Here is a 113721-nt window from a genome sequence, read left to right as displayed (position 1 = left end):
CGCAGCTACGTGTCGGTCCCCGTCGTGCTCAGCGACGGCCAGCTCTACGGCACCTTCTGCGCCGCCGGGCTCACCACGGACAAGGGGCTCACCAAGCGCGACAAGTCGCTGATGACCGTCCTGGCGTCGGCCGCCGCGGTGATCATCGAGCCCGGCGTGCGGGAGCAGGAGCGGCGGCGCGAGCTGGTGGGTCGCCTGGAGCCGGTCCTCGCCGGCGGCGGACCGGTCGTCGTCCTGCAGCCCATCGTGGACCTGGGGACCGGGCTCCGCGTCGGGTCCGAGGCGTTGAGCCGGTTCCCGGCAGCGTGGGACAAGGCGCCGGACGTGTGCTTCGCCGAGGCGCACAGCGTGGGGCTGGGGCACGAGCTGGAGCTGATCGCCCTGAGCCGGGCCGCTGAGCACCTGACCGCGGTCGAGGGCTACGTGGCCATGAACATCTCGCCCGCCACGCTGCTGCTCCCCGAGTTCGCCGCGCTCATGGAGCGGTTGCCGCTGGAGCGGGTGCTGCTCGAGCTGTCCGAGCACGACCCGGTGGAGGACTACGCCGCCCTGGCCGCGGCGCTGGCCCCGCTCCGCGCCCGCGGGATGCGGCTGGCCATCGACGACGTCGGCGCCGGGTTCTCCTCCCTGCGGCACATCGTCGTCACCGCACCGGACGTGCTCAAGATGGACCGCAGCATCGTCTCCGGGGTCGACACCGACCCCGTGCTCACCAGGCTGGTGAGCTCCCTCGTCGAGTTCGGCCACGGCGGCGGGGCCACCGTGGTCGCGGAGGGTGTCGAGACCGCCGCCGAGGCCGTGGTCCTCCGGGACCTGGGCGTCGACCTGGGGCAGGGGTGGTTCTTCGGGCGGCCGGCACCGGTCGAGGCACCGGCGACCAGCCGGCCGGCACCGGCCGTCCCGGTCGCCCGGACCCCGGCGGACGAGGCGCCGGCGTTGGCGACCGGTCGCTGACGTCCCCGAGGTCCTCGGCCGGACACAGCGCAGCCCCCGCCGGGAGACCTGGCGGGGGCTGCGCTGTGTGCACGAGCCGGGAGCGGCTCGGTCGATCAGATGTCGTAGTACATCGCGAACTCGTGCGGGTGCGGGCGCAGCCGGATCGGGTCGATCTCGTTGGCCCGCTTGTACTCGATCCAGGTCTCGATCAGGTCGGAGGTGAACACGCCACCGTCGAGCAGGTAGTCGTGGTCGACCTCGAGCCGGTCGAGGACGGCGTCCAGCGATGCGGGCACCTTCTCGATGCCCAGCGCCTCCTCGGGCGGCAGCTCGTAGAGGTCCTTGTCGACCGGCGCCGGGGGCTCGATCTTGTTGCGGACGCCGTCGAGGCCGGCCATCAGCATCGCCGAGAACGCCAGGTACGGGTTCGCCGAGGGGTCCGGCACGCGGAACTCGATGCGCTTGGCCTTCGGGTTGTCGCCCGAGATCGGGATGCGGGTGCACGCCGAGCGGTTGCGCGCGGAGTAGACCAGGTTGATCGGCGCCTCGTAACCCGGGACCAGGCGGTGGTAGCTGTTGACCGTCGGGTTGGTGAAGGCCAGCAGCGAGGGGGCATGCGTGAGCAGGCCACCGATGTAGTGCCGGGCCATGTCCGACAGGCCGGCGTAGCCGGTCTCGGCGGCGAACAGCGGCTCGCCGTCCTTCCACAGGCTCTGGTGGCAGTGCATGCCCGAGCCGTTGTCACCGAAGAGCGGCTTGGGCATGAACGTCGCGCTCTTGCCGTGCGCCCAGGCGGTGTTCTTGATGATGTACTTGAACAGCATCAGGCTGTCCGCCGAGCGCAGCAGCGTGTCGAACTTGTAGTTGATCTCGGCCTGGCCGCCGGTGCCCACCTCGTGGTGGCCACGCTCGAGCTCCAGCCCGGCGTTGGTCAGGTTGACCATCATCGTCGAGCGCAGGTCGCTCTGGTGGTCGATCGGCTCGACCGGGAAGTAGCCGCCCTTGGGCCGGGTCTTGTACCCGAGGTTGGGGCCGCCGTTCTCACCGGTGAGCGACCCGGTGTTCCAGGAGCCCTCGACCGCGTCGATGTGGTAGTAGCCCTCGTTGATCGCGGTGTTGTGCCGCACCGAGTCGAAGACGTAGAACTCGGCCTCCGGGCCGAAGTACGCGGTGTCGGCGATGCCGGAACTGGCCAGGTAGGCCTCGGCCTTCTTCGCCACGTTGCGCGGGTCGCGGCTGTAGGCCTCGCGCGTGATCGGGTCGTGGATGAAGAAGTTGATGTTCAGCGTCTTGTGGATGCGGAACGGGTCCAGGTACGCGCTGCTCGCGTCGGGCAGCAGCAGCATGTCCGACTCGTTGATCGCCTGGAAGCCGCGGATCGACGAACCGTCGAAGCCCAGGCCGTCGGCGAAGGTGTCCGGGCCGAAGGTCTCCGCCGGGATGGTGAAGTGCTGCATGACGCCGGGCAGGTCGCAGAACCGGACGTCGACGAACTTCACGTCGTTGTCGCGGATGTACGCGGTGACCTCGTCGGGACTGTTGAACATCGATCCTCCGGGAATGGACGGCCAGCTCGAGGAGAAGTTACGAGCGGGGGGTTGCTCCGGGGTGTCTCCGGTGTTTCGTCGCGGTAACAACGGCCCCGGCGTGTCGTCCGGGACGACGATCGTCACCCCCGTGACCCGGCCGGGTGCTGCCGGGGACGACTTACGCTTGCGAGGTGACCAGGGACGACGTCCAACCCTCTCAGGAACGGGCCCGCGGCGCCGGACTGGGGCTGCCGGCCACCGGGCCCGGGTCGCTGGCCCCCTTCGGCCGCCGGGTCGGTCAGTACCTCATCGACGCGGTGGTCTCGGGCCTGGTCGCGGCGCTGTTCACCGCCCCCGAGCCGCCGGAGCTGTGGAGCCTGCTGACCTTCGGCGTGATGACGGTGGTCTTCCTGGTGCTCGCCGGGCAGACCCCGGGGATGCGGCTGCTCGGTCTCCGGCTGGCCCACCCGCACCCGGGGCAGCGGCTGGCCCTGTGGCGGGCCGTCGTCCGCACCGGGCTGCTGATGCTGCTGATCCCGGCCCTGGTCGTCGACTCCGACGGCCGCGGGCTGCACGACCGGCTCACCGACACCGCGGTGGTCCGGGATCGCTAGGCGAAGGACCCCGTCCCTCGCGAGCTCGGGACGAGCCTCCGGACGGCGCCGACCGAAGCCGGAGGACGAGCCTCACTTCTCGACCCGCAGGCCGGACTCGATCGCGAACACCACCAGCTGGGCCCGGTCCCGGGCGTGCAGCTTCAGCATCGCCCGGCTGACGTGCGTGCGCACCGTCGCCGGGCTGACCACCAGCGTCGCGGCGATCTCGTCGTTGGACCGGCCGGTGGCGACCCAGCCGACGACCTCCCGCTCCCGTTCGGTCAGCTCCGCGACGCCGGCGTGCGGCGCGCTCCGGCGGGCCGGCCCGGCCGTGAAGTGCTCGATCACCCGGCGGGTGACGGTGGGGGAGAGCAGCGACCCGCCCTCGGCGACCACCCGGACGGCGCGGAGCAGCTCGGCCGGTTCGCCGTCCTTGAGCACGAAGCCGCTCGCCCCGGCGGCCAGCGCGGCGAAGACGTACTCGTCGAGCTCGAAGGTGGTCAGCACGATGACCCGGACCGCGGCGAGCGACGGGTCGGCGGCGATCTGGCGGAGCGCCTCCAGGCCGTCCATCTCGGGCATCCGCACGTCCATCAGGACGACGTCGGGCAGCACGGTCCGCACCAGGGTCAGCCCGGTCCGGCCGTCGGCCGCCTCACCGACCAGTTCAGTGTCGGCCTCGGTCTCCAGCAGGGCGCGCAGGCCCATCCGCACCAGGGCCTGGTCGTCGACGACGGCCACCCGGATCACGGGGTGCGCCCCCGGACCGGCAGCTCGGCCCGCACGACGAAGCCGTCCTCGACCCCGGTCTCCAGCCGCCCGCCGACCGCGGCGGCGCGCTCGTGCATCCCGGGGATGCCGAGCCCGGCGGGTGCGCCGCCTGCCGGCCCGGGGCCGGAGTCGCGCACCTCGACGAGCAGGCTGCCGGCGGTGCAGCGGACGGTCACCCAGGCCGGGGTGTCGCCGGCGTGCCGGAGCACGTTGGTCAGCGCCTCCTGCACGATCCGGTGGGCGGCGGCGCCGACCTCGGCCGGCACCCCGGGGCAGTCGTCGAGCCGGGCGTGCAGCACCAGCCCGCCGGCGCGCATCCGGTCGAGGAGGGCCGGCAGGTCGGCCAGCCCGGGCGTGGGTCGCAGCGCGGGGGACCCGCCCGGCGCGGCCGGGTCGCGGAAGCGCAGCAGCTCCGCGCGCAGCCCGTCCAGCGACTCGCGGCTGGTGGCCTGGATGGCGGTGAGCAACTCGCGTGCCCGCGCCGGGTCCTTGTCCAGCACGTGCAGGGCGACCCCGGACTGCAGCGCGATGACCGCGAGCCCGTGCCCGACGCCGTCGTGCACCTCGCGCGCGATCGCCAGCCGCTCCTCGGAGACCGCCCGCCGAGCCTGCTCGGCGCGCACCCCCGCCTCGGCGCCCCGGCGGGCCTGCCGGGCGGCGCCGATGGCGCCGGGTGCGGAGACGACGGCAGCCCAGCCGACGGCCCAGGCCAGCCGGGGCACCCAGCCGCCGGCGTCGGCGTCGAGGGCGTGGGGCAGCGCGGTGACCAGCACGAAGACGGCGCCGGCGACGGCCGCCGTGCGCCACGGCACCCGGGTCGCCACCGCGTACGCCGCCACCGGGCCGGTGAGGAGGACCGGTCCGAAGGGGTGCCCGAGCAGCAGGTAGCAGCTGATGGCGGCGCCGCACACGGTCAGCGTGACCAGCGGGGACCGGCGGCGGACCAGCAGTGCCAGGGCCGCGACGCCGGCCAGGACGTAGGCCGTGACCCCCGGGTGGGGGAGTCCCTGGTTGCGGGCGGCCGCCCCGGTGCCCAGCCAGCACATCAGCAGCAGCACCGCGGCGGGGCCGACGTCCCACCACCAGTCGCCGGGCAGCCGGCCGCGGCGGACCGGTGCGGCGGGAGCGGTCACCCGCCGACGATAGGACCGCGGGACCCTGGCCGGCGTCGTCGTCCTGACGTCATCGGCCTACGCAGTCCTGCGTAGGCCGCGAGCCGCCCGACGGCGGATGCGGGCGACGGCCGGCGCCGCCGAGGGTCACCGGCATGACCGACACCATCGTGCGCACCGACGCACTCAGCAAGCGCTACGGGGACCGGCTGGCGGTCGACTCCGTCAGCCTGACCGTGCGGCAGGGGGAGGTGTACGGCTTCCTCGGCCCCAACGGCGCGGGGAAGACGACCACCCTCCGGATGGTCCTGGGCCTGGTCCGGCCCACCAGCGGCCGGGCGGTCGTGCTCGGCGGAGCGCCGGGCAGCCCGCCGGTCGTCGGCCGGGTCGGCGCCCTGGTCGAGGGACCGGGCTTCTACCCGTACCTGTCCGGCCGGGACAACCTGCGGGTGATGGCGCGCTACCAGCAGGTCGACGACCGGGGCGTCGACGCCGTGCTCGACCGGGTGGACCTGCGCAGCCGGGGCGGTGACCGGTACAGCCGCTACTCCCTGGGCATGAAGCAGCGTCTCGGTGTCGCTGCCGCCCTGCTCGGCGACCCCGACCTGCTGGTGCTCGACGAGCCGACCAACGGCCTGGACCCGGCCGGGATGGCGGACATGCGCGCGCTGCTGGTCGACGTCGCCGCCGGTGGCCAGACCGTGGTGCTGTCCAGCCACCTCCTCGCCGAGGTCCAGGAGGTCTGCGACCGGGTGGGCGTCATCGCCGGCGGTCGGTTGCTGGCCGAGGGCACCGTCGCCGAGCTCCGCGGCGCGACGGCGGTGCTGCTGCGCGCCCGGCCGCTGGACCTCGCGCTCGCCGTCGTGATGCGGGTCAGCGGCGACGACGCCGTCGAGGTGGTGCACGGCGGTGCGGGCGACGCGCTGCGGGTGCACGCCGGGCCCGCGCTGATCCCGCAGCTGACCCGGGAGCTGGTGAGCGCCGGCGTCGACGTGCTGGAGGTGCGGACCGTGGAGAGGTCGCTGGAGGAGGTGTTCCTGGCGATGACCGGGGCGCCGATGACGCAGCCCGCCGGCGGCGCGCGATGAGCGCGCTGCTGGCCAGCACCCGCGCCGAGCTGCTCCGGCTGCGCCGCTGGCCGGCGACCTGGGTGCTGATCGGCGTCTGGTTCGCCCTGGACCTGGCGTTCGTCTACGTCTTCGACTACATCGCCTACCGCACCGGCGAGGCCGCGGGGCCCGCCGACCAGGTGCCCCGCGCGCAGCTGCTGGCCGGTCTGCTGCCCGACGCCGTGCCGGTGGCCGCGGTGCAGGGGACGCCGCTGTTCGGTGGGGCGATCCTGCTGATCCTGGGCGCGCTCGCGGCGGGCAGCGGGTTCGGCTGGGGCAGCTGGAAGACGGTGCTCACCCAGGGGCCGGGGCGGGGGACCGCCTTCGGCGGCACCCTCGTCGTCCTGGCGCTCACGGTGGTCGGCCTCGTGCTGGCCACCCTCGGCCTCGATCTCGCGGTGGCCAGTGTGCTCGCCGCAGTCGAGGACCAGCCGGCGACCCTGCCCTCGATCGGCGCGCTCGCCGAGGGTGCAGGCGCCGGCAGCCTCGTGCTGGGCATGTGGTGCGCCGCCGGGGTCCTGATCGGGGTGCTGACCCGCAGCCCGGCGCTCGCGGTGGGGCTGGGCCTGGTGTGGGCGCTGGTGGTGGAGAACCTGCTGCGCGGGGTGGCCGACCTGATCGGTGGGCTGGCCGTCGTCACCGACCACCTGCCCGGCACGGCCGCCGGCTCGCTGGTCGGCGCGCTGGGGGGCAGCACGGGGGAGGGCACGCCCGGTGTCCAGACGATCCTGACCGGCGGGACCGCCCTCGGCGTCCTGTTGGGCTACCTGGTGCTCTTCGCCGTCGGCGGGCTGGTGCTGATGCGCCGCCGCGACCTGGCGTGAACGCACCAACGCCCCGGCTGCGGGGAGCGGCCGGGGCGTTCGCGTGCTGGACGGGCGTCAGCGCCGGCGGACCTGGCGCTGGCTGACCGACATCTGCCGGCCACCGGGGAGGGGACCACCGGGCACCGGCATCCGGGCGCCGCCGAGCGCGGCCATCCGCTTGCCGAGGGCGTTGACCTCGGCGCCGGTGAGGTTGCGCGGGAGCTTCATGACGTGCGCGCTGAGCTTCTTCAGCGGGACCTGGCCTTCGCCGTCGCCGACCGTGACGTCGTAGATCGGGGTGTCGCCGACGACCTTGGCGATCCGCCGCTTCTCCTGGGCGATCAGGCTCCGCACCCGCTGGGGGTTGCCCTCGCCGACCAGCACGATGCCGGGCCGGCCGAGCACCCGGTGGACGGCGTCCAGCTCCCGGTTGCCCGCAGCACCCGACGTGACCCGCCAGTCGCCGCGCATGCCCTCGAGCACCCAGCTCGCGGCGCCGGGCTGACCCTCGACCTGCCGGTAGGCGGTGCCCTGGGCCCGGCGACCGAAGACGATCAAGGCGGCCAGCAGACCGAGCAGGACAGCGATGGGCAGGAACAGGAACGGGGAGCTGAGCAGGATGCCGATGAGCTCGACCACCGCGACGACCACCACGAAGGCGATGAGCATCACCCAGGGGAGCTTGGGGTCGTTCTTGTAGGTCATCTTGTAGGCCTGGCCGATCATGCCGGCCTGGTTCTTCATCTTCGCCAGCCGCGAGACCTTGGGCTGGCCGTCCTTGCCGACCTTGGGCTTGCCCTTCTTGCCGGCGCCCACGGCCGTCGAGCCCTTGGTCCCGCGTCCGGGCGGCCCGCCGGCCGGGCCCCGTCCGGCCGTGCCGGAGGGAGCGGAGGTGTCGGTGGACCTGCTGCGTGCCATGCCGCCCAGGATAGGCGAAGGACCCGCCGCCCCCCGCACTCGCGAGCTCACGGCGGGCCCCCTGCACGCGGGCCGCGGGACTCAGGCCGTGGTGACGGTGAGCCCGCGCGCCTCGGCGGCCTGCTGGTAGAGCCGGCCGGCGCGGTAGGAGCTGCGCACCAGCGGGCCGGCCAGCACGCCGGCGAAGCCCATCTCCTCGGCCTGCGCCTGGAAGCCGACGAACTCCTCGGGCTTGACCCACCGGACGACCGGGTGGTGCCGGACGCTGGGCCGCAGGTACTGGGTGATCGTCAGCAGGTCGCAGCCGGCGTCGTGCAGCGCCTGCATGGCCTCGACGATCTCGTGCGGCTCCTCGCCCATGCCGAGGATCAGGTTGGACTTGGTCACCAGGCCGGCCTCGCGGGCGGCGGTGATGACCGACAGCGACCGCTCGAACCGGAAGCCGGGGCGGATCCGCTTGAAGATCCGCGACACGGTCTCGACGTTGTGCGCCAGCACCTCGGGCCGGGAGGAGAAGACCTCGGCCAGCTGGTCGGGCTCGGCGTTGAAGTCGGGGATGAGCAGCTCGACGCCGCAGCCGGGGATCTGCTGGTGGATCTGCCGGACCGTCTCGGCGTAGAGCCAGGCACCGCCGTCGGGCAGGTCGTCGCGGGCGACACCGGTGATCGTGGCGTAGCGCAGGCCCATCGAGACGACGCTCTCGGCGACCCGGCGAGGCTCGTCGGCGTCGAAGTCCGCGGGCTTGCCGGTGTCGATCTGGCAGAAGTCGCAGCGCCGGGTGCACTGGTCACCGCCGATGAGGAAGGTCGCCTCGCGGTCCTCCCAGCACTCGTAGATGTTGGGGCAGCCGGCCTCCTCGCAGACGGTGTGCAGCCCCTCGCGGCGCACCAGCGACTTGAGCTCGGTGTACTCCGGCCCGGTCCTCAGCTTCGTCTTGATCCACTCGGGCTTGCGCTCGATGGGTGTCTGGCTGTTGCGGACCTCCAGGCGCAGCATCTTGCGACCGGCCGGCTCGATCCCGGAGGACGTCCGCGGGGTCTCCGTCGGCGCCTCCTCCATGCCCAGGCTCATGGCGAGCACGGTACTCCCGCGGATCAGCACGCCCGGGGCCCCGACGCGACACAGGGGCCCAGCCGGATCGGCTGGGCCCCTGTGTCAGGGAGTGGTGCAGCGGGTCAGCCCGCGGCGTCCTCGTCGGGGCGGGTGCCCCGGCTGGGTGCCGAGTTGCCGGCGCTGCCGGGGGCCTCGGTGAAGCTGTCGGGCGCAGCCGTGGCGACCGGGCTGTCCGGGTCGTTGGTGCTGCCGGTCGCGGTGGTCGGACGGTCCTGGTTGCTGGGCTCGCCGGGTCCGGAGGCCGGCTCGGCCTCCAGGGCCCCGATGCCGCCCTCGGCCGGCCCGGAGTCCGACGGTGCGGTCATCGACGTGGACACCGTCTTGCCCTGGGCCTCGGGGCTCTCGGATCCGCCTGCGGGGGTGCTCGGTGAACTGGGCACGGGGTCCTCTCGGTAGCTGGGCACGGGGCCGTCGCCGGTCGGCGCAGGCGTCCACTGGTCCTCGGGGGCGTTGCGGCGGATCAGGATGACGACGCCCGCGGCGATCGCGGCGAGCGCGGTGACCACCCACGGCCAGCGGCGGGGCTGGGGCGTCTCCAGGCCCACGCTCCGCCTGACCGAGGTCACCGTCGCCGCGGTGCGCTTGGCGGCCTGCTTGCGGGCCCTGGCGGTGGCCTTCTCCATCTCCGCGCGCCGCTTGACGGCCTTCTGGGCCAGCTTGTCGGCCTTCTTGCTGAGCTTCTCCGCCTTCTCGCCCGCCGCGCTGGTGGTCGCGTCGGCGGCGGCCCTGAGGGCGGCGACCCGGACGGCGGCCTGCACCCGCGCGGCCTCCGCCGCGGCAGCAGCGTCCTTGCGGACCTTGCCGCTCTGCTTGGCGGTGGCCGCGCTCAGCGTCGCGGCGGTCGCGGCGAGGTCGGCGCTGCGGGAGTCGAGCTGGGCACGGGCAGCCTCGACCTGGGCGGCGAGGTTGGCCCGGGCGCTGTCCAGCGCTGGACCGGCCGCGTCACGGGCAGCGCTGATCCGGGGGCCGGCGGCTCCGCGTGCCGCGCTGATCCTCGGAGCGGTCGCCGCCACCTGGGCGGCGAGGTTGGCCCGGGCGGCGTCCAGCGCCGGGCCGGCGGCCCCGCGTGCCGCCTCGATCCGGGGCACGGCCGCGGCGACGGCGGTCTCCAGGTTGGCGAGGGCGGCCTTGCTGGCCGCCTCCAGCCGGGGGACGACGTCGGACTCGTAGGCCTTCTGCGCTGCTTCGATCCGGGGCGCGAGGCTCTTCTGGGCCGCCTCGAACCGCGGCACGAGGCTCTCCCGCGCAGCGTCCAGGCGGGGCACGAGGACCTCCCGCGCCGCGTCGAGCTGCGGGGCGATCGCGGCGACCGCCGCCTCGACCCGGGGGGCGACGTCTGCGGCGTAGGACTGCTGCGCGGCCTTCGCAGCGGCGGCGACCTGCGGACCCAGCTGCTCGGCCGTCGCCTTCCGGGCCTCGGCCACGGCTGCGCCGATGTGGGCGAAGCCCTCCTGCAACTCGGCGCCGATGACCTCTGTCCGGCTCTTCTTGCGGAACACTCCAGCACCTCCGGTTGATCGCGTCGCGATCATCCTGCCCGGCATCGCCCCCCGGCACACCCCCAAGCAGGAATCCCCGCGGCAGCAGGGCCGGCGGGTGGCTACGTTCGGGCGGTGCAGCTACGGATCTTCACCGAACCCCAGATGGGCGCCACCTACGACGACCTCCTCGCGGTGGCCCGGCGCACCGAGGAGACCGGCTTCGACGCCTTCTTCCGCTCCGACCACTACCTGACCATGGGCGGGGACGGGTTGCCCGGCCCGACCGACGCCTGGGTGACCCTGGCCGGGTTGGCCCGGGAGACCAGCCGCATCCGGCTCGGCACGCTGATGACCGCAGCCACGTTCCGGCTGCCCGGACCGCTGGCCATCGCGGTGGCGCAGGTCGACCAGATGAGCGGTGGCCGGGTCGAGCTCGGCATCGGGTCCGGCTGGTTCGCCGAGGAGCACGGTGCCTACGGCATCCCCTTCCCCGAGCTCGGTGAGCGCTTCGACCGGTACGAGGAGCAGCTGGCGGTGATCACCGGGTTGTGGGGCACCCCGGTGGGGGAGACGTTCGACTTCGCCGGCACCCACTACCAGCTCAGCGGGTCACCGGCGCTGCCCAAGCCGGTGCAGCCCGGCGGCGTCCCGGTCCTGGTCGGTGGCAGCGGCCGGAGGCGCACGCCGCGGCTGGCCGCCCGGTACGCCGCGGAGTTCAACGTGCCCTTCGCCTCGGCCGAGGACAACGCGCGGCTGTTCGCCGGGGTCCGCGGGGCCTGCGAGGAGGCCGGCCGCAACCCCGCCGACCTGGTGAACAGCTCGGCGCTGGTGCTGTGCGTGGGGAGGGACGACGCCGAGCTCCGGCGCCGGGCCGCGGCCATCGGCCGGGACGTCGACGAGCTGCTCCGCTCCGGGGTGGCCGGCACGCCGGCGCAGGCGGTGGACACCCTGGGCCGCTACGCGGAGGCCGGTGCGAGCCGGGTGTACCTGCAGGTGCTCGACCTCTCCGACCTCGACCACCTCGACCTGGTGGCCGCCGAGGTCGCCCCGCAGCTGAGCTGAACCGACGAGCGCCCCACCCCCGGCAGGGGTGGGGCGCCCGTCGGTCGGGTCCGGTCGGTCAGCCCAGCTCGTTCGACAGCGGCTCGAGCGCCGCCCGGGAGCCCAGCCAGGTGTTCGCCCGCTGCAGGTCCTCGTCGAAGTCGACCTCGACGGCGGAGAACCGGGAGATGTCCAGCGGGTGGAAGCGCACCTTGGCGTGCTGGACGGCCAGCTCCATGCCGCGCTCGAAGTAGTCGTGCAGCTCGCACGCGGTGAGGTGCTCGATCAGGGCCGCCTTGTCGGCGCTGGACACGAAGTTGATGCCCACCGCCTCGCCCAGCCCGCCGACGACGGTCTTGGACAGCTCGGCGATGAAGCCGTCGCCGTCCAGGGTGTACTTGACCTCCTCGTCGGCGACCGTGGACGTGTCCACGCAGACGAAGCTCTCGTCGGCGTGCACCAGGGACGCGGCGTGGTCGAGCACCGCGGGGTCGAACACCACGTCGCCGTTCATCCAGAGGACCCCGCCCGGATGCGAGGTGCGCAGCGCGCGCAGCAGGCTCTGCGAGGTGTTGGTGACGGCGAAGTCCGGGTTGAAGGCGAACCGCAGGTCCGGCTGCGCCCGCATGACGGCCTTGGCCCGGTAGCCGACGACCGCGGTCACCGACGCCGCGTCGCCGAAGACGGCGCGGATGCCGTCCAGCTGCTGCTGCATGATGCTCCGCCCGTCCATCAGGGGGGTCAGCGGCTTGGGCAGCTTGCGGCCCAGCCGGGTGCCCATCCCCGCGGCGAGGATCACCACCTGCGGGGGCGCGGGAGGGGTCTCGGACGAACGACTGGCGACGGCCGGACGCGACCGCCGATCGCTGTGCCCGGTCAGGATCGGGTCTGCAGTGCGCATGCTCATCTCCTCGGTTCGTTGTTCGCTTGCTGGGGCGGGAAGAACAGGTCGAGGACCCGTTCGGTGGCGTGGCCGTCCTCCAGGGAGCAGAAGGTCTCCTGGAAGCGGGTGTACTCGGGCGTGGGCACCCAGGGCCGGCTGCCGAGCTCGGCGATCGCGGCCAGGACCTGGTCGCTGGTCGCCAGCAGCGGGCCGGGTGCGGCCTCGGCGAGGTCGAAGTAGAACCCGCGCAGCTCGTCGGCGAAGTAGTCCAGGTCGTAGGTGAAGTTGATGATCGGCCGGCCGGTGACGGCGAAGTCGAACATCGTCGAGGAGTAGTCGGTGACCAGGACGTCGGCGGCCAGGTAGAGGAACCGGATGTCGGGGTGGGCCGACACGTCGCGGACCGGGCCGCCCTCGGGGAACTCCAGCCGGTCGGAGACCATCTGGTGCAGCCGGAGCAGCAGCACGTGGTCCTCGCCGAGTCCGGCGGCGAACTCGTTCAGGTCGAGCGGGAAGGTGTGCTGCGGACCGCCGGCCTCGGCGAAGACGAGGTCGTCGCGCCAGGTGGGGGTGTACAGCACTGCGGTGACCCCGTCAGCGATGCCGAGCTGCGCGCGGACCTCGGCGCGGATGCGGTCCCGGTCCGGCGAGCTGAGGACGTCGTTGCGCGGGTACCCGGTCTCGTGCACCGGTCCGGTGAAGCCGAAGGCCTGCCGGAACCGCGGGGTGCTCGCTGCGTTCTGCGAGAGCAGCACGTCCCAGCGGGCGATCTCGGTGTCCAGGTAGGCCAGCCGGCCCTCCGGCGCCCACAGCACGTCGTTGTGGATGCGCTTGAGCGGGGTGCCGTGCCAGGTCTGCAGGTAGGTGGTGCCGGGCCGCTTGTCCCAGTCGAACCCGATGTGGTCGTTGGAGACGACGACGTCGGCCGCCTCGAGGGCGGCGCGTGCCTCGGCGCTGCAGAAGTCGACCGTGGTCACGTCGGCCGGGAAGTCCGCGACCCGGTCGGGCCGGGCCAGCCAGACGTACTCGTGGTCGTCCCCGCGCTCGCGGAGGGCCTCGTAGAGGACCCGCGGGTTGTCGGCGTAGACCCCTTGGAAGCTGTTCAGCACGACCTTCACCGGGCACCGCCCGCCCGGGTCAGCGAGGTCTCGGGAGCGGGCCGGAGCAGGTCGGTCAGCTCGGTCCAGGACGAGACGACCGCCAGCACGCCGGCCTCGCGGAGCTGGGCGGCGCGCTCGGCCCGCTCGGCCGGGGGGACGAAGCGCAGGTTGCCCACGGTCGGGCAGCCCGCCCGGACCGCGGAGAGGGCCCCGGGCACCGAGTCCTCGACCGCCAGGCCCTGCTCCGGGGTGATCCCCAGGTCGGCGCAGGCGTGCAGGTAGACGGCCGGGTCGGGCTTGCTGGTCGGGGTCGGCAGCGAGTCCTCCGCGCTGTACCGGCGGCTCGCGGGGACCAGCTCGTCCAGCCCGGTGGCGGTGAAGCACCCGGCCAGCCGGGACAGCGCGCTGGAGCTGACCGCCGCGAGCGTGAGCCGCGTCGACAGCGCGGTGAGCGCGGCGCTGACCTCGGCGTCGGGGCGGAGGGTCTGCGCGAGGTGGCTGGTGACGGTCACCTTCTCCTCGGCGACCCAGGTGTCGAGGTCGACGACGTCCCGGCCGGCGGAGGCGGCGAGCTCGGCCGCCGTCGTCCGGAAGTTCTTGCCGGTGGTGGCCAGCCGGAGCTCCTCGGCGGTGAAGCGCAGGTCGATGCCGTGTGCGGCCAGGAAGCGGTTGGTGACGTCGGCGGAGGCGACGAAGGCGGGCTCCTCGGAGGGGAACAGGTTCCCGTCCGCGTCGCAGAGCAGGGCCTCGAGGCTCTCGGCGAGCGCTGCGGTGATCGGTGGCATCGGTGCGCCCTCCTCAGGGTTCGGTCGGGTGGGTGGCCGGGTCATGCGGGCAGCAGGCGATCGCCGACCGCCGCCACCGTGGCCACCGGGACGGACGAGAGCGCCGCGGAGCGAGCGCGCCGACCGTGGTCCACGGCTCGACCCGCGGGCGCGGGGGTGACCGCATCGTGGCGAACACCGGCTGCGTAGTCCACCGCGGCGGCGAGCGTCGCCCGGACGCCGTCCCGCTCCAGCCGGCGCAGCGCCAGCGCCACCGCGTCGACGAACGCCGGGTCGTCGCCCAGGTCGCCGAACACCGAGCGCACCTCGAGCAGCGGGCGGGGGTCGGTGCCGCCGGCCCGGGCCAGCTCCTGCAGCTCCGCGGCGCGTTCGTCGGCGACGACGAGCTCGTTCCCCGCCAGGTCGGTGCCCTGCAGGTAGCGGCACCAGCCGGCGACCGCCAGGGTGAGCAGCCGGCTCGGCCGGCCGGTGGCCAGCGCCGTGCGCAGCGTGGGCAGCAGGTAGAGCGGGACCTTCGACGAGCCCCGCCGGCACAGCCGGTCGAGGCGGTCGCCGATCGAGGGGTCGGCGAAGCGCTGCAGCAGGCTCCGCTGGTACCCGGCCAGGTCGACCCCGGCGGGAGGCGGCAGCAGCGGGGCGATCTCCTCGGCCATCAGCCGGGTCACGTACCGGCCGAGCACCGGGTCGGCCATGACCTCGTCGACGCGGGTGAGCCCCGCAAGCTGCCCGAGGTGGCCCAGCGCCGAGTGGCCGGCGTTGAGCAGCCGGGTCTTCATCAGCTCGTGGTCGCCCACGTCGGTGACGAACTGGACGCCGACCCGCTCCAGCGGGGGCCGGTCGTTGCAGAAGGAGTCCTCCATGACCCACTGGGAGAACCGCTCGGTGATCACCGGCCATGCGTCCGCGACGCCGAACCGCCGGGCGATGTCGTCCCGGTCCTGCTCGCTGGTCGACGGGGTGATCCGGTCGACCATGCTCCCCGGGAAGGCCACGTTGTCGGCGATCCAGCGGGCCAGCACCTCGTCGCGGAGCTGGGCGAAGCCGACGACGGCGGCGCGGGCGGCTTCGCCGTTCTGCTGCATGTTGTCGCAGGAGAGCACGGTGAACGGGCGCTGGCCGGCCCGGCGGCGGAGGTCCAGCGCCTCGACGATGTAGCCGAACAGCGACCGCGGGTGGTGCGGGTCGGCGAGGTCGGCGAGCACCGCCTCGTCGGGGGCGAACTCGCCGCTGAGCGCGTCGATCCGGTAGGCGTTGCCGGTCACGGTCATGGTGACCAACCGGGTGCGCTCGTCGGTCAGCAGCGCCAGGACCGTCTCCGGCGAGTCGGGCGCGAAGTGGTAGTCGACCATCGAGCCGATCACCCGGGCCTGCTCGCCCGCGGAGCTGCGCTCGACGACGGTGTACAGGTGGTCCTGGGGCCGGAGCGCGTCGCGCATGGCCGGGGAGTGCAGCCCGACGCCGATCACACCCCAGTCGGACACGCCCTGCTCGGCCAGGTCGTCGAGGTAGACGAGCTGGTGGGCGCGGTGGAACCCGCCGACGCTGAAGTGGACGACCGCAGGGGTCAGGGCAGCCCGGTCGTAGGTGGGCACGCGGAGGCGGCGTGCGTGCACGCCGAGGGTGCGCTCGGACAGCGGGACGGCCTCCGGTGCCGGGGCATCGATCATCCCGACCCTGCCGTGCGGGGCGCCTGCTGCCATGCGTGACCTCCTCGTCTGCGTCAACGTGCTCGACCTGCGGGTTGTCCCGCGTCCTGCCCCTGCCTGCCGCGCCCGCGTGTCCGGGCCCCGCCGCGACCGACCGTCCCTCGCGCGGCCGCCCGGGGGCGGCCGCAGCGTCAGGGCCCTTCCCGCAGCTGCCGGCACCACCCTGACCAGGGGCGGGCCGTCTGCGGTCGTTCGCCAGGCGGCGCTGTTGCTCAACGCCGGGAGGTCTACGTGCCCTCAGTGTCGCACGGCAAACGCCCAGGTGATCATGACCACTGGTCCGGACCGGGTCCACCGCCCGCGGACACCCCGCCCGGAGGGGCGAGGTGTCCGGGTCGGGGCCGGGCTCAGGCAGGCACCTGCTCCTCGGCGGCGTCGTCCACGTCCGGCTGCGCGGGCACGGGCCCGGCGGCGGCCAGGTGGCCGGCGAGCGTCGCCCGGACCCCGCCGTCCGCCAGCTGCCGCAGAACCTCCTCCAGGCGCATGACGAACGCCTCGTCCTCGACCAGGTCGCCGAAGACCGACCGCTCGGCGAGCAGCGGGCGCGGGTCGGTGCCCCCGCGGCGGGCCAGCTCCTGCAGCCGGTCGGCCAGCTGGTCCTGGACCTCGATCGGCCGGCCCGCCTCGTCGGCGCCGTGCAGGTACCGCAGCCACCCGGCCACGGCGATGGTGAGCAGCGCGTGCGGGCGGCGCTCCTGCAGCGCCGCGCACAGCGACGGCAGCAGGTAGTTCGGCACCTTGGTGGAGCCGCGGCGGCTCAGTCGGCCCAGCTGGTCACCGATGGCCGGGTTGGCGAACCGGCGGAGCAGGGACGACTCGTACTCGGGCAGGTCCACGCCGCTGGGCCGGGGGAGCAGCGGGATCACCTCACCGAGCATCAGCCGGTCCAGGTAGTCGTGGAAGACGGGGTCCGACACGACCTGGTCGGTGGTCTCCAGCCCGGCGAGCTGGCCGAGGAAGCCGATCGCGCAGTGGCTGGCGTTCAGCAACCTGGTCTTCATCAGCTCGTAGTGGGCGATGTCGTCCACGAACCGGACACCGACGGTCTCCAGCTCCGGTCGGCCGTTGCAGAACCGGTCCTCGACGAACCACTGCGAGAACGGCTCGGTGATGACCGGCCAGTTGTCGTCGATGCCGAGGTCGGCGGCGATGGCGTCGCGCTCGTCGGTGCTGGTCGCGGGCGTGATCCGGTCGACCATGCTGCTGGGGAAGGCGACCTCGTCGGCGATCCAGCGCGCCAGGACCTCGTCCCGCAGGCGGGCGAAGCCGACGACGGCGGTGCGGGCCGCGGTCCCGTTGGACTGCATGTTGTCGCAGGACACCACGGTGAACGGCGGGGTGCCCGCCCGCCGGCGACGGTCGAGCGCCTCGACGAGGAAGCCGAACACCGAGCTCGGTCGGTGCGGGTGCTCGAGGTCGGCCCGGGCCTCGTCGTCGGGCTCGAACTCGCCGCTGTGCGGGTCGATCCGGTAGGCGGTGCCGGTGACGGTCATGGTCACCACGCGGGTCCGCTCGTCGGCGAGCAGGTCCAGCACCCGCTCGGGTGCGTCCGGGGCGTAGACGTAGTCGACCATCGCCCCGACGACCCGCGCGCGCTCGGCGTCCTCGCCCCGCTCCACCACGGTGTAGAGGTGGTCCTGGGGCGCGAGCGCGTCGCGCATGTGGGTGCTGTGCAGGCCGACGCCCACCACCCCCCAGTCGGTGCACCCGCGCTCGGCCAGCTCGTCGAGGTAGACCAGCTGGTGGGCCCGGGTGAAGCCGCCGACGCTCATGTGCACGACCGCGGGGGTGAGGGCGCTCCGGTCGTAGGTGGGCACCTGGGCGCGGTCGGCGAGCCCGGACAGGGTGGTGGCGTTGAGCGGCTCGGCAGGGCGGTCGAGCTGACGGGTGGACGGTGTCGACGCGACGTCGGTCATGGGTTCCTCCGGCTGGCACCGGTCCGGGAGGAGCGCCACGGGGGCGTGCAGAACCCACGCGCGACGACGGCCGTGACCGGGCCGGCGTCGTCAGGACGTGGATGTGGCCTCCGGTGACGGACCGGTCGGCAGCTGCAGAGCCCCCGGGGTGCGCTGTCTCACGGGCCCGGCGGGGCGGCGCTGCCATCTTGAACGCCACCTCAGGTCTGCCCGGACGATCAGCGGACGAAACGGTCCCGCAAGGTGACCGGTGCCACTCGCCGTGGACGGACCCAGGGCCGGGCGCGCCGCGCGCTAGGATCGGCGGCGTGACCGGCGGACTCCTGCTTCTGCCGCCGTGCTGACCTGAGACCTCAGAGCAGCACGGCGACCCCTCCTGCGTGAGGGGTTTTTTTCTGCCCGCCGCACCGGACACCAGCACCTGGGAGCACCCGACCATGAGCCAGACGGCCAGCCCGAGCACCGACCCGTCCACCGACGGGGTACCGCCGTACCGGTACACCCCGGCACTGGCGCAGCAGATCGAGCTCGCCTGGCAGGACCGCTGGGACGCCGAGGGCACCTTCCACACGCCCAACCCGGTGGGTCCGCTGAGCGGGGGCTTCGAGCGGGTGGCCGACCGGCCCAAGGCCTTCGTCATGGACATGTTCCCCTACCCCTCCGGGGACGGGCTGCACGTCGGGCACCCGCTGGGCTACCTGGGCACCGACGTGACCAGCCGCTTCCTGCGCATGGACGGGCGCAACGTGCTGCACCCGATGGGCTACGACGCCTTCGGGCTGCCCGCCGAGCAGTACGCCGTGCAGACCGGTCAGCACCCGCGGGTCACCACCGAGTCCAACATCGCCGCGATCAGTCGTCAGCTGCGCCGGCTGGGCGTCGACCACGACACCCGCCGCACCTTCGCCACGATCGACCCGGGCTACTACAAGTGGACCCAGTGGATCTTCCGGCAGGTCTTCGAGGCGTGGTTCGACGAGACCGCCGGCAAGGCACGCCCGATCGATGAACTGGTCTCCGAGCTGGACGCCGGCACCCGCGAGCCGGCGCCGGGCACCCTGCCCGAGGGTCGCAGCTGGGCGGAGCTGGACCCGGTCGAGCGCCGGCGGGTCGTCGACGCGCACCGGCTGGCCTACCTGAACGAGGCGCCGGTCAACTGGGCGCCGGGGCTGGGCACCGTGCTGTCCAACGAGGAGGTCACCGCGGACGGCCGCTCCGAGCGCGGCAACTTCCCGGTGTTCCGGCGTCCGCTGACCCAGTGGAAGATGCGGATCACCGCCTACGCCGAACGGCTGCTGACCGACCTGGACCGGCTGGACTGGCCGGACTCGCTGAAGCAGATGCAGCGCAACTGGATCGGTCGCTCGGCCGGTGCCCGCGTCCGCTTCGGGGTGGGTGGGGGCGAGGCCGCGGGATCCCAGGCTGTCGAGGTGTTCACCACCCGGCCGGACACCCTGTTCGGTGCCACGTACCTGGTGCTGGCCCCGGAGCACCCGCTGGTCGAGACGCTGACCGCCGCGCAGTGGCCGGCCGACGCCGACCCGCGCTGGACGGCCGGGGCGGCCACCCCGGCCGAGGCGGTGGCCGCCTACCAGCTGCAGGCCTCCCGCCGGTCGGAGCTGGAGCGGCAGACCGAGGGCCGGGACAAGACCGGCGTCTGGCTGGGCGTGTCCGCGGTCAACCCGCTGACCGGCCGGGACCTGCCGGTGTTCATCGCCGACTACGTGCTGACCGGGTACGGCACCGGCGCGATCATGGCGGTGCCCGGGGAGGACACCCGGGACTGGGAGTTCGCGCAGGTCTTCGGGCTGCCCGTCGTCCGCACCGTGCAGCCGCCGGCCGACTTCGACGGCGGCGCCTGGACCGGCACCGGGCCGATGATCAACAGCTCGAACGAGCAGCTGTCGCTGGACGGGCTGGACAAGGCCGCTGCGATCGCCACCGTCACCGAGTGGCTGGTGGCCTCCGGCCACGGCGAGGCGACGACCACCTACAAGCTGCGGGACTGGCTGTTCAGCCGGCAGCGGTACTGGGGCGAGCCGTTCCCGATCGTGTACGCCGTCGACGGGCCGGACGCCGGCCTGCCGGTCGCCGTCCCGGAGGCGCTGCTGCCGGTGCTGCTGCCCGACGTCGACGACTACTCCCCGAAGACCTTCGCCGACGACGACGCGGACTCCAAGCCCGAGCCGCCGCTGTCGCGGGCCACCGACTGGACCACGGTCACCCTGGACCTGGGGGACGGCCCGCGGACCTACCGCCGGGAGACCAACACGATGCCCAACTGGGCCGGGTCGTGCTGGTACTACCTGCGCTACGCCGACCCGACCAACGACGAGGTGCTCGTCGACCCGGAGCTGGAGCGGTACTGGCTGGGGCCGCAGGAGCCGGGTGACGTCGGCGGCGTCGACCTGTACGTCGGCGGGGTGGAGCACGCGGTGCTGCACCTGCTGTACGCCCGCTTCTGGCACAAGATCCTGTTCGACCTGGGGCACGTCTCCAGCGAGGAGCCGTTCCGCCGGCTGGTCAACCAGGGCTACATCTCGGCGTTCGCCTACACCGACGCGCGGGGCTTCTACGTGCCCGCCGCCGAGGTGGTCGAGTCCGACGGGCAGTTCCTCTACCAGGGGCAGCCGGTCGACCGTGAGTACGGGAAGATCGGCAAGAGCCTGAAGAACGTGATCACGCCCGACGAGATGGTCGACGCCTTCGGGGCCGACACCTTCCGGGTCTACGAGATGTCGACCGGGCCGCTGGATCAGTCGCGGCCGTGGGAGACCAAGGCGGTCGTCGGGTCGCAGCGGCTGCTGCAGCGGATCTGGCGGGTGGTCGTCGACGAGGAGACCGGCGCGGTGCGGGCCGGGGACGTCGAGCCCGACGCCGACACCTCGCGGGCGCTGAACCGGGCGATCGAGGCCGTCCGGGACGGCATGACGACGCTGCGGTTCAACATCGCCATCGCCCGGATCACCGAGCTGACCAACCACCTGACCTCGGCCTCCCAGCCGGGGACGGCGGTGCCCCGCGCGGTGGCCGAGGCACTGGTCCTGCTGGTGGCGCCGCTGGCCCCGCACCTGGCCGAGGAGCTGTGGGCCCGGCTGGGGCACCCGGACTCGGTGGCCTGGGCCTCGTTCCCGGTGGCCGACCCGCAGTGGCTGGTGGACGACACCGTCGAGGTCGCGGTGCAGGTCAACGGCAAGGTGCGGGCGCAGGTGGAGGTGCCCGCCGACGCGGACGCCGCCGCGCTGGAGGCCGCGGCCCGGGCCGACGACCGGATCGCCGGACACCTGGCCGGCGCCACCGTGCGCCGGGTGGTCGCGGTGCCGGGCCGGCTGGTCAACTTCGTCCTCGGCTGACGAAGGACCCCCTCGCCCCCCACCGCTCGCAGGCTCGCAGCGGGCCCCTGCGAGGGGGCCGGGTCGTGCTGGCCCTACGCCGGGACGGTGGCTGCGAGCACCTGGCGCATCGCGGCCTCGACGGCGTCGATGACCTCGCTGACCGGCACGTCGCGGCCGAGCTCGGCGCTCAGCGAGGTGGCGCCGGCGTCGGGGATGCCGCACGGCACCATGTTGGAGAAGGCTGCCATGTCCGGGTCGCAGTTGAGCGCGAAGCCGTGCATGGTCACCCCGCGGGCCACCCGGACGCCGATGGCCGCCACCTTGCGGTCCGGCCCCCGGTCGTCGGCGAGCACCCAGACCCCACTGCGGCCCTCGACCAGCGCGGTCGCGACGCCGAGCTCGGAGCACACCGTCATGAGCGCCCGCTCCATCCGGCGGACGTGCGCGACGACGTCGACCGGGTCGGGCAGCGCCACGATCGGGTAGCCGACCAGCTGCCCCGGGCCGTGCCAGGTGATCTTGCCCCCGCGGTCGACGTCGATCACCGGCGTGCCGTCGAAGGGCCGCTCGTGCGGCAGGGTGCGCTTGCCGGCGGTGTAGACCGCCGGGTGCTCCAGCAGCAGCAGCGTGTCCGGGCCGGTGCCCGCGACCCGCTCCTCGTGCAGCCGGCGCTGCCATGCCCACGCGTCCTCGTAGGGGACCGTGCCCGCCCGGACCACTCGCAGTTCGCTCACGGTCGGAGCCTATGCCCGGCGGCGGGACGCGTGCCGTCATGGCGGTGACCGGCGCCGGCCGCGGGCCGCGGGCCGTCAGCGCAGTCGCCGCGGCTCGATCCGGGTCTCCACCGCCGCGCCGTCGTCCCCGCGCTCGACGCGGTAGGCCGCCTTGCCGGGGCGGTCGGCGACGGCCTCCACCAGCTCGGCGCCCCGGTACACCAGGCCCACCCCGTCGTCGGTCGCGAACCCCGGCGGCAGGGTGCCGTCGGCCACCAGCCGGTGGTACAGCGGTCGGCGCCGGACCTCGGAGTCGTGGTGCACCCCGTTGGAGTACGGGAGCAGGCCCAGGCCGTTGGTCACCGGACGCAGGTCCGGACCGAAGGAGTCCGTGGTGCCGCCGACGTGCCAGCACAGCGAGCCCGCCGACACCCCGGCCAGCACCACGCCGGCCCGCCACGCCTCGCGGAACACCTCGTCGAGGCCGTGCACCGCCCAGACGGCGAGCAGGTTGGCCACGCTCCCGCCACCGACCCACACGACGTCCTGGGCCAGCAGGTGCGCGCGGACGTCGGCGACGGTGGGCATCGGGAACAGGCTCAGGTGGGACACGGCCACGTCGGGGCGCGCGGCGAAGGCGCCGTAGAAACCGGCGATCCGGGTGGGCTCGTCCCCGGTGGCGGTGCCCAGGTGGCAGATCCGGGGGCGGTCGGGGTCGCCGGCCAGCTGGAACGCCAGGTCGAAGACCGGCCCCGGCGACCAGTCGTACGGCCCGCGGCCACGCGAGTCGAAGCCGATGCTCGTGGCCAGCACTGTCGGCGCGGTGGCGGTCACCGGCCGCCCCGGTCGGCCGCCGCCGGTGCTGCCTCGCCGAGCCGCCGCAGCACCGCCCGGGCGGTGCGGGCACCGCTGGCCATGGCGCCCTGGATGGACGGGGTGTCCCGGTGGTCACCGCAGACGAACAACCCGCCGCCGAGGTCCACCGGCCGGCGGTGCTGCAGCGGGGGAGTGGCGGCCGGCTGCGCGCCGGTCACCGTCACGCTGGTGAGGTGCTCCAGGTCGGCCTCGGCCACGTCGTGCGCCCGGGCGATCTCGGCGCGGACGTCGGCCTCCCGGGTCGGGGCCAGCGTGGAACTGGACACCAGCGCCCGGCGGTCGGGGCTGTAGGCGGGCTGGGCGTCGGAGACGACCACGGTGTTGACCAGCTGCCCGCCCGGCTGCCCGAGCACGATGAGGGGGTCGGGCCACGGGGAGGCCGGCAGGACGTGCAGGTGGGTGGTCACCTGGCGGGGTGCCGCGGCGTCCAGGCCCGGCACCAGCGCTGCCGCGGTGTCCGGGTCGGTGGCCACCACCACCGCGTCAGCGGTCGTCGTCCCGGCTCCGGTGCGCACGGACCCGCCGTCGACCGCCGTCACCCCGACCCCCAGGTGCAGCCGTTCGGCCGGGAGCCGGGCTGCCAACTGGCCGCCGATCGCCTGCATGCCGGCGGCAGGCAGGCCGACCCGACCGCGGACGAAGCTGCGCCAGACCAGGTCGAGGTAGCGGCTGGAGGTCTCGAGCCCGTCCTCCAGCAGCACGCCGGCCAGGAACGGCCGGAGGAGGACCTCGAGTGCCTGCTCCCCGACGCCGGCCCGGCGCAGGGACTCCTCGGCCGACCGTTCGACTGCCGACAGCAGCCGGGGGACCGGCAGGTAGCCGGCGCGGGCGGAGAACGCGGCGAGTGCGGCCTCCCGGAGCGGACCACCCAGGGGAGCGCGGAGCGTGTCCACGGTGGCCGCGGGGTGCCGGCGGGGGTCGACGACCCGGTGCGCGCGCCCCTCGACCCGCAGCACGGCGCCGGTCCAGAAGAAGCCGAGGTCCAGCGCGGGCAGGTCGAGGTCGGCGACCCGCGGGTAGCCGGTGTTGAGCACCTGGAACCCGCGGTCGACCAGGAAGCCGTCGATCCGGGTGGTGGCCAGTCGGCCGCCCGCCGCCTCGGCCGCGTCGAGCAGGTGGACGTCCCGGCCGGCGGCCGCCAGTCGGGTCGCCGCGGACAGCCCGGCGAGACCGGCGCCGACCACGACGACCTCGGCGCGGGAGGGGAGTGGCATGGGCCGAACCTAGGCCGTGCGGCAGGTGCCGTCGTGCTCGGGACGGGGGCTGTGGACATCACCGGTGCCTGTGGACGACGCCGGCGGCGGCACGGCCGATCGTCCTACCGTCCCCGGCATGCCCGCTCAGTCCAGCCCGCCCGCGGCTCCCGTCGTGCCCGGTTACGTGCTCGAGGAACTGCTCGGTCGCGGCGGGTCCGGGCAGGTCTGGCGCGCCCGGCCTCGCGGTGGGGGCCCGCCGGTCGCGGTCAAGGTCCTGGTGCGAGGCGACGCGGCCCGGCAGGAGCGCGAGGCCGCGCTGCTCGGTGAGCTCGACCACCCGCACCTGGTGCGCCTGCACGAGGTGGTGCGACGGGAGGTGCGGGGCGGCCCGGCGGAGGTCACGCTCGTCCTCGACCTCCTCGCCGGTGGGAGCCTGGCGGCCTTGCTGGCGCGACGCGGGCGGTTGCGCCCCGGGGAGGTCGTCACCGCCGTGGCACCGGTCGCGGCCGCGCTGGCACACGCCCACGACCGGGGCATCGTGCACGGCGACCTGTCTCCCGGGAACGTGGTCTTCACGGCGGAGGGCCGCCCCGTGGTGACCGACCTCGGCACGGCGCGCCTGGTCGGCGACCGGGTGGGGGCCGAGGTCACCCCGGCCTACGTCGACCCGGTGGTGGCCCGTGGCGGCGCCCCGGGACCGGCCTCGGACGTCTTCGGGGTGGCTGCTGCGGCCTTCCACGCACTCACCGGGATCGCACCGTGGAACGCGGCCGACCCCCGGGGCACGCTCGCCGTCGCCGCCGACGGAGAGCTCCCGGACCTCGAGCTGCTGGCCCCGGAGTCCCCGGAGGAACTCCTCCGGGTGGTCCGGCGGGGTCTGTCTCCAGAGCCCCACCGGCGCGGCTCCGCGGCGGCCTTCGCCCTCGACCTGCGGCACGCCTGCACGCCTGAGCCGATCCGGCTGCCGGTGACCGGCGTGCCGGACACCGAGCTGGGCGCGACCGGCCCCGGGCGGCGTACCGAGCTGACCCACCAGGTGCCCGGGCGGGTCCGGGCGGCCCACGCCGCTCCGGTTCCCGCTGGCCGGCTCGCCCGGCTCCGCGCCGGCCTGGCCGAACGGCTCGGGCCGGCGGCGGAGCACGGCGTCCGAGGCATCGCCGGCCGGCTCCTCCACCGGGCGGTCGTGGTGGCCGGTGTCCTGGCGGCGGTCGCCGTCGGCCTCACCGGAGCGGCCTGGGCGGGGGCCAGCTGGGGCGGCGGCCCGGCTGAGCCGGTCCCGGCCGCGGAGACGACCGAGCAGCGGGCGGAGGTGGACGCGACGACCACGGCACCACCCGCCGACCCGTCGCCGACGGCGTCTCCGCAGCCGACCGGCAGCGCCGTGCCGCGAGCCGACCCGGCGCCTGTCGGTGTGCCCGCCGCCGACCAGCCCGTGCTGCCGGCCGACGACGCAGCGTGGACCGCGGTCCTCACCGAGCTGTACGCCCGACGCGCGGCGGCCTTCACCGCCGGCGACGCCACGCTCCTCGCCGGGGTGTACGTGCCGGGCAGCGCACTGCTCGACCGGGACACGACCGCGCTGCTGGCGCTGCGGGACCAGGGCCGGGCCTTGCGCGGCTTCGCGCCGCAGGTCCGACGGCTGGAGGAGGTCAGGGCCGGAGCCGACGACCGGGTCGAGCTCCGGCTGGTCGACGAACTGCCCGGCTACCGCGTGGAGCCGGTCGGCGTCGACGGGCCCGCGGCCACCGACGTGCCGGCGCGCGGTGCGACCGAGGTGCACCTGGTCGTCCGGCCGACCGACGTCGGCTGGCGGATCAGCGAGGCACAGGTGGAGCCGTGATCCTCACGCGCGCACGGCGGCCTGCAGCGCCGACACGAGGTCGGGGTGGCTGTGCGAGAAGCCGGCCGCCTCGAGCACCGTCGGCACCGCACGCTGGCCGGCGAGGACGCCCACCCGGGCCAGTTCGCCCAGCGCCAGACGCATGGCCGGTCCGGGGACGGTCAGCACGGCCGGCCGGTGCACGACGCCGGCGAGGGCCGCGGTGAACTCCGCGTTGGTGACCGGCGCGGGGCCGGTCAGGTTCACCGGGCCGGAGACCGGCGCCGTGAGCAGGAAGCGGATCGCGTCGACCTCGTCCCGCAGGCTGATCCAGGGCATGTACTGCCGACCGTTCCCGAGCTTCCCGCCCAGCCCGGCGCGGAAGAGCGGCAGCAGCTTCCCCAGCAGCCCACCCCGGCCGAGCACGAGGCCGGTGCGGAGCGTCGCGACCCGGACGCCGGCCGCCGCGGCCGAGCCGGTGGCCGCCTCCCACTCGACGCACACCCGGGCCAGGAAGTCGTCCCCGGCCGGCACCGTCTCGTCGAGGACCCGGTCACCGGTGTCGCCGTACCAGCCGACCGCGGAGGCGGACAGCAGGACCCGCTCCCGGCCCGGGTGGTCGGTCACGGCCTGGGCGAGGGCACGGCTGACCGTCGTGGTGCTGTCCACCCGGCTGGCGAGCACGAGCTGCTTGCGCTTCGTCGTCCACGGGCGGTCGGCGACCCCGACGCCGGCCAGGTTGACCACCGCGTCGACGTCGTCGAGCAGGCCCGGCGGGATGCGGTGGAGGGCGGGTTCCCAGCGGTGCTCGTCTGCCGTCCGCGGCGTCCGGCGGACCAGTCGCAGCACGTCGTGGCCATCGGCGCGCAGGGTCCGCACGAGCTCGGGCCCGATGAGGCCGGACGATCCGGTGACTGCGACCTTCAACGTGAGCTCCCTGGGTCCGGGCGCGGGCGCCGGAGGCGCACCGTCGGGCGGTGCAGACGGCGAGGGGCCCCGGTGTGAGCCGGGGCCCCTCCAGACCCCGTCCGAGGTCCCGTCCCGAGCGTGCGGGGGACGATCAGGACGGGGCCGCCGCTCAGGACAGGCCGAGCTCCCCGTGGAACTGACCGGCCTCCAGTCGCTCCCGCACCGTGGTGAGGAAGCGGGCGGCGTCGGCGCCGTCGACGATCCGGTGGTCATAGGTCAGCGCCAGGTAGACCATCGACCGCACGGCGATGACCTCACCCAGCTCCGGGTCCTGGACCACGACCGGACGCTTCACGACCGAACCGACGCCCAGGATCGCGACCTGCGGCTGGTTGATGATCGGGGTGTCGAAGAGCGCGCCCCGGCTGCCGGTGTTGGTCAGCGTGAACGTGCCGCCGCCCAGCTCGTCCGGGGTGACCTTGTTGGAGCGGGTCCGCTCGGCGAGGTCGCCGATCTTGCGGGCGATCCCGGCCAGGCTGAGGTCGCCGGCGCCCTTGATCACCGGGACGAGCAGACCCCGCTCGGTGTCGACGGCGATGCCCAGGTTCTCGCTGTCGTGGTAGGTCACCGTGCCTGCGGCCATGTCGACCGAGGAGTTCACCGAGGGGTGGACCTTGAGCGCCTCGACGGCCGCCTTGGCGAAGAACGGCAGGAACGAGAGCTTGACGCCCTCGCGGGCGGCGAAGTCGTTCTTCACCCGGTTGCGCAGGTTGGCGATCCGGGTGACGTCCGCCTCGACCACGGTCGTCAGCTGGGCGCTGATCTCCAGCGACTCCACCATCCGCTTCGCGATGACCGTGCGCAGCCGCGACATCTTCTCGGTGCGACCACGCAGCGAGCTGTCCGGAGTGGCGGCCGGCGACGGCGTGGGGGCACCCGACGACGCGGACGACGCGGCGGCGGCCGGTGCGGCCGCCGCGGGAGCGGGCTGGGCGGCCTTCTCGGCTGCTGCGAGGACGTCCTGCTTGCGGATCCGTCCACCCACCCCGGTGCCCTCGACCGAGTTCAGGTCCACGCCGTTGTCGGCAGCCAGGCGACGCACGAGCGGGGTCACGTAGGCCGCGGCACCTGCCGGTGCGGGAGCCGGCGGGGTCGCCGGCGCGACGGCCTGGGCCGGCGAGGGCTGGTCGGTGGGGGACTGGGTCGGCATCGCGCCGCTGGAGCCGTAGTCCGCGCCGGGCTGGCCGGTGTCGGTGGTGGCCTTCACCGAGGTCGGCTGGGCCTCCTGCGAGACGGGCGCCGGCGCGTCGGTCTCCGGAGCCGACTGCTGCGGCTCGTCCGCGGCCGGCGCGGGGGTGGACGGTGCGGGGGTGGACGGTGCGGACTCGGGCTCGGCGCCAGCGGCGCCGATGAGCGCGAGCTCCGCGCCGACCTCGACGGTCTCGTCCTCGTTGACCGTGATCGACAGCAGCGTGCCCGACACCGGGGACGGGATCTCGGTGTCGACCTTGTCCGTGGAGACCTCGAGCAGGGGCTCGTCGGCCGCCACCTCGTCACCGACTGCCTTCAGCCACCGGGTGACCGTGCCCTCGGTGACGCTCTCACCCAGCGCCGGCATGGTCACCTTCGTGCCCTCGCCGCCACCCGCCGAGCCGCCGGACGGTGCGGGGGTCTCCGCTGCTGGGGCCTCCTGCGCCGGGGCCTCCTGTGCGGGGGCCTCCTGTGCCGGGGCCTCCTGTGCGGGGGCCTCCTGTGCCGGGGCCTCCTGTGCGGGGTCCTCCTGTGCCGGGGCCTCCTGCGCGGGAGCCTCCTGTGCCGGGGTGCCGCCGTCGCCACCGGCGTCGCCGCCGATCACAGCGAGCTCCGCGCCGACCTCCACGGTCTCGTCCTCGGCGACGATGATCTTGGAGAGCACGCCGGCCGCCGGGGACGGGATCTCGGTGTCCACCTTGTCGGTGGACACCTCCAGGAGTGGCTCGTCGACCTCGACCTGGTCACCCTCCTGCTTCAGCCAGCGGGTGACCGTGCCCTCGGTGACGCTCTCGCCCAGGGCGGGCATGGTGACGGACGTCGGCATCGAAGGCAGGTCTCCTCAAGTCGGGGGGTGGAGCAGGGGGTCGAGCGGGGACTGGGCGGCGATCAGGTGTGAGCGTGCAGCGGCTTGCCCGCCAGCACCAGAGCAGCTTCGCCGAGGGCCTCGCTGAGCGTCGGGTGCGGGTGGATGAGCTGCGCGACCTCTTCGGGCAGCGCCTCCCAGTTGTAGATCAGCTGCGCTTCGGCGACGAGGTCGCCGACCCGGCTGCCCACCATGTGCACCCCGACCACGGCGCCGTCCTTGGCCCGGATCAGCTTCACGGCGCCGGCGGTCTTCAGGATGGCGGCGCGGCCGTTGCCGGCCAGGTCGTAGGTGACGACCTCGACCTCGCCGTACCGCTCCTTGGCCTGGGCCTCGGTCAGACCCACCGAGGCGACCTCGGGCTCGGAGTAGGTGACCCGGGGGACGCCGGCGTAGTCGATCGGCACGACCGGCAGCCCGGCGAGCCGCTCGGCGACGAGGATGCCCTCACCGAAGCCGACGTGGGCCAGCTGCAGGGTCGGCACCAGGTCACCGACGGCGGAGATGGTCGGCACGTTCGTCTGCATGTACTCGTCGACGAGCACGAAGCCGCGCTCCATCGCCACGCCGGCCTCCTCGTAGCCCAGGCCCTGGCTGACCGGGCCGCGACCGACGGCGACGAGCACCAGCTCCGCCTCGAACTCCTTGCCGTTCTGCAGGCTGACCTTCACCCCGTCGGCGGTGGTCTGCACGCTCGAGACCAGGCTGCCCAGCGAGAAGTCGATCTTGCGACGGCGGAAGGCGCGCTCCAGCAGCTTCGAGGACGACTCGTCCTCCAGCGGCACCAGGTGCGGGAGGCCCTCGACGATGGTGACGTCGACGCCGAAGGACTTCCAGGCGCTGGCGAACTCGCAGCCGATCACGCCGCCGCCGAGGATGATCGCCGAGCTGGGCACGCGGTCGAGCTGCAGCGCGTGGTCGCTGGTGATGACCCGGGTGCCGTCGATCTCGATGCCCGGCAGCGAACGGGCGAAGGAGCCGGTGGCCAGCAGGACGTGCCGGCCCTCGTAGGTCTGGTCGCCGACCTGGACCGCGGTCTGGGAGACCAGTCGGCCCTCGCCCTCGACGATGGTGATCCCGCGGCTCTTGATCAGGCCCTGCAGGCCCTTGAAGTTCTTGGAGATGACGCCGTCCTTGTAGGCGTTCACCCCGTCCATGTCGATGCCCGACAGCGTGGACTTGACGCCCACCGCCTCGCCCTCGCGGGCGTGGTCGGCGACCTCGGCGGTGTGCAGCAGCGCCTTGGTGGGGATGCAGCCACGGTGCAGGCAGGTGCCGCCGACCTTGTCCTTCTCGATCAGGACGACGGACATGTCGAGCTCGGCGGCGCGCAGCGCGGCGGCGTAGCCACCGGAGCCACCACCGAGGATGACCAGGTCAGCGGGGGTGGTCGGTGCGCTCACGAGTGCTCCTCAAGTGCTGGGTGGCCCGGAGGTGTCCCGGGCCCGGCGATCCTGCGCCTGCCCATCCTGCCACTCCCGGGAACGGCGCGTCCGCATGCACCGTTGCTGTCGCTGGAGCGTCGCGCAGCAGGTCGCGGCCCCGGCGACGGGAGCGGGACATGGGGTTGTTCGACCGGCTGCGCGGCCGGGGCGCCGGAGGGGGTCGGGGCCGTGACCGCCGGGGCACCCTCGACCGCGCCTCGGGGTCTGCGGACCTCGCCCACCTGGAGCAGTTCGTGGCCAGCCGGCGCGGGGTCGAGGGGTACGTCGAGCCGCGGACCGCCGTCACCGAGACGACGATCCTGCTCGTCGCGGCGGACGGGGAGTGGACGCGCCGGCGCATCGACGGCCCCGAGGTCGCGCGCCGGCTGTCCCGGGACCTCGCGGTGCCCGTCTACGACGCGCAGGTCACCGGTTACCCGCAGCGGATGCGGGACTGGAGCGCACGGCAGAAGGGGGACCGCCTCCAGTAGGACGCGCCGGCCCCGTCCAGAGGCTCATCCCGCGCCTGCGAGGGGTGAGGAGGGCGGGGTCCTCCAGGTCAGCTCGCGTCGGCGATGAGGTCCTCGATCGTCGCCAGCAGGGTGCGCACCGGCACGCCGGTGCCGCCCTTGGGCGTGTGGCCCCACGGAGCTCCCGTGTTGTAGGCCGGGCCGGCGATGTCGATGTGCGCCCACTGCTGGCCGGACGGGATGAACTCGGCGAGGAAGTGCCCGGCCACCAGCATGCCGCCGAAGCGGTCCGAGCCGGAGTTGGTGAAGTCCGCGGTGGTGGAGTCCAGGCTGCGGCGCAGCTCCGGCGGCAGCGGCATCGCCCACATCGGCTCACCGCTGCGACGGCTGGCGGACACGACGGCGTCCCGCAGCTCCTCGCTGCCCATGACCCCCGAGGTCCGGGTGCCCAGCGCCACCAGCTGGGCGCCGGTCAGGGTGGAGGTCTCCAGCAGGTGGGCGGGGGAGTCCTCCAGCGCGCGGGTGATCGCGTCGGCGAGCACCACGCGGCCCTCCGCGTCGGTGTTGGTGATCTCGGACTTCTTGCCGTTGCGGAAGGTCACCACGTCGGCCGGTCGGTAGGCGGTCCCGCTGGGCAGGTTCTCCGCGATCGGCACCGTGGCGGTGACGTCGACCGGCAGGCCCAGCTCCGCGACCAGGCAGACCGTCGCGATCACCGCGGCCGCACCGGCCATGTCGCTCTTCATGTCGGCCATGCCGGCCGCCGGCTTGATCGAGATGCCGCCGCTGTCGAAGGTGATGCCCTTGCCGACCAGCGCCACGCTCGTCCGGGCCTTCTTGCCCCGGTACTCCAGGCGGAGCAGCCGCGGCGGGCGGGCCGAGCCGGCGCCGACGGCCAGGATGCCGCCGTAGCCACCTGCGGCCAGCGCCTTCTCGTCCAGCACCTCCACCGACAGCCCCGCCTTCTTGCCGGCGGCGGCGCCGCGCGCCGCGAGCTCGGCCGGGTACAGGTCGTTGGGCGGCGTGTTGACCAGGTCACGCACCAGGGCGACGGCGTCGGCGACGGCGCGGACCCGGGCCAGCGGCGCCTTGGCCGCCCCGGTGTCGGGGACGACGAGCTGGAAGGACGCCGGCGGGGTGGGCCGCCCCGCGGGCAGGTCGGACTTGTAGGCGGTGAACTCGTAGGCACCCAGCAGCGCGCCCTCACCGACTGCCTGCAGCCGCGCGACGTCCGGCGCCCCGCCGACCGCCGCGAGCAGGGTGAGGACCGCGGCCCGTCCGGTGAGCGCCCGGCTGGCAGCCCCCGCGGCGCGGCGGACCGCCTCCGGGGCGTACCCGCCGTCGGGCTGCGGGGCCCCGAGACCGGCGACCGCGACCACCGGGAAGGGACCCTGGCCGAAGGTGGGCAGCTTGGTGACCTCGTCCTCGCCGCCCCTCGCGCCGAGGTCGGCCAGCGCGCCGAGCAGTCGCCCGCCGAGGAGCCGGTCGACGGCGTCGGCGCCCGGTGTGCTGAGCAGCCCGTCGGGTCCCTTGCCCACGCCGACGACGACGGCGTCGGCGGAGAGCTTCTCGAGCGGGCGGTCGGTGGCGGAGATCGTCGGCGGCACGCGGTGATCCTAGAAGGACCCTCCTGCCCCCCACCGCTCGCACGCTCGCGGCGGGACCCTGCAGGAGGGCCGCACTAGCGTGTCCGCCGTGAGCCCGCTGACCTCTCCTCTGCACGACCGCCACGAGGCCGCTGGCGCCAAGTTCGCCGACTTCGGCGGGTGGTCCATGCCCATCGAGTACGCCGGCGGGGGAGTGCTCGCCGAGCACACCGCGGTGCGCGAGGGGGTCGGTCTCTTCGACGTCTCCCACCTCGGGACGGCGACCGTCCGCGGTCCCGGGGCGGCGGAGTACGTCAATGCCTGCCTGACCAACGACCTGGCGAGGATCGGCCCGGGGCAGGCGCAGTACACGCTGTGCTGCGTCCCCGACGGCGAGCCCCGGGCCGGCGGCGTGGTCGACGACCTGATCGTCTACCTGCACGGCCCCGACGACGTCCTGCTCGTGCCGAACGCCGCCAATGCCGCGGCCGTCCTCACCCGGCTCGCCGACGGGGCACCGGCCAGGGTCTCGGTGACCGACCGGCACACCGAGGTCGCGGTCCTGGCGCTGCAGGGGCCCCGGTCGGCGGAGGTGCTCGCCGCCGTCGGGCTGCCCGGGCAGCTGGACTACATGTCCTTCGCTGAGACGCCCGGCGCGGCCGGCGAGGAGGTCACCGTCTGCCGCACCGGTTACACCGGGGAGCACGGCTACGAGCTGCTGGTCGCCGCCGACCGTGCCGCTCGACTCTGGGACGCGCTGCTGGCCGCCGGCGAGCCCGAGCAGATCCGGCCGTGCGGGCTCGGCGCCCGGGACACGCTGCGCACCGAGATGGGCTACCCGCTGCACGGCCACGAGCTGTCCCTGGACATCACCCCCGACCAGGCCCGCTCCGGCTGGGCGGTGGGGTGGCACAAGGACGCCTTCTGGGGCCGGGAGGCGCTCACGGCGGAGAGGGCCGCCGGCCCGTCGAGGCGGCTGTGGGGCCTGCAGGCACCGGGCCGGGGCATCCCGCGGCCCGGGATGAGCGTGCTGGCCGCCGACGGTGCGGTCGTCGGCGAGGTGACCAGCGGGACGTTCTCCCCGACCCTGCGCACTGGCATCGCGTTGGCGCTGCTGGACACCGCGGCCGGGCTCGTCGAGGGGGCCGAGGTCGCCGTCGACGTCCGGGGCCGCCCGCAGCCGGTCGTCGTCCGTCGTCCCCCGTTCGTCGAGTCCCACACCAAGGACCCCGTTCCCCACACCCCTCGCACGCTCGACGCGGGTCCCTGAACGGGGCCAGGAGGGCTACGCCTTCTGCTTGCTCTCCTTCGTGGGGGTCGGGGGGTCGGGCAGCTCGTCGGCCATGGTGGCGTCGCGCTGGCCCATCGGCTGCGGCTCGCCCTCGGTGGTGTCCGCCGACGTCTGGTGCTCGGCCTCGGAGTTGATCTCGGCTCCCAGGAGGACGAGGAAGACGGTCAGCTGCAGCCACAGCATGAGCACGATGACGCCGGCGATCGCCCCGTAGGTCTTGTCGTAGGACCCGAAGTTGTTCACGTAGAGGCTGAACAGCAGGCTGACCAGCGCCCAGATGACGGTGACGACGATCGAGCCGAGGCTGACCCAGCGGAACTTCGGCGCGTCCCGGTCGGGGGCCACCCGGTAGAGGACCGACAGGGCGCCGGCCATCACACCGAGCAGCAGCACCCAGCGCAGCACCTGGGCCAGGACGGTCCCGACGATCCCCAGCGGCAGCGCGTCCAGCACGGCCGGGACCACCGCGATGAGGGCGATGGTGAGCAGCACGAAGATGATCGCGCCGAGGGTCAGCCCCAGGGCCAGCAGCTTGCGCTTGACGAAGCCGCGGGTCTCCACCTCGTCGTAGGCCAGGTTGACCGCGGTGATCAGGTTCCCCGTGCCGCCCGCCGCGCTCCACAGCGCCGCGGCGATGGAGATGATGAGGCTGACCGTCAGGGCGCCGCCGCTGTTCTCGGTGATGGCGGTCAGCTGGTCGGCGAGCAGCGTCTGCGCCTCTGCCGGGAGCTGGTCCGACAGCGACTGGATCTGCCGGGAGACCGTCTCCGGGGAGGCCACCAGGCCGTAGAGCGAGATGGTCGCGATCAGTGCCGGGAACAGGGCGAGGAAGGCGAAGAACGCCACGCCGGCGCCGATGATGGGCATGTTGTCGGCGCTGTTCTCCGCCCACGCGCGCTTCACGATCTGCTTCCAGCCGCGCGCCGGGATCTCGGTCGGCTTCTCCGCGTGCACGCCCGGCAGTTCGGCCTCGCTCGGCACCTCCGGAGCAGGCCGCGCGGCCTCCCGCCGTTCGGTCTCCACGACCGTCGACGTGGTGGCGCCGTTGCGGGGGAGCGAGTCGGTGGACCTGTCCTCGGCTGCGCGCGCCGCGGCACGGCGGGCAGCCTTCTCCTGCACCCGCTGCTGGATCCGCTCCACGGCGTTCTGTGGCCGCTGGGTGTCCGCCATCGTGCTGGTCCTCGTCTCGCGGTGGTGCCTACGGGTGGGGGTGGGAGGTCAGTCGCCCGGCCAGGCGCCGGTCAGCTTGGTGAAGCCGCGCGCCCCGCCCCGGCTGACGAGCGCCTTGACGACGGCGACGATCGCCCCGCGGAGGGCGGAGGCGACGAGGATCTCGCGCAGCCGGTACTCGCTCTGCATCGCGGTCGGGGCGTCTTCCGCGTGCGTCGCCTTCTTCCAGATGACCTGGAACAGGGACGCGGCGATCGAGCTCGCCACGAGGCTCCCGATCAGCCCGATCGGGCGGTAGACGATCTTCGCGCCCTTGCTCATCGCTTCTTCCTCCAGATGACGATGCCCACGACGACCGCGACCAGGGCCGCGGCGGCCCCGAGCACGGCGGGTGGGCTCTCTCGGTAGGTCTCCACCGCGGTGTCCCGGGCCAGCAGCGCGCGCTCCTTGGCGCGGCTCGGCACGTCCAGCCGGTGAGCCAGCTCGTCGACCGTGCGGCCCAGTTGCTCGCGGGTCGCCTCGATGTCGGCACGGATCGCGTCCGGGTCAGCGGGGCGCGGCTCGTCGGGGGCGGTCATCGCGACACCCGCTCCAGCTGGCTCATGGGTCCTCCGCGGGCTCGGGGGAACGGCTGTGACGCGAGCGCGCCGACCCTGCCATGCCCCGTTGTCCTCACCGGGTAAACCAAGATCGCCGTGGCTGGAGCTGCTCTCGGGGACCGATGCTCGCTAGCCTCGCCGCATGGGCTGGACCTGGCAGCTGGAAGACCCCACCGGGGCGACGGTCGATCCGGCCACGCTCGGGGTGGAGGTGCCCGAGTGCGACAACCAGGGCGACGCGGAGTCCTGGCTGGGGGAGGCCTGGCGTGACCTGCTGGAGCGCGGGATCGCGACGGTCACCCTCCAGCAGGATGGTGAGCGGGTGTACGGCCCGATGGGCCTGGCGGCGACGTGAACCGGGGCGGACGACGCATCGTCCGCCCCGGTGGCCCCGTCCAGAGGCTCGCCCCGAGCTTGCGAGGGGTGAGGGGGACGGGGTCCTTCGACTAGCCCCGGCTGGTCTTGGCGGGGTCGCGCTCCACGACGTCCCCGAGCGCCTCGTCGATGCGGGTCATGACCTCGGCCGGCAGCTCGACGCCGGCCGCCTTGACGTTGTCGTGCACCTGCTCGGGACGGCTGGCCCCGATGATCGCCGCAGCGACGTTCTGGTTCTGCAGCACCCAGGCCACCGCCAGCTGCGCCATGGACAGGCCGAGCTCGTCGGCGATCGGACGCAGCTGCTGCACCCGGGTGAGCACGTCGTCGGTCAGATAGCTCTTCATGGAGCCACCGACACCTGCGTGCCCACCGCGGCTGTCGGCGGGCGGCTGCTGGCCGGGCAGGTACTTGCCGGTCAGCACACCCTGGGCCAGCGGCGACCAGACGATCTGCGAGAGGCCCTCCTTCTCGCTGGTCGGCACCACCTCGGACTCGATGACCCGCCAGAGCATCGAGTACTGCGGCTGGTTGCTGATCAGCTGGACCTTCAGCTCCCGGGCCAGCTCGGCCGCGGCGGCGATCTCCTCGGCGCGCCACTCGGAGACGCCCAGGTAGAGCACCTTGCCCTGCCGCACGAGGTCGGCGAAGGCGGTCATCGTCTCCTCCAGCGGCACCGAGGCGTCGTAGCGGTGCGCCTGGTAGAGGTCGACGTAGTCGGTCTGCAGCCGCTTCAGCGAGGCGTTGCAGCTCTCGGTGATGTGCTTGCGGGACAGGCCGCGGTCGTTGGCACCGGACCCGGTGGGCCAGTACACCTTGGTGAAGACCTCCAGGCCCTCGCGGCGCTGGCCGGCGAGCGCCCGGCCGAGCACGGACTCGGCCTGGGTGCCGGCGTAGACGTCGGCGGTGTCGAAGGTGGTGATCCCCACGTCGAGGGCGGCCCGCACGCAGGCGTGCGCGGCGTCCTCCTCGACCTGGCTGCCGTGGGTCAGCCAGTTCCCGTAGGCGATCTCGGAGATGGTCAGGCCGGAACGGCCGAGGCGTCGTGTCTGCACGACCAGGAACGGTACTTAGGTCGGGTAATGACGACCCTTCGGCCCCTCGCAGGGGCCCGCCGCGAGCTTGCGAGTGGTGGGGGGCGGGGGGGCCCTAAATCTCGGCGCCGAGGGCGACCTGGGGCTTGGGGAAGCGCCAGCGACGGATCATCGTCGCCCGGCTCACCCCGTACCAGATCAGCGAGCGCATCGACTCCTTGTGGTTCGGGAACCGCTCGAGCACGACCCGCTTGATCCGCCGACCGAGCACGAACGAGTCGGCGATGATCACCAGGAAGAACGCGAACCACACGAACACGGTGTAACCCTGCACCGCCGGGCTGGGGATGAAGTAGCCGATCAGCACCAGGGCGGCGACCACCAGGAAGAAGCTGCCGGCGTTGCGCCGGGCGTCGACGACGTCGCGGACGAGGCGGCGCACCGGGCCACGGTCCCGGGCGGGCAGCGCGCTGTCGTCACCGCGGGCGGCGGCCTCCCGGGCGCTGCCGCGGCCGGCGGCCTGCTGCTCGCGCTGGCGCTTGAAGGCCTCCTTGCGCGTGGTGGGGGGCGGCGGGACCGGCCCGGAGCGGCGACCCTGCGCCTCGGTGCGCTTGGGGGTCGGCCGGCCCTTGCCCGTCGTGCCCACCGCCGTCGCCCCGTGGGCGGTCACGGCGGTGGCGGCCTCCGGCGTCGGGTCGGTGGCGGGACGGCGGCCGGGCAGGCGGAGCTTCACGGACGTGGAGTCTACGTGTCCGCGGGCGCCCTCCGAGGCTGGTCGCGGGTCCCGGCTCCTCCTCGGGAGTGGTCCGCGTGCTCCCCTTCACGCGGACCTGCGCCGTACAGTGGGAAGCAGCTCCGCCACGGCGGTGTTGAGCGCCAGTGATGACCAGCCAGAGGAGTGAGCTCCCGCGGCCGGTCGAGCAGGACACCCTCGAGTGTGGGAGGACCACAACATGACCGTGCAGGACACGCAGGCCCCCGGCGCCACGGGCGTCATCCTCAGCGACCCCGCCGCGTCGAAGGTGAAGACGCTGCTGGAGCAGGAGGGTCGCGACGACCTGCGGCTGCGGATCGCGGTGCAGCCCGGCGGTTGCTCCGGCCTCCGCTACCAGCTGTTCTTCGACGAGCGCTTCCTCGACGGCGACCAGACCTATGAGTTCGGTGGCGTCGAGGTCATCGTCGACCGGATGAGCGGCCCGTACCTCGGCGGCGCGACGATCGACTTCGTCGACACCATCGAGAAGCAGGGCTTCACGATCGACAACCCGAACGCCGGCGGCTCCTGCGCCTGCGGCGACTCCTTCCACTGAGGAAGGACCCTCCTGCCCGCCACCACTCGCGAGCTCGCGGCGGGGCCCTGCAGGAGGGCCGGAACGACGTGTGACAGCGCCCGGTACCTCGTCGAGGGGCCGGGCGCTGCCGCGTTCAGCGGTCGGTCTGCGGGTCCGACGGGATGGGGACGGGCACCCCGCCGCCGTTCGGCGGCGAGAGGCTGGTGTCCGGGGGGAAGCTGATCGTCGTCCGCGGCGAGATCGGCGGCGGGGTCCGTGCGGACGACGGCGCGACGGACACGGCCGTGGTGGGCGCCGGGCCCGGGTCGTCGTCGCCGCCGGAGCAGCCGGCGAGCAGCGCCACGGCCAGCAGGCCGACGGCCGCGCCGCCCGCCCGCCGGCGGGTCACAGCCGGACCGGGTAGACCGGCTCCGGGACCTCGGGGCGGATCCGCTCCTCGACGAAGATGCCGTGCCAGATCATGAAGACGAGCACCTCCCACACCTGCCGGGCGATCCGCTTGCTGGGCACGTCGGCCCGGGTCAGCCGCTCGAGCAGACCGAGCACGTGCTCGCGGTCCAGCCACTCGTCGGTCTGGCTGTCCTTGACGATCGACTGCGCCCAGTCGTGCAGCGGACCGGCCAGGAACTCCGCCGTCGGCACCGGGAAGCCCAGCTTGCGGCGGTTCATGATCTTCGGCGGCACGATCTGACGCATCGCCTGGCGGAGCGCGAACTTGGTCGCGTCGCCGCGGCGGGGCACGCGCATCTCCAGCGGGAGGCTGCTGGCGATTGCGAACACCTCGGGGTCGAGGAAGGGCACCCGCAGCTCCAGCGAGTTGGCCATCGTCATCTTGTCGGCCTTGACCAGGATGTCACCGCGCAGCCAGGTGAACAGGTCGACGTACTGCATGGCCGTCACGTCGTCGTAGCCGGCCTCGCGGGTCTGCCGGTACAGCGCCTCGGTGACCGTCACGTGCGACAGGTCCGGGTCACGGCCGGGCAGCAGCTGGGCCAGCTCGTCGGCGTTGAGGTTGCGGGCGTTGCCGTAGTACCGCTCCTCCAGCGGGATCGACGCGCGGCGCAGCAGGTCCTGCCCGCGGACGCCCTCGGGCACCAGCCGGGACAGCCGGCCCAGCGCCTGCCGGCCCACGGCGGGCAGCTTCGCCGCCCACGCCAGGCTCAGCGGCTCGCGGTAGATGGTGTAGCCGCCGAACAGCTCGTCGGCCCCCTCGCCGGAGAGCACGACCTTGACGTGCTTGCGCGCCTCCCGGGCCACGAAGTACAGCGGCACCAGCGCCGGGTCGGCGACCGGGTCGTCGAGGTACCAGACGACCGTCGGGATCGCCTCGGCGAACTCCTCGGCCGTGATCTCGACCGGCACGTGCCGGACGCCCAGGACAGCCGCCGACTCCGCGGCGATCTCCACCTCCGAGGTGGCCTCGCGCTGGAAGCCGACGGTGAAGGTCACCAGGTCGCGGTTGTACTTGTGCGCCAGCGCCGCGATCGCCGTCGAGTCGATGCCGCTGGACAGGAACGAGCCGACGGTCACGTCCGCGCGCATGTGCTTGGCCACCGAGTCGTCGAGCACCTCGGCGATCCGGTCGTAGAGCGCCTGCTCCGACCCTGCGGCCACCGGCGTCGAGTCGAACCGGGGGTGGAACCAGCGGGAGGTGTGCAGCTCGCCGTCGACGACGGTGAAGCTGGTGCCGCTCTCGATCCGCCGGATGCCCCGGTGCAGGGTCGCGGGCTCCGGCACGTACTGCAGGGTCAGGTAGTGCTGCAGCGAGGCCGCGTCGACCCCGCCGGCCGCGTCGCTGCCGCCCAGCAGCTCGAGCAGCGCCTTCTTCTCGGAGCTGAAGACCAGTCCGCCGTCGGCCAGCCGGGCGGTGAACAGGGGCTTGATGCCGAAGGCGTCCCGGGCGCCGAACGCCGTCCCGGTCAGGCTGTCCCAGATGACGAAGGCGAACATGCCGCGCAGCCTCGGGACGACGGCCTCGCCCCACAGGTGGTACCCGGCGACGATCGCCTCGGTGTCGCCCTCGGTCGCGAAGGTCGCGCCGGCGGCCTTGAGCTCCTCGCGCAGCTCCAGGTAGTTGTAGATCTCGCCGTTGAAGACGATCCGGTAGCGGTCACCGGCGTACGGCATCGGCTGGGGACTGCCCTCGATGTCGATGAACGCCAGCCGGTTGAACCCCAGGACGGCGTGCCCGTCGGACCAGACCTCCCGGTCGTCGGGGCCGCGGTGGCGCAGGCAGCGGAGGGCGTGCTGCACCCCGGCCACCGTCTGCTCGTCGACCCGTTCGGCATCGGTGGACAGGTAGGCGAGCAGACCGCACATGCGGGAGGGCTCCAGGGAGTCGGTAGCGGGGGGAGGTCAGAGCGGCTGGCCGGCGCGGACCCGGACGGACACCCGGCGCTCGGCCCAGAAGGAGAGGAAGGGGATCACGCCGGCGAGCAGCACCAGGACGGTGCCCTTGGCGGTGAAGCGCGCCTTCAACGCGAGGTCGAAGGCGGCCACCAGGTAGACGATGTAGAGGAAGCCGTGCACCGGCGACACGACCGCGGACACCTCGGGCACACCCGCGGCATAGCGCAGCGGCACCGCGACGAAGACCAGCAGCAGCAGCATGACGCCGACGACGTAGGCCATCACCCGGTAGCGGGTCAGTGCTCCCTGGACCTTCGGTGGGACCGTGGCCGCCGGGGACGCGGTCGACTCAGCGGCCACCGTTCACCTGCTGCCCCAGCGCCTTCGCGTTCAGCTCCGCCAGGTAGGCGTTGTAGGCGGCCAGCTCGGGGTCGCCCGTGGTGTCGATCCGCGGCCGCTGGTAGAGCACCACGGCGGCGCCGGGCTCGTCCTCGGCCGGGTCCCGGCGCAGCTCGTCCCGGACCATCCGCAGGTAGAAGCCCAGGCCCATGAAGCCGTACAACGGCCACTGCAGTGCGTAGCTCCAGTTGACCGCGCCGCCGCCGTCCTCGGCCTTGCCCAGCTGCCAGTGGCCGAGGAAGAAAGTCGCGACGAACAGCGCCAGGACCAGCAGGTGCAACAGCACCCAGCGCCAGGTCAGGAGGCGTTGGTACACGCCCCGACTGTAGCCGCCGGCCCGCGCCGGGTGCCGCCGTCCGGCCGTGCGGCGGCTGGGGCGTCGCCCGTCACACGCTGCGCGACCTGCGCGGACGGCCACCCCTCGGCGGGCCGGCCCGCCGAGCCGGGGGCGACCCGCCGGGGTGGTGCTCCCGCTCCTCGGACGACGAGCGGGGTCGGCTAGTCTCGGCGAGACTGAGGTCGGGGTGGGCAGGACCTGTCGGGCGACCGATGCGACCCCGCCGGTGAGACCGCGTGGTGCCGCCACGCGGGGGATGAGGAGGCAGCGGGCAGTGGCTCGACGCAGCAAGCCGGCGCAGGTCGCCGGGCTCGGTCTCCTGGGGGTGCTGACGCTCAGCGGGTGTGACGTCCGAGGCAGTTGGCTCAGCTGGGGATGGCCCGAGGGCATCACCGACGAGGCGCACCGGATGCACGACCTGTGGATCGGTTCGACCCTGGCCGCCCTGGTGGTCGGCATCGCGGTGTGGCTCCTCATCGCCTACGCGGCGATCAAGTACCGCAAGCGCAAGGGCAGCGATGAGGAACTGCCCCGGCAGACTGCCTACAACCTGCCGCTCGAGGTCGTCTACACGATCATCCCGTTCGTCATCATCGCGATCCTGTTCTTCTTCACCGTGAGCACGCAGAACCGGGTGATGGAGCGCAGCGAGGACCCGGACGTCACCGTCGCGGTCAACGCGTTCAAGTGGAACTGGCAGTTCGTCTACCCCGACACCACCGACGCCAACGGCGGCGAGCCGGTGTCGACGGTCGGTTCCACCGAGGAGGTGCCGATCCTGGTGGTCCCCACCGGTCAGACGATCCGGTTCGAGCTGGCCTCGGCCGACGTCATCCACTCCTTCTGGGTGCCGGAGTTCCTCTTCAAGCTCGACGTGATCCCCGGCAACGAGAACGGCCGCGACAACGTCTTCGAGGTGACCGTCCGCGAGGAGGGTGCCTTCGTCGGTCGCTGCGCCGAGCTCTGCGGCACCTACCACGCGTTCATGAACTTCGAGGTCCGGTCGGTGAGCCCGGCGGACTTCGACGCCTACCTGAGCGCTCGTGAGTCCGGGCTGTCGACCTTCGACGCGCTGGAGACCATCGGCCAGCCCGGTGCGTCGATCGCCACCGAGCCCTTCAGGGGCGACCGCGAGCAGCAGGCCTCGGCGGCCTCGGATGACTGACCCGATCACCCTGCAGCACCTGGAGGACCGGCCGTGAAGGTCGAAGCGCTCATCTTCAACTTGATCGCGGTGTTCTGCATCGCCTCCGCCGTGGTCTACGGCTTCTGGGCCCAGGAGCCGGTCGGCACCACGGCGCTGGCCCTGTCCGCCGGGCTGACCGCGCTCATCGGTGGCTTCTTCTGGTTCGTCAGCCGACGGATCGACGCCCGCCCCGAGGACTCCAAGGACGCCGAGATCGCCGACGGTGCCGGCGAGCTGGGCTTCTTCAGCCCGGGCAGCTACTGGCCCTTCGGCCTGGCGCTCTCCGCCGGCCTGATGGGCCTGGCGCTGGCGTTCTACTACCCGTGGCTGATCGCCATCGCCGGAGCCGCGCTGCTGCTCACCATCGGCGGCCTGCTCTTCGAGTACTACGTCGGGCAGAACGCGCACTGATCGCGGCACCACCGCAGCGGGTCGGGGCCCTTCCCAGCTGGGAGGGGCCCCGACGCGTGTCCGGGGTGTGGGTGGGCACCGGCCGGCCCCGTCGCGCCCGCTGAGACGCCGCACAGCGGCCTGCCGACCTGCCGTCACCCGGGGGGGCACCGACCTGGTCGCGGCGGGGCAGTGGCACGACGCAGCGCCGTCAGGTCGTCCTACCGACCACCAGGACGGGGGAGGGGGCCAGCAGGCCTCCCGTCGGCTGACAGCAGGCCGGTGCCGTGATGGCCGACGGCCGTCCCGGGTGCCGGCAGGTCGGCACGGCGCCGAGGCGTCGCGGCCGCGAGAGCAGCGGCGCCGGTCATGGTCCGGGCCGGCGGCAGGAGCGAGGCTGCGGCAGACAGGAGGGCGTCCGGGAGTCCCGCGAGCTGCTCACGGGCGGACCCGCTGGACCGGCCTTGGGAGCCGACACGAGCCCACGCACGTGCCGGCCTCATTCATCCTGCGGTGGCCGGTAGCACCCCGTCCCGCGGTCCCGGGCACCCGTCAGGTCGGGGCCAGGGGTGGACGACGGGCTCGACCAGCTCTGCCTGCAACGCAGCAGGGGCCCCGGCGGAGTGTTCCGCCGGGGCCCCTGCTGGGTGGTGCTGCGTGCTGATCAGTCGCGCGGGTCCTGCGGTCGACCACCCTCGGACGGGCGGCCACCCTCGGACGGACGACCCGAGCCGGTCAGCTCGCGGCGGCTGGCCTGCTCGGACTCGAGGCCGCGGGCCTCGATCTCGGCCTGCCGCTGGACCTCGGCCGGCTCCTCGATCGGCTTGAAGAAGCCCCGGATCGCGCGGCGGGCGCCACCGACCTGGTTCATCTTCTTGGGCACCGAGGCGCCACCGTAGGCGAGCTGGCCGTGGCCGTGCTCGTCCACCGGCCCCAGCGGCTGGTGCACCTCGATGAACTCACCGCTGGGCAGCCGCCGGATGACACCGGTCTCGATGCCGTGCTCGAGCACCTCGCGGTCGTGCCGCTCGAGGCCGATGCAGATCCGGTAGGTGGCCCAGTAGGCGATGGGCGGCAGCGTCAGGAAGCCGATCCGGCCGAACCAGATCATCGCGTTCAGGCTCAGGTCGAACTTGTCGGCGATCAGGTCGTTGCCACCGGAGATCCAGAGCACGACGTAGGCGGTGACGGCCATCGCGCCGAGCGAGGTCCGCACCGGGACGTCGCGCGGGCGCTGCAGCAGGTGGTGGCTGGCGGTGTCCTTGGTGAGCACGCGCTCGAGGACCGGGTAGAGCGCCAGCGCACCGAACATCAGGCCGGGGAGGCCGAGGGCGCCCCAGAAGACCGGCGGGATGTGGTATCCCCACAGCACGATCTCCCACGGGGGGAAGATCCGGGCGCCACCGTCGACGAAGCCGATGTACCAGTCGGGCTGGGACCCGGCGGTCACCTGCGCAGGGTTGTACGGACCCAGCAGCCAGATCGGGTTGATCTGCACCAGGCCACCGAGCGCGGCGCACAGCCCGACCACGATGAACAGCAGGCCGGTCGCCTTGGCGGCGAAGGTCGGGAACAGCCGGTTGCCGACGACGTTGTGCTCGGTCCGCCCCGCTCCGGGGAACTGGGTGTGCTTCTGCTTGACCAGGATGAGCAGGTGCAGCGCGATCAGGCCCAGCAGGATCGCCGGGATGATCAGCACGTGCAGGATGTACAGCCGACCGATGATCACCTCTCCGGGGAAGTCACCACCGAAGACGGTGAAGTAGACCCAGGTCCCGATCACCGGGATCGACAGGAAGACGGCGGAGAAGATCCGCAGCCCACCGCCGGAGAGCAGGTCGTCGGGGAGGGTGTAGCCGGCGAAGCCCTCGAGCATGGCCAGCACCAGCAGGGTGACGCCGATGAACCAGTTGGTCTCACGCGGCCGGCGAAACGCGCCGGTGAAGAAGATGCGCAGCAGGTGGACGACGATCGAGGCCACGAACAGCAGCGCGGCCCAGTGGTGCATCTGCCGGATCAGCAGGCCACCGCGGACGTCGAAGGAGATGTTCAGCGTCGACTCGTAGGCCGCGGACATCTCGATGCCGCGCAGCGGGGCGTACGTCCCGTCGTAGATGACCTCCTTCATGGAGGCGTCGTAGAAGAACGTCAGCCAGGTGCCGGACAGCAGCAGGACGATGAACGAGTAGAGCGCGATCTCCCCGAGCAGGAAGGACCAGTGGTCCGGGAAGACCTTGTTCAGCGTCCGCCGGACGGGCCCGGCCACGATCAGCCGGTCGTCGACCTCGAAGGCCGCCTTCCCGGCGAGCGAGGTCGGCTGACCGACCCGCGGACCGGGCACAGTGTTGGTCGCCATCAGCCGAGCCTCCCCATGTTCCAGAACGACGGTCCGACGGGCGCCGGGAAGTCCCCTCGCGCGACGAAGTAACCCTCATCATCCACGGTAATCGGGAGTTGGGGGAGCGGGCGGGTGGCCGGCCCGAAGACCGGCTTGGCGCCATCGGTCACGTCGAACTGCGACTGGTGGCAGGGGCACAGGATCCGGTTCGTCTCCTGCTCGTACAGCGACACCGGGCAGCCGGCGTGCGTGCAGATCTTGGAGTAGGCGACGTAGTCGCCGTAGCCGAAGTCCTCCTGGCCGGCTGGGATCCTCAGCTCGGTCAGCTGCTCCGGACGGAGCCGGATCAGGATGACGGCGGCGTCGTAGGCCTTGTTGCCACCCGCCACGGACGGGAAGACGGTGGCCAGCGAACCGGCGACCTGGTCACCGGGGCGGACCGGTGTGCCGTCGTCACGGAGCAGCCGCAGCCCGTCGGCCCAGGGTGTGGTCCCCAGCGGGTTGCCCTTGTTCGGGTTCTTGATGAACCCGCCCAGCAGGGACACCAGCATGGCGCCGAAGGCCAGCCCCAGCACCCCGAGGACCCCCGACAGCATCTTGCGGCGGGGGAGACCGGAGTTGTCGAGGCCGCCCATCAGCGTGGCGCCGGTGGTCACCCGGTCGAAGTGCGAGCCGTCGTGCTTGTCCTGCACGGCCGTCTCGTGTGGCAGCAGCTTCTTGACGTACAGGACCAGGCCGATGCCGATGGAGATCATCGACAGCCCGAACAGCGCGCCGAGCAGCGGGGTGTAGAGCGCGCTCCAGGTGCTGGAACCCGTCGTCCACGCCCAGGTGGGGAGGAACCAGCCGGAGCCTGCGTAGACGACGACGAAGGCCACCGCGAACAGCGCGGCGAGGGCGAACCACAGGGTCACCTGGCGGGTGTTCTTCTTGTCCAGCGGCGAGCCGGGCGGGGCGACGGGCTCGACGTGCAGGACCTCGACGCCGTCGTAGCGCGCACCCAGCCGGTCCAGCTCGGTGCGGTCCATCGCGGCGAGCTGCGCGGGGCTGTAGTCGTCGTCCGGACCGCCGTGCAGCTGGCCCGGCTCGTCCGCGCCGCCGGCCGAGCCGGGGCGGGAGTGGTCGGTGGTGCTCACGCCTTGGTCCCCATCCAGAAGATCCCGAAGAGCAGGGCGCCGATGCCGACGACCCAGATGACCAGGCCCTCGGCGACCGGGCCGACCCGGCCGATGCCGGCGCCACCGGGGTCGGCCTGGGCCTTGAGGGTCTGCACGTAGTTGATGATGGAGCGCTTCTCGTCCGGGCTGAGCTGGTTGTCCCCGAAGACCGGCATGTTCTCCGGCCCGGACAGCATCGCCGAGTAGATGACCATGTCGCTGGCCTCGCGCAGCGAGGGAGCCCGCTTCCCGGAGGAGAGCGCGCCGCCCTCGCCGGCGAAGTTGTGGCACTGGGCGCAGTTGAGCCGGAAGAGCTCGCCGCCCTCGGCCAGGTCGCCGGCCCGGAGGTCACCCGAGGGCAGGGTCGGACCGCCGCCGTTCTCCTGGATGTAGGCCATCAGCTGGTCGATCTCCTCCTCGGAGAAGATCGGCGGGCGCTCGGGAGCCTGTGCCTCCTGGCGGACCAGGGGCATGCGCCCGGTGTGCACCTGGAAGTAGACGGCGGCCTCGCCGACCCCGATGAGCGAGGGACCGCGGCCCGGGATGCCCTCCAGGTTGGACCCGTGGCAGGTGATGCAGCTGCGCGTGTAGAGCTCGCGACCGGCCTCGACGGCGTTCGACGGGTTGCCGGTCGGGTCGTCGGCGGCGCTGGCGCCCGGGGCGAGCGCGGAGTAGCCCACCCCGGTCAGCACGAGCGCAGCCATCAGCCCGGCCACGTTGGCCAGGCGGCGGCGCTGCTTGGAGCGTCGGCGGTCCCGCGCCGCGGCGGCCGGGGTGCCGACCGCCGGACGACGGCGGAACAGCCCGCGGCGGCCGCCCTCGGGAGGAGCGACGGAGGAGGCGTTCGGTGTGGACACCCGGTTCCCTACTTGATCAGGTAAATCGTGATGAAGAGACCGACCCACACGACGTCGACGAAGTGCCAGTAGTAGGACACCACGATCGCCGAGGTCGCCTGGGCAGGAGTGAAACGGCCCATGGTGGACCGGATGAGCACGAAGACGAAGGCGACGAGGCCACCGATGACGTGCAGCGCGTGGAAACCGGTGGTCAGGTAGAAGACCGAGCCGTACGTCGAGGACGCGATCGTCGTGTCGTGGTTCATGATCAGGTTCCGGTACTCGTTCGCCTGACCCAGCACGAAGGCGAGGCCCATCACGAAGGTGATGGTGAACCAGCGTCGCAGCCCGTAGACGTTGCCGATCTCCGCCGCGAACACGCCGTACTGACAGGTGACCGAGGAGAGCACCAGGATCAGCGTGAAGAACAGGGCGTAGGGGACGTCGAGCTCGGTGGGCTCCGGCGGCCAACCACCGGTGGCTCGCGCGCGCGAGGTGAAGTACATGGCGAACAGTCCGGCGAAGAACATCAGCTCGCTGGCGAGCCAGACGATCGTGCCGACGCTGACCATGTTCGGTCGAGTCAGGGAGTGCACCCGCGAGGTGTCGAAGGTGCTGCTCGCCACGGGGGCCGTTGTCACGGGCTCATCATGGCATCGGGACAGGTCGTCCACGACGTGGGGTGGCCGCGGACGGCGCGTCTCCCGGCGGGGGCTGGCACCGGGTGCCGCACGGCCCGGTGAGCCACGGCCCTCGCGTCGTCCACGCCTGCCACTAGGCTCCCCCGGGTGAGCCTCGACGCCGCACCGGCCACCGTGCTCGTCTTCAGCCAGCGGGCCGAGGTCCGCGCCGCCGTCCGCACCGCACTCGGCCGTTCGCCGGCGCCGGACGTGGGACCCCTCACGTACGTGGAGTGTGCCACCGGTGACGAGGTCGTCGCCGCGGTCGACGGCGGCGGGATCGACCTCTGCCTGCTCGACGGCGAGGCCCAGCCCACCGGCGGCATGGGCATCGCCCGGCAGCTGAAGCACGAGATCGCCGACTGCCCCTCGCTGGTGGTGCTCATCGCCCGCCAGGCCGACCGCTGGCTCGCGCACTGGTCGCTGGCCGACGGCACGCTGGCCTACCCCGTCGACCCGCTCGTCGCGGCCGACGTGGTGGCGGGGCTGCTGCGCGAGCGTCTCGCGCAGCGTCCCGCCGTCCGCCGCTGACCGGCGTGACCGCCGCCAGCCCGACGTGGCCGGGCCTGCTGACCCGGCTCCTCCGCAGCGAGGACCTCACCGCCGAGGACACCCGCTGGGCGATGCGGCAGGTGATGACCGGAGAGGCCAGCCCGACGCAGGTGGCCGGGTTCCTGGTCGCGCTCCGCGCCAAGGGCGAGTCGCCGGAGGAGGTCGCCGGGCTGGCCGCCACGATGGTCGACCTCGCCACGCCGGTGACCCTGCCGGTCGACTGCGTCGACATCGTGGGAACCGGCGGGGACGGTGCCCAGACGGTGAACATCTCGACGATGGCCGCTGTCGTCACGGCCGCGGCCGGTGCGCCGGTGGCCAAGCACGGCAACCGCGCGGCGTCGTCGCGGTCGGGCACCGCGGACGTCCTCGAGGCCCTCGGGGTGGTCATCGACCTGCCGGCGCCCGCCGTGGCCCGGTGCGTGCGGGAGGCGGGCATCGGCTTCTTCTTCGCACCGGTCTTCCACCCCGGTTTCCGGCACGCCGCCGTCCCCCGCCGGGAGCTGGGCATCGGCACGGTCTTCAACTTCCTCGGGCCGCTGACCAACCCGGCCCGTCCGGTGGCGGCCGCGATCGGCTGCGCCGACGCCCGGATGGCGCCGGTGCTCGCCGAGGTGCTGGCCCGGCGGGGCACCCGGGCGCTGGTGTTCCGCGGCGACGACGGCCTGGACGAGCTGACCACGACCACGACGTCGGCGGTGTGGGTCGTGCGCGACGGTGAGGTGGTCCCCGAGCGGCTGGACCCGGCCGCGCTCGGGCTGCCGCTCTCGGCACCAGGGGCGCTGCGCGGCGGTGGCCCGGAGGACAACGCCGAGGTGGTCCGCCGGCTGGTGGCCGGGGACCACGGGCCGGTGCGCGACGCGGTCCTGCTCAACGCGGCGGCGGCGCTGGCCGCCTTCGACCCGCGGGGTGCCCGGCTGCACGACGCCTTCGGCAGTGGTCTGGAGCGGGCCGCCGCGGCGGTCGACGACGGCCGGGCCGCGGCCAAGCTGGAGGAGTGGGTCCGGGTCAGCCGGGCTGCCCGCGACCAGCCCTGACGCCCCCTGCGCAGGGGTCCCCCTAGTCGGCGGACTCGAAGCCGATCGAGAAGGCCGCTTCCAGGTCGTGCCGGGAGTACGCCCGGAAGGCGACGTGGGTCGCAGTGTCCAGGACGCCGGGCACCTTGTTGATCTGCCCGGCGACGACGGCGGCGATGTCGTCGAACTCGTGCACCCGGACGAGGGCGACCAGGTCGACGTCCCCGGCGACCGAGTAGACCTCGCTCACCCCGGACAGGGCCGCGACGGCCTCGGCGACCTCGCCGATCGAGTCGGTGGCGGCATCGATCATCACGATGGCGGTGATCACGCCGGCGATGCTAGCCCGGTGGCCACCCGGCCGCGTCGCGCCGCAGCCCGCCCGCCGCCCCGTCCGCCGCGTCCGGCCCGGGGCGCCGGCTGCCCCGGGGTGACCCGGTCCGGCTGTGCCCGGGTGCTCAGCGACCGGTTGTCGGCGAAGGGGTCGCGTTCGGCCCGGCCGGCGTCGACCCGGGCCAGGAAGTCGCTGTAGTGCCCGGTGCCGGGGGTGCGACTGGCCAGGGTGCCGGTGACGTCGACGAGCCGGGTGCCCGGCTTCTCCATCCAGCGCAGCACCAGCTCCGTCTCGTCGACCGAGGCCGCGAGCTCGCCGTCCGGGCCGACGGGCGTCTCGGCGGTGGTCCGGAGGTCGGCCAGGTACCCCCGGACGGAGCGGCCGCGCTCGGCCACCCCGGCGGCCACCAGCCGGCCCCGGCGCACCACGGACAGCTGCCAGCCCCCGGCACCGTCGGGCCGGGCGATGACGAACTCGGGGACGGTCGCGAGCGACTCCAGCCGCTGCCGCCGGCGCACCGCCCGGACCAGGACGGCGACCCGGTCGCGGAGCACCGCGGCGTCCTCGTACCGGCCCTCCTCGGCCAGTCGCTCGACCCGGTCCAGCAGGGGGGCGACCAGGTCGCGGGGGTCGGAGTCGACGGCCGCGGCGAACACCGCCGCGATCGAGGCGTAGTCCTCCCGGCTCTGCGCGCCGGTGCACGGCGCCCCGCAGCGGCCCATCCCGGCCAGCGCGCAGGCGGTGCCCAGCACGGTCAGCGACAGCCGGGACGTGCACTGCCGCAGCGGCAGCGACTCGTGGACGGCGGCGACCGCGGCGTCGGCGGCCCGCCGGTCGGGGAACGGGCCGAGGAACACGCCCGCGCCGGGCCGGACGCGCCGGACGACCGACAGTCGCGGGAAGACCTCGTCGGTCAGCCGGATCCACAGGGCGCGCTCGGGGAAGCGCGAGCGGCGGTTGTAGCGGGGCTTGTGCTCGGCGATGAGCCGCAGCTCCCGGACGGCGGCCTCCAGGTCGTGCGCGCACGGCAGCGCCTCGATCCGCTCGGCCAGCGCGATCATCTCGGTCATCCGGCTGCGCTGCTCCCCGGCGGAGAAGTAGCTGCGGACCCTGGTGCGCAAGTCGTTGGACGTGCCGACGTAGAGCGGTTCGTCACGCGGCCCGCGGAAGAGGTAGACGCCCGGTCCGGAGGGCACGTGCTCGGCCAGGTGCCGCTTGCGCCGCCGCTGCGGGTCGACCTGGCGGGTCAGCCCGGACAGCTCCTCCAGGGAGGTGACGCCCAGCGGGCCCAGCCGCTCGAACAGACCGTGCAGCACGTCTACGGTGGCCCGGGCGTCGTCCAGGGCACGGTGGCAGGGCTGCGTCGAGGTCGAGAAGAAGGGGGCGAGGGTGCCGAGCTTGCAGTTGGGCACCTCGTCGCGGGTGAGCAGCCGGCGGGCCAGCACGGCGGTGTCGACCGAGGCGAACGTGGGCCAGGGCGTGCCCGTCTCCTCGCACGCGGCGCGCAGGAAGCCGAGGTCGAAGGGGGCGTTGTGGGCGACCAGCACGGTGCCCCGGGCGAACTCCATGAAGGCCGGCAGGACCGAGTCGATGCGCGGAGCGGCGGCCACCATCATCGAGGTGATCCCGGTCAGCACGCTGATGTAGGGCGGGATCTCCCGGCCCGGGTCCACCAGGGTCTGGAACTCGCCCAGCACCTGACCGCCGCGGACCTTCACCGCGCCGATCTCGGTGATGGCGCTGTCCTTCGGTGAGCCGCCGGTGGTCTCCAGGTCGACCACGACGAAGGTGACCTCCGCCAGCGGCGTCCCGATGTCGTCGATCGTCGCCTGGAGGTAGCGCGGCCGGTCGGGAGCGGCTGTGGGAAGCGCCACCCGCCGCCAGGCCGGCGGACCCCCCTCGGTGGCGGCCGGCGGGAACGGCGGTGGAACGGGGTGGGACGGCACGCAGCGGACGCTAGGTCGGGGGTCCGACAGTCCGGGGGACGCCACGCCGGGAGCCGGCCGCGCCCCGGCGTGGCGCGCGCACCGGCCCGGGGTGCGTGCTGCACCGGGTGCGGGCAGCGCTGCAGGTCGGTCGAGCAGAACTGTCGGGGGGTCCTCCTAACGTCCGCGGTGTCGGACGTGGACACAGAGAAGGAGAGCCGCCGTGCTCATCGACTGCGACACCTGCACCGTCCGGGGTCAGGGCTGCGACGACTGCGTCGTGACGGTCCTGCTGGGGGCGCCACCCGGCTGGCGGGGAAGCGACCCCACCGTCGTGCCGCTCGTCCGGCGGAACGTCCCGGGCCCCGTCCCCGTGGAGCACCGTCCGGCCGCCGCCTCGGCCGCGGACGCCACGTCGCCCGTTGCGCACGGTGGCGGCAGCGCTGCAGTCGGTGACGCGCCCGGAGGCGTGCGAGCTGGAGGTGACGTCGCTCACATTGACACGGCCGCGGCAGACCCGTGGAGCGTCGTCGATCTCGACGAGGTCGAGCGTCGAGCGGTCCAGGCTTTGGCAGACTTCGGCCTGGTCCCGCCGTTGCGTCATCAGGATGCGTCGACGTCGGGCGACCGGCACGTGAGCTGACAAATCGCACGCCTGCGATTTGGCAGCTCTGGCCCGTACTTCGAGGTTTGACAGGGCTTCATCTCGATCCGGTCACGGACTTAGGTTCGTCGTGTCTGAGAGGGACGTAGTCACCACAGAGGGTGACCCCGACCGGACACCGTCGACCCACCAGGTCCTCCAGGACCGGGTGGACCGGGAGCCCACCCCAGTGCCGAGGTGAGTTCTCACCAGCTGAGGGGTTCGGGGCTCCGCGCCGACGACGGCGTGCGCCGACCAGGCGTGCCAGCCCGGACCCGTCAGCTGACCCGGTAGGCGGTCCGAGTGGAAACGGAGTGCCGCTGCCCGTGGCGAGTCCTCAGTCCGGTGTCCTGCCCGCGCTCCGCGGGTCCGCCACGGCTCCCGCCGGCGCTCGCCGTGCCCGCGGCCTCGGCCGGCTCGGCACCGGACTGCTGCTGGCCGTCGCCGCGAGCGGGACGCTGATCGCGCTGCCCGGCAGCGCGTCGGCCGCACCGGGCGTCGCCCATGCCGCGACGGCTGACGAGGCCACCGCGCTCGTCACCGACGCCAACCGTGATCTCGAGGCCGTCACCGAGCAGATCAACGAGGCGCAGGACACCCTCCGTCAGCAGCAGGCCGTCACCGACGCCGCAGCGCAGGCCGTCACCGCCGCCCAGGCCCAGCTGGCCGCGCTCGACACCCAGATCCGTCAGGTCGCCCGGAGCGCCTTCACCGGCGAGAACCTCTCCCGCTTCAACGCGCTGATGACCAGCGGCTCGGCCGACGAGTTCCTCTCCCAGGTCACCACGCTGGACGCGATCGCCGGCCACACCAGTGACGTGCTCACCCAGGTCAGCGCCGCGGCCCAGTCCGCCCAGCAGGCCAAGGCCGACGCCGACGCGGCGACCGCCACGGCGCGGCAGACCCTCGAGGACGTGACGGCGAAGAAGGCCGACCTGACCTCCGAGGCGGCCGACTACCAGGCGCAGTACGACGCGCTGAGCGTCGTGCAGCAGCGGGCGGTCGTCGCCGAGACCGCCGGGCCGGTGCTCGAGCCGCCTGCCGAGGTGGTCGCCTCCAGCGACGCAGCGCAGGTCGCCGTCGACACCGCGATGGCCCAGCTGGGCGATCCCTACGTCTGGGCCGCGGCCGGTCCCAACGCCTTCGACTGCTCGGGTCTGACCCAGTACGCCTACGCGGCGGCCGGGGTCAGCCTGCCGCACTCCAGCGCCGGCCAGTCGAGGATGGGCACCGCCGTCTCCCGGGCCGACCTGCAGCCCGGTGACCTGGTGTTCTTCTACAGCCCGGTCAGCCACGTGGGCATGTACATCGGCGGCGGGCAGATGGTGCACGCCTCGACCTCCGGCCAGCCGGTGATCGTCTCCACCGTGGACATGAAGGGCTACGTGAGCGCCCGGCGTCTCGTCGGCTGAGGCGGGCAGGACCCGCCCGGGTCCGCTGCCCGGCCCTCCGCGGGGCACAGGCAGCCTGCCTAAGCTCGCCGTCGTGCACGCGCAGACCCCCTCGAGCCGGCCCGCGTGAGCACCGCGCAGCTGCCGGTCCCAGCCCGGACCGGCACGCGTCGGCTGGCGCTCGCGGTGGCCGTCGTGCTCGGCCTGGCGCTCGCGGTGGTGATCGCCGTCGTCACCCCGTGGGACCTGCTGCCCACCCCGGCGGGCGGCCGCACGCCCGTCGACCCGTCGGCGGCCTTCACCCCGGCGCAGATCGCCCGCGCCGAGGACTTCGCCGCCGCGCTGCGCCCGGCGTCGCTGGCCTCGCTCGTGCTGGGCCTGGCCGTCTCCGCCGTCTTCGGCCTGACCCGCGCGGGGGCAGCCACCGCCCGCGCGGTCGCCCGGCCGCTGGGCGGCGGCTGGGGGTGGCAGGTGCTGCTGGGCACCATCGCCCTCCTGGTCGTGGGACGGCTGGTCACCCTGCCCCTGGCCGCCTACGCGGAGGTGGTCCGGCACCGCTACGGCCTGTCCACCCGGGGCTGGGGGCTGTGGGCGCGCGACGTCGCCACCTCGACCGGCATCAACGCCGGCCTGACCGCGCTGGGCCTGCTGGCGCTGGTCGCGCTGGCCCGACGGGCGCCCCGCAGCTGGTGGGCCTGGGCCGGCGGAGCAGCCGCGGCGCTGGTCGTGGTCGGCTCCTTCCTCTACCCGCTGCTCATCGAGCCGGCGTTCAACCGGTTCGAGTCGATGCCGGCGTCGCCGCTGCGCACCGAGCTGTTCGCCCTCGCCGACCGCAGCGGCACCCCGGTGCAAGACGTGCTGGTGGCCGACGCGAGCCGGCGCACCACGGCGCTCAACGCCTACGTCTCCGGCTTCGGCTCCACCCGGCGGATCGTCGTCTACGACACGGTCCTCGACCAGCTCTCCGACGCCGAGATCGAGTCGATCGTCGGTCACGAGCTCGGCCACGTCGCCACCGACGACGTCCTCACCGGCACGCTGATCGGCGCCCTGGGTGCCGGCGCGGGCGTCGCGCTGCTGGGCTGGCTGCTCGGCGCTCCACCCCTGCTGCGCCGGGCAGGCGCCGGCGGGCCCGGCGACGGTCAGGTGGTCGGCCTGCTGCTCCTGGTGATGGCGGTGGGCACGCTGGTGTCCACGCCGGTGCAGAACCTGGTGTCCCGGCACATCGAGGCGCGGGCCGACCTGCACGCCCTCGACCTCACCGACGACCCGGCGTCCTTCGTCGCGGTGCAGGAGGCGCTCGGCGTGGCGAACCTGAACGACCCCGATCCGCCGGCGGTCTGGCAGTGGCTGTTCGGCTCGCACCCCACCGCGGCCCAGCGGGTCGCCTTCGCCGGCGACTGGGTGAAGGAGCACGGCGGGTGAGCCGGACGCTCGTCGTCACCAACGACTTCCCGCCCCGGCAGGGCGGGATCCAGACCTTCGTCGCGGCACTGCTGGCCACCCGGCCGCCGGAGTCGCTGGTCGTGCTCGCCTCGGACCACCCGGGGGCGGCCGAGCACGACGCAGGCCTGCCGTACGAGGTGGTCCGCGCCCCGACCGGGATGCTGCTGCCCACCCGCGGGGCCGCCCGCACCGCCGCCCGGCTGGCCCGCGAGCACGGCTGCCGGACCGCCTTCTTCGGTGCCGCGGCGCCGCTCGGGGCGCTGGCGCCCGGTCTGCGCCGGGCTGGGGTGGAACGACTCGTCGGGGCCACCCACGGGCACGAGACCGGCTGGGTCGCGCTGCCCGGCGCGCGGCAGGCGCTGCAGCGCATCGCCGGTGGGCTGGACGTGCTGACCTACATCAGCCGGTACACGCACAGCCGCCTCGCGCCGGCCCTGGCCGGCCGGACCGAGCTGGTCCAGCTCTCCCCGGGGGTGGACGTCGCCCGGTTCACCCCGGCGGCCGACGGTGGCCCGGTGCGGGGGCGCCACGGCCTCGGGGACGCGCCGGTCGTCGTCTGCGTCTCCCGGCTGGTGCCGCGCAAGGGGCAGGACACGCTGGTCCGCGGCTGGTCGCAGGTCCTCGCCCGGCACCCGCGGGCCCGGCTGCTGCTGGTCGGCGGTGGTCCGTCGGAGGCTCCGTTGCGCAAGGACGTCCAGGCCCGGGGGCTCGGGCACTCCGTCGTCCTCACCGGGGGAGTGGCCCCCGAGCAGCTGCCCGAGCACTACGCGGCCGGGGACGTGTTCGCCATGCCCTGCCGGACCCGGCGGGCGGGGCTGGACGTCGAGGGCCTCGGCATGGTGTTCCTCGAGGCGGCGGCCTGCGGGCTGCCGGTGGTCGCCGGCACCTCCGGCGGCGCCCCGGAGACGGTCGTGGAGGGCGTCACCGGGCACGTCGTCGACCCGCGGTCGCCGTCCGCCGTCGCCACGGTGCTGGCCGACCTGCTCGACGACCCGGCCCGCGCCCGCGCGATGGGCGCCGCGGGACGCAGCTGGGTCGAGCAGCGCTGGTCCTGGACGACGATCGCGCAGACCTTCGCCGCCGTCCTCGAGGGCTGAGCGGAGTCCCAGCGCTCGGGAGACGATGCGCTGGGACTCCGGACTACCGCTGGTAGAGGGCTTCGACCTCGTCGCCGTACTCCTTCATCACCACACCGCGCTTGAGCTTGAGGCTCGGGGTCAGCGTGCCGTTCTCCTCGGTGAAGTCGACCCCGAGCACCCGGTACTTCTTGATCGCCTCGGCGTGGGAGACCACCTTGTTCGCCTCGGCGACGGCGGTGTCCAGCTCGGTCCGCAGGTCCGCGTCCTCGCGCAGCTGCTGCGGGGTGAGCGAGGCGTCCTTGCCCTTGCTCCTCAGCCAGGCCGGCAGCGCCTCGACGTCGAGGGTCACCAGCGCGGCGATGAACGGCCGCTGGTCGCCGACGACGATGCACTGGCTGACCAGCTTGTGGGCACGCAGCCGGTCCTCCAGCACCGCGGGGGCGACGTTCTTGCCGCCGGCGGTCACCAGGATCTCCTTCTTGCGGCCGGTGATCCGCAGGAATCCCTGGGCGTCGAGCTCACCGATGTCGCCGGTGTGGAACCAGCGGTCGGCGTCGATCGCCTCGCGGGTGGCCGCCTCGTTCTGCCAGTAGCCGCGCATCACGACCCCACCGCGCAGCAGCACCTCGCCGTCGTCGGCGATCGCGGCGTCGACGCCGGGCAGCGGCCGCCCGACGGTGCCGATCCGGATGGCCGCGTCGTGGTTGACCGCAGCGGCGGCGGTGGTCTCGGTCAGCCCGTAGCCCTCGAAGACGGTGACCCCGATGCCGCGGAAGAAGTGGCCGAGCCGCTCGCCCAGCGGCGCGCCACCGGAGATGGCGCCCGCGCAGCGGCCGCCCATCGCGGCCCGCAGCCTGCCGTAGACCAGCCTGTCGAACAGCGCGTGCTGGGCGCGCAGCAGCAGGCCCGGGCCGCCGGTGTCCTGGGCGCGGGACCAGTCGACGGCGACCTGGGCGGCCCGGTCGAACACCTTCCCCTTGCCGCCCTCGTCGGCGGAGGCCTTGGCGCCGTTGTAGACCTTCTCGAACACCCGCGGCACGGCCAGCAGGAACGTGGGCTGGAAGCGACCGAGGTCGCCGAGCAGGTCCTTGACGTCGGGGGTGTGCCCCAGCACGACCCGGTTCTGCAGGGCCCCGATCTCCAGCACCCGGGCCAGCACGTGCGCCAGCGGGATGAACAGCAGCAGCGAGGCATCGGCGTTGAGGTGGTCGCGCAGCAGGCTGATGCCGTTGCGGATCTCGAACAGGAAGTTGGCGTGGGTGAGCTCGCAGCCCTTGGGCCGCCCCGTCGTCCCGCTGGTGTAGATCAGCGTCGCCAGGCTGGCCGAGGTCAGCGTCGCCCGCCGGGCGGTCAGCTCGCCTTCGGGCACGTCGGCGCCCGCGGCGGTGAGGGTGTCCAGCGCGCCGTCCTCGATGACCCACACCGACCCCAGCTCCGGTGCCTCGTCGCGCACCGAGTCGACCGCCGCGGCGTGCTCGGCGGTCTCGACGACCAGCGCCCGGGCGCCGGAGTCGGACAGGATCCAGGCGATCTGGTCGGGGCTGGAGGTCTCGTACACCGGGACGACGACCGCGCCCGCGGTCCAGATGGCGAAGTCCAGGACGGTCCACTCGTACCGCGTCTTGGCCAGCAGGCCGACCCGGTCGCCGGGCTCCACGCCGGCGGCGACGAGCCCCTTGGCGACGCCGGACACCTGCCGGGCGAACTCGGCGTAGGTGACGTCCTCCCAGTGGCCGTTGCGCTGGACGCGCAGCCCGACCTCGTCGGGGTGCTCGGCCGCGTTGAGCGCGACCATGTCCGTCAGGGCGTCGTCGGGCCCCACGGTGGCGGTGGGGGGAACGCTCAGCTCGCGCACGCCGGTCCTCTCTGCGCGCCCTGCCGCAGGCGCCGTCGCCTCCGGCCCGGACGGGGGTTCGGTCCGCCAATCTAGCGCGCTCAGGCCAACGCGCAGCAGGCCAGCGCCCACCCGGGTGGGGCAACCGGTCCCCGCTCCGGCCGGGGCGGGGAGGGGCAGCGACTACCCTCCCGCCCATGGCCGACCAGTCCACCCAGTCGATCGTCATCGACGCGCCTGCGTCCGCGGTCATGGCCGTCATCGCCGACTTCCCCGCCTACCCCAGCTGGGTCTCGGCGGCCAAGCAGGTCGAGGTGCTCGAGCCGGGACCCGACGGGCGGGCCCGCCAGGTGCACTTCGTGCTGGACGCCGGCGCGGTCAAGGACGACTACGTCCTGGACTACACCTGGGACGGCGACCGCCGCGTGGACTGGACGCTCGTCCGGGGCCAGATGCAGAAGAAGCAGGACGGCTCCTACGTCCTCGCCGAGTCCGCCGGCTCCACGACCGTCACCTACACGATCGCCATCGACCTGACGATCCCCATGCTCGGGCTCATCAAGCGCAAGGCGGAGAAGGTCATCCTCGACACCGCGCTCAAGGAGCTCAAGAAGCGCGTCGAGGCCTGAGCCGCGTGCAGATCCTCCTGGTCACCGGCCCTGGCGGCGCCGGCAGCTCGACGGTGGCGGCCGCCACCGCGCTGCGGCTCGCCGCCGGCGGCTCCCGCTGCGTGCTGCTCACCCCGCGCCCGCCGCGCGTCGACCTGGCCGATGCCGTGCGGGTGGACGTCGTCGGCGCCCAGCCGGCGCTCGAGCAGCTGTGGGCCCGGCACGCCGCGGCCCTGGCCGGCGCGGTGCCGATGCTGACCGTGCCCCCGGCGACCTCCGTCGTCCCGGTGCCCGGGGTGCTGGAGTTCGCGCTGGTCGCCGCGCTGGCCGGGCACGCCCGCAGCGGGGACGTCGACGTCGTCGTCCTGGACGCCGGTCCGGCGCCGGCCGCCACCGCCCTGCTCGCGCTGCCGGGTGCGCTGCGCTGGTGGCTCGGGCAGGCGGCGCCCACCCGGCTGCGGGTGCTCGCGACGCTCCGCGCGGCGGCCACGCCGGGTCGCCCCGGGGTGGCCGCCGGCCTGCTCGCCGGTGCCGCCGGCGTGGAGGAGCTGCTGGACGCCGCGCCGCTCACCGACCCGGCCGCGACCGCCGTCCACCTGGTCGTGCCGCCCACCCCCGACGCCGCGGACACCGTGCAGGAGACGGCCACCGTGCTGGGCGTCCTCGGGCAGCGGATCGCCTCGGTCACCGTCGCCCGGGTGCTGCCCGCGGGGACGGGGGAGTGGTGGGCGCAGCGGTGCGAGGTGCAGGCAGCCGCACTGCGCCGGGTCCGTGCGCTCACCGGCCCGGTCCGCGAGGTCGCCGAGCAGGCCGTTCCGCCCGCGTCGGTGACCGACCTGCAGCAGCTGGACGCCGCCGTCCCCGAGGTCGTCGTCGCCCCGGCGGCCCCCGCGGCCCCGCGGCGGGTGGACGGCGGCTGGGTGCTCGACGTCCCGCTGCCCTTCGTCCGGCGCGGGCAGGTGGAGCTCACCCGCTGGGACGACGACCTGGTGGTGACCGCCGCCGGCGTGCGCCGCTCGCTGCCGCTGGACGCGCTGCTGCGCCGCTGCACCGTCGCCGGGGGCTCGCTGGCCGACCCCGGCACGGCCGCCGCGACGCTCGAGGTGCGGTTCACCGCCGACCCCGCCCAGTGGCCGGCCGGACTGCTCGACGCCCAGGAGAGCCGACGATGACGACACCAGGCCCGGACTGGGTCGAGCAGGCCCGCCGGTTCGCCGCCGGTCTGGCCGCGGAGCACGCGGACGGCGCCGGTCTGTCCGACGTCCTCGGCGACCTGATCGGCGGGCGCAGCGCACCCGGCGCCGCCGCCCAGCACGGCACCGAGTGCCGGTCCTGCCCACTGTGCGCCGGGCTGGCCGCGCTGCGCGGACACCGCCCCGACCTGCTGGAGGCGCTGGCGGACGTGCTGACCAGCGCCGCGACGGCGCTGCGCAGCACCGCGCGCCCGACCGCGGACGGCGCTGCCGGCGCTGCCGCCGCTCCCGACCCCACCGCTCCTCCGGAGGAGACCGTGCCGCACCCGGCCCCCGCGCCCACCGTCCAGCGGATCGACGTCGCGTGACCGCCGCCCCGTCCCCGTCGGACGTCGCGCAGCTGCCCGCCATCGGCATCGACATCGGCGGCACCAAGGTCGCCGGCGGCGTCGTCGCCCCGGACGGCACCATCACCGACACCGCCCGCCGGGCCACCCCGGGGAAGTCGGTCAGCGCGACCGAGGACGCGATCGCCGCGGTCGTCGACGAGCTGGCCGAGCGGCACGACGGGCCGCTGGTCGGCGTCGGCGTCGGCGCCGCCGGCTGGTTCGACCGCACCGGCGACACCGTGCTGTTCAGCCCGCACCTCGCCTGGCGGAACCAGTCGCTGCGCAAGGACCTCGCCGACCGGCTGCAGCGCCCGCTCTGGGTGGGCAACGACGCCGACGCCGCCGCCTGGGCGGAGTACCGCTACGGCGCCGCGCGGGGCAGCAGCCTGATGCTCATGATCACGCTCGGCACCGGGATCGGTGGCGGCATCGTCATCGACGGCCGGCTGCAGCGGGGTGCGCACGGCGTCGCGGGCGAGTGGGGCCACATGCGCGTGGTCCCCGACGGCCGGCTCTGCGCGTGCGGCAACCGTGGCTGCTGGGAGCAGTACGCCAGCGGCAACGCCCTGGGGCACACCGCCCGCGAGGTCGCGTTGAGCTCCCCGGCGGCGGCCGCCGACCTGCTGGACCGGGTCGGTGGGGACGCCGCCCGGATCACCGGCGAGGTGGTGGCCCAGGCGGCGTCCGACGGCGACCCGCTGGCCGTCGAGCTGCTCTGCGAGGTCGGCACCTGGCTCGGTCAGGGCATCGCGGACATGGCGGCGATCCTGGACCCCGACGTCGTCGTCATCGGTGGTGGCGTCAGCGTGCTCGGCGAGACGATCCTGGCGCCGGCGCGCGACCGGCTCGAGCGGGCGCTGCCCGGCCGCGGGTTCCGCCCCGGCCCGCGGGTGCTCGTCGCCGAGCTGGGCGCCCAGGCCGGGCTGGTCGGCGCGGCCGACCTGGCCCGGCTCGCGGTCGCCGAGGACAACGCCTGACCGGAGTGCCAGGGGCGCGGGAACCGCGCCCTGGCACTCCGCTCAGGTGAGCTCGCGGGCGAGCTGCTCGAGGAACAGGCCGATGTCGGTGACGATCCCCATCGCCTGGGCGCTGCCCCGGTCGGCGAGCTTGGTGACCGTGGCCGGGTTGATGTCCACGCAGACCAGCGGGATCGAGGCCGGCAGCAGGTTCCCGGTGGCGATGGAGTGCAGCATCGTGGCGACCATGATCGCGAAGCCGACGTCGGGCAGCTGGGCGCGCATCGCCCGCTGACCGTCGATGACGTCGGTGATCACGTCGGGCAGCGGGCCGTCGTCGCGCACCGAGCCGACCAGCACGAACGGCTTGCCCGCCTGCACCAGCGCGTGCATGACCCCGCCGGTGAGGACGCCGGACCCCACCGCCGCGGCGATCGACCCGGCCGCCCGGATGGTGTTGATCGCCCGGATGTGGTGCTCGTGGCCGTGCGGCACCCCGGAGCCCTTGGCCAGGTCCACGCCGAGCGAGGTGCCGAACAGCGCGGACTCGATGTCGTGGGTGGCCAGTGCGTTCCCGGCGAACAGGACGTCGACGTAGCCGGCCTCCACCAGCCGGACCATCGCCGGCGCCGCACCGGTGTGCACGACCGCCGGGCCGCCGACCCACAGCACCCGCTTCCCCGACGCCTTGACCTCGCGCATGCGCTCGGCGATCTGCCGGACCAGCAGCGCCTGCGGCTTCTCGCTGGACACCGTCGAGGACATGAACCCGAAGTCGTCCTCCTCGCCGCGCGGCGCCTGCGGCGGCAGCTCCACCCGCACCCCGTGGGCACCGCAGACCACCGCGTTCCCGGCGCGCACGTCGCTGACCGGGACGGTGCGGATGACGGGCCCGTCGGAGACCACCAGGCCGCAGTCCATCTCCGGGTGCTCGACCCGCAGCCAGTCCCGGTCCAGCCGGACCAGGGTCTCCAGGTTGGTGGTCGAGTAGAAGTCGTCGGGGAAGACGCCGTCGGCGGGCGCGGGCCGGGTCGTCGCCGTCCCGGGGTCGACCGCGTTCGCGCCGTGCACCTGCACGCGCATCAGGATCCGGTCCAGCAGCTCGGCGTCCGCGGCGCTGACCGCCACCAGCGCCTGCGACTCGTCCCCGTGCTGGCGGCCCAGCTCCAGGCTCTCGATCCGGTAGTCCCCGCCGTACTCCAGGACGTCGTCCAGCACCCGGGCGAGGATGCCGGTGTCCATCAGGTGCCCGGTCAGCGTGACGACGGCGGAGTGGGCCAGGTCGCTCATCCTGCGCAGGTTACGGCCCCGTCCAGAGGCTCGCCCCGAGCCTGCGAGCAGAAGGACCCGCTCCTCCCCACTCCTCGCAAGCTCGCAGCGGGCCCCTGGAGCGGGCCTGAGACGGGTCCTTCCTCAGACGACGGCGCCGTCGTCGCCGTCGCCGTCGTCGGAGCGGTCGCGCATCCGGGACACCAGCACCGCCACCCCACCGGCGACCGCCGCCACGCCCAGCACCAGGCCGACGTCCAGCGACAGCCCCACCTTCCCGGGCGCGACGATCAGGACGACGCCGACGGCGATGAGCAGCAGCGCGTACAGCGCGGCGGGGGCGAGGACCGGCAGCGGCGGGGGCGGCGGCGGTTCGTAGTGCTCCTCGGGTGCGTCCAGGACCGCCGGCTCGGCGGGGGGCGGTGGCGGGTCGTCGCGCGGCTCGTCGGAGACCGCGGTACGGCCGTGCTCGGCCTCGAAGGCGGCCACGATCCGGGCGAACTCCGCGTCGGCGTCGAGGTCGGGGCGCTCCTCCCGGGCCGGTGGAGCGGCGGGCTGCGGCTCGGCGTGCCGGTCGACCAGCGTGCGGGCCTCCACCCGGCGGGCGCGGTCGACGAACAGCCGGTCCGAGGGCGGGCTGGGGAGCGTCACCGTCCGGGTGTACGGCTCGACGTCGGTGGCCGGCTCCAGGTAGGCGGCGATCCCGGCGTCGAGCAGGACGTCGAGCAGGTGCTCCCCGACCCGGGGGTCGACGTCGCGGACCGGCGACCAGAGGGCGGCGTCCAGTCCGTTGTCGCGGCGACCCCGGCCCCGGCGGGGGAGCGTCACGCGGGCACCGCGGCCGTCGCCCACGGCCACGGGGCCGATCGGACGGCCCGGGCCGTCATCGGCGTGGCCTGCGTCATGACGGGTCCTCCGGGGCGTCATCGGGGGGAGTGGGAGGTGCGAGGACGACTGCGATTGTCCAGGTGTCGTACGCCTCTCTAGTCTGACAGTCCCTGAGGGAGGCGCGTTGTTCTACTGGTTCCTCAAGTTCGTGGCCGTCGGTCCGATCGTGAAGCTCGTGTTCCGGCCCCGTGCGGACGGGATCGGTCGCGTGCCGGCGAGGGGTGCGGCGATCATCGCCAGCAACCACCTGTCCGCGGCCGACTGGGTCTTCATGCCGCTGTCGCTGCGGCGCCGGGTCACGTTCCTGGCCAAGGCGGAGTACTTCACCGGCACCGGGCCCAAGGGGGTCGCGCAGCGGGTGTTCTTCGGCGGCAGCGGTCAGGTGCCGATCGACCGCACCAACGCCTCGGCGGCGGAGGACGCGATCCGCACCGGCATCCGGATCCTCACCCAGGGCAAGCTCTTGGGCATCTACCCCGAGGGCACCCGGTCGCCGGACGGCCGGCTGTTCCGCGGCAAGACCGGGATCGCCCGGATGACGCTGGAGACCGGCGCGCCGGTCATCCCGGTGGCGATGGTCTACGAGCCGCGCCGGGTCCCGCTGCCGGGCAAGCTCGGCCGGGTGCTGAGCAAGAACATGGTCCGGGTGGTGGTGCGCTTCGGTGAGCCGCTGGACTTCTCCCGCTACGCCGGGCTGTCGGGTGACCGGTTCGTGGAGCGCTCGATCACCGACGAGGTGATGTACGAGATCATGGAGCTCTCCGGCCAGGAGTACGTCGACGTCTACGGCGCCAAGGTGAAGAAGTCCATGGACACCACCGGGGTGAGCGCCACGGAGGCGATCAGCCGGCTGCAGCCGCCCGCGCACGAGGCCGCGGACCGGCTGCCCGACTCGCTGGCCGGCTGACCACCCACCGCGGCCCGGTGCTCCCGGGCGTCGGACGGTCTCGCCAGATCCCCGGCGCACCGGCATCCTCGCGGGTGTCCAGCTGACGCCGGGGAGTCGTCCGTGGGTGCTGAGTGGCAGGCGTTCCTCCAGGCGCTGACCGTGGTGGCGGTCGTCGTCTCCGCGGTGCTGCTGGCGGTCCTCCAGCGCTGCTCACACCGGTGGCGGGGGGCGAGGCTCAAGGAGGCCGCGGTCGCGGTGGCCCTCGGGGAGCTGCTCGTCCCGCTGCTGGCCGGCCTCGTCGCGCTCATGCCGGGCACGCCCTGGCGGATCGGCTACCTGGTCGCCGGCGGGCTGGCGGTGTGCGGGCTGGTCGCGCACGTGGCCACCTACCTGCGGCACGACGACACGGCGGACGCCTTCGACGACCGGCAGGTCCAGTGGGGGCTGCCGCTCTCGGCGGCGGTCTGCCTGTCGCTCGTCGTGTTCAGCTGCGCCCCGGCGGACTGGTCGGCCTACGTGGTCGCCGGGCTCAGCGTGGCGCTGGTGTTCACCGGCACCGGCCGTGCGTGGTTGCTGCTCGCCCACCTGGACCGGGCTGCCGGCGGCCCGCCGCACCTGCCTACGGTGTCCCGGTGAGTGTGCGGCGCTACTTCTACGACACCGAGTTCATCGAGGACGGCACCACGATCGACCTGGTCTCGATCGGCGTCGTCGACGAGACCGGGCGGGAGTTCTACGCCGTCAGCACCGAGTTCGACCCCGACCGGGCCATCCCGTGGGTGCGCCGCAACGTCCTGGACCAGCTGCCCCCGCCGGCGGACAAGGCGTGGCGCAGCCGGCAGCGGATCCGAGAGGACCTGCTCTCCTTCCTCACCGCGCCGGGGGAGGAGATCGAGCTGTGGGCCTGGTTCGCCGCCTACGACCACGTCGCGCTGGCCCAGCTGTGGGGTCCGATGCCGACGCTGCCGCGGTCGATCCCGCGGTTCACCCGGGAGCTGCGCCAGCGGTGGGAGGACGTCGGCAAACCGGACTTCCCGCCGAAGCCCGCCGGCACGCACGACGCCCTGGTCGACGCCCGCTACAACCTGGCCCGCTGGCAGCTGATGGAGGCCGCCCGCGGCTGACCGGAGGGGCAGGAGTGGCCACTTCTGCCCCCTGATCTCCCGTGCGGACGGTGACCAGCCGGTCAGCTCGCCCGGCAGCTGGTCCGCCCACTGCCGCGCGGGCCGCCGGTGCGGCAACATGTGCCCCCTCACCAGGCACCACGGGCCCTCGGAGGCGCACGTGCGCATCGGCATCCTGACCGGCGGTGGCGACTGCCCCGGCCTCAACGCGGTGATCCGCGCCGTCGTCCGGGCAGGCATCAGCGAGTACGGCGACGAGGTGGTCGGCTTCCGCGACGGCTGGCGCGGCGTCCTCGACGGGGACGTCGTGACGCTGGACGTCGCCGCCACCCGGGGGCTGCTGCCGCGCGGGGGCACGGTGCTCGGCACCTCGCGGACCAACCCCTACGCGGTCGACGGCGGCCCCGAGCGGATCCTGGCCTGCCTGGACCGGCTGGGCATCGACGCGCTCATCCCGGTCGGCGGGGAGGACACCCTCGGCGTGGCCAACCGGCTCGCCGCCGCGGGGGTCCGCTGCGTCGGCGTCCCCAAGACCATCGACAACGACCTGGACGCCACCGACTACACCTTCGGCTTCGACACCGCGGTCGGCGTGGCGTCGGAGGCGATCGACCGGCTGCACACCACGGGGGACAGCCACCACCGGGCCCTGGTCGTGGAGGTGATGGGCCGCCACGCGGGGTGGATCGCCCTGCACGCCGGCATGTCCGGCGGGGCGACGGTCGTGCTGGTCCCCGAGCGGCCCTTCGACGTCGACGCGGTGGTCAAGCACTGCCAGCACCGGTTCGACTCCGGCTTCAGCCCGATCGTCGTCGTCTCCGAGGGCGCCGTCCCCGCCGACGGGCACCTGACGACGGCGACCGGGCAGAAGGACGCCTTCGGCCACGAGCGGCTGGGTGGCATCGGGGAGGCGCTGGCCCGGGTGATCGAGGAGCGCACCGGCCGGGAGTCGCGGGCGGTGGTGCTCGGGCACGTCCAGCGCGGCGGGACGCCGACGCCGTTCGACCGGGTGCTGGCCACCCGCTTCGGGTTGGCCGCGGTCCGGGCCGTGCACGAGGGCGCGTCAGGGGTGATGGTGGCGCTGCGCGGCACCGACATCGTCCAGGTGCCGCTCGCCGAGGCCATCGCCCAGCTCAAGCTGGTGCCGCTGGAGCGCTACGCGGAGGCGGAGGTCTTCTTCGGCTGACGGAGGACCCGGCTGCCCCCCACCACTCGCAGGCTCGCGGCGGGCCCCTGCAGCCGGGCCGGACACCGAGGGTGAGCCCCGGGGCGGGGCCGACCACGCCGTACCCTCGTGGTCGTGAGCATCACCGAACCTGCTGAGCTGGTCCCGGGCCTGGACCGGTGGCGTGAGCTGCACGCCGCCCAGCAGCCGGAGTGGCCCGACCGGGCTGCGCTGGACGCCGTGCTGTCCACCCTGCACACCGTGCCGCCGATCGTCGCGCCGGCCGAGGTCGACACGCTGCGCCGCCAGCTGGCCGACGTGGCGCAGGGCAAGGCGTTCCTGCTGCAGGGCGGTGACTGCGCGGAGACCTTCGACCTCAACACCGAGCCGCACCTGCAGGCGACCACCCGGACGCTGCTGCAGATGGCCGTCGTCCTCACCTACGGCGCCAGCGTGCCGGTGGTGAAGGTCGGCCGGGTCGCCGGGCAGTACGCCAAGCCGCGCAGCTCGAACACCGACGCGCTGGGGCTGCCCTCCTACCGCGGCGACATGGTCAACTCGCTGGACCCGGTGCTCGCCGACCGCATCCCCGACCCGAACCGGCTGGTGCGGGCCTACGCGAACTCCGCCGCTGCGATGAACATGATCCGGGCCTACGCCCGCGGCGGGCTGGCCGACCTGCACGCCGTGCACGACTGGAACAAGGACTTCGTGTCCACCTCGCCGGCCGGCGTGCGCTACGACGTGATCGCCCGGGAGATCGACCGGGCGCTGGCGTTCATGAAGGCGTGCGGCGTCGACGACTCGGCGCTGCGCGGCGTGGAGCTCTACAGCAGCCACGAGGCGCTGATCCTGGACTACGAGCGGGCGCTGCTGCGGGTGCACGAGGGCCGCGCCTACGCGCTGAGCGCGCACTTCGTCTGGGTCGGCGAGCGCACCCGGCAGATGGACGGCGCGCACATCGAGTTCGCCTCCAAGCTGGCCAACCCGATCGGCGTCAAGATCGGCCCGACGACGACGCCGGAGCAGGCGACTGAGCTGGTCGAGCGGCTCGACCCCGACGGCGTCCCCGGCCGGCTCACGCTGATCAGCCGGATGGGCAACGGGAAGATCCGCGACGTCCTGCCCGGCATCGTGGAGAAGGTCACCGCCAGCGGTCACCAGGTCGTGTGGCAGTGCGACCCGATGCACGGCAACACCCACGAGTCCCCGACCGGCTACAAGACCCGGCACTTCGACCGGGTGGTCGACGAGGTGCTCGGCTTCTTCGACGTCCACCGCGGCCTGGGCACCTGGCCCGGCGGCATCCACGTGGAGCTCACCGGCGAGGACGTCACCGAGTGCCTGGGCGGCGCGATGGAGATCAGCGACGCCGACCTCAACAGCCGGTACGAGACCGCCTGCGACCCCCGCCTGAACACCGGTCAGTCCCTCGAACTGGCCTTCCTCGTCACGGAGATGCTGCGCGGCTGATGTACGGGATCAACACGGACGGCCCTGCTGCCAGCAGCAGCGCCGTCGACCTCCGCTCGGACACCCTCACCCGGCCGACCCCCGCGATGCGCCGGGTCATGGCCGAGGCCGAGGTCGGTGACGACGTCTACCGCGAGGACCCGACGGTCAACGCGCTCGAGGAGCGGGTCGCCGAGCTGTTCGGTCACGAGGCCGCGCTGTTCGTCCCGTCCGGGACCATGGGCAACCAGATCGGCCTGCGGCTGGTCTGCGAACCCGGTCAGGAGGTGCTCGGGGACGCCGACGCGCACATCCTCACCTACGAGATGGGTGCCGCGGCCGCGCTGTTCGGGCTCTCCTCCCGCACCGTGGTGTCCGAGGGCGGGCGGCTGTCGGCCGACCAGCTCATCGCCCAGGTGCGCCCGCACGGCGACTGGCACCTGACCGCGACGGCCGCGGTCGCCGTGGAGAACTCGCACAACCGCGGCGGTGGCCTGGTGCAGCCCCTCGCCGAGCTGCAGCGGCTGTTCGACTGGTCCCGCGGGGCCGGGGTGAACGTGCACCTGGACGGTGCGCGGGTGTTCAACGCGCACGTGGCCTCCGGCGTCCCGCTGTCCACGTACGGGCAGCTCGCCGACACCGCGTCGGTCTGCCTGTCCAAGGGGCTGGGCGCACCGATCGGCTCGGTCCTGGTGGCCGGCGCCGACCGGATCGCCGCCGGCCGGCTGTGGCGCAAGCGCCTCGGCGGGGGCATGCGCCAGGTCGGCGTCCTGGCCGCCGCCGGGCTGTACGCGCTGGACCACCACGTCGAGCGGCTGGCCGAGGACCACGTGCACGCCCGGCTGCTGGCCGAGCGGCTCGGTGTCGACCCGGCCACCGTGGAGACCAACATGGTCGTCGTCCAGGGCGTGCCGGCCCCGGCGGTCGCCGAGGCGGCCAAGGCCCAGGGCGTGCTGGTCGGTCAGGTCAGCGCCGACCGGATCCGGCTGGTCACCCACCTCGACGTCGACCGCGCCGGCATCGAGCACGCCGCCAAGGTGGTCACCGAGGTCATCCGGGACCTGTCCTGACCGGCCGCCCACGCGCGCTCTCCCGCGCGAGACCGGGGGGTGCCCGGGACGGCGGAGGGCCGGGCCACCCGCGGGTGACCCGGCCCTCGCCGTCCGTGCGGACTGCTCAGTAGTTGCTGAACAGCAGGTCGTTGTTCGCCGTCCGGTTGGTCGGCACCCGGTCCTTGGTGGTGAGGGCCAGCACCGCGCTGCCCACCGTCGCGGGGGACGCCGTGGCGTGGGTCTGCAGGAACAGCGCGGCCACGCCGGCGACGTGCGGGGTGGCCATCGAGGTCCCGCTGATCGTGCTGGTCGCCGTGGTCGAGGTGTACCAGTCGCTGGTGATGCCCACCCCGGGTGCGAAGAGGTCGACGCAGGGGCCGTAGTTGCTGAACGAGGCCGGTGCGTCGTTCCGGTCGGTGGCGCCGACGGTCAGGGCCCCGGCGACCCGCGCGGGGGAGGCGGTGCACGCATCCTGCGGCACGCCCGCGGCGTTGCCGTTGCCGGCGGCCACCGCGTAGGTCACCCCGTCGGCGATGGACCGCTGCACGGCCTGGTCCAGCGCTGTGCTGGCCCCGCCGCCCAGGCTCATGTTCGCCACCGCCGGTGCTCCCGCGGCGTGGTTGGCGGTCACCCAGTCGATGCCGGCGATGACCCCGGCGTTGCTGCCGCTGCCGGCGCAGTCGAGCACCCGGACCCCGACCAGCCGCACACCCTTGGCCACCCCGTACGTCGCCCCGCCGATCGTGCCGGAGACGTGCGTGCCGTGCCCGTTGCAGTCATCGGCGGCGCCGCCGTCGACCGCGTCGTACCCCGAGACCGCCCGGCCGCCGAAGTCGCTGTGCCGGAACGCGATGCCGGTGTCGATCACGTAGGCGGTGACCCCGGTGCCGGTCGCGGTGGACGTGTAGGCCGCGTTCAGCGGGAGCGCCCGCTGGTCGATGCGGTCCAGCCCCCAGGTGGCCCCGGGCTGGGTACCGGTCTGCTGCACGGGCGCATCGGGCTCGACCGAGGCCACCCCCGGCAGCCTGGCCAGCCGATCGGCGACCCTGGTGGGCACCGTGACGGCGAAGCCGGTGAGCGCAGCGGTGTACACGTGGTCGACCTGCCCGCCCAGCTGGCCGGCGGCCGACCGGGCGACGGCGGCCGCTGCCGAGCCGGGGGTCAACGTGACGATGTACGTGCTCGTCGCGGGCGGGGCGGCGAGGGCGGGGCCGGTCGTGGCACCGACCCCCACGACGGCCAGGGCCCCGACAGCGACGGTGGCCAGGGTGCTTCTGAGGTGCACGGGCTGTTCTCCTCGGTCCGGACGACGGTAGGCAGTCTGTCGTTACGCAGACACGGAGAGTCAACCTGGTTCCGGCACGAGAACGGGCAACGACCCGCCGGGGGGCGCGGCAGCGGGGGGTCGCTGGTCCTGGGCGCGTCGCGAGCCGGGTCAGACCGGCAGCGGGATGCGCGCCCCGGCGCCGTCGCGCAGCGCGCAGAGCAGGGCGATGTCCTTGCGTGGCCGTCGTCCTGGCTGGGCGTCTCGACCACGACCGGCACGCCGGCCAGCGCCGGGTGGGTGAGCAGCTCGGCGAACGGCGCGGTCCCGATCGAGCCGGCACCGATGGTGGTGTGCCGGTCCCGGGTCGAGCCGCAGAGGTCGAGCGAGTCGTTGGCGTGCACGAGGCCGAGGCGGTTCGCACCGACCGCGGTGACCAGGGCGTCCAGCGTGGCGGTCATCCCGCCGGGCACGGAGAAGTCGTGGCCGGCGGCCCAGGCGTGGCAGGTGTCGAAGCACACCCCGACCGCCGGGTGCCCGTCGAGCGCGGCCAGGTAGGGGCCGAGGTCCTCGACCGTGGCGGCCAGCGACCGCCCGCCGCCGGCGGTGGGCTCGACGAGCAGCCGCGGAGCCCCCTCGGGGAGCTCGTCGAGCACGGGCAGCAGCTCCTCGTGCAGCTGCGCCAGCGCGGCGTCGTGGCGGTCCGCGCCGACGGCCGAGCCGGCGTGCACCACGACGCCCTGGACGCCCAGCTGGGTGCCGCGGGTCAGGGTGTGCCGGATGGTCGCGATCGACTGCTCGACGGTCGCCGGGCTCGGCGAGCCGACGTTGACCAGGAACGGCGCGTGGATGAAGGAGGGCACGCCGCGTTCGGCGCAGCCGGCGGTGAAGGCGGCGTCCTGGGCGGGGTCCCCGGCGCTGGCCCGCCAGCCGCGCGGGTTGCCGACGAACACCTGGACGGCGCGGGCACCGACCGCGTCGGTGTAGGCCAGGCCGCCCCTGGCCAGGCCGCCCTTGATCTGGACGTGCGCCCCGACGGGGGGCAGGGCCGTGCTGAGCGACGTCACGGGGAGGGGGTCACCCGAAGCTGATGAGGATGCGGACGGTGCTGCCCTGGTCGACGGTCTCGCCGGCCTTGGGGCTCTGCTGGAAGACCCGGTCACCGGCGATGAAGGACGTCGAGGAGGCCTTCAGCCCGACGTCCTCGAGCGCGGCGGTGGCGTCCTTCTCGGACTTGCCGGTGACGTCGGGCACGGTGACCTGCGGGACGCCGTCGGAGACGGTGATGGTCACCGTGCTGCCGTAGCGCTGCGCCTCGCCGGGGCCCGGGCTCACCGTCATGACCTGGCCCTTCGCGACCTCCGCGCTGCGGCCGGTGTCCCGCTTCACGACGAAGCCGAGCTGCTCGAGGGTGTCCTGCGCGGCGTCGGGGGCCTGGCCCACGACGTTGGGCACCTTGACCGGCGCCCGGCCGGAGGAGACCACCAGGTCGACCGTGGCGCCGGCCTGGAGCTGCGTGCCGGCCGGCGGGTCGAAGCGGATCACGTTGCCCGCGCCGACGTCCTCGCTGGTCTCCTGGGTCTGCTGGAAGGTCAGCTGGGGGAACTCCCGCTGCAGCTGCGCCTGGACGTCGTCGCCCGGCTGGCCGGTGAGCTCGGCGGGGACGGCGAACCGCTCCATGCCCTTGGAGACGACGATCTCCACGTCGGTGCCGCGGATCGCCTCGCCGCCGCCGGCCGGGTCGGCGGAGATGACCTCACCCTCGGGAACCGTCTCGCTGAACTGCGCCTCGCCGAAGGTGGGGTCCAGCCCGGCCTCCTGCAGCATGCCGATCGCGGTGTCCTTGTCCTGGCCGAGCAGGTCCGGGACGTCGGTCCAGCGGCCCGAGCCCAGCCACCAGCCGATCGCGCCGATGGTGATCGCCAGCAGCAGCACGAGGGCGAGCACGAAGCGGGCCCGCCGACGGCGGATGTGCGGCGGCACGCCCGGCCGGGCGGCCGGCGTGCGGGGCGGCAGGCCAGGGCGGGCGCTGCCGACGGCGGTGGTCGGCCCGGCGCCGGTGCCGGGCAGCACGGTGGTGCCGCGGGTCCGGTCCACCCGGCCGCCGAGCACCTCGGTGCGCGGTGCGCCGCCAGGGGCGCTGGGGTGCCGCGGGCGCGGCGTCGTCGGCCGGTTGGTCGGGCGCAGCGTCTGGGTTGGGTTGTCCGCCGGCCGGCCGGTGGGCACCGGCACCCGGGCCAGGCCCAGGTCGGCGCGCAGGTCGGTGAGCTCGGCGAGGAAGGCCCCGGCGTCCAGCGGCCGGGCAGCGGGGTCCCGCCGGGTGGTGCGGGCGACCAGCTCGTCGACCTGCCACGGCACGCCGGGCGCCTCGGACGAGGGGGCCGGCACGTCGTGGTGCACGTGCTGGTAGGCGACGGCCAGCGCGCTGTCCCCGGCGTAGGGCGGGTGGCCGGTGAGCAGCTCGTAGAACATGATCCCGGCCGCGTAGACGTCGCTGCGGGCGTCGCTGCGGCCGCGCTCGAGCTGCTCCGGGGACAGGTAGGCGACCGTGCCGATCAGCACCCCGCCGGTGTGGCTGGTCTGCCCGGTGCCGGCCACCGCGCGGGCCAGCCCGAAGTCGGCGACCTTGACCTGGCCGTCGGTGGAGATCAGCACGTTCTCGGGCTTCACGTCGCGGTGCGCGATGCCGGCCCGGTGGGCGGCGGTCAGGCCGGCGAGCACCGGCTCCAGGACGGCGAACGCCTCCCCGACGGTGAGCCGGCCGCGGGCCTGCAGCAGGTCGCGCAGCGTGCGGCCGCGGACCAGCTCCATCACCAGGTAAACCAGCCCCTGGTCGGAGCCCTGGTCGCTGACCGACACCACGTTGACGTGGCTGAGCATCGCGGTGGCCCGGGCCTCGCGGGTGAACCGGTCGACGAACGCCGGGTCGTGGGCCAGGTGCTCGGCCATGACCTTGACCGCGACCGTGCGGTCGAGCCGCAGGTCGGTGGCGGCGTAGACGGTCGACATCCCGCCGCGCGCCAGCCGCTCCTCGAGGCGGTAGCGCCCCTCGAGGAGGAGGCCGACCACGGGGTCGGTCACGACGGTGTCCACGGGGGCGAGTCTAGGAGCGCAGAGCAGTCGTCGGCCCGTACAACACGGACGGCGCGGTCACGGTCTGGACACCTGAGTCCTGGAGTGGCCAGGGGTGTCGGGTGGGACAGCCGAGGTGGACGCACGGCGGGGTCGGCGGCCACGGCTCGCCCGCGGACCGGACCCTCGCCGCGCGTCGCGTTCAGCGGGCTGCCCACGGCGTCCGGACGACGGTGTCCCGGGGCACGGCGCGCACGTCGTCCAGACCACACAGGGCCATGGTGTGCGCCAGCTCCTCGGTCAGCCCGCCGAGGACGCGCGCCACACCGTCGGCACCCCCGGTGGCCAGCCCCCACGTGGTCGGCCGGCCCAGGAACACCGCCCGGGCCCCGAGCGCCAGCGCGGTCAGCACGTCCGAGCCGGTCCGGATCCCGCCGTCGGCGTAGACCTCGGCATCGGCACCGACCGCCGTCACCACCTCGGGCAGCGCCTCGGCGCTGGCCACGGCCGGGTCGGCCTGCCGCCCGCCGTGGGTGGACACCCACACCGCCGACGCGCCGGCGGCCACGCAGCGCGCCACGTCGTCGCCGCGGAGCACGCCCTTGACCACCACCGGCAGGCCGGAGACGGCGGCGAACCGCTCGATGTCGGCGAAGGTCCAGCTCGGTGACACGGCCGCCTGCAGCGGCGGCTGGGTCCCCTGCACCGGCGGGTGGTTGGCCAGCAGCAGCCCGGCGGGCAGCGCGAAGTCCGAGCGCAGGTCCCGCAGCCGCCGTCCCAGCACGGGCAGGTCGACGGTCAGCACGAGCGCGGCGTACCCGGCCTGCCCGGCCCGGCGGGCCAGGTCGTCGGTGTGCCCGGGGGAGTGCAGCCGGTAGAGCTGGAACCAGCGCGGGCCGGCCGGGGTGACCGCGGCGACGTCCTCCAGCGAGGTGGTCGCGCTGGTCGAGACGGTCATCAGCGACCCGGTCGCGGCCGCGCCCCGGGCGGTGCCCCGTTCGCCGTCCGGGTGGGCCATGCCCTGGTAGGCCCACGGGGCGACACCGATCGGCGTGCGGACCTCGCTGCCCAGCAGCGTCGTGCCCAGCTGCGGCGTCCCGACGCCGCGCAGCACCCGCGGGCGCAGCCGCCAGGCCCGCCAGGAGGTGGGCGCCTCGGCCAGCGTGGTCTCGGTGCCGGCGCCGCCGGCGTAGTAGTCGTAGACGTCGGGGGACAGCCGGGCGCGGGCCTGCTGCTCGAGCGCCGCGAGGTCCAGGAACGGGGGCTCGCGGCCCGGGTCGTCGGGCTGCGCCTGCTCGTCGGCGCTGCGCTGCCGCTGGGTCAGCCGGGGACCGTTCGCCGCGTCGTCTCCGCTCGCCATAGGCTGGGAGCCTATGGACACGCTCACCCCCGCGGAGGTCGCCGAGCAGCTCGGCGTCTCGGCCAACAAGGTCCGCCAGCTCATCGCCGAGCGGAAGCTCATGGCGGTGCCCGGCAGCGGCAACAGCAAGATCCCGGCGGACTTCCTGCAGGACGGCGCGGTCCTCAAGCACCTGCCCGGGCTGCTGACGGTGCTCTACGACGGCCGGTTCACCGACGAGGAGGCCTTCGAGTGGCTCTTCCGCGCCGACGACTCGCTGCCCGGCACGCCGATCGAGGCCCTGCGCGGCGACCGGCACACCGAGGTCACCCGCCGGGCCCAGGCCCTGGCGCTGTAGTGGAGTCCCACGGCGCGGAAGGTGCGCCCCTGGGACTCCACTGCTGATGGGCCACCTGACCTACCTGTCGCTGCTGGTCGGCTGCCTCGTGGTGACCGCGCCGCTGGAGCTGCTGCTGGGCGTGCGGGTCTACGCGCGCTGGCGGCGGCTGCTGCTGGCCGTCGTCCCGGAGTTCGTCGTGTTCGTCGCGTGGGTGCTCTACGCGATCGCGGCCGGGCACTGGGACTACAGCGCCACCCGCACCCTCGGCGTCCGGCTGCCGGGCGGGATCCCGGTGGAGGAGGTGCTGTTCTTCCTCGTCGTCCCGGTGTGCGCGGTGCTGGCGCTGGAGGCGGTGCGGAAGGTGACCGGATGGGACGCCGGCTACCCGGCCGCGCCCGACGACAGCGGCGGGAGCATCGCAGCGAGGGACGAGCGAGGAGCGGACCGCCGCGCGGAGTCGGGCCAGTGAACGAGGAGGCGGAGGGTCGGTGACCTACTCGCAGATCGCCGTCGTCGTCCTGGTCGCGGTGCTGGTCGTCGACCTGGCCGTGCTGCGCACCCGGATGGTCACCCGGCCGGTGTTCTGGGTCGCCTACGCCATCGTGATCGTCTTCCAGCTGCTGATGAACGGCGTGCTCACCGGCCTGGACGTGGTGACCTATGACCCGGACGCGATCTGGGGGCCGCGGATCGCCTACGCCCCGGTCGAGGACCTGCTGTTCGGCTTCGCCCTGGTCGTGCTGACCCTGGCCAGCTGGGCGGCGGTCAACCGGCGGGCGAACACCGCCAGGCGGCGCGGCCTGGACACCCGCACCCGGCGCTCGAGCACCCGGTAGTCGGCCTTCTCGATCTCGGTCAGGATGCCGCCGTAGAGCGCCGTGGCGGCCCGCACGCAGTCCCGGGACTCCCGCGCCAGCAGCGGCGTGCCCGGGGCGGCGTCGTCGTAGAGGCGGCGGGTGACCGCCACCATCTCCCGCATCAGCTCGCGGAAGCCGGGGGTGAACTGCCGCGCGGCCAGCTGCTCGCGGGTGACCCCGTGCGCGCTCATCAGGTCCTCGGGCAGGTACACCCGGCCGCGGTCGACGTCCTCGGCGACGTCGCGCAGGAAGTTGGTCAGCTGGAAGGCCTCGCCGAGCGCGACGGCGTGCGGTGCGGCCTCCTCCCGGGCCACGCCGGGGGCGGTGCCCAGCACCGGCAGGACCTGCAGGCCGATCACCGAGGCCGAGCCCCACATGTACCGGTCCAGGGCGTCCAGGTCGGCGTAGCCGGTGACGTCGAGGTCGCTGGTCATCGCGGCGAGGAAGTCGACCAGGTGCTCCAGCGGGATGTCGTACCGCCGGTAGGTGTGCACCAGCGCCAGCCGCACCGGGTCGTCGGACCAGCCGCCGGCCAGCTCGTCCAGCAGCGCCTTGGACCAGGTCGCCAGGTCACCCGAGGGGTCGGCGCCGGGCACGTCGACGAAGTCGTCGGCGGTCCGGGCGGCGGCGTAGAGCGCGTGCACCGCGGGACGGCGGTCAGGCGTGAGCAGCCGGGTGGCCAGGTGGTAGCTCTTGCCGTGCCGGGCGGCGATCGCCGCGCAGTGCGCGTAGGCGGCGTCCAGCGTGGCCTGCTGCTCCGCCCGGGTCGCGGGGATCACGACACCCGCCCGGTGATCCGCTCGGCGGCGAGCCGGCCGCTGATCACCACCATCGGCACTCCGACCCCCGGCTGTACCGACGACCCGGCCAGCACCACGTTCTCCGGGCCGCGGCGGGGCAGCGTCGAGGGCCGGAACGGGCCGGTCTGCCCGAAGGTGTGGGCGAGCGCGAACGGCGTGCCGGCGGCCATCCCCTGCGCCGCCCAGTCCACCGGGGTGAGCAGCTCCTCCACCTCGACGGCGTCGGTGATGCCGGTCCAGCCCCGGGCCTCCAACGTGCGCATGAGCTCCTCGCGGTAGCGCGGCGCGAGCGCCGGCCAGTCCAGGTCGGGGTTCCCGCCGCTGCGCGGGTCGAGGTTCGGGGTCGGTGCCACCACGCTGAGCACCTGGCCGCCCTCGGGGGCCAGCGAGCGGTCGGTCACCGACGGCATGCTGATCAGCAGGCTCGGGTCGCTCATCGGCCGGCCGTCGCGGGTCAGCTCGTCGAAGACCTGCTCCCAGGCCGCGCCGAAGCTGATCGTGTGGTGCGCCTGGCCGGGCAGCTCGGCTCGCACCCCGAGGTGCAGCGCGACGCAGGAGGGCGAGTAGACCGGCCGGCGGGGCCCGCGCAGCCGCGGCACCAGCCGGTCCGGGGCGTCGGAGGTGACCACGACGGCGTCCGGCACCAGCCGCTCGCCGTCGGCCAGCCGCACCCCGGTCACCCGGCCGCCGGCCATCTCCAGGTCGGTGACGTCGGTGTCGTAGCGGAACTGCACGCCGGCGTCGGCGGCGGCCGCGGCCATCGCCCGGGGGACGGCGCCGATACCGCCGACCGGGTGCCACACGCCGGCGCCGATGTCGAGCTGGGCGATCACGGCGTAGGCGGCGATCGCCCGGAACGGCGAGACCCCGGCGTAGAGCGCCTGGAAGCTGAACAGCCGGCGCAGCCGCTCGTCGGCGAAGAAGCCCGCGACGTGGTGCGACAGCCGGCGGAAGCCGCCCCGGCGCACCAGCGTGAGCAGCTCGGGACCCAGCAGGTCCAGCGGGGAGTCCAGGTTGCGGTCGATGAAGGTGCGCAGCTGCAGCCGGTACAGCTCGGCGAGGTCGTCGAGGTAGCGGTGCAGGGCCGCGGCCTCGGCGGGGCCGCAGAGCCGCTCCACCTCGGCGGCGAAGGCGGTCCGGTCGGCGTGCACGTCCAGGTGCTCGCCGTCGGCGAACTGGGCCCGGTAGGTGGTGTCGAGGGGGAGCAGGGTGAGCCGGTCCTCCATCCGCTCGCCGACCGCGGCGAAGGCGTCGGCCAGCAGCTCGGGGGCGGTGAAGACCGACGGGCCGGTGTCCAGCGTGTAGCCCGACCGGGTCAGCACACCGGCCCGCCCGCCGGGCCCGCTGCCGCGCTCGACGACGGTCACCTCACGGCCGGCGCCGCGCAGCCGCAGCGCCGCCGACAGCCCGGCCAGGCCGGCCCCGACCACGACGACCCGGTCGGTGCGGCCGGGGACGGTGCGCAGGGTCCGCGTCACGCGGCGCGGGTGGTCGCGGCGACCGCCAGGGCGTCCAGTGCCCGGCCGGCGTCGGCGGCCAGCGGGGCGGCGGCGATCGCCTCCCGGGCCCGGCGGGTCTGCTCGGCGATCCGCTCCTCGACCCGGTCCAGCGCGCCGCTGCGGGTCATCAGCGACCGGACGCCGTCCAGTTCCGCCGCGTCCGCCGCGGAGTTGCCCAGCGCGTCGGCCAGCAGCGCCCGGCCGGCGTCGTCGGTGCCCTCCTCGGTGAGCGCGACCAGCAGCGTGCGCTTGCCCTCGCGCAGGTCGTCGTCGGCGGACTTGCCGGTGACCGCGGGGTCGCCGAACACGCCCAGGACGTCGTCGCGGAGCTGGAACGCCTCGCCCAGCGGCAGGCCGATGGCGGTGCACACCTCCAGCGCGTCGGGTCCGGCGCCGGCCAGGGCCGCACCCAGCTGCAGGGGCCGCTGCACGGTGTAGCCAGCGCTCTTGTACCGCGCCACCGTCAGCGCGCCGGCCGGGCCGGGCAGGCCACCGGCGGCGCGGAGCAGGTCCAGGTACTGGCCGGCCGTGACCTCGGTGCGCATGGTGTCCCAGACCGGGCGGGCCCGGGCCAGCGCCCCGGGGGAGATCCCGGAGCAGCGCAGCAGCTCGTCGGACCAGACCAGTGCCAGGTCGCCGACGAGGATCGCCGCACCCACCCCGAAGGTGTCCGCGTCGCCGTCGAGCTCGGCGCCGCCGTGCCGGCCGGCGAAGCCGACGTGCGTGGCCGGGCGGCCGCGGCGGGTGTCCGCGGCGTCCATCACGTCGTCGTGCACCAGGGCGCTGCTGTGCACCAGCTCCAGCGCGGCGACGGCCCGCAGCACCGCGTCGTCGGACTCCGCGGCCGGGTCGTCGAGGTCGACGAAGCCCCGCCAGCCCCAGTAGGCGAAGGCCGGCCGCAGCCGCTTGCCCCCGCCGGCCACCGCGGCGACCTCGTCGGCCACCGGCACCAGCTCGTCGGCCATGCCGGCCAGGGTCGCCCGCTGCTCGGTGAGGAAGGAGCCCAGCGCGGCCTCCACGGAGGTGCGCAGCCGACCGAGGTCGGCCGCTGCCAGGGTCGGGACGGCGAGCTCCCCGAGAGGGCCGTCGACGGTGGTCTCGCGCTGCTGCGTCCCGACTGTCACAGGGCGAGTATTGCCCAACTCGGCGGGGTGCTATTCCGATGACCCGAGCCGCTGCGCCCCGGGCACCCTGACGCCCGTAGGCTCGTCGGTCATGACCGGCACCGTGCGCGAGCTGCTGCACACCGAGCAGCCCACGTGGTCCTTCGAGTTCTTCCCGCCCAAGGACGACGCCGCCGAGGTCCAGCTGTGGACCGCGCTGCGCCAGCTGGAGCAGCTGCGGCCCTCGTTCGTCTCCGTCACCTACGGCGCCGGCGGCTCGACCCGCGAGGGCACCGTCTCGGTCACCGAGCGGATCGCCACCGACACCACCATGCTGCCGCTGGCCCACCTGACGGCGGTCGACCACAGCACCGCCGAGCTGCGGCACGTGGTCAGCCGGCTGGCCGCGGCGGGGGTGCGCAACCTCCTCGCGCTGCGCGGCGACCCGCCGGGCGCCGACCCGCAGGCCGAGTGGGTCGCCCATCCCGACGGGCTGCAGAACGCCGCCGAGCTGGTCGAGCTGATCAAGGGCATCGGTGACTTCTGCGTCGGGGTGGCGGCCTTCCCCGAGGGGCACCCCCGCTCGCCGGACCTGGAGTCCGACACCGACATGTTCGTCGAGAAGTGCCGCGCCGGCGCGGACTTCGCGATCACCCAGATGTTCTTCCGGGTCGAGGACTACCTCCGGCTGCGCGACCGGGTGGCCGCCCGGGGCTGCGACGTCCCGGTCGTCGCCGGGGTGATGCCGGTGACCAACGCCCGGCAGATCACCCGGATCGTGGAGCTGTCCGGACAGGCCTTCCCCACCGAGCTCGCCGACCGGTTCGCCGCGCTGGACGGCGACACCCCGCAGCACAAGCGGGCGGTGCGCGACTACGGCGTGGAGGTGGCGACCGACATGTGCCGCCGGCTCGTCGCCGAGGGGGTGCCCGGCATCCACTTCATCACCATGAACCGGTCGACGGCGACGCGTGAGGTGTTCCAGGCCCTGGCGCGGGCCGACGTCCTCAGCGGTGGAGCGCGACCGGCGCGCTGAGCAGCTCCTCGGCGCGCCGGGCGGCCCGGCGCAGGGCCTCCCGCTCGGCCGCGTAGCCGCCGACCACGCCGACCACCGGCAGCTGGGCGAGCGCCCGGTGCCGCCACTTGCCCTTGGGCCGGGCGTCGAGCGCGTCGTCGATCCGGCCGAGCAGCCGGGCGGCCCGCCACAGGCTACGGGCCACGCCGTCCACCCCGGACCGGTCGTCGCCCAGCGCCTCGTCGACGTAGACCCCGCGGCTGCGGGCCAGCAGCGGCTGGACCCGGTCGGCCGGCAGGTCGCGGTCCAGCAGCACCCGGGCCAGCAGCGCGACCCGGTCGGCCTGCTCGGTGAGCCCGTGCTCCCGGGCCACGCCGAGGACGACGAGCGCCTGCACCGCCGATCCCACCGTGTTCTGCAGCGGCAGGAGGCTGGCGAGCCGGCCGGCGAACCGCGGCGCCGCCGCCACCCCGGCGGCCACCCGGCCGACCTGGTGCGCCCACCAGGCGGCCCGCTGGGCCGGGGGCAACTGTGGCGGGCGGCCGAGCCGCTGCACCAGCGGGCCGAGCCCGCGGTCCACGCGGCGCAGCACGTCGACGACGACGGCGTCGCTGATCGGGGCGGCCATGGTGACAGACCGTAGGCGGTGGGCGGGTGTCCTGCAGGGTCAGCCGGGGGCCTCGGGCGGCAGCGCGAGCGGAGCGCGGGTGCGGGTCATCAGGTCGACCAGGTCGGTCATGGCGTGCCGCACCGCGGCGATGTCCTCGGCGACGTCACCCAGCCCGCCGTCCCGCCGTCCCGGCCCGTACGCCGTCTCGACGGTGAGGACGTCGACCTCGGCGGCGCTGCGCTCCAGCCGCTCCAGGTCGGCCAGGTGCTGCAGCTCCCCGGAGAGGGCGGCCGCCTGGTCGCGGTGCCGGATGAGCGCATCGGCGCGCCGGCCCAGCCGGCGGGCGGCGTCGTCCAGGGCGGTCTGCTGCCGGTCCCAGAACTCGGCGGCGGGGCCGGCGGGTCGGGCGCCGAGCCCGGCGCGGGCCGCTCGGATGCGGTCGGCGAGCGTGACCACCTGGCCGACCTCGGCCTCGCCGTCGAACGCCGCGCGGGTGGCGGCGAGGAAGGGGGAGTGCCAGGACGGCTCGCGCAGCGTCTCGGCCCAGGCACGGCTGGCGGCGCCGGCCACCCGGGCCTCGATGGTGTCCCAGGCGGCCAGGGTCACCTCCGGCGGGGTGGGCGGGCGGCGCAGCTCCGTGCGCACCTGCTCCTCGCGGTACCGGACCACCGCGACGCCGGCCAGCGGGACCAGCAACGCCAGGCCACCGGTGAGCCCGATCGCCAGCACGCAGGCCAGCGTCCGCTCGGTGCGGTCCAGCCGCCGCCACCCGCGCCCGCACCGGGCCAGCCAGTCCAGCCGGGCCACCGCGGACGCGACCCGGTCCAGCGCGGTGTCGCGGGGCTCGACCGGTCGCGGACCGGGGCCGATGACCAGCCGACCGTCGGTGAGGTAGCGCTCGGGCCACAACGGCCGGGCTCCCTCGGACACTCCTGCACCCTGCCGCACCGGCGGCCTCCCGCGCCGACGGCACACCGCAGGGCGGGTCCGGGCCGCGCACATGAAGCTTCAAGCACCGACCGGCGGGAGTGCGACGTACCGTGGCCGGGTGGCTGGGCGACGGAACGGGGCGGCCGGCCGCTGGGCGGTGGTCGGGGGAGCCGTCGCCGCGCTCGCCGCCCTGCCGTCGGTGGTCGCCGCGCTGCCGGCCTCCGACGCCGGCACCTCGGCGGCCGGCCTGCGGCAGCAGGCGCTCGACTCCGCCGACGTGGCGTTCTCCGGCTACGCGCAGGCCGCCGGTGGCCTGGCCCTGCCCGTCGGGGAGCAGCTGACCGACGTCGCGGACCTGCTCAGCGACCGGACCACGATGCGGGCCTGGTACCGCGCCGCCGACGACTGGCGGGTCGACGTGCTGACGCCCACCGGGGAGACCGACGTGCACGCCGACGCCGTCGGCAGCTGGACCTGGGACTACGTGCACGCCACGGCGACCCGCACCGCGCCGACCCCGCTCGCCCTGCCCACCGCCTCCGACCTGCTGCCCAGCGCGCTGGGACGACGGCTGCTGTCCGAGGCCGGCGAGGACGAGCTCAGCCGGCTCGGCGCCGAGCGCGTCGCCGGTCGGGACGCCCTCGGCCTGCGTGTCGTCCCGGCCGAGGATGCGGCGTCGGTCGCCCGGGTCGACGTCTGGGTGGACGCGGACAGCGGCGTGCCGCTGCGGGTCCAGGTGGTCGCCGACGGTGCCGCGGAACCCGCCCTGGACACCGGGTTCCTCTCCCTCGAGCTGGGCACCCCCGCGGCGTCCGTCACCGCCTTCGAGGTGCCGCCGGGCGCCGACGTGCGCGAGGGGCAGGACGCCCAGCTGCTGCAGGCGGCCTCCCGCGCCGGCCGGGAGACCCGGTCCCGGCTCCCCGGCGTGCTGGCCGGGCTCGACCGGCGCACCATCGACGGCGCACCCCGGTCGGTGGGCGTCTACGGCCGCGGCATCACCCTGCTGGCGGTCAGCCCGCTGCCCGGGCGGGTGGCCGGGCCGCTGCTCGACGCCCTCGTCGTCGCCCCCGGCGCGGTGGTCGACGACCTCGGTGTCCGGATCGCCTCCGGACCGCTGGGCCTGATGCTGGTCGACGGCCCGGACGGCCCGGTGCTGCTCGCCGGCACGGTGAGCCTGGACGCCCTCGCCGCCGCCGCGACCGAGTTGACCGGAGGGGACAGCTGAGCACCGTCATCGGCACCGAGGGACTGACCAAGAGGTACGGCCAGCTGCGCGCCGTCGACGGGATCGACCTCGACGTCCGGGCCGGCGACGTCTACGGCTTCCTGGGCGCCAACGGCTCGGGCAAGACGACGACGGTGCGGATGCTGCTCGGCCTGGTGCTGCCGACCTCGGGCACGGTGCAGCTGCTGGGCGAGCCGATGCCGAAGGGCGCCCGCCGGGTGCTGCCCCGGGTCGGCGCGCTGATCGAGGGCCCGGCCCACTACGGGCACCTGTCCGGCCGGGCGAACCTGGCCCTGATGGACGCCGCCGGGCCGGGCGGCTCGCGGCGCACCCGGACGGCCCGCATCGACACGGTGCTCGAGCAGGTCGGCCTCGCCGGGGTCGGCCGCAAGCCGGTCAAGGCCTACTCGCTGGGCATGCGCCAGCGCCTCGGCCTGGGCGCGGCGCTGCTCCGCCGTCCGGAGCTGCTGGTGCTCGACGAGCCCACCAACGGGCTGGACCCGCAGGGCATCCACGAGATCCGCGACCTGCTGCTGGAGCTGCACCGCGGTGGGACGACGGTGTTCCTCTCCAGCCACCTGCTGGCCGAGGTCGAGCAGCTGTGCAGCCGGGTGGGCGTGCTGGACCGCGGTCGGCTGGTGCTGCAGGACCAGCTGGCCACCCTCACCGCCCCCACCGGTGCGACGGTCGTGGAGACCCCCGACCCGCAGCGGGTGCGCGCGGCGCTGGACGGCCGGGTCCTCGACCTGGACGCCGGCTCCGCGGTGGTGCGCGGTGCGGACCCGGCCGAGGTCAACGCCGCGCTGGTCGCCGCCGGGGTGCCGGTCACCGGGCTGCGGCTGCAGCGCCCGTCGCTGGAGGAGGTGGTGCTGGCCGCGGCGAGCACCAGCGCCGACCGGGTCGACGCGCCGGGGGAGCGGTCGCGCCGGTGATCGCCGTCGAGCTGCGGAAGCTGTTCCGCCGTCCCCGCACCTGGGTGACCATCGCGCTGCTCAACGCGCTGCCGGTGCTGGTGGCGGCGCTGCTGGCGCTCACCGACCTGGCGCCCCGGCCCGGGGAGGGGCCGGTGTTCCTCTCCGCCGTGCTCACCAACGGCACCCTGTACCCGCTGGCCGCCCTCGCCATCGTCCTGCCGCTGTTCCTGCCGATCGCCGTCGCGCTCATCGCCGGTGACTCGGTGGCCGGCGAGGCGCAGGCCGGCACGCTGCGCTACCTGCTGGCCCGCCCCGCCGGGCGCACCCGGCTGCTGGTGGCCAAGCTCGTCTCGATCCTCGTCTTCGTCCTGGTCACCGTGGCCGTCGTCGCCGTGGTCGGCTACCTGGTGGGCCGGTTGCTGTTCGACGTGCAGCCGCTCGGGGGGACGTCGGTGTCGGGAACGAGCCTGAGCTCGACCGAGATCGCCTGGCGCACGGTGCTGGCGATCGGCTACGTGGCTGTCTCCATGCTGGGGGTCGCGGCCTTCGCGCTGTTCTTCTCCACGCTCACCGACTCCCCGCTGGCGGCGATGCTCGGCGCGCTGGGCATCCTGGTGGCGTCCTCGCTGCTGTTCACCCTGGACGCCGCCTCGTCCTTCGCGCCCTACCTGCCGACCCGGTACTGGCTGGCCTTCGTCGACCTGTTCCGGGAACCGATCCTGTGGCGGGACGTCGTCCGGGGGCTGGCCCTGCAGGGCGTGTACGTGGTGGTGCTGCTCGGCGCGGCCTGGGCGAACTTCACCACCAAGGACATCAGCTCATGACGGCCCCGGGGAGGACTGCCGCCCGAGGCACGCCTTCGGCGATGCCCCTAGCCGGCTGACAGCCGGGCGCAGTCGGCGGTGCTGAGCTGGACGGGCGGGCCGGCGGCCAGCTCGGCCAGCACGATGCCCTGGACGAGGGGGTCGGCGGGCAGCTGGCCGTGGCCGACCCGGGAGTCCGGGCAGACGTCCTGCACCGGCAGCTCCACCGCACCCGCCAGCCGGGCGGAGTCCGGCGGGGTGACGGTCTCGTCGGCCGTCGTCCAGACCGAGACCCAGCTGGGCCCGGCCGGGGTCTCGTCACCGGCGTTGAGCTGGGCCAGCAGGTCGCTGTCGGTGGTGAGCTGCCGGCAGCCCTCGGGGCACTTCGCCGGGAGGATGCCGACGGCCAGGTCGGCGATGGTCGTGCCGTGGTGCGGGGATCCGAGGGTGAGCACCCGCCGGGCCTGGTCGGCGCCGCCGTCAGCGGCCCAGATCCGGGCGATCACACCCCCCGCGGAGTAGCCGACCACGTCGACGCTGCCCGCGCCGGTGCGCTCCAGCGCGTCGTCGACCGCGGCGCCCAGCGCGTCGGCGGCGGCAGTGAGGTCACCGGTGCCGTCCCCGGGCACCGCCACCACGGTGGCGTCGCGGCCGACAGCGGTCAGCCGGTCGGCGAGCGGCCGCAGCGAGGAGGTCGAGCCGCCGTACCCCGGCACCAGCAGCACCGGCCCGGGGGTGTCGTCCTGCGCCGTCGCGGTGGTGCCGTCAGCACCGCCGGACGATCGGGGGACGACGAGGGCGATGACCACCGCAGCGGCGACCACGACGAGGACCAGCAGCGCCAGCGCGAGGCGGCGGCGGGCGGGGGACAGACCGGCGAGCACGCACCCACTGTCCCTGCTCGTGCTGTGCGCGCCACCTGCCGCGGCGACGTGGTGGACTGCACCGGTGCTGAGCCGCGACGAGTACCTGGCGGCCTGGTCCCGCTGGCACGGTGGCACCGACCCCGCCGACAGCCGGCTGGTGCACGGCTGGCTGACCCTCGCCTACACGCTGGCCGTGCCGCTGGGCCGGCTCTCCCCGCTGGTCGCCACGGCCCTGGGCCTGGTCGTCGCCGGCGCGGCGATCGGGCCGGCGGCCGCGGGGGGCGCCTGGCTGGTCCTCAGCGGGGTGCTCGTCGGGCTCTCCGGGCTGCTGGACTCCCTCGACGGGGCGCTGGCGATCGCCGGCGGCCGGGCGTCCCGGCGCGGCTTCGTCCTGGACTCGGCGGTCGACCGGCTGACCGAGGTCGCCTACGCGGGAGCGTTCTGGGTGGCCGGGGCCCCCGGCTGGCTGGCTGCGGCCTTCGGCGCGCTCTGCTGGCTGCCGGACTACCTGCGAGCCCGGGCCGGGCAGGCCGGGGTGAGCGAGACCGGCGCCATCTCCGTCTGGGAGCGCCCGACCCGGGTCGCGATGGCCGGGTTCACGCTCGGCGGCGCCGGGGTGGTCGCCGGGCTCGGCCTGGCCGAGGAGGTGGTCACCGCCGGCGCGGCGGTCGGCTGCCTGCTGGGGGTGGTCGGGACGACGCAGCTCGGCGTGCAGCTGCGCCGGGCGCTGGCCGACTGACCGCCGCCCGACCTCGGGACCCCGCAGGCGGGCTGCTCGGGCGGCTCCTACCCTGGTGTCGGCCCCGGCGCTCGTCACCGGTCCGGGGTCCCGCGGTTCCTGGTGGCCGCCGTTCCCCGGAGAGAGCAGCCCCATGTCCGTCGTCGTGACCGGTTCGATCGCCACCGACCACCTGATGACCTTCCCCGGCAGGTTCACCGACCAGTTCGTCGAGGGGAAGATGGAGAACGTCTCCCTCTCCTTCCTCGTCGACGACCTGGTGCAGCACCGCGGGGGTGCCGGGGCGAACATGGCCTACGGGCTCGGCCTGCTGGGCCTGCGGCCGGTGCTGGTCGGCGCGGTCGGCAGCGACTTCGACGACTACGACTCGTGGCTGACCCGGCACGGCGTGGACACCGGCAGCGTGCACTGGTCGGAGCTGAAGCACACCGCCCGCTTCACCTGCACGACCGATGCGGCGAACAACCAGATCGCCTCCTTCTACTCCGGTGCGATGTCGGAGGCCTCGCTGATCGAGCTGGGTCCGGTGGAGGAGCGGGTCGGCGGTGTCGACCTGGTCGTGGTCGGGCCCAACGACCCCACCGCGATGGCCCAGCACACCCGGGAGTGCCGGGACCGCGGGTACCCCTTCCTCGCCGACCCCTCCCAGCAGCTGGCGTGGGCCGACGGCGAGCTGATCCGTGAGCTGGTGGAGGGCGCGGACCTGCTGTTCACCAACGAGTACGAGCACGCCCTGCTGCTGCAGAAGACCGGCTGGACCGACGCCGAGGTGCTCGCCCGGGTCGGCACCTGGGTCACCACCCGGGCGGCCAACGGGGTGCGCGTCGAGCAGGCCGGCGCCGAGACGATCGAGGTCATCGCCGTCCCGGAGACCAAGCCGGTGGAGCCCACCGGCGGCGGCGACGCGCTGCGTGCCGGCTTCGTCGCCGCCCGGCAGTGGGGGCTGGGCATCGAGCGGGCCACCCAGGTCGGCTCGGCCGTGGCGACGGCGGCGGTCGAGGTGATCGGCACCCAGGAGTACACGCTGCCGCGCGAGCCCTTCCTGGCCCGGTTCGCCGAGGCCTTCGGCGCCGACGCCGCCGACGAGGTCGCCCCCTTCCTCCCTGCCTGAGCCAGGCCGTCCCGCCCGAGCTCACCGGTGGCGCAGCCCCCGGTGGGCCCCCCGGTAGCTGACCCAGCCGGCGTGCGCCGGCATCGGCGCGGGGCCGTCGGCGGGCAGGTCGGCGGGGTCGACGCCCACGCCCAGCAGGGTTCGGGTGACCGACTGGGTCGAGTCGAGCAGGTCGTCCAGCGCGCGCAGCAGGTGCGACCCGGTGACGCCCACCAGCTCGCCCTCGTCGTGCAGCCCCTCCAGCACGGCCCGGCGCAGCAGCTCCTTGAGGAACGAGGCGGTGACACCCTCGCTGCGCTCGACCACCGCCTCGACGTCGGCGTCGGCGACCTGCAGCGGGACCCGGCGTCCGTAGAGCTCCAGCAGCCGACGGCGCGCCGCGGCGTCGGGCAGGTCGATCTCGACGGCGACGTCGACCCGGCCGGGCCGGGCGGCCAGCGCGGGCTCCAGCAGGTCGGCCCGGTTCGTGGTGAGCACGAACAGCAGGTCGGCGTCGGCCGCGGCGCCGTCCATCGCATCGAGCAGGTCGAACAGCACCGGGCTGCCCCCCGGGCCGAACGACCGGTCGGCGGCGACCAGGTCGACGTCCTCGAGCACGACGACGGCGGGCTGGAGCTCCCGGGCCAGCTCGGTGACCGACCCGACGGCGCCCAGGGACCGGCCGGTGAGGACCAGCCGGGTGTAGTCGGTCATCCGGCCGAGCAGGTACCCGGCGGTGTGCGTCTTGCCGGTACCCGGCGGGCCGAAGAGGAGCAGGCCGCGCTTGAGGTGCTGGCCGGCCGCGACGAGCGCGGCCCGGTGCTCGGCGACGCCGAGGGCGTGCCGCTCGATCCGGTCCAGCACCTGGTCGGGCAGCACGACGTCGTCCCGGCCGGTGGTCGGCCGGTCCAGGAACTCCAGGCTGACCGTGCCCATCGGGGTGAGAGAGACCTCCACCAGCTGGCGTCGGTAGACGTTGAGCCGGCGGCTCTCCCGCTCCAGCTCACCGAGCACCCCCTGGGCCTCCCGGACCGGCAGGCCGGCGACCTCGACGGTCAGCACCGGCTCGTGCTCACCAGGACCCTGCACCAGCACCACGTACCGGCCGAGGGCGTCAGTGACCAGCAGCAGGGCCAGCCGCAGGCAGGCGAGCGTGGAGCCCGGACCGTTGGGCAGGTCGACGACGCCCGGTGCGGAGAGCCGCAGCGGTGGCAGTGCCTCGCCGCTCACCAGCTGCTGCAGCGAGATCCCGCCGTAATGCGGGGGCAGGGCGATCCCGCGCACCTGGACACGCCGCCCCTCCGCCGCCGACCAGCTGTCCAGCGCGGTCTGCAGGTTGACGTGCTCGAAGGGCGGCAGCTGCCGGGTGACCACGGAGTGGGCCCCGCCGGCCTCCCCGAGGACCTCCCGCACGAGGGCGGCCACCTCGTTGCCCTCGACCTCTGCTGCCTGCAGCCACCCCAGCAGCGCGCGCAGACCCGCCGCGAACTCGCGGCCCTCGCTCTCCGACGCGCGTCCGACCCCAGCCTGCGACATGCGACCCTCCACCTCGTCCGGTGGGCGGCAGCGTAGGGGAGCGGCGCGGCCTTCAGCCGTCGCCGCGGACGCGCTCACCGATCGACGGGTCGGCCGACCACTTCCCGTACGGGATCCGGCGGATCTCCTTGACCTCGCCGATGGTCGACCACTCGTTGCCGCCCAGGCGGGCCAGCGGTCGCAGGTGCTCGATGCGCGGCCGGCCGTCGCGGACGGCGTCGGCCCGGACGGCGATGTGCACGACCCGGCCGAAGACGACGGTGCTGTCGCCGAAGGACACGGTGCCGTGCAGCACGCACTCGATCGACACCGGGGACTCCGCGACCCGGGGCACCCCCACCACGTCGCTGGGCTCCAGCCGGACCCCGGTGTGCTCGGCCTCGTCGTGCTCCGGCGGGAAGTCCGTGCCCGTGGCGTTGACCTGCTCGAACAGTGCCTCCGGGGTGAGGCTGACGGTGAACTCACGGGTCTGCTCGGCGTTGGTGAGCGAGTCCTTGCGGCCCACCGAGGTGAACTGCACGACCGGGGGGTCGACGCAGGCCACCGTGTAGAAGGAGTGTGGCGCCAGGTTCAGCACGCCCTCGGCCGAGCGGCTGCAGACCCAGGCGATCGGCCGTGGCACGACGACGGAGTTCAGCACCCGGTAGAAGGCGCCGGTGTCCATGTCGTCGGGGTCGAAGTGCACGCGGTCGGAACTGCTCTGCTCGGTCACCCGCCCATCGTCGCCGAGGGCGCCGGTGCGGGCGCGGTCACGGGTCGGCCGCGCCAGCTGAGCTGTCCGCGCCGGTGGCCGACCACCGACCGGGCGACCAGCACGTCGAGCAGCGCGATCGACACCGGGTGGGCCAGCGCGTCGGGCCACACCCGGCCGCCGGTGCGCGCCGCGACCACCGCCCGGCCGGTGACCCCGGCGGCGTAGCCGGCCAGACCGGCGCGGGAGCCCGCCAGCGCCGCCAGCGGTGGGAGCAGCCAGACGGCGCTGAGCCCGGCAGCCGCGGCGACGGCCGCGGTGGGCCGGCTCCCGAGCGCCGCCCACAGCGACTTGGCGTAGCCGTCCCGCACGCCGGCCCAGCCGTCGTACATCCGGCAACTCGCCAGGGTGGAACCGTCGACCACCACCCCGCGGCCGCCGGAGGCCTTGACCGCGCGCAGCAGGGCGACGTCCTCGATCACCTCGCCGCGCACCGCCGCGTGCCCGCCAGCCCGGTCGTAGGCCGCGCGGCGGACCACCAGGAACTGCCCGTTGGCGGCGGCCAGCGACGGCCGGGGGGAGCGCTCCGCGAGGCGCAGCGGCAGCAGCGTGCCCCACAGCCACTGCTGCAGCGGCTGGACCAGCCGCTCGGCCGCACTGCCGGCCAGCTGCCGCGGCCAGGGGGAGACCAGGTCGAGTCCGGCGTCGTCCAGCACGGCCACGGCCCGCGCGAGCGCGTCGGGCTCCAGCCGGACGTCGGCGTCCACGAACGCCAGCACGTCGACGTCGCCGGCGGCCGCCGCGCCGACCGCGCAGGCGTTCGGCTTGCCCAGCCAGCCCGCAGCCGGCGGAGTGCCCGGCAGCAGGGTGACCCGGTCGTCGACGACCGCCCGCACCTCGGCGGCGGTGCCGTCGGTGGAGCCGTCGTCGACCACGACCACCCGGAGGGCGTCGACGCCGCGCTGGGCCAGGACCGCGGCCAGGCAGCCGCCCACCTGCCCGGCCTCGTCGCGCACCGGCAGCACCACGGTCACCCGCCGCTCGACCGGCCGGGGCACGGCCGGGGGACGGCGCAGCAGCGCGGTGTTGACCGCGGCGTGCAGCGCGCCGAGCACGGACAGCCCGGCGCAGACCCGCACCAGCCTGCTCACCGGCGCAGCCGCCGGACCACGGCGGCGAGCACCGGCAGGGCCAGCACCGCTCCCCACGCCGCCGACCCGGGGAGCCCCAGCCAGCCGGCGTGCGCGAGCGCGCCGCCCAGCGTCATCCAGCCGAGCACGAGCAGCGGCGCGGCATCGGAGCTGCGGGAGCGGGTACCCCCGGCCAGCAGGTCCAGCAGGGTCATCAGCACCACGCCGGCCAGCAGCCAGCCGGCCAGGTTGGTCAGCGGCACCGTGTCGATGCCGGGCAGGCCCGGGGAGGGGTGCGCCCAGCGCCAGTAGCCGGCCTGCACCATCTGCGGGTCCAGCACCACGTCCCAGCCGGCGAAGACGTACGCGGCGACCAGCACCCGCACCGGCCGCGAGCGGGGGGCCAGCCAGGCGGCGAGCACCCAGCTCGGCCAGGCCATCATCAACCAGGCCAGCGGGACCAGGAACGGCACGCCGAGCAGCGTGGGCCCGAGCTCGTCGCTGTAGGAGTACCCGCCGTAGGGGAACCCGGTGGCCAGGCCCAGCGCCTCGAACAGCACCGCGACCACGGCGACCAGCACCAGGACCGCCAGCCCGGTGCGCAGGCCCCGGCTCACCGCGGCGTGGGCGACCGAGACGGTGGCGCCCAGCAGCACGATCGCCCAGCTCACCGCGTCCCGGGCGGCGCCGTCGGTGAGCGGGTAGGCGATCGCCGTGGCGACGAGCAGCAGCGCCGGGACGACCGGCAGCCAGCCGGCACCGGCCGGGCGGCGGACCGTCAGCGCCGCGGTCACCGGCGCAGCGCCCCGAGATGGCGGCCGACCTCCGCCCGCAGCCGGGCGGCGGGACGCCGGTCGGCCAGCACCACCCGGGCGGCGGTGCGCCCGGAGTTGCCCGAGACCCCGCCGCCGGGGTGGGTGGAGGCGCCGGTGAGGTAGAGCCCGGCGAGCCCGGGCACCCGGTGGCCCGACAGCGCCGGCGTCGGCCGGAAGCCGAACATGCTGGCCAGGCTCATCTCCACGTGCATCACGTTGCCCCGGAGCAGGGACAGTTCCTGCTCCAGCCGCAGCGGCGTCTGCACGTACAGCCGCTGTACCGAGTCGGCGAAACCGGGGGCGTACCGGTCGACGGCGGCGATCAGCTGCTGGGCAGCGGGTTCGGCGAGGGTCTCCCAGTCGGAGCCGTCGGCGAGGGCGTAGGGGTACCACTGCCCCCAGACGGTGACGACGTGCTGGCCGGCCGGCGCGAGGGTCGGGTCGCTGGCGGAGAACGACATCGCCAGCGGCACCGGCTCACGGGGGACCTCCCCGGCCAGCCAGTCGCCGTGGGCGCGGGCCAGCTGGGCGCGGTCGGTGCACAGCAGCTGCAGCCCCTGCAGGGCCTCGTCCCCGACGCCGGGGTAGGACGGGAGCGCGTTCGTCTGGGCGCGCAGCACCAGGCCGAAGCCGTTGCCCAGCGGCGGGTCGGCGTCGGCGAGCGCCGGCGGCGCGTCGTCCCCGGCGAGCGTCCGGGTGGCGAGCACGTGGCACGCGGCGACGACCACGGGCGCGGTGACCCGCCGTCCCGACGTCGTCTGCACGCCGGTGACCCGCCGGGCGCCGGCCGGGCCGTCGACGAGCAGCCGCGCGGCGCCGTCCCCGAGGGTGACCCGGCCGCCGTCGGCGGCCAGCCGGGCCGCCAGCGCCTGGGTCAGCCCACCGGACCCGCCGACCGGGTGGCCGGGCGGGACGTCGTGCAGCAGCGCCACCCAGCCGACCATCGCCGCCGTGCCGGGCTCGGACATCGGCGGGCCGGACTGCGCACCGAACCAGGCCAGCGCGGCCTTGAGCCGTTCGCTCCCGAACCAGCGGTCCAGCAGCGCGTCACCGGAGCCGAGGAAGTCCACGGCGATCTCCCCGCCCGGCGTCCGAGGGCGGCGTGAGCCGATGGGCCACAGGTGGCGCACCAGCCGCGCCGGGCTCGGCCGGTCGCCGAACGCCTGGACTACGGCGGCGCTGCGCGGCCCCCAGACCTCGACGAACCGGCGGTAGGCCGCGGCGTCGGCGTCCCCGCAGGCCGCGGCGATCGAGGCGCAGGTGGCGTCGAGGTCGACGGAGAAGACCAGCGGCCGGCCGTCGGGCCCGGCGTCCCCGGGGACCGGTGCCGGCGCGAAGCCCCACGGGTCGCAGTCGACGTAGCGCAGGCCGAAGCGCTCGAGCTCGAGCTCCTCGACGATCCCGCTGTGCCGGATGATCACGTGCGCGCTGGACCCCCGGTCGACGCGGACCCCGGGCCACCGCTCGACGGTGGAGACGGCGCCGCCGAGGACCGAGTCGGACTCGACCACCTCGACCGACAGGCCGGCGCGGGCCAGGGAGCAGGCGGCGACCAGCCCGTTGTGGCCCGAGCCGATGACGACGGCGTCGACCGAGGCGTCGCGGGGGTCGGGAACCGGGATCAGTCCCTCGGCGCCGGCGGGGCCAGCGGCAGTCGGGCGCCCAGGATCGCGAAGGGCCGCGCGTCACCGGGGAAGTGGTAGCCGCGGGCCAGGTCGACGAAGCCGTCGGCGTGGTAGAGCCGGAAGGCCTTCGTGTCGGTGTCCGGGGTGCTCAGCAGCGCGGCGGGATGGGGCAGGTCGGCCAGCAGGGCGTGCAGCAGCTGACGGCCCAGGCCGCGGCTCTGGTGGTCGGGGTGGACGTGCAGCTCGCAGACCTCGAAGGCGCCGGGCAGCCACTGCTTGGCCGTCCGCCGGTCCAGCGCGTTGCGGACCTGGTCGTGCCACCACTGGCCCGGGGCGACCAGGTAGCCGTAGCCGAAACCGACCAGCCGCTCGCCCTGCGGGGTCTCGGCGAAGCCGCCGACGGACCGGAAGCCGGGGCGCTCGGTGTGCTGGACGGCGTAGCCGTAGCGGCCGGCGACCACCGACTCGCCGTAGCCCATCGCCGCGCCGTAGATGGCCAGCGCCTCGTGCAGGTGGTCGCGCATCCACCGGGTGGGCAGCTCGGTGACGCGGGTGGCGGGGGTGGTGTCGGTCATCGGGCTCCCGCCTCGGCGGTGGGCTGGGTGCGCTCGGCCGGGCCGAGGCCCACCTCGGCGGGCGTGCCCTCGGTCAGTCGCAGCAGCTCGTCGTAGCTGGTCGGGAAGACGGTGTGCGGGTGCCCGGCGGCGGCCCACACCTGCCGGTGCCGGGCGAGCTCGACGTCGACGAGCGTGCCGATCGGCGCGGGGTGGCCGATCGGGGCGACCCCGCCGATCGCCTGCCCGGTGTGCCGGCGGACGAACTCCGGTGTCGCCCGGGTGATCGCCGGGACGCCGAGCAGGTCGGCCACCAGGGCCTCGTCGACCCGGTGCGCGCCGCTGGTGAGGACAAGCAGCGGCTCACCGCCGACGTCGAACACCAGGCTGTTGGCGATCGCGCCGACCTCGACCCCCAGCCCGGCTGCGGCCGCCGCGGCGGTCCGGGCGCTGTCGGGCAGCACGCGCACCTCGCCCGCGGCGCCGGCCGCGCGCAGCAGCTGCGCGACCTCGGCGACCCGGGGGTGCTGCGGGGTCTCCGCTGCGGTCATGCGGCGATCCTCCCACCGTCCCCCGCCGGGCGTGCCACCCGGGACGGCGACCGGTGTGCGGGCTCACCGCAGGTCGGCGTCCAGCGGCCGGGCGTCCGCCACGGCGTCGCGTGCGCCCGGGGGCAGGTCGCCGTCGGGGGTGTCCAGCGGGTGGGCGATCTCGTCGGCGCCCAGCCGGGCGGCGGTGATCGCCAGCACGGCCAGCACGGGCGGCACGCCCCCGGCGAGGGCGAAGGTCGCGGCGACGCCGATCTGCTCGCTCACCGGGCCGGCCAGCGCCATGGACAGCGGCATGAAGGCCAGCGAGACGAAGAAGTCCAGGCTCGAGACGCGGCCGAGCAGGGCCGGCGGGACCCGGCGCTGCAGCAGCGTGCCCCAGATGACCGTGGCGCCCTGGAAGGTGGCGCCGACGACGGCCGAGGCGAGGACCATCACCCACAGCTGGGTCGCCACCCCGAACAGCGCCAGCGGCAGGCAGCCGGCACCCCAGAGCATGATCATGATGGTCAGGTACCGGCGGGGCAGCCGGCGGGAGGCGACGACCAGCGAGCCCACGGCACCGGCGACGCCGAAGGCGGCCAGCACGAGGGAGTGCTCGGCCGGGCCGCCGCCGGTCTGCTCGCGGACGGCGAAGGGGGTGAGCACCTCCAGGGGGCCGATCACCACCAGCACGAGCACCGAGGCGAACAGCAGCGTCGACAGCAGCCACGGGGTCGCGACCATGTAGGCGAAACCGGCCCGGACGTCGACCAGGACCGCGACGACGGGGTGCCGGGCCCGCCCGCCGGCCGCCTGGTCCTGCGACGCCTCGGCGGTGAGGTCGCGCCGCAGCGGGGTGTGCGGCAGACCGAGCAGGGCCAGGACGGCGCCCAGGGCTGCCACCGCGGTGGCGAGCAGGGCCATGCCGGGCGAGGTCGCCGCCACGATGGCGCCGGCCACCGCAGGACCCCCGGCCTGGGTCAGCAGCGGACGGAGGAAGCCCTCCAGGCCGTTGGCCGGGAGCAGGTCGTCGGCCGGCAGCAGCGCCGGGACCAGCGCCGAGTACGCCGGGTAGTAGAGCCCCTGGGCCAGCCCGACGAGCAGCGACGCGACCGCCAGGTGCCACACCTGCAGCAACCCGGACAGCGAGAGCCCGGCGACCGACGACGTCGCGGCGAGCTCGATGAGGGCGACGGTGATCAGGATGGGCCGCTGGGGCACCCGGTCGGCCAGCGCGCCACCGAGCAGCGTGGTGAGCAGCATGCCCACGGCCATGCCGGTGTTGACCAGGGACAGCGCCGCCGGGCCACCACCGAGCTCGATCACCTGCCACACCACGGCCAGCAGGTAGAGCCCGGTGGAGGTGAGGGACAGGACGAGGGCGGCGGCCAGCCACCGGTACCCGGGGTGCCGGAGTGGGCTCAGCGCCCGCGGCAGGGCCGGCACGGTGTTCCTCCTGGTGGTGGACGTGCCCGACGGTCGGCAGGCGGTACCAGTCGACCGCGGGGGACGGTCGGCAGGCAAGGCAGTTACCGGCCGGCGCGGTCGGTGCAGTGGCTGCAACGACACGTGCCCGGACGCACTCGTGCCGGCTTGACGCCCCCGGCGCGGTCCGGTCTACTTCTCGGTGTTCGAACACCTGTTCGAACACCGGTGGTGCTGTCCACCGACCCGGGCTACCCGTGCACCCCGGTGCGCGGGTGCTTCCCCGCCGGGTCGGGCGGCGGTGCCACCGGTGGGGGCTGAGAGTGCGGGAGTCTGTCATGAGCCGGGTGCTCGTCGGGGCCGGAGGCCGCGTCGGTGAAGAGGTGCAGGTCGAGCAGGGGTCGTCGGGGCCGGCCCAGTTCTGGCGGGGCCAGACGCGCTACGTCGTGGGGGAGCTGCTCGACTCCTGGGTGGAGACCGCGCCGTGGTGGCAGGCCGACCCCGCCGGCGGGGCGTCGGCGGAGCTGGTCGCCACCCGGCAGGTCTGGCGGGTCGAGGCGGTTCGCGCCGGGCGGTCCCGGATGAGCTTCGCCGGGGTGTTCGACCTGTCCTGGGAGCCGACGGCCAACCAGTGGCTGCTCGTCCGGGCGCACGACTGATGGGCGCCGCACGCGTCATGTCCTACGACGACCGGCCCGCCGAGGGTCAGCTCCCGTTGCCCCCGCCGCTCCCGGCCGTCGCCGCCCAGCTGCTGGGTCAGGCGCACCGCGGGCTGGCCGAGGCCGCCACCTGCCCCGACGCCGGCTGGCGCTACGCCACCGCTCACCTGGCCGCGCTCCGCGGTGCGGCTGCGGTGCTCGCTGCCCGCACCCAGCCCGAGCCGGGGCGGCGCCGGCCGCGCAGCGCCTGGGTGCTCATCGGCCAGGTCGCACCGGAGCTGGGCGAGTGGGCGGCGTTCTTCGCCGCCGGTGCGGCCAAGCGTGCCGCGGCCGAGGCCGGGCTCTCCTCCGCGGTCACCGAGCGGGAGGCCGACGACCTGGTCCGCGACGTCACCACGTTCCTCGGCGTCGTCGAGACGTCGATCAGCCGGGCGGTGCCACCGCAGTCCCCGGCCCGCCTCCGGTCGATGGACTCACGTCCCCGCCGTCCGGCCGGGCGCTCGGGTCGGTGAGCGAGCTCGCGAGCTCACGCATGGGCAGAGCAGCGGCGCGAACGCGACCGGCGAGCGCCAGCGAGTCGGACTCGTGAGTGAGCTCGCGAGCTCACGCATGGGCAGAGCAGCGGCGCGAACGCGACCGGCGAGCGCCAGCGAGTCGGACTCGTGAGCGACCCCTTCGTCCACCTGCACGTCGCGTCCGGGTACTCGATGCGGCATGGCGCCAACCACCCGGCCGACCTCGTCGCCCGGGCCGCCGAGCACGGCATGGGCGCCCTGGCGCTGACCGACCGGGACGGCCTGTACGGGGCGGTGAAGTTCGCCGTCGCCTGCCGGACGGTCGGGATCCGGCCGCTGTTCGGGGTCGACCTCGCCGTCGACCCGGTGGCCGGTGGCGAGCCGGGCCGGGTCCGGGCCGCCGACCTGCACCGGGCGCGGCACCCGGTCGGGCGCCGGGCGCCGGCCCGCGGTGGCGCCAGCGTCGACCCGCGGCTGCCGCGGGTCACCTTCCTCGCCAAGGACGGCGCCGGCTGGGCGTCGCTGTGCCGGCTGACCAGCGCCACCCACCTGGGTGGCACCCGCGGGGAGCCGGTCAGCTCGCTGCCGCTGGCCGCCGCGCACTCGACCGGGCTGCTGGCCCTGCTGGGGCCGGGGTCCTCGGTGGGCCGGGCGCTGGCGGAGGGGCACGCCGACCTGGCGCGTGCCCGGCTGGCAGCCTGGCAGGAGGTGTTCGGCCGGAGGCAGCTCGCCCTCGAGGTGGTGCACCACCGCGGCCAGGGCGACCGGTCCCGGGCCCAGGCGCTGCTGCGGTTCGCCGCCGAGACCGGGGTGCCGGCGGTGCTCACCAACGCGGTCCGCTACGTCGACGCCCTCGACGCGCCCACCGCCGACGTGCTGGACGCCAGCCGCCGGCTGGTGCCGCTGGGGCAGCGGCACGTCGACCGGCGCACCGCCGAGGGGTACCTGAAGTCGGGCAAGGAGATGGCCGACCTCGCCGAGGAGCTGGCCGGCCCCGACCGGGACGCCGCCCGGCGGCTGCTGGCCACCACCGCCGGCATCGCCGAGCAGTGCGCGGTCGACGTGCGCGCGGACCTGGGCATCGGCACCGTCCGCTACCCCGAGCTGGACGTGGTCACCACCGCGGCCGAGCGCGGGCTGGGTCCCTCGGGGGTGCTGCGGGCGCGCTGCGAGGCGGGCTTCGGCCGGCGGGCGATGACGCCGTCGGCCGCGGTGCGGGAGCGGCTGGAGGACGAGCTGGCGGTGATCGACGAGCTCGGGTACCCCTCCTACTTCCTCACCGTCGCCGACGTGGTCGCGCTGATCAAGGAGCTGCGGGTGCGGGCGGCGGCCCGCGGGTCGGGTGCCGGCAGCCTGGTCACCTACCTGCTGGGCATCTCCGACGTCGACCCGATGCGCTACGGCCTGCTGATGGAGCGCTTCCTCTCCCCGCTGCGCCACCAGCTGCCCGACATCGACATCGACGTGGAGTCCGCCCGGCGGATGGAGGTCTACGACGCGGTGATCGCGCGCTTCGGTGCGCACCGGGTCAGCTGCATCTCGATGATGGACACCTACCGGGTGCGGCACGCGATCCGCGACGTCGGGGCGGCGCTGGGGCTCCCGCCCGCCGAGGTCGACGCGGTGGCCAAGGCGTTCCCGCACATCCGGGCCAACCAGGTGCACGCCGCGCTGCGTGACCTGCCGGAGCTGCGGGCCAGCCGGATGGGCTCGAGACGAACCGGTGGTAGTGGGGATCTCGACCTGGTGTTCGACCTGGTCGCCCGGCTAGACGGCCTGCCCCGGCACATCGCCCTGCACCCGTGCGGGGTGCTGCTGTCCGACGCGACGCTGCTGGACCGCACCCCGGTGGAGAACAGCTACCTGGGCTACCCGATGAGCCAGTTCGACAAGGACGACGTCGAGGAGCTCGGGCTGCTCAAGCTGGACCTGCTGGGCATCCGCATGCAGTCGGCGATCGCGCACGCGATGGACGAGGTGGCCCGGGTCGACGGGGAGCAGCTGGACATCGACGCCGTGCCCCGGGACGACCCGGCCACCTTCGAGCTGATCCGCAGCACCCGGACGCTGGGCATGTTCCAGATCGAGTCCCCGGGGCAGCGCGAGCTGGTCGGCAAGTTCGGTCCGCAGACCTTCGAGGACCTCATCGTCGACATCTCGCTGTTCCGGCCCGGCCCGGTCAAGAGCGACATGGTCACCCCGTTCCTGATGGCCCGGAACGGCTGGCGCGACCCGGTGTACCTGCACCCGGCGCTCACCCCGGCGCTGGAGCAGACCGCCGGGGTGGTGGTCTTCCACGAGCAGGTGCTGATGATCGTGTCGGCGATGACCGGCTGCTCGCTGGCCGAGGCCGACGAGGTGCGCCGGGCGCTGGGGGAGAAGGACGCGCACCCCGAGGTGCGGGCCTGGTTCGCCCCCCGGGCGCTGGAGGAGGGCTTCGCCGTCGAGGTGGTGGAGGAGGTGTGGGAGGTGCTGGTCGCCTTCGGCTCCTTCGGGTTCTGCAAGGCCCACGCCGCGGCGTTCGCGCTGCCCACCTACCAGTCGGCCTGGCTCAAGACCCACCACACCGCGGCCTTCCTGGCCGGGGTGCTCACCCACGACCCGGGCATGTACCCCAAGCGGCTGATCCTCGACGACGCCCGCAACTTCGGCGTGCGGGTGCTGGGCCTGGACGTGAACGCCTCGGCCGGCAGCTACCGGGTGGAACAGGTGGCGGCCGGGGAGCGGGCTCCCGAGGAGGGCGCGGTCGAGGACGGCGGCTCCCGGCCCCGGCCGGACTGGATGCCGGCGTCGATGCCCGATCCGGCCCGGTACGGCATCCGGCTGTCGCTGGCAGACGTCAAGGGCATCACCGACGACGAGGTCGCCCGGATCGTCGCCGGCCAGCCCTACCGCTCGCTCGCGGACTTCTGGAACCGGGCGGGGGTGTCCCAGCCGGTGGCGGAGCGGCTGGTGCTCGCCGGCGGCTTCGACTCCGTCTACGGCTTCGGGGTGCGGGACAGCGAGGCCGGCCGCCCGACCCGCCGGCGGGAGCAGCTGACCCGCCGCGACCTGCTGCTGCAGATCGGCGAGCTGGACCGCTGGAGCCGCAGCGGCGCCCGGGCGAGCAGCACCGGGCAGCTCGGGCTGGAGCTGTTCGGTGCCGGCACGGGTCCCGACGAGGAGCCAGGGCTGTTCGACGTCCCCGGTGCCGACGGCGGGATGCCGGAGTTCGTCAGCTCCGGGCTGCCGGAGTTCACCGACGCCGAGCGGGTGCGGGCCGAGCTGGAGGTGCTCGGGCTGGACGCCAGCCGGCACGTCGTGGAGTTCTACCGGCCGTTCCTGGCCGCACTGGGCGCGGTGCCGGCGGGTGAGCTGCTGGGCTGCCGCAGCGGGGCCGAGGTGCTGGTCGGCGGGGTGAAGGTGGCCACCCAGACCCCGCCGATCCGGTCCGGCCGGAGGGTGGTGTTCGTGACCCTGGACGACGGCACCGGGTGCGCGGACTCGACCTTCTTCGAGGACGTGCAGGGGCCCTACGCGGCGACGGTGTTCCACTCCTGGCTGCTGGTCGTCCGCGGGGTGATGCGCCGGACCGGGCCGCGGGGGGTGTCGATGCGGGCCACCGGGGCGTGGGAGCTGCCGGCGCTGCACGAGGCGTGGGAGACCGGCGGGCTGGACGCGGTGGCCGAGCTGATGGCGGCCCCGAGCGGCTACACCGACCAGGCGATCGCCGGGGCGGCGGCCTCGCACGGGCCGCGACCGGTGGTGGTGCGGCCGGTGCTGGTGCACCCGACCGGGTTCCGGATGTCGCCCTACGCCGACATCAAGCCGGCCGGGGAGGACGCCGCGACGGCTGCCCGCCGCGCGGCGTCCGGGCCGCCGCGGAAGCTGTGGCACTCCAGCCCCGGCAGCTCCGGCCACTGATGGAGGGCCCGCCGCGCCCGCCACTCGCGAGCTCGCGGCGGGCCACCGTGGCGGGGCCGGGCCGTGGGTGTCCACCGCCCCCATCGTGCGGGGGACGCTCAGCCGGTCTGGCCGGGCGCGGTGTAGTCCGGCCGGACCTGGGCAGCGCGGTCGATCTGGTCGGGCGTCAGCAGGACGACCGTGCGCGCGCGCACCGCGCCGGAGCCGCTCACGGTGAGCGCCACGGCCGCTGCGGACTCGCTGTCCGGCATGTCGACGGTCACGTAGACGTCATCGCCGCCGAAGGCGAAGTCGAACGTCTCGAGCCGACCGCCGAGGCCGGCGACCATCTTCTCCACCGCCGCCTTGCGGGCCGACCCGCCCGCGGCCATGAGGCCCCGAGCTCCCTCCGCCGAGTACTCACCGATGACCAGGAACCGAGGCATGGGGTGCTCCTTCCGGACGGCCCCCGCTCGTCGGCGATGCTCCTCACCGGCCCGGGGACGCACAACGGTGGACCCCACGCCGGACGCGGCGGCGGCGCGGCAGCTACGCACCGGCAACCGCGCGAGGTCGAGCGTCACGACGACCACGGCGTCCTCGATCCCACCCGGTGGACGGCGACCCGGCGAGAGCGCCACTAGGCTCCGGCAGGTGCCCGTGACCGACTCCGCCCTCGCGCAGCCCCCTGCCCGGACGGCGGCGATCTGGGCCGCGCTCGACCCCGTCGTCACCACCGGCGCCGCCCTGCAGGTGCTCGACGTCGGTGGCGGCAGCGGGATGTTCGCCGTCCCGCTGGCCGAGCTGGGCCACCGGGTCACCGTGGTCGACCCCAGCGCCGACGCGCTGGCCACCCTGCACCGCCGGGCCGCGACCGCGGGGGTCGCCGAGCGGGTCCGCGGCGTCCAGGGCGACGGCGACCGGATGCTCACCGCGCTGCCGTCAGCAGACCTGTTCGACCTGGTGCTCTGCCACTTCGTCCTCGAGGTCGTCGACGACCCGGCCAGCACGCTGGCGCAGATCGCCGGGGTCCTGCGCCCCGGCGGCCGGCTCTCCACCGCCTCGGCGAACCGGGCCGGCGCCGTGCTGGGTCGTGCCGTCGGCGGCCATCCGGTCGAGGCGCGCGCCCTGCTCACCGGGCAGGACCCGGCTCCGGCCCGCGGCGGACCGGCCCGCCGCCGGTTCAGCCCCGAGGAGCTGCTGACCCTGCTCGCCGGCGCCGGCCTGGAGCCGGGGGAGTGGCGCGGGGTCTCCGTCGTCACCGACCTGCTCGGCGCCTCCACCGGTGCCGACGCCGACGCGCTGCGCGCCCTGGAGCTCACGCTGGCGACCACGTCGCCCTACCGCGACGTCGCGACCGGGCTGCACGTGCTGGCCACCCGCCCGTGACGGTCCCGCCCGACGACTTCGCGGTCCCCGCCTACGGGGCGAACACCCTCGCCGACGTGCTGCCCAGCGTCGCCACCGCGCTCGGTGTGCCGGTCCGCCGCGGCGACCTGCCGGCCGACCCGCTGGACCTGACGCCCGCCCTCGGCGGCGCGCGCCGGGTCGCCGTCCTGCTGGTCGACGGGCTCGGCGCCGAGCTGCTGGCCGCACACCGTGACGAGGCGCCGGTGCTCAACGCGCTCGGCACCCCGGCCGGGGTGCTGTCGGCGCCGTGCCCGAGCACCACCCCGGTCAGCCTCACCACGCTGGGCACCGGGCTCCCGCCGGGCGGGCACGGCGTGCTCGGCTTCGTCACCGAGGTGCCCGGCGAGGGCCGCACCCTCAACCACGTCCACTGGGGCGAGGACCCCGACCCGCTGCAGTGGCAGGCCCAGCAGACGGTCTTCGAGCAGGCCACTGCGCACGGCGTCACCTGCACCGCGGTCGGCCCGCACGCCTTCGCCCGCTCCGGGCTGACCCGGGCCGCCTACCGCGGCGCCGACTACGCCAACGCCTACAGCCCCGGCGACCTGGTGGCGGTCGTGCACGCCGCGCTGGCCGCCGGCGACCGCAGCCTGGTCTACGGGTACACCGCCGAGCTCGACCTCACCGGTCACGTCCGCGGGGTCGACTCCGCCAGCTGGCGGCACCAGCTCGGGGTCGTCGACCGGATGGTCGAGCAGCTCGCCGCCGGGCTGCCCGACGACGCCGTCCTGCTGGTCACCGCCGACCACGGCATGGTCGACGTGCCGGCCGGCACCCGGCTGGACGTGGGGGAGGAGCCCGGCCTGACCGACGGCGTGCGGCTGCTCACCGGCGAGCCCCGTGCCCGGTACGTGCACACCGCCCCCGGTGCGGCCGACGACGTCCTCGCCACCTGGCGGTCGGTGCTCGGGCACCGCGCCTGGGTGGTCAGCCGGGCGGAGGCGATCGCCAGCGGGGTCTTCGGGGACGTCCAGGAGCAGCTGGCGATGCGGATCGGCGACGTGGTCGCGCTGGCCCGCAGCAGCTGGGCGTTCACCGACATGGCGACCGAGCCGCACACCTCGCTGCTGGCGGCCTTCCACGGCTCGCTCACCTCGGCCGAGCTCGCCGTCCCGCTGCTCGCCGCCCGCGGCCGCGCGCTGGACTGAGGCTCAGACCGGGGTGATGACCCGCAGCGCCAGCGGGTGCCAGCTCCGCCAGTGACCCGGCAGCGTGGCCGAGCAGGTCAACCGCTCCGCGGACTCGGACAGCCGGCTCTCCACGGTGACCACGACGTCCCCGTCCGGTCCGGTGAGGACGACGTCGAAGCGGTCCACGCCCGGCGCCGGCGCAGGCAGTGCCCGGACCCGCCGCACCGGCAGGTCGGCGACGCCGAGCAGCCCGAGCTCCTGGCGGGCGGCGTGCTGCGCCGCCTGGGCCGCGGGCACCAGCCCGGACCGGCCGCGCAGCAACGGCAGCACCACCTGGCCGGCGGCGGAGGCGGCGACCAGCCCGCCGCCGTCCTCCGGCACCTGCCCGTAGGCGAGCCCCCACGGCAGGACGACGACGTTCGTGGCGAACCGGCAACCACCGAGGTGGCTGGTCTCCCAGACGTCGGCCGGGCCGTCGGCCGGGAGAGCGCGGGCGAGCGGGCGGCCGCGGACGGCGCAGCAGACGTCGTGCGCACCGTGCGTGCACACCAGGTAGGTCGGCGCCTGCGACGGCGTGCCGACCGACCCGTCCCAGGGGAGCTGCAGCAGGTCGGCGTCGGACTCGCGGGTGGACCACCAGACCGTCTCCACCCCCGGTGTGGTGTCCGCGACCGCCCAGCGTCGACCGGAGTCGGACAACCGGTCCCCGGCGCGGCGGACCAGCTGGATGCGCAGGCCCAGCTCGCGGGCGCGGGCGGCCAGCCGGGATGCCACCCGCCGGTCGAACCGGGACTCCAGCAGCGCGTCCCGGCCCCACGGCCCCGGCTGCTCGACCAGCAGCCAGCGCCGGGCCGGTGGCGCGGTCGCCACCGGGGAGTCGCCGCGCAGCAGTGCCTGGACCGAGCAGCGCGCGGGGTCCAGCCGGCCGGCGGGGGCCGAGCGGGGCGCGGGCGTCTGCTCGTCGCGGCAGGACTCGGGTCCGGTCGAGCCGGACCGGCCCGCCCGCTCACCGTCCGGGATGGCCGCCACGGTCTCCATCGTGCCCGGCGCCGCCCGGACGGGCGTCCGGGACGACCGCGATCGACTCGGTCACCAGCCGGCGGGCCAGGGTGAGCTGGTCGGCGGCGTCCAGTCCGGGCAGGTCGCCGACCTTCAGCTCGCCGGCGGCGAGGAGGGCGGCGAGCGCCGGGTGCGTGTCGGCCGGGAGGTCGTGCGTGCGGCGGCCGGCGACCAGCGCCACCCGGTCCCCGACCGGCTCCCGCAGCTGCGCCCGCAGCAGCGGACGCACCTGCAGCACCGTGCCGGCGTGCAGGGCGGCGAGGGCGCTGGACTGGGCCAGCGGCGACACCGGGGCCGGGCGCACCTGCGACCAGGCCCGGGCCCGCAGCTGGTCGGCGACGGCGGCCGGGTCGACCTGGTCCAGCCAGCGGTGCAGTCCGGTGAGCACCGCGGCGACGTCCTCGGCGGTGGCGGCGGGGTCGGCGAGGTCCACCCCGAGCGGCAGCGAGCCGCGCAGCGCCGGGTCGTCGGCGGCCAGGGTGCGGACCAGGTCCAGCGCGGACTCGACCGCGCCCCACCGGGTCACCGAGTGCACCCCGATGGTGAGGTGGGCGCTGATCTCGCCGAGCGCGACCGCGGAGTGGATGTAGCCGCGCGGCAGGTAGAGGGCGTCACCGGGGCGCAGCACGGTGTCGATCACCGGCGGGCGCTCGGCGGCGGCGGCCACGTCCGCGGCCCGGTCGGACCACGGGTGGGTGCGCAGCGGGTCGGCGAGCACCGGGGAGTGGATCGTCCAGTGCTTCTCCCCGGCGACCTGCAGCACGAAGACGTCGTGCACGTCGTAGTGCGGGGAGAACCCGCGCGAGGACGGCGGGGTGACGTAGGCGTTGACCTGGGTGGGGTGCCCGAGGTCGGCGGCGAGCTGGCCGGCGAACTGGATCAGCGGCGGCCACAGCCGGTGCAGCCCCTGCAGCACCACGGTGCTGCCCTCGGCGAACAGCCGCAGCACCGAGTCCGACGAGACCTGGTCGGCGACCTCGGCGCCCGCCCCCTGGGAGCTGGTGAACCGTTTGGTGTCGACGACCGCGCCGTCCTTGGCGATGCGCAGGAACGGCGTGCGCAGCCCACGGGTGCTCAGCAGCTCGTCGACCGCGTCGAGGGTCAGCAGGTCGGTGAAGGTGCCGCCGAGCTGCCCGGCGGTGGACAGCAGCGGTCGGCGGGCCCAGTGCTCGGCGGCGAAGACCTCGGGGTCGACGCGGATGCAGCGACGCAACGCGGGGCGGGCGCCGCCCTCCGGGATGGAGGACGACGCCCGGTCCTGCCGTTCCGGGTCAGGCACGCTCAGGCCGAGCCGTCCGCGCCGCCGTCGTGCTGGCCGGAGGTCCCGCCGCCGGCACCCGAGTCGGCCGGGCCCTCGGCCCCGCTGTCGGCGCCACCATCGGCACCGCCATCGGCGCCGCCGTCCGCGCCGCCGTCCGCGCCGCCGTCCGCGCCGCCGTCCGCGCCGCCGTCCGCGCCGCCGTCCGCGCCGCCGTCCGCGCCGCCGTCCGCGCCGCCGTCCGCGCCGCCGTCCGCGCCGCCGTCCGCGCCGCCGTCCGCGCCGCCGTCCGCGCCGCCGTCCGCGCCGCCATCGGCACCGCCGTCCGCGCCGCCGTCGTGCTGACCCGGGGTGCCCTCGGCACCGCCGTCGGCCGTGCCCTCCGTGCTGGTCATGTCGTCGTCGTCGAGCGCCATGGCTCCTCCGATCGTCGTCGTCGTGGCCACCGGACGGAGACCACCTGGGGCAGTTCTACCGCGAAGATCGTCCCCGCACACCTGCTCCGGGGGGCTCGATCCGGTCGTGCACCGCCCGACACCGGGACCACGTGGTCACGACGTGGTCTGCGGCTCGAACCGGCGCGCCTGCCGGGACGTTTCGGCACCGCATGATCGGCTAACCTCTCGAACAGGTGTTCGACCACAAGGGGTAGGGGTGTCAGATGTCCGATCGCGCCACCGGTTGCACGGTGCTGCACGTCGACATGGACGCCTTCTTCGCCAGCGTGGAGGTCCGCCGGCACCCCGAGCTGGCCGGCACCCCGGTGATCGTCGGCGGGATGGGCAACCGCGGGGTCGTCACCTCGGCCACCTACGAGGCCCGCCGGTACGGGGTGCACAGCGCCATGCCGACCTCCCGCGCCCTGCGGTTGTGCCCGACGGCCACCGTGCTCCCGGGTGACCTGGCGCTCTACGCCGAGGTCTCGCGCTCGGTCATGGCGCTGTTCCGCTCGATCACCCCGCTGGTCGAGCCGCTCAGCCTGGACGAGGCGTTCCTCGACGTCTCCGGCGCCGGACGGCGGCTGGGGGACCCGGTCGCGATCGGCGAGTACATCCGCGGCCGGGTCTTCGACGAGCAGGGCATCACCTGCTCGGTCGGGGTGGCCGGCAGCAAGTTCGTCGCCAAGCTGGCCTCCACCCGGTCCAAGCCCGACGGCCTGCTGGTCATCCGGCCGGCCGAGGTCATGGACTTCCTGCACCCCCTGCCGGTCGGCGCCCTGTGGGGTGTCGGGGCCAAGACCGAGGAGGTGCTGCTGCGGTTGGGGCTGCGCACCGTGGGCGACCTGGCGCACGTCCCGGCGCGCACCCTGCAGCGTGCCGTCGGCCACGCCGCCGGCGCGCACCTGCACGAGCTGGCGTGGGGGCGCGACCCGCGCCGGGTGGTGCCCGACGAACCCGACCGCTCGACCGGGGCGGAGGAGACGTTCGGCACCGACGTCGACGACCCGGCGGTGATCCACCGGGAACTGCTGCACCTGGCCGAGCGGACGGCGGGGCGGCTGCGCTCGACCGGCCACCTCACCCGCACGGTCAGCCTCAAGGTGCGCTTCGCCGACTTCACCACGATCACCCGCTCGCGCACCCTCAAGGTCCCCACCGACGTCGGTCAGGAGCTCTACGACACCGCCCGGTCGCTGTTCGACGCCCTGGGGCTGGACCGGGCGCGGATCCGGCTGGTCGGCGTCCGGGCCGAGGGGCTGGTGGAGGCCGACGCGACCGCCCGGCAGCTCGAGCTGGGCGCGCGGGAGCACGGCCGGCGGGACGCCGAGCTGGCCGCCGACCGGGCGGCCCGCCGGTTCGGCGCGGGTGCGGTCCGGCCGGCCACGCTGATCACCCGGACGCAGGTGCCCGGGTCGGGCCCGAGCCGCCGTCGTCCCCCGCCGGAGCGGGGGCGCTGAGCCGCCGTCCTGCCCGCGGCGGGCACCGCTGCGGGGCGGGCGGCAGCCCCGACGGGTGTGTCGGCGACGACTCGCCTTTCGCCGCCCGCAATCGGCTCGTATCCTCGGTGTCACCGCGGGCGGATTGCCGCCGGTGGCTTGTTGCACTGCGCACCTGGAGGTCGACGTGCCGCTCTCCGAGCACGAGCAGCGTCTGCTGGAGCAGATCGAGCGTGCCCTCGTCGACGACGACCCGAAGTTCGCTTCGACGGTACGCACCGGCGACCGCCGTCAGAAGGCCCGACGCAAGCTCCAGATCGGCATCGGCCTGGTCCTCGTGGGCCTGGTCGTCCTGGTCGTCGGGGCACTGGAGTTCTGGCCGCTGGGCGTGCTGGGCTTCCTGGTCATGTTCGCCGGCGCCGTCCTGGGCATCCTCAGCTACAAGAACGCGACCGGCGCCGTCTCCCCCGGTGCGGCTCCCGGCCCGGCCGGGGGAAGCACCGCCGTGGGCGGCAAGGGCCCCAAGGCCCGCCGCCAGCCGCTGAAGAACCGGCTGGAGGAGCGCTTCCGCCGCCGCTACGACCAGTAGCCCCCGCACGCACCAGCAGCCGCCGTCCCCGAGGACGGCGGCTGCTGTCGTTGGTGAGGAGCTGGAACGGCCACCCTCCAGGAGCCCGCGCCGAGCGTGGTGACGTGCTGGAGCAGCCCCGCTGCAAGGGTCCCGCCGCGAGCTCGCGAGTGGTGGGGGCAGCGGGGTCCTTCGTCAGGCGGCGCGGAGCCGCCGGGGGGTGTGCGCCGTCAGCCAACCGGTCACCTCGGCCAGCGTCGAGGCCGGCCACAGGGCCGCCCGCAGCCGCTGACCGCGGGACGCCCGCCGCAGCAGCGCCCGCCGCACGGTGCGCAGCGCCGTCGCCGACCCGGGGTCTGCCCCGGCGCTCGCCGGCGGCCCGTAGACCGCCCGCTCCTGGGCCAGGGCGAGGACCCGCACCGCCGGGACCGCCGCCGGCTCGGTGCCGGACAGCCACTCGGCCAGCTCCCGGGCGACCTGGCGCGTGGTGCCGGTGACCGGCACGTCGACGCCGAGGTCGGCGGTGCTGGCCAGCAGCTCCTCCCACAGCGCCCCGGCGCTCCCGTCGGCCAGCCGCCGGCGCCGGGCCCGCCGGCGCAGGACGCCGGGCGCGGCCAGCAGCCCGAGCAGGACGACGGCCCCGCCGGCGCCGGCGTACCAAGGGGCCAGCGAGCGCTCGTCCTGGAGCGCCTCGACGTCGATGGGCACGTACTGGTCGTCCCGGTCGATGGTCGCGGTCGGGCCGGCGGGCACCGGCACGCCGGCGTTCGGGGCGGTCGGCTCGGCGGTGGTGTCGGCGGGGATCACCGTGCGCGGCGCCCACGGCAGCGTCACCGCCCGGTCGGCGGCGATCGGGGTGGGGTCGAAGGGGATCCAGCCCACCCCGGCGAACCACGCCTCCACCCAGGCGTGCGCGTCGTCCGTGGTCACCAGCCGGCTGCCGTCGGACTGCACCTGCCCGGGGGTGTAGCCCAGCACGACCCGGGCCGGGACCCCGGCGGCCCGCACCAGCACCGCCATCGCCCCGGCGTACTGCTCGCAGTAGCCGCGCTTGAGGCGCAGGAAGTCGACCAGGTCGTCGCCGGTGGTGCCCGGTGTGGTGGACAGGCTGTAGACGAACCGGTTGGCCGGGTCGGTGAAGTGGGACAGCACGGCGCGCACCCGGTCGTAGGGCGTGCCGGCGTCCGCGGTGAGGTCGGCGGCGAGGTCGGTGACGCTGGGGGCGACCGTCGGCAGCTCGACGTACCGGAGCATGGGGTCGTCGGCGGCCAGCTCGGGCGCGGCCTCCAGGTCCGCCACCGTCGGCTCGGGCTCCTCCGCGGAGAACTCGTACGTCGCACCACCGGTGGTGACGTCGCGGCCGTAGATCGTCGTGCCCGCCTGGTCGAACCGCCAGGACCTGTCGTCGCCGCCGGCCACCTCGACCCGCTGCGGGGCGTAGGCCACCGGCAGGAACTGGTCGTCGTGGCCGAGGACGGTGACCTGGGCACGCACCTCCCGGCGGGGCTCGTCCCCGGGCAGCGGGGCGAGCGTCGGGTCGTCGGCGATCGACTCCTCGCCGTCCAGGTTGGACATGTGCCAGCCGTTGTCGCCGTACTCGTCCAGGGAGACCGCCCGCAGGTAACCCAGGTCCTCGACGGAGGCGTCCACCTGCAGCAGGTCCATCGGCTCGGGCCGGTTGAGCTGGCCGGCCATCTCGGCGACCGGGTCCAGCGAGGAGCCGAGCCCGTTGCCGGTGCCCGACCCGCCGATCCCGCTCGCCAGCGAGCCCTCGGCCAGGGTCGGGACGAACACCGGCAGCACCACGCCGGCCACCAGGGCGATCACCCCGACGCGCAGGGCGGGCAGCGTCGCGGTGCCCAGCGGGGAGCCGCTGCCGCCGCGCGCGCTGTCCACCAGCCGGCCGCGCTGGTCGGCCCACAGCAGGACGGCGAACCCGCAGGCCGGGCCGGCGAAGGAGAGGAAGGCGACGCTGCCGGTCACCGTGCTGACCGGGACGCAGTACAGGACGAGCAGCCCCAGGCCGCCCAGCGCCGGCTGCCGCGCCGGGACCGCCAGCAGGTCGGCGGCCAGCGCGACCAGTGCGACGAACAGCGTGGTCAGCGCGACCAGGCCGTCCAGCGGCAGGGCCGGGGTCGCCTGCTCGGCGATCTCGTCCACACCGTCGGCGAGCACCCCGGCCAGGTCGGCGATGCTGCCGGGGGTCGGTAGCAGCCCCAGCAGCAGGTGGTCGGGGGCGAAGACCCGGCCGAGCACGACGAGCACCAGCAGCAGCTGGCCCAGCGGGACGGCGACGCGGCCGAGCGCGCCGAGCAGGCCCGACCCCGGGCCCCGCTGGTCCAGCAGCCGGCTGAAGCCGGCGCGCAGTGCGATCCCGCCGAGGGTGACCGCCGCGACGACCAGCACCACCGGCGGGACCCAGTTCCGCGCGGCGAACACCGGGTCGAGGGCGAGCGAGCCGAGCAGGACGCCGGCGCCGGCCGCGAGGGCGGTGCCGGCGTGGTCGCGGGGAGCGCGGGGCAGCTCGTCGGGGAGAGCGCTCATGCCGGCACCTGCCCGGCCGGTGCCGCGAGGTGGCTGCCGACCGGACCGCGGCCGTCCGGCCCGCCCAGCCGGTTCCACACCTCGCCGATGCCCTGGTCCGGGCGGACCGCGGCCACCTGCCAGCCGGCCGACCGCAGCAGGGCGATCGCCTGCTGCTGGCGGGTGACCACCTCGGTGCGGGCGGCCGGGGCCAGCGGTCGGCGGCTCCGGGACGCCCCGGCGTCCAGCCACGCCGCGGCATCGACCAGGACGGCGACGTCGGTGCCGGGGCCGGAGCGGAGGCGGGCCAGGGCGTGCACGTCGTCCGGGCCGACCAGGCCGAGCAGGCAGATGGCAGGTCCTTCCACGTCGGCGCGGCGCAGGGACTCCAGCCCGGCCTGCAGCCCGGTGGCCCGGGAGCCGCTGACCTCGGCGAGCCGCTCGAGCAGCTCCTCGGGCCCCAGCGGGCCGCGACCGAGCGCGGGGGTGAGCTCGCCGCTGTCGGTCAGCACGCGCAGCCCTGCGCCGCCGCGGAGCAGGTGGACCCCGATGCTGGCCGCGGCCTCCACGACCCACTCCAGGGTGTCGGTCGGGGCGGCGGGGTCGCCGGCCGGGCCGCGGACGGTGCCGCCGACGAGGTGGGCGGAGAGCCGGGTGTCCACGAGCAGGCTCGCCGCGGCGCGCCACGGGCGTTCCTCGAGCCGGACCATCAGCTCGCCGGTGCGCGCGGTGGCCCGCCAGTGGACCATCCGGAGGTCGTCGCCGTAGCGGTACTCGCGGGTGCTGACGTCGTCCTCGCCGTGCACCGCGATCGACCGGCGGGAGCCCTCGCCGCCGGTTCCGCCGGCGCCGGCGAGGGCGCCGCTGCCCTGCAGCGGCTGCACCCGGGGGGTGACGAGCAGGGTGGAGGTGTCGCTGCCCGCGGCGGTGCGCAGCACCAGCCCGAACGGGTCGACCAGCCGCAGCCGGACCGGGCCGAGCGGGAAGCGGCCGCGGCGGCTCCCGTGCAGCCGGTAGCGCAACGGGGCGGTGGCCCCGCTGGCCAGCCGCTCGACCACGAAGTGCGGCCGGATGCCCAGCTCGGCGGGCAGTTGCTCGGTGAGCAGCCAGAGGCCGCCCGCGCGCCGGTCGGTGTTGGCCACCTCCAGCAGCACGTCGGCGTCCCCGCCGCGGGGGAGCCGGGGGACCGACAGGGTGCGCCGGGTGGCGATCCGGAACCGCTGGCGGGCCACCCCCACCGCGGACACCACCGGTAGTGCCAGCACGAAGACCGCGAGCTGGACGAGGGCCCGTTCGCCGAGCAGGGCGCCGAGCAGGCCCAGCGTCAGACCGGCGGCGACCAGGCAGCGCCCGCGCAGGGTGAGGGTGGAGACGGCGTCGCCGAGGCGGGTGCGTGCCATCGAAGCTGCGGTTCCGGGCTCAGCGGCCGCGGTGGACCGGGACGGTGGCGAGCAGGTCGGTGACCACCCGCTGGGCGTCCCGCCGGGCGAGGGCGGCGTCGGGGGTCAGCAGCAGCCGGTGGGCCAGCACCGGCACGGCCATCGCCTGCACGTCGTCGGGCAGCACGTGGTCGCGGCCGGCCAGCGCCGCGGTGGCCCGGGCGGCGCGGAGCAGCTGCAGCCCGGCCCGCGGTGAGGCGCCCAGCCGCAGGTCGGGGGAGCGGCGGGTGGCCTCGACCAGGGAGACCACGTAGCGGCGCAGGGGCTCGGCGACGTGCAGCCGGCCCACCGCCGCCACCAGCCCGCGGATGGAGGCGGCGTCGAGGACCGGCGTCAGGTCGGTGAGGGGGTCGGCGGTGGCGCGCTCGTCGAGCATCGCCAGCTCGGCGTCCCGGTCGGGGTAGCCCATCGACACCCGGGCGGTGAAGCGGTCCCGCTGGGCCTCCGGGAGGGGGTAGGTGCCCTCCATCTCCAGCGGGTTCTGGGTGGCGACGACCATGAACGGCCGGGCCAGCTCGTAGGTCACGCCGTCGACGGTGACCTGCCGCTCCTCCATGCACTCCAGCAGGGCGGACTGCGTCTTCGGCGAGGCGCGGTTGATCTCGTCGGCGACGACGATGTTGGCGAAGATCGCGCCGGGCTTGAACTCGAAGGCCCGGGACTCCTGGTCGTAGACCGCCACCCCGGTGACGTCGCTGGGCAGCAGGTCCGGCGTGAACTGGATGCGCCGCACCGTGCCGTCGATCGACCGGGCCAGCGCCTTGGCCAGCGTGGTCTTGCCGACGCCCGGCACGTCCTCGATCAACAGGTGGCCCTCGGCGAGCAGGACGGCCAGCGCCAGCCGGACGACGTCGGGCTTGCCCTCCACCACGCGGCTGATCGCGGCGGCGAGCCGGGCGCCCTCGGCGGCGACGTCGACCTCCGTGCCGTCGACGGGGCCGGCCACCCGGGTGCCGGAGGTCGGTGGGGCGGTGGTCCCTGCGGCGTCCAGCGCGGCCGTGCTCTCCGTCACCAGGCCCACGGTACGTGGGTTTCGGACGGACGTGACTGGTCAGCGCAGCGCCGGCCCCTGCCAGGGGCCGCCGGGGCGGCCGGCGCGGCACCGGCCACCGGGCCGGCGGGCGACCGGCCGGTGGGGGCCGGTGGGGGCATGGGGGCGACACGGCAAGAAGTGGTGTCCGGTGGGGACCAGTGGGCTAGTGTGGCGCGCAATGGGGAGGCAGGGACCACGGATGGTGCCCGGCTCGACCACAGGAGGACAGATGTTGGGGGTGATCCGGTGTTCGTCGGCAGCTACCCCCTGCGGCTCGACGAGAAGGGCCGGCTCGCCCTCCCTGTCCGTTACCGCGAGCTGGTGGCCGGCGGCATGGTGATCAAGAAGGGCCAGGAGCGCTGCGTCTACGGCCTCACGATGGCCAGGGTCGCCGAGCAGAGCGCCGCCCTCAAGCAGATGGCGCCCGCGGACACCAACGCCGCCCGGATGCACGCCCGGATGAGCTTCGGCTCGATGGTCGAGGTCGAGGCCGACAAGGCCGGCCGGATCACCATCCCGGCCACCCTGCGGGAGTACGCCGGCCTGGACCGCGACGTCGTGGTCGTCGGCGTCGACACCCGCTTCGAGATCTGGGACGCCGCCACCTGGGCCGCCTACGAGGCCGAGCAGGAGGCCGTCTTCGCGGCGATGGAGAGCGAGGGGATGCCGACCTTGTCCTGACCCGCGGACCGCCCTCCCCGACCCCACCG

At 74.7% G+C, this 113721-nt stretch carries 105 protein-coding genes and 2 pseudogenes (1 of these 107 only partly in view); 46 read left to right on the top strand and 61 right to left on the bottom strand.

Annotation, left to right across the window (positions count from 1 at the left end; all coding sequences use genetic code 11):
- On the top strand, positions 1–954 hold the 3' portion of the coding sequence (locus FHL79_RS00545; protein WP_138756693.1) for an EAL domain-containing protein. It extends 288 nt beyond the left edge of the window; only the last 954 of its 1242 coding nucleotides appear in the window; its start codon lies off the left edge, out of view; its stop codon occupies positions 952–954.
- A gap of 95 nt (positions 955–1049) precedes the next feature.
- Here FHL79_RS00545 and glnA read toward each other — a convergent pair whose 3' ends face one another.
- Entirely contained in the window at positions 1050–2483 is a 1434-nt protein-coding gene (glnA, locus tag FHL79_RS00540) for a type I glutamate--ammonia ligase (RefSeq protein WP_138756692.1), read from the bottom strand.
- Positions 2484–2656: 173 nt separating this feature from the next.
- Between glnA and FHL79_RS00535 the strand changes: the two genes are divergently transcribed.
- Complete coding sequence (locus FHL79_RS00535; protein WP_138756691.1) at positions 2657–3079, top strand: RDD family protein; 423 nt, start codon at positions 2657–2659, stop codon at positions 3077–3079.
- Between the two features lie 72 nt (positions 3080–3151).
- Here the strand turns inward: FHL79_RS00535 and FHL79_RS00530 are convergent, their stop codons facing one another.
- Positions 3152–3802, bottom strand: a complete 651-nt coding sequence (locus tag FHL79_RS00530; RefSeq protein WP_342777081.1) for a response regulator transcription factor — start codon at positions 3800–3802, stop codon at positions 3152–3154.
- A 5-nt stretch (positions 3803–3807) separates the two neighbouring features.
- Entirely contained in the window at positions 3808–4965 is a 1158-nt protein-coding gene (locus FHL79_RS00525) for a sensor histidine kinase (protein WP_138756689.1), read from the bottom strand.
- 134 nt (positions 4966–5099) lie between these two features.
- Between FHL79_RS00525 and FHL79_RS00520 the strand changes: the two genes are divergently transcribed.
- Both FHL79_RS00520 and FHL79_RS00515 read left to right on the top strand, forming a co-directional pair.
- Positions 5100–6032: an ABC transporter ATP-binding protein gene (locus FHL79_RS00520; protein WP_138756688.1), complete on the top strand. Its 933-nt coding sequence runs from the start codon at positions 5100–5102 to the stop codon at positions 6030–6032.
- The gene (locus FHL79_RS00515) at positions 6029–6877 is read left to right on the top strand and encodes an ABC transporter permease (protein WP_138756687.1); all 849 of its coding nucleotides are present in this window, start codon (positions 6029–6031) and stop codon (positions 6875–6877) included. The genes FHL79_RS00520 and FHL79_RS00515 overlap by 4 nt, the downstream gene beginning before the upstream one ends.
- Positions 6878–6934: 57 nt before the next feature.
- On the opposite strand, the gene FHL79_RS00510 is transcribed toward FHL79_RS00515, so the two are convergent.
- The 3 genes from FHL79_RS00510 to FHL79_RS00500 form a co-directional block, all read right to left on the bottom strand.
- On the bottom strand, positions 6935–7777 hold the full coding sequence (locus FHL79_RS00510) for a DUF4191 domain-containing protein (RefSeq protein ID WP_138756686.1): 843 nt from the start codon (positions 7775–7777) through the stop codon (positions 6935–6937).
- An 81-nt stretch (positions 7778–7858) separates the two neighbouring features.
- Positions 7859–8848 (bottom strand): lipoyl synthase, encoded by a 990-nt coding sequence (lipA, locus tag FHL79_RS00505; RefSeq protein WP_218938272.1) that lies wholly within the window; start codon positions 8846–8848, stop codon positions 7859–7861.
- 104 nt (positions 8849–8952) lie between these two features.
- A complete protein-coding gene (locus FHL79_RS00500; RefSeq protein ID WP_138756685.1) occupies positions 8953–10389 on the bottom strand; it encodes a hypothetical protein in 1437 nt (478 codons plus the stop codon).
- Positions 10390–10503: 114 nt separating this feature from the next.
- Between FHL79_RS00500 and FHL79_RS00495 the strand changes: the two genes are divergently transcribed.
- Positions 10504–11433 (top strand): LLM class F420-dependent oxidoreductase, encoded by a 930-nt coding sequence (locus tag FHL79_RS00495; protein WP_138756684.1) that lies wholly within the window; start codon positions 10504–10506, stop codon positions 11431–11433.
- Between the two features lie 58 nt (positions 11434–11491).
- Here FHL79_RS00495 and FHL79_RS00490 read toward each other — a convergent pair whose 3' ends face one another.
- From FHL79_RS00490 to FHL79_RS00470, 5 genes are all read right to left on the bottom strand, one after another.
- On the bottom strand, positions 11492–12313 hold the full coding sequence (locus FHL79_RS00490) for a phosphocholine cytidylyltransferase family protein (protein WP_138756683.1): 822 nt from the start codon (positions 12311–12313) through the stop codon (positions 11492–11494).
- A gap of 2 nt (positions 12314–12315) precedes the next feature.
- Positions 12316–13413, bottom strand: a complete 1098-nt coding sequence (locus FHL79_RS00485) for a CDP-glycerol glycerophosphotransferase family protein (RefSeq protein WP_138756682.1) — start codon at positions 13411–13413, stop codon at positions 12316–12318.
- Entirely contained in the window at positions 13410–14180 is a 771-nt protein-coding gene (locus FHL79_RS00480) for an HAD family hydrolase (protein ID WP_138756681.1), read from the bottom strand. The genes FHL79_RS00485 and FHL79_RS00480 overlap by 4 nt, the downstream gene beginning before the upstream one ends.
- A gap of 41 nt (positions 14181–14221) precedes the next feature.
- Positions 14222–15880: a mannitol dehydrogenase family protein gene (locus FHL79_RS00475; RefSeq protein ID WP_246080168.1), complete on the bottom strand. Its 1659-nt coding sequence runs from the start codon at positions 15878–15880 to the stop codon at positions 14222–14224.
- A 353-nt stretch (positions 15881–16233) separates the two neighbouring features.
- The gene (locus tag FHL79_RS00470) at positions 16234–17802 is read right to left on the bottom strand and encodes a mannitol dehydrogenase family protein (protein ID WP_138756680.1); all 1569 of its coding nucleotides are present in this window, start codon (positions 17800–17802) and stop codon (positions 16234–16236) included.
- A gap of 437 nt (positions 17803–18239) precedes the next feature.
- Between FHL79_RS00470 and leuS the strand changes: the two genes are divergently transcribed.
- A complete protein-coding gene (gene leuS, locus FHL79_RS00465; RefSeq protein WP_138756679.1) occupies positions 18240–21155 on the top strand; it encodes a leucine--tRNA ligase in 2916 nt (971 codons plus the stop codon).
- A 74-nt stretch (positions 21156–21229) separates the two neighbouring features.
- On the opposite strand, the gene lipB is transcribed toward leuS, so the two are convergent.
- The 3 genes from lipB to FHL79_RS00450 all read right to left on the bottom strand — a co-directional run bounded on the left by lipB (position 21230) and on the right by FHL79_RS00450 (position 23940).
- Positions 21230–21871 carry a lipoyl(octanoyl) transferase LipB gene (lipB, locus tag FHL79_RS00460; protein WP_138756678.1) on the bottom strand — a complete coding sequence of 214 codons (642 nt, stop codon included), beginning with the start codon at positions 21869–21871 and terminating at the stop codon, positions 21230–21232.
- Between the two features lie 75 nt (positions 21872–21946).
- Positions 21947–22684 carry a Type 1 glutamine amidotransferase-like domain-containing protein gene (locus tag FHL79_RS00455; protein ID WP_138756677.1) on the bottom strand — a complete coding sequence of 246 codons (738 nt, stop codon included), beginning with the start codon at positions 22682–22684 and terminating at the stop codon, positions 21947–21949.
- Positions 22681–23940 (bottom strand): protoporphyrinogen/coproporphyrinogen oxidase, encoded by a 1260-nt coding sequence (locus FHL79_RS00450; RefSeq protein WP_138756676.1) that lies wholly within the window; start codon positions 23938–23940, stop codon positions 22681–22683. The genes FHL79_RS00455 and FHL79_RS00450 overlap by 4 nt, the downstream gene beginning before the upstream one ends.
- A 118-nt stretch (positions 23941–24058) precedes the next feature.
- On the opposite strand from FHL79_RS00450, the gene FHL79_RS00445 reads away from it, so the two are divergent.
- Positions 24059–25762 carry a serine/threonine-protein kinase gene (locus tag FHL79_RS00445; protein WP_138756675.1) on the top strand — a complete coding sequence of 568 codons (1704 nt, stop codon included), beginning with the start codon at positions 24059–24061 and terminating at the stop codon, positions 25760–25762.
- Positions 25763–25765: 3 nt separating this feature from the next.
- Here FHL79_RS00445 and FHL79_RS00440 read toward each other — a convergent pair whose 3' ends face one another.
- From FHL79_RS00440 to lpdA, 3 genes are all read right to left on the bottom strand, one after another.
- Complete coding sequence (locus tag FHL79_RS00440) at positions 25766–26668, bottom strand: TIGR01777 family oxidoreductase (RefSeq protein ID WP_138756674.1); 903 nt, start codon at positions 26666–26668, stop codon at positions 25766–25768.
- A 151-nt stretch (positions 26669–26819) separates the two neighbouring features.
- Complete coding sequence (gene sucB, locus FHL79_RS00435; RefSeq protein ID WP_138756673.1) at positions 26820–28727, bottom strand: 2-oxoglutarate dehydrogenase, E2 component, dihydrolipoamide succinyltransferase; 1908 nt, start codon at positions 28725–28727, stop codon at positions 26820–26822.
- 62 nt (positions 28728–28789) lie between these two features.
- Positions 28790–30169 carry a dihydrolipoyl dehydrogenase gene (lpdA, locus tag FHL79_RS00430; RefSeq protein ID WP_138756672.1) on the bottom strand — a complete coding sequence of 460 codons (1380 nt, stop codon included), beginning with the start codon at positions 30167–30169 and terminating at the stop codon, positions 28790–28792.
- Between the two features lie 158 nt (positions 30170–30327).
- On the opposite strand from lpdA, the gene FHL79_RS00425 reads away from it, so the two are divergent.
- Complete coding sequence (locus FHL79_RS00425) at positions 30328–30681, top strand: oxidoreductase (protein WP_138756671.1); 354 nt, start codon at positions 30328–30330, stop codon at positions 30679–30681.
- 68 nt (positions 30682–30749) lie between these two features.
- Here FHL79_RS00425 and FHL79_RS00420 read toward each other — a convergent pair whose 3' ends face one another.
- Complete coding sequence (locus tag FHL79_RS00420) at positions 30750–32267, bottom strand: leucyl aminopeptidase (RefSeq protein ID WP_138756670.1); 1518 nt, start codon at positions 32265–32267, stop codon at positions 30750–30752.
- Between the two features lie 88 nt (positions 32268–32355).
- Here FHL79_RS00420 and gcvT point away from each other — a divergent pair, with 88 nt between their 5' ends.
- On the top strand, positions 32356–33516 hold the full coding sequence (gene gcvT / locus FHL79_RS00410; protein ID WP_138756669.1) for a glycine cleavage system aminomethyltransferase GcvT: 1161 nt from the start codon (positions 32356–32358) through the stop codon (positions 33514–33516).
- A gap of 15 nt (positions 33517–33531) precedes the next feature.
- Here the strand turns inward: gcvT and FHL79_RS00405 are convergent, their stop codons facing one another.
- The 3 genes and pseudogenes from FHL79_RS00405 to FHL79_RS00395 form a co-directional block, all read right to left on the bottom strand.
- Positions 33532–34707: a YihY/virulence factor BrkB family protein gene (locus FHL79_RS00405; RefSeq protein ID WP_138756668.1), complete on the bottom strand. Its 1176-nt coding sequence runs from the start codon at positions 34705–34707 to the stop codon at positions 33532–33534.
- Positions 34708–34755: 48 nt separating this feature from the next.
- Complete coding sequence (locus FHL79_RS00400; RefSeq protein ID WP_138756667.1) at positions 34756–35028, bottom strand: DUF4235 domain-containing protein; 273 nt, start codon at positions 35026–35028, stop codon at positions 34756–34758.
- Positions 35025–35309: pseudogene (locus FHL79_RS00395) on the bottom strand (DUF3618 domain-containing protein); the annotation flags it as partial. The gene FHL79_RS00400 and the pseudogene FHL79_RS00395, both read right to left, overlap by 4 nt.
- Positions 35310–35448: 139 nt before the next feature.
- Here FHL79_RS00395 and FHL79_RS00390 point away from each other — a divergent pair.
- The gene (locus tag FHL79_RS00390; RefSeq protein WP_026845271.1) at positions 35449–35661 is read left to right on the top strand and encodes a hypothetical protein; all 213 of its coding nucleotides are present in this window, start codon (positions 35449–35451) and stop codon (positions 35659–35661) included.
- A 91-nt stretch (positions 35662–35752) separates the two neighbouring features.
- On the opposite strand, the gene FHL79_RS00385 is transcribed toward FHL79_RS00390, so the two are convergent.
- Together FHL79_RS00385 and FHL79_RS00380 are read right to left on the bottom strand one after the other, a co-directional pair.
- Entirely contained in the window at positions 35753–36736 is a 984-nt protein-coding gene (locus FHL79_RS00385) for an aldo/keto reductase family protein (protein ID WP_138756665.1), read from the bottom strand.
- Between the two features lie 94 nt (positions 36737–36830).
- Complete coding sequence (locus tag FHL79_RS00380; protein ID WP_138756664.1) at positions 36831–37448, bottom strand: DUF3043 domain-containing protein; 618 nt, start codon at positions 37446–37448, stop codon at positions 36831–36833.
- A 220-nt stretch (positions 37449–37668) separates the two neighbouring features.
- On the opposite strand from FHL79_RS00380, the gene FHL79_RS00375 reads away from it, so the two are divergent.
- Positions 37669–38025, top strand: a complete 357-nt coding sequence (locus FHL79_RS00375) for a HesB/IscA family protein (RefSeq protein ID WP_014741535.1) — start codon at positions 37669–37671, stop codon at positions 38023–38025.
- A 115-nt stretch (positions 38026–38140) separates the two neighbouring features.
- On the opposite strand, the gene FHL79_RS00370 is transcribed toward FHL79_RS00375, so the two are convergent.
- From FHL79_RS00370 to FHL79_RS00355, 4 genes are read right to left on the bottom strand one after another with little or no spacing between them, the layout of a single operon-like run.
- The gene (locus tag FHL79_RS00370) at positions 38141–38395 is read right to left on the bottom strand and encodes a hypothetical protein (RefSeq protein WP_138756663.1); all 255 of its coding nucleotides are present in this window, start codon (positions 38393–38395) and stop codon (positions 38141–38143) included.
- The gene (gene asnB, locus FHL79_RS00365) at positions 38392–40326 is read right to left on the bottom strand and encodes an asparagine synthase (glutamine-hydrolyzing) (RefSeq protein WP_138756662.1); all 1935 of its coding nucleotides are present in this window, start codon (positions 40324–40326) and stop codon (positions 38392–38394) included. The genes FHL79_RS00370 and asnB overlap by 4 nt, the downstream gene beginning before the upstream one ends.
- Positions 40327–40362: 36 nt before the next feature.
- Positions 40363–40716, bottom strand: a complete 354-nt coding sequence (locus FHL79_RS00360; protein WP_138756661.1) for a DUF3817 domain-containing protein — start codon at positions 40714–40716, stop codon at positions 40363–40365.
- Positions 40706–41071 (bottom strand): metalloprotease, encoded by a 366-nt coding sequence (locus FHL79_RS00355; RefSeq protein WP_138756660.1) that lies wholly within the window; start codon positions 41069–41071, stop codon positions 40706–40708. The genes FHL79_RS00360 and FHL79_RS00355 overlap by 11 nt, the downstream gene beginning before the upstream one ends.
- Positions 41072–41366: 295 nt before the next feature.
- Between FHL79_RS00355 and ctaC the strand changes: the two genes are divergently transcribed.
- Together ctaC and FHL79_RS00345 are read left to right on the top strand one after the other, a co-directional pair.
- Positions 41367–42257 carry an aa3-type cytochrome oxidase subunit II gene (ctaC, locus tag FHL79_RS00350; protein ID WP_138756659.1) on the top strand — a complete coding sequence of 297 codons (891 nt, stop codon included), beginning with the start codon at positions 41367–41369 and terminating at the stop codon, positions 42255–42257.
- Between the two features lie 33 nt (positions 42258–42290).
- Entirely contained in the window at positions 42291–42689 is a 399-nt protein-coding gene (locus FHL79_RS00345; RefSeq protein WP_138756658.1) for a cytochrome c oxidase subunit 4, read from the top strand.
- Between the two features lie 643 nt (positions 42690–43332).
- Here the strand turns inward: FHL79_RS00345 and qcrB are convergent.
- Genes qcrB through ctaE form a run of 4 tightly spaced genes read right to left on the bottom strand, consistent with a single transcriptional unit; the run spans position 43333 to position 47643 of the window.
- Positions 43333–45024 carry a cytochrome bc1 complex cytochrome b subunit gene (qcrB, locus tag FHL79_RS00340; RefSeq protein ID WP_138756657.1) on the bottom strand — a complete coding sequence of 564 codons (1692 nt, stop codon included), beginning with the start codon at positions 45022–45024 and terminating at the stop codon, positions 43333–43335.
- Entirely contained in the window at positions 45024–46142 is a 1119-nt protein-coding gene (qcrA, locus tag FHL79_RS00335) for a cytochrome bc1 complex Rieske iron-sulfur subunit (protein ID WP_138756656.1), read from the bottom strand. Before qcrA ends, qcrB begins: the two co-directional genes overlap by 1 nt.
- A complete protein-coding gene (gene qcrC / locus FHL79_RS00330; protein WP_138756655.1) occupies positions 46139–47020 on the bottom strand; it encodes a cytochrome bc1 complex diheme cytochrome c subunit in 882 nt (293 codons plus the stop codon). The genes qcrA and qcrC overlap by 4 nt, the downstream gene beginning before the upstream one ends.
- A gap of 8 nt (positions 47021–47028) precedes the next feature.
- Positions 47029–47643 (bottom strand): aa3-type cytochrome oxidase subunit III, encoded by a 615-nt coding sequence (ctaE, locus tag FHL79_RS00325; RefSeq protein ID WP_138756654.1) that lies wholly within the window; start codon positions 47641–47643, stop codon positions 47029–47031.
- 147 nt (positions 47644–47790) lie between these two features.
- Between ctaE and FHL79_RS00320 the strand changes: the two genes are divergently transcribed.
- The gene (locus FHL79_RS00320; protein WP_138756653.1) at positions 47791–48213 is read left to right on the top strand and encodes an ANTAR domain-containing protein; all 423 of its coding nucleotides are present in this window, start codon (positions 47791–47793) and stop codon (positions 48211–48213) included.
- Between the two features lie 5 nt (positions 48214–48218).
- A complete protein-coding gene (gene trpD, locus FHL79_RS00315; RefSeq protein ID WP_138756652.1) occupies positions 48219–49271 on the top strand; it encodes an anthranilate phosphoribosyltransferase in 1053 nt (350 codons plus the stop codon).
- A gap of 22 nt (positions 49272–49293) precedes the next feature.
- Here trpD and FHL79_RS00310 read toward each other — a convergent pair whose 3' ends face one another.
- Together FHL79_RS00310 and FHL79_RS00305 are read right to left on the bottom strand one after the other, a co-directional pair.
- Entirely contained in the window at positions 49294–49581 is a 288-nt protein-coding gene (locus FHL79_RS00310; RefSeq protein WP_138756651.1) for an Lrp/AsnC family transcriptional regulator, read from the bottom strand.
- Positions 49578–51530 carry a DEDD exonuclease domain-containing protein gene (locus FHL79_RS00305; RefSeq protein ID WP_138756650.1) on the bottom strand — a complete coding sequence of 651 codons (1953 nt, stop codon included), beginning with the start codon at positions 51528–51530 and terminating at the stop codon, positions 49578–49580. Before FHL79_RS00305 ends, FHL79_RS00310 begins: the two co-directional genes overlap by 4 nt.
- A 259-nt stretch (positions 51531–51789) precedes the next feature.
- Here FHL79_RS00305 and FHL79_RS00300 point away from each other — a divergent pair, with 259 nt between their 5' ends.
- The 4 genes from FHL79_RS00300 (at position 51790) to FHL79_RS00285 (ending at position 56086) form a co-directional block, all read left to right on the top strand.
- On the top strand, positions 51790–52152 hold the full coding sequence (locus FHL79_RS00300; RefSeq protein ID WP_171057937.1) for a hypothetical protein: 363 nt from the start codon (positions 51790–51792) through the stop codon (positions 52150–52152).
- Positions 52153–52478: 326 nt separating this feature from the next.
- On the top strand, positions 52479–53564 hold the full coding sequence (locus FHL79_RS00295; RefSeq protein WP_138756648.1) for a C40 family peptidase: 1086 nt from the start codon (positions 52479–52481) through the stop codon (positions 53562–53564).
- 105 nt (positions 53565–53669) lie between these two features.
- Complete coding sequence (locus FHL79_RS00290; RefSeq protein ID WP_138756647.1) at positions 53670–54968, top strand: M48 family metallopeptidase; 1299 nt, start codon at positions 53670–53672, stop codon at positions 54966–54968.
- Positions 54965–56086 (top strand): glycosyltransferase family 4 protein, encoded by a 1122-nt coding sequence (locus FHL79_RS00285; RefSeq protein ID WP_138756646.1) that lies wholly within the window; start codon positions 54965–54967, stop codon positions 56084–56086. The genes FHL79_RS00290 and FHL79_RS00285 overlap by 4 nt, the downstream gene beginning before the upstream one ends.
- Before the next feature lie 43 nt (positions 56087–56129).
- On the opposite strand, the gene FHL79_RS00280 is transcribed toward FHL79_RS00285, so the two are convergent.
- The gene (locus FHL79_RS00280) at positions 56130–57923 is read right to left on the bottom strand and encodes an AMP-dependent synthetase/ligase (protein ID WP_138756645.1); all 1794 of its coding nucleotides are present in this window, start codon (positions 57921–57923) and stop codon (positions 56130–56132) included.
- A 176-nt stretch (positions 57924–58099) separates the two neighbouring features.
- Here FHL79_RS00280 and FHL79_RS00275 point away from each other — a divergent pair, with 176 nt between their 5' ends.
- Genes FHL79_RS00275 through FHL79_RS00260 form a run of 4 tightly spaced genes read left to right on the top strand, consistent with a single transcriptional unit; the run spans position 58100 to position 61069 of the window.
- Positions 58100–58531 carry an SRPBCC family protein gene (locus FHL79_RS00275; protein ID WP_138756644.1) on the top strand — a complete coding sequence of 144 codons (432 nt, stop codon included), beginning with the start codon at positions 58100–58102 and terminating at the stop codon, positions 58529–58531.
- Positions 58532–58536: 5 nt separating this feature from the next.
- A complete protein-coding gene (locus FHL79_RS00270; RefSeq protein WP_138756643.1) occupies positions 58537–59682 on the top strand; it encodes an ArsA family ATPase in 1146 nt (381 codons plus the stop codon).
- Positions 59679–60071, top strand: coding sequence for a hypothetical protein (locus tag FHL79_RS00265; protein ID WP_138756642.1), 393 nt, complete (start codon positions 59679–59681; stop codon positions 60069–60071). The genes FHL79_RS00270 and FHL79_RS00265 overlap by 4 nt, the downstream gene beginning before the upstream one ends.
- The gene (locus tag FHL79_RS00260) at positions 60068–61069 is read left to right on the top strand and encodes an ROK family protein (protein WP_138756641.1); all 1002 of its coding nucleotides are present in this window, start codon (positions 60068–60070) and stop codon (positions 61067–61069) included. The genes FHL79_RS00265 and FHL79_RS00260 overlap by 4 nt, the downstream gene beginning before the upstream one ends.
- A gap of 42 nt (positions 61070–61111) precedes the next feature.
- Here the strand turns inward: FHL79_RS00260 and FHL79_RS00255 are convergent, their stop codons facing one another.
- Positions 61112–62338 (bottom strand): ornithine cyclodeaminase, nickel-pincer nucleotide-dependent, encoded by a 1227-nt coding sequence (locus FHL79_RS00255; RefSeq protein ID WP_138756640.1) that lies wholly within the window; start codon positions 62336–62338, stop codon positions 61112–61114.
- Positions 62339–62461: 123 nt separating this feature from the next.
- Entirely contained in the window at positions 62462–63145 is a 684-nt protein-coding gene (locus tag FHL79_RS00250) for a hypothetical protein (protein WP_138756639.1), read from the bottom strand.
- 184 nt (positions 63146–63329) lie between these two features.
- On the opposite strand from FHL79_RS00250, the gene FHL79_RS00245 reads away from it, so the two are divergent.
- From FHL79_RS00245 to FHL79_RS00220, 6 genes are all read left to right on the top strand, one after another.
- On the top strand, positions 63330–64112 hold the full coding sequence (locus FHL79_RS00245; protein ID WP_138756638.1) for a lysophospholipid acyltransferase family protein: 783 nt from the start codon (positions 63330–63332) through the stop codon (positions 64110–64112).
- A 102-nt stretch (positions 64113–64214) separates the two neighbouring features.
- Entirely contained in the window at positions 64215–64730 is a 516-nt protein-coding gene (locus tag FHL79_RS00240) for a hypothetical protein (RefSeq protein ID WP_138756637.1), read from the top strand.
- Entirely contained in the window at positions 64727–65218 is a 492-nt protein-coding gene (locus tag FHL79_RS00235; protein WP_246080165.1) for a polyadenylate-specific 3'-exoribonuclease AS, read from the top strand. The genes FHL79_RS00240 and FHL79_RS00235 overlap by 4 nt, the downstream gene beginning before the upstream one ends.
- Before the next feature lie 160 nt (positions 65219–65378).
- Positions 65379–66404, top strand: a complete 1026-nt coding sequence (locus tag FHL79_RS00230; RefSeq protein ID WP_138756636.1) for a 6-phosphofructokinase — start codon at positions 65379–65381, stop codon at positions 66402–66404.
- 114 nt (positions 66405–66518) lie between these two features.
- Positions 66519–67856, top strand: a complete 1338-nt coding sequence (locus tag FHL79_RS00225) for a class II 3-deoxy-7-phosphoheptulonate synthase (protein ID WP_138756635.1) — start codon at positions 66519–66521, stop codon at positions 67854–67856.
- The gene (locus FHL79_RS00220; RefSeq protein ID WP_138756634.1) at positions 67856–68905 is read left to right on the top strand and encodes a threonine aldolase family protein; all 1050 of its coding nucleotides are present in this window, start codon (positions 67856–67858) and stop codon (positions 68903–68905) included. The genes FHL79_RS00225 and FHL79_RS00220 overlap by 1 nt, the downstream gene beginning before the upstream one ends.
- Positions 68906–69011: 106 nt before the next feature.
- On the opposite strand, the gene FHL79_RS00215 is transcribed toward FHL79_RS00220, so the two are convergent.
- From FHL79_RS00215 to FHL79_RS00200, 4 genes are all read right to left on the bottom strand, one after another.
- Positions 69012–70052 carry a S8 family peptidase gene (locus FHL79_RS00215; RefSeq protein WP_246080163.1) on the bottom strand — a complete coding sequence of 347 codons (1041 nt, stop codon included), beginning with the start codon at positions 70050–70052 and terminating at the stop codon, positions 69012–69014.
- Positions 70049–71218 (bottom strand): deoxyribonuclease IV, encoded by a 1170-nt coding sequence (locus FHL79_RS00210; RefSeq protein ID WP_246080161.1) that lies wholly within the window; start codon positions 71216–71218, stop codon positions 70049–70051. Before FHL79_RS00210 ends, FHL79_RS00215 begins: the two co-directional genes overlap by 4 nt.
- A 10-nt stretch (positions 71219–71228) precedes the next feature.
- Complete coding sequence (gene pknB / locus FHL79_RS00205; RefSeq protein WP_138756633.1) at positions 71229–73244, bottom strand: Stk1 family PASTA domain-containing Ser/Thr kinase; 2016 nt, start codon at positions 73242–73244, stop codon at positions 71229–71231.
- Positions 73245–73425: 181 nt separating this feature from the next.
- Positions 73426–74583, bottom strand: coding sequence for an alpha-hydroxy acid oxidase (locus FHL79_RS00200; RefSeq protein WP_138756632.1), 1158 nt, complete (start codon positions 74581–74583; stop codon positions 73426–73428).
- 13 nt (positions 74584–74596) lie between these two features.
- On the opposite strand from FHL79_RS00200, the gene FHL79_RS00195 reads away from it, so the two are divergent.
- The 3 genes and pseudogenes from FHL79_RS00195 to FHL79_RS25635 form a co-directional block, all read left to right on the top strand.
- On the top strand, positions 74597–74920 hold the full coding sequence (locus FHL79_RS00195; protein ID WP_026845237.1) for an Rv2175c family DNA-binding protein: 324 nt from the start codon (positions 74597–74599) through the stop codon (positions 74918–74920).
- 46 nt (positions 74921–74966) lie between these two features.
- A complete protein-coding gene (locus FHL79_RS00190; protein WP_138756631.1) occupies positions 74967–75371 on the top strand; it encodes a lycopene cyclase domain-containing protein in 405 nt (134 codons plus the stop codon).
- A gap of 19 nt (positions 75372–75390) precedes the next feature.
- Positions 75391–75600: pseudogene (locus tag FHL79_RS25635) on the top strand (lycopene cyclase domain-containing protein); the annotation flags it as partial.
- Here the strand turns inward: FHL79_RS25635 and FHL79_RS00180 are convergent.
- The 3 genes from FHL79_RS00180 to FHL79_RS00170 are packed head-to-tail and all read right to left on the bottom strand — an operon-like array spanning position 75597 to position 79182.
- On the bottom strand, positions 75597–76538 hold the full coding sequence (locus FHL79_RS00180; protein ID WP_218938271.1) for a phytoene/squalene synthase family protein: 942 nt from the start codon (positions 76536–76538) through the stop codon (positions 75597–75599). The pseudogene FHL79_RS25635 and the gene FHL79_RS00180 overlap by 4 nt on opposite strands.
- Positions 76535–78037 (bottom strand): phytoene desaturase family protein, encoded by a 1503-nt coding sequence (crtI, locus tag FHL79_RS00175; protein WP_218938270.1) that lies wholly within the window; start codon positions 78035–78037, stop codon positions 76535–76537. Before crtI ends, FHL79_RS00180 begins: the two co-directional genes overlap by 4 nt.
- Positions 78034–79182 (bottom strand): polyprenyl synthetase family protein, encoded by a 1149-nt coding sequence (locus FHL79_RS00170; RefSeq protein WP_218938269.1) that lies wholly within the window; start codon positions 79180–79182, stop codon positions 78034–78036. The genes crtI and FHL79_RS00170 overlap by 4 nt, the downstream gene beginning before the upstream one ends.
- Before the next feature lie 91 nt (positions 79183–79273).
- Here FHL79_RS00170 and metF point away from each other — a divergent pair, with 91 nt between their 5' ends.
- Positions 79274–80197 (top strand): methylenetetrahydrofolate reductase [NAD(P)H], encoded by a 924-nt coding sequence (metF, locus tag FHL79_RS00165; RefSeq protein WP_138756629.1) that lies wholly within the window; start codon positions 79274–79276, stop codon positions 80195–80197.
- On the opposite strand, the gene FHL79_RS00160 is transcribed toward metF, so the two are convergent.
- Together FHL79_RS00160 and FHL79_RS00155 are read right to left on the bottom strand one after the other, a co-directional pair.
- Entirely contained in the window at positions 80169–80804 is a 636-nt protein-coding gene (locus FHL79_RS00160) for a hypothetical protein (RefSeq protein WP_138756628.1), read from the bottom strand. The genes metF and FHL79_RS00160 overlap by 29 nt on opposite strands.
- A gap of 39 nt (positions 80805–80843) precedes the next feature.
- Positions 80844–81716, bottom strand: coding sequence for a serine/threonine-protein kinase (locus FHL79_RS00155; protein WP_138756627.1), 873 nt, complete (start codon positions 81714–81716; stop codon positions 80844–80846).
- A gap of 118 nt (positions 81717–81834) precedes the next feature.
- Here FHL79_RS00155 and FHL79_RS00150 point away from each other — a divergent pair, with 118 nt between their 5' ends.
- The 3 genes from FHL79_RS00150 to FHL79_RS00140 are packed head-to-tail and all read left to right on the top strand — an operon-like array spanning position 81835 to position 84679.
- Complete coding sequence (locus tag FHL79_RS00150) at positions 81835–82941, top strand: sigma-E factor regulatory protein RseB domain-containing protein (protein WP_246080159.1); 1107 nt, start codon at positions 81835–81837, stop codon at positions 82939–82941.
- A complete protein-coding gene (locus tag FHL79_RS00145) occupies positions 82938–83873 on the top strand; it encodes an ABC transporter ATP-binding protein (RefSeq protein WP_138756745.1) in 936 nt (311 codons plus the stop codon). Before FHL79_RS00150 ends, FHL79_RS00145 begins: the two co-directional genes overlap by 4 nt.
- Positions 83870–84679: an ABC transporter permease gene (locus FHL79_RS00140; RefSeq protein WP_138756626.1), complete on the top strand. Its 810-nt coding sequence runs from the start codon at positions 83870–83872 to the stop codon at positions 84677–84679. The genes FHL79_RS00145 and FHL79_RS00140 overlap by 4 nt, the downstream gene beginning before the upstream one ends.
- A gap of 47 nt (positions 84680–84726) precedes the next feature.
- Here the strand turns inward: FHL79_RS00140 and FHL79_RS00135 are convergent, their stop codons facing one another.
- Entirely contained in the window at positions 84727–85542 is an 816-nt protein-coding gene (locus FHL79_RS00135) for a lipase family alpha/beta hydrolase (RefSeq protein WP_138756625.1), read from the bottom strand.
- Positions 85543–85606: 64 nt separating this feature from the next.
- Here FHL79_RS00135 and FHL79_RS00130 point away from each other — a divergent pair, with 64 nt between their 5' ends.
- The gene (locus FHL79_RS00130; RefSeq protein WP_138756624.1) at positions 85607–86263 is read left to right on the top strand and encodes a CDP-alcohol phosphatidyltransferase family protein; all 657 of its coding nucleotides are present in this window, start codon (positions 85607–85609) and stop codon (positions 86261–86263) included.
- Between the two features lie 133 nt (positions 86264–86396).
- Positions 86397–87374 carry a carbohydrate kinase family protein gene (locus FHL79_RS00125; RefSeq protein WP_138756623.1) on the top strand — a complete coding sequence of 326 codons (978 nt, stop codon included), beginning with the start codon at positions 86397–86399 and terminating at the stop codon, positions 87372–87374.
- 21 nt (positions 87375–87395) lie between these two features.
- Here the strand turns inward: FHL79_RS00125 and FHL79_RS00120 are convergent, their stop codons facing one another.
- The 8 genes from FHL79_RS00120 to FHL79_RS00085 all read right to left on the bottom strand — a co-directional run bounded on the left by FHL79_RS00120 (position 87396) and on the right by FHL79_RS00085 (position 95680).
- On the bottom strand, positions 87396–88889 hold the full coding sequence (locus FHL79_RS00120; RefSeq protein ID WP_138756622.1) for an AAA family ATPase: 1494 nt from the start codon (positions 88887–88889) through the stop codon (positions 87396–87398).
- Between the two features lie 52 nt (positions 88890–88941).
- The gene (locus FHL79_RS00115; RefSeq protein ID WP_246080158.1) at positions 88942–89601 is read right to left on the bottom strand and encodes a flavin reductase family protein; all 660 of its coding nucleotides are present in this window, start codon (positions 89599–89601) and stop codon (positions 88942–88944) included.
- On the bottom strand, positions 89598–90731 hold the full coding sequence (locus FHL79_RS00110) for a glycosyltransferase family 2 protein (protein WP_138756621.1): 1134 nt from the start codon (positions 90729–90731) through the stop codon (positions 89598–89600). The genes FHL79_RS00115 and FHL79_RS00110 overlap by 4 nt, the downstream gene beginning before the upstream one ends.
- On the bottom strand, positions 90728–91504 hold the full coding sequence (locus FHL79_RS00105; RefSeq protein ID WP_171057939.1) for a carotenoid biosynthesis protein: 777 nt from the start codon (positions 91502–91504) through the stop codon (positions 90728–90730). Before FHL79_RS00105 ends, FHL79_RS00110 begins: the two co-directional genes overlap by 4 nt.
- Entirely contained in the window at positions 91501–93102 is a 1602-nt protein-coding gene (locus FHL79_RS00100; RefSeq protein ID WP_281283844.1) for a phytoene desaturase family protein, read from the bottom strand. Before FHL79_RS00100 ends, FHL79_RS00105 begins: the two co-directional genes overlap by 4 nt.
- Before the next feature lie 44 nt (positions 93103–93146).
- Positions 93147–93725, bottom strand: a complete 579-nt coding sequence (locus FHL79_RS00095; RefSeq protein WP_138756619.1) for a GNAT family N-acetyltransferase — start codon at positions 93723–93725, stop codon at positions 93147–93149.
- Positions 93722–94255 carry a YbaK/EbsC family protein gene (locus FHL79_RS00090; protein ID WP_138756618.1) on the bottom strand — a complete coding sequence of 178 codons (534 nt, stop codon included), beginning with the start codon at positions 94253–94255 and terminating at the stop codon, positions 93722–93724. Before FHL79_RS00090 ends, FHL79_RS00095 begins: the two co-directional genes overlap by 4 nt.
- Positions 94256–94318: 63 nt before the next feature.
- The gene (locus FHL79_RS00085) at positions 94319–95680 is read right to left on the bottom strand and encodes an MFS transporter (protein ID WP_246080156.1); all 1362 of its coding nucleotides are present in this window, start codon (positions 95678–95680) and stop codon (positions 94319–94321) included.
- 317 nt (positions 95681–95997) lie between these two features.
- Here FHL79_RS00085 and FHL79_RS00080 point away from each other — a divergent pair, with 317 nt between their 5' ends.
- From FHL79_RS00080 to FHL79_RS00070, 3 genes are all read left to right on the top strand, one after another.
- Positions 95998–96318, top strand: a complete 321-nt coding sequence (locus FHL79_RS00080) for a DUF6504 family protein (RefSeq protein ID WP_138756617.1) — start codon at positions 95998–96000, stop codon at positions 96316–96318.
- Positions 96318–96830: an SAV_6107 family HEPN domain-containing protein gene (locus FHL79_RS00075; protein WP_138756616.1), complete on the top strand. Its 513-nt coding sequence runs from the start codon at positions 96318–96320 to the stop codon at positions 96828–96830. The genes FHL79_RS00080 and FHL79_RS00075 overlap by 1 nt, the downstream gene beginning before the upstream one ends.
- Before the next feature lie 150 nt (positions 96831–96980).
- A complete protein-coding gene (locus tag FHL79_RS00070; protein ID WP_138756615.1) occupies positions 96981–100736 on the top strand; it encodes a DNA polymerase III subunit alpha in 3756 nt (1251 codons plus the stop codon).
- A gap of 98 nt (positions 100737–100834) precedes the next feature.
- Here the strand turns inward: FHL79_RS00070 and FHL79_RS00065 are convergent, their stop codons facing one another.
- A complete protein-coding gene (locus tag FHL79_RS00065) occupies positions 100835–101161 on the bottom strand; it encodes a GYD domain-containing protein (protein WP_138756614.1) in 327 nt (108 codons plus the stop codon).
- 208 nt (positions 101162–101369) lie between these two features.
- On the opposite strand from FHL79_RS00065, the gene FHL79_RS00060 reads away from it, so the two are divergent.
- On the top strand, positions 101370–102104 hold the full coding sequence (locus tag FHL79_RS00060; protein WP_138756613.1) for a methyltransferase domain-containing protein: 735 nt from the start codon (positions 101370–101372) through the stop codon (positions 102102–102104).
- Complete coding sequence (locus FHL79_RS00055) at positions 102101–103273, top strand: alkaline phosphatase family protein (protein ID WP_138756612.1); 1173 nt, start codon at positions 102101–102103, stop codon at positions 103271–103273. The genes FHL79_RS00060 and FHL79_RS00055 overlap by 4 nt, the downstream gene beginning before the upstream one ends.
- 3 nt (positions 103274–103276) lie before the next feature.
- Here FHL79_RS00055 and FHL79_RS00050 read toward each other — a convergent pair whose 3' ends face one another.
- The 3 genes from FHL79_RS00050 to FHL79_RS00040 are packed head-to-tail and all read right to left on the bottom strand — an operon-like array spanning position 103277 to position 106018.
- Positions 103277–104293: a ferredoxin family protein gene (locus FHL79_RS00050; RefSeq protein ID WP_138756611.1), complete on the bottom strand. Its 1017-nt coding sequence runs from the start codon at positions 104291–104293 to the stop codon at positions 103277–103279.
- The gene (locus FHL79_RS00045) at positions 104262–105593 is read right to left on the bottom strand and encodes a cupin domain-containing protein (protein WP_138756610.1); all 1332 of its coding nucleotides are present in this window, start codon (positions 105591–105593) and stop codon (positions 104262–104264) included. Before FHL79_RS00045 ends, FHL79_RS00050 begins: the two co-directional genes overlap by 32 nt.
- 2 nt (positions 105594–105595) lie before the next feature.
- Positions 105596–106018 (bottom strand): hypothetical protein, encoded by a 423-nt coding sequence (locus FHL79_RS00040; RefSeq protein ID WP_218938268.1) that lies wholly within the window; start codon positions 106016–106018, stop codon positions 105596–105598.
- A 215-nt stretch (positions 106019–106233) separates the two neighbouring features.
- On the opposite strand from FHL79_RS00040, the gene dinB reads away from it, so the two are divergent.
- Together dinB and FHL79_RS00030 are read left to right on the top strand one after the other, a co-directional pair.
- Positions 106234–107469, top strand: a complete 1236-nt coding sequence (gene dinB / locus FHL79_RS00035; protein ID WP_138756608.1) for a DNA polymerase IV — start codon at positions 106234–106236, stop codon at positions 107467–107469.
- 166 nt (positions 107470–107635) lie between these two features.
- Positions 107636–108037, top strand: coding sequence for an SCO2097 family morphological protein (locus FHL79_RS00030; protein WP_138756607.1), 402 nt, complete (start codon positions 107636–107638; stop codon positions 108035–108037).
- Between the two features lie 174 nt (positions 108038–108211).
- Here the strand turns inward: FHL79_RS00030 and FHL79_RS00025 are convergent, their stop codons facing one another.
- The 3 genes from FHL79_RS00025 to FHL79_RS00015 are packed head-to-tail and all read right to left on the bottom strand — an operon-like array spanning position 108212 to position 112990.
- Positions 108212–110560: a transglutaminase TgpA family protein gene (locus FHL79_RS00025; protein WP_138756606.1), complete on the bottom strand. Its 2349-nt coding sequence runs from the start codon at positions 110558–110560 to the stop codon at positions 108212–108214.
- Complete coding sequence (locus tag FHL79_RS00020) at positions 110557–111939, bottom strand: DUF58 domain-containing protein (RefSeq protein ID WP_138756605.1); 1383 nt, start codon at positions 111937–111939, stop codon at positions 110557–110559. The genes FHL79_RS00025 and FHL79_RS00020 overlap by 4 nt, the downstream gene beginning before the upstream one ends.
- A 19-nt stretch (positions 111940–111958) precedes the next feature.
- Positions 111959–112990 (bottom strand): AAA family ATPase, encoded by a 1032-nt coding sequence (locus tag FHL79_RS00015; RefSeq protein ID WP_218938267.1) that lies wholly within the window; start codon positions 112988–112990, stop codon positions 111959–111961.
- 267 nt (positions 112991–113257) lie between these two features.
- Here FHL79_RS00015 and mraZ point away from each other — a divergent pair, with 267 nt between their 5' ends.
- Complete coding sequence (gene mraZ, locus FHL79_RS00005) at positions 113258–113692, top strand: division/cell wall cluster transcriptional repressor MraZ (RefSeq protein WP_138756603.1); 435 nt, start codon at positions 113258–113260, stop codon at positions 113690–113692.
- Positions 113693–113721 lie beyond the last annotated feature (29 nt).

The organism is Modestobacter altitudinis (assembly GCF_005930475.1).
GTDB classification, from domain to species: domain Bacteria; phylum Actinomycetota; class Actinomycetes; order Mycobacteriales; family Geodermatophilaceae; genus Modestobacter; species Modestobacter altitudinis.
This window is presented reverse-complemented; position numbering and strand designations above follow the sequence as displayed.

What these genes read in the sequence shown, in the direction of transcription:
- leuS (WP_138756679.1), top strand. Translation starts at nt 18,240, where the DNA reads ATGAGCCAGACGGCCAGCCCGAGCACCGACCCGTCCACCGACGGGGTA.
- FHL79_RS00190 (WP_138756631.1), top strand. Translation starts at nt 74,967, where the DNA reads ATGGGCCACCTGACCTACCTGTCGCTGCTGGTCGGCTGCCTCGTGGTG.
- FHL79_RS00425 (WP_138756671.1), top strand. Translation starts at nt 30,328, where the DNA reads ATGGGGTTGTTCGACCGGCTGCGCGGCCGGGGCGCCGGAGGGGGTCGG.
- dinB (WP_138756608.1), top strand. Translation starts at nt 106,234, where the DNA reads ATGTCCGATCGCGCCACCGGTTGCACGGTGCTGCACGTCGACATGGAC.
- asnB (WP_138756662.1), bottom strand. Translation starts at nt 40,326, where the DNA reads ATGTGCGGTCTGCTCGCCTACCTGTCCACCGATGCCGAACGGGTCGAC.
- metF (WP_138756629.1), top strand. Translation starts at nt 79,274, where the DNA reads ATGACCGGCACCGTGCGCGAGCTGCTGCACACCGAGCAGCCCACGTGG.
- FHL79_RS00255 (WP_138756640.1), bottom strand. Translation starts at nt 62,338, where the DNA reads ATGAGCGACCTGGCCCACTCCGCCGTCGTCACGCTGACCGGGCACCTG.
- FHL79_RS00490 (WP_138756683.1), bottom strand. Translation starts at nt 12,313, where the DNA reads ATGCGCACTGCAGACCCGATCCTGACCGGGCACAGCGATCGGCGGTCG.
- FHL79_RS00195 (WP_026845237.1), top strand. Translation starts at nt 74,597, where the DNA reads ATGGACACGCTCACCCCCGCGGAGGTCGCCGAGCAGCTCGGCGTCTCG.
- FHL79_RS00020 (WP_138756605.1), bottom strand. Translation starts at nt 111,939, where the DNA reads ATGGCACGCACCCGCCTCGGCGACGCCGTCTCCACCCTCACCCTGCGC.
- FHL79_RS00065 (WP_138756614.1), bottom strand. Translation starts at nt 101,161, where the DNA reads ATGCCTCGGTTCCTGGTCATCGGTGAGTACTCGGCGGAGGGAGCTCGG.
- FHL79_RS00405 (WP_138756668.1), bottom strand. Translation starts at nt 34,707, where the DNA reads ATGGCGGACACCCAGCGGCCACAGAACGCCGTGGAGCGGATCCAGCAG.
- FHL79_RS00120 (WP_138756622.1), bottom strand. Translation starts at nt 88,889, where the DNA reads ATGTCGCAGGCTGGGGTCGGACGCGCGTCGGAGAGCGAGGGCCGCGAG.
- FHL79_RS00510 (WP_138756686.1), bottom strand. Translation starts at nt 7,777, where the DNA reads ATGGCACGCAGCAGGTCCACCGACACCTCCGCTCCCTCCGGCACGGCC.
- FHL79_RS00375 (WP_014741535.1), top strand. Translation starts at nt 37,669, where the DNA reads ATGACCGTGCAGGACACGCAGGCCCCCGGCGCCACGGGCGTCATCCTC.
- FHL79_RS00520 (WP_138756688.1), top strand. Translation starts at nt 5,100, where the DNA reads ATGACCGACACCATCGTGCGCACCGACGCACTCAGCAAGCGCTACGGG.
- FHL79_RS00480 (WP_138756681.1), bottom strand. Translation starts at nt 14,180, where the DNA reads ATGCCACCGATCACCGCAGCGCTCGCCGAGAGCCTCGAGGCCCTGCTC.
- qcrB (WP_138756657.1), bottom strand. Translation starts at nt 45,024, where the DNA reads ATGGCGACCAACACTGTGCCCGGTCCGCGGGTCGGTCAGCCGACCTCG.
- FHL79_RS00390 (WP_026845271.1), top strand. Translation starts at nt 35,449, where the DNA reads ATGGGCTGGACCTGGCAGCTGGAAGACCCCACCGGGGCGACGGTCGAT.
- FHL79_RS00275 (WP_138756644.1), top strand. Translation starts at nt 58,100, where the DNA reads ATGGCCGACCAGTCCACCCAGTCGATCGTCATCGACGCGCCTGCGTCC.
- glnA (WP_138756692.1), bottom strand. Translation starts at nt 2,483, where the DNA reads ATGTTCAACAGTCCCGACGAGGTCACCGCGTACATCCGCGACAACGAC.
- FHL79_RS00075 (WP_138756616.1), top strand. Translation starts at nt 96,318, where the DNA reads ATGGGCGCCGCACGCGTCATGTCCTACGACGACCGGCCCGCCGAGGGT.
- FHL79_RS00515 (WP_138756687.1), top strand. Translation starts at nt 6,029, where the DNA reads ATGAGCGCGCTGCTGGCCAGCACCCGCGCCGAGCTGCTCCGGCTGCGC.
- FHL79_RS00475 (WP_246080168.1), bottom strand. Translation starts at nt 15,880, where the DNA reads ATGGCAGCAGGCGCCCCGCACGGCAGGGTCGGGATGATCGATGCCCCG.
- FHL79_RS00220 (WP_138756634.1), top strand. Translation starts at nt 67,856, where the DNA reads ATGTACGGGATCAACACGGACGGCCCTGCTGCCAGCAGCAGCGCCGTC.
- FHL79_RS00265 (WP_138756642.1), top strand. Translation starts at nt 59,679, where the DNA reads ATGACGACACCAGGCCCGGACTGGGTCGAGCAGGCCCGCCGGTTCGCC.
- FHL79_RS00450 (WP_138756676.1), bottom strand. Translation starts at nt 23,940, where the DNA reads ATGCCACTCCCCTCCCGCGCCGAGGTCGTCGTGGTCGGCGCCGGTCTC.
- FHL79_RS00470 (WP_138756680.1), bottom strand. Translation starts at nt 17,802, where the DNA reads ATGACCGACGTCGCGTCGACACCGTCCACCCGTCAGCTCGACCGCCCT.
- FHL79_RS00125 (WP_138756623.1), top strand. Translation starts at nt 86,397, where the DNA reads ATGTCCGTCGTCGTGACCGGTTCGATCGCCACCGACCACCTGATGACC.
- FHL79_RS00200 (WP_138756632.1), bottom strand. Translation starts at nt 74,583, where the DNA reads ATGGCGAGCGGAGACGACGCGGCGAACGGTCCCCGGCTGACCCAGCGG.
- sucB (WP_138756673.1), bottom strand. Translation starts at nt 28,727, where the DNA reads ATGCCGACGTCCGTCACCATGCCCGCCCTGGGCGAGAGCGTCACCGAG.
- FHL79_RS00080 (WP_138756617.1), top strand. Translation starts at nt 95,998, where the DNA reads ATGAGCCGGGTGCTCGTCGGGGCCGGAGGCCGCGTCGGTGAAGAGGTG.
- FHL79_RS00025 (WP_138756606.1), bottom strand. Translation starts at nt 110,560, where the DNA reads ATGAGCGCTCTCCCCGACGAGCTGCCCCGCGCTCCCCGCGACCACGCC.
- FHL79_RS00400 (WP_138756667.1), bottom strand. Translation starts at nt 35,028, where the DNA reads ATGAGCAAGGGCGCGAAGATCGTCTACCGCCCGATCGGGCTGATCGGG.
- FHL79_RS00445 (WP_138756675.1), top strand. Translation starts at nt 24,059, where the DNA reads ATGCCCGCTCAGTCCAGCCCGCCCGCGGCTCCCGTCGTGCCCGGTTAC.
- FHL79_RS00050 (WP_138756611.1), bottom strand. Translation starts at nt 104,293, where the DNA reads ATGGAGACCGTGGCGGCCATCCCGGACGGTGAGCGGGCGGGCCGGTCC.
- FHL79_RS00160 (WP_138756628.1), bottom strand. Translation starts at nt 80,804, where the DNA reads ATGGCCGCCCCGATCAGCGACGCCGTCGTCGTCGACGTGCTGCGCCGC.
- lipA (WP_218938272.1), bottom strand. Translation starts at nt 8,848, where the DNA reads ATGAGCCTGGGCATGGAGGAGGCGCCGACGGAGACCCCGCGGACGTCC.
- FHL79_RS00095 (WP_138756619.1), bottom strand. Translation starts at nt 93,725, where the DNA reads ATGACCGACACCACCCCCGCCACCCGCGTCACCGAGCTGCCCACCCGG.
- FHL79_RS00090 (WP_138756618.1), bottom strand. Translation starts at nt 94,255, where the DNA reads ATGACCGCAGCGGAGACCCCGCAGCACCCCCGGGTCGCCGAGGTCGCG.